This is a genomic window from Alcanivorax sp. IL3 (genome assembly GCF_047495465.1).
Classification (GTDB): Bacteria; Pseudomonadota; Gammaproteobacteria; order Pseudomonadales; family Alcanivoracaceae; genus Alcanivorax; species Alcanivorax jadensis.
On record NZ_CP179931.1, the window covers coordinates 790,001 to 902,144 of the forward strand.

Consider the following 112,144-nt stretch of genomic DNA (forward strand, 5'->3'; position numbering starts at 1 on the left):
AAACATCTAAGTACCCTTAGGAACAGAAATCAATTGAGATTCCGTCAGTAGCGGCGAGCGAACGCGGATTAGCCCTTAAGTCTGAGAATGATTAGGAGAACGGTCTGGGAAGGCCGGCCATAGTGGGTGATAGCCCCGTATCCGAAAATCTGATCAGGTGAAATCGAGTAGGTCGGAGCACGTGAAACTTTGACTGAACATGGGGGGACCATCCTCCAAGGCTAAATACTCCTGGCTGACCGATAGTGAACCAGTACCGTGAGGGAAAGGCGAAAAGAACCCCGGAGAGGGGAGTGAAATAGAACCTGAAACCGTGTACGTACAAGCAGTCGGAGCCCTCTTTGTGGGGTGACGGCGTACCTTTTGTATAATGGGTCAGCGACTTAATTTCAGTAGCGAGGTTAACCGTATAGGGGAGCCGTAGGGAAACCGAGTCTTAATAGGGCGTTTAGTTGCTGGGATTAGACCCGAAACCGGGCGATCTATCCATGGGCAGGTTGAAGATGCGGTAACACGCATTGGAGGACCGAACCGACTACCGTTGAAAAGTTAGCGGATGACCTGTGGATCGGAGTGAAAGGCTAATCAAGCTCGGAGATAGCTGGTTCTCCCCGAAAGCTATTTAGGTAGCGCCTCGGACGAATACCACTGGGGGTAGAGCACTGTTTCGGCTAGGGGGTCATCCCGACTTACCAACCCGATGCAAACTCCGAATACCAGTGAGTACTATCCGGGAGACACACGGCGGGTGCTAACGTCCGTCGTGAAGAGGGAAACAACCCAGACCGCCAGCTAAGGTCCCCAAATTCCAGTTAAGTGGGAAACGATGTGGGAAGGCTCAGACAGCTAGGAGGTTGGCTTAGAAGCAGCCACCCTTTAAAGAAAGCGTAATAGCTCACTAGTCGAGTCGGCCTGCGCGGAAGATGTAACGGGGCTCAAACTGGATACCGAAGCTGCGGATGTGCACTTAGTGCACGTGGTAGGGGAGCGTTGTGTAAGCCTGTGAAGGTGTGTTGAGAAGCATGCTGGAGGTATCACAAGTGCGAATGCTGACGTGAGTAACGATAATGGGAGTGAAAAACTCCCACGCCGAAAGACCAAGGTTTCCTGCGCAACGCTAATCGGCGCAGGGTGAGTCGGCCCCTAAGGCGAGGCAGAAATGCGTAGCTGATGGGAAACGGGTTAATATTCCCGTACTTCTTATAACTGCGATGGAGAGACGGAGAAGGCTATACCTACCGGGCGTTGGTTGTCCCGGGGAAAGGTCGTAGGCTGAGGTGTTAGGCAAATCCGGCACCTTAAGGCTGAGAACCGAGACCACTGGTCCTTTGTGACCGGGAAGTGGTTGATGCCATGCTTCCAGGAAAATCTTCTAAGCTTCAGGTTATAAGGAACCGTACCCCAAACCGACACAGGTGGTTGGGATGAGTATTCTAAGGCGCTTGAGAGAACTCGGGTGAAGGAACTAGGCAAAATTGTACCGTAACTTCGGGAGAAGGTACGCCGCTGACGGTGATGAGACTTGCTCTCTGAGCTATTGGCGGTCGCAGTGAAAAGGCCCCTGCAACTGTTTATTAAAAACACAGCACTCTGCAAACGCGTAAGCGGACGTATAGGGTGTGACGCCTGCCCGGTGCCGGAAGGTTAATTGATGGGGTTAGCTTCGGCGAAGCTCTTGATCGAAGCCCCGGTAAACGGCGGCCGTAACTATAACGGTCCTAAGGTAGCGAAATTCCTTGTCGGGTAAGTTCCGACCTGCACGAATGGCGTAATGATGGGGGCGCTGTCTCCACCCGAGACTCAGTGAAATCGAAATCGCAGTGAAGATGCTGTGTACCCGCGGCTAGACGGAAAGACCCCGTGAACCTTTACTATAGCTTCACAGTGGACTTTGAACCTGCTTGTGTAGGATAGCTGGGAGACTTTGAAGCGGTGACGCTAGTCATCGTGGAGTCGTCCTTGAAATACCAGCCTGGCATGTTTGAGGTTCTAACCTAGGTCCATTATCTGGATCGGGGACATTGTGTGGTGGGTAGTTTGACTGGGGCGGTCTCCTCCCAAAGAGTAACGGAGGAGCACAAAGGTACCCTCAGCACGGTCGGACATCGTGCAACGAGCGTAAAGGTAGAAGGGTGCTTGACTGCGAGACCTACAAGTCGAGCAGGTGCGAAAGCAGGTCTTAGTGATCCGGTGGTTCTGTATGGAAGGGCCATCGCTCAACGGATAAAAGGTACTCCGGGGATAACAGGCTGATACCGCCCAAGAGTTCATATCGACGGCGGTGTTTGGCACCTCGATGTCGGCTCATCTCATCCTGGGGCTGAAGCCGGTCCCAAGGGTATGGCTGTTCGCCATTTAAAGAGGTACGCGAGCTGGGTTTAGAACGTCGTGAGACAGTTCGGTCCCTATCTGCCGTGGGCGTTGGAGATTTGAGAGGAGCTGCTCCTAGTACGAGAGGACCGGAGTGGACGAACCTCTGGTGTTCCGGTTGTCACGCCAGTGGCATTGCCGGGTAGCTACGTTCGGACGGGATAACCGCTGAAAGCATCTAAGCGGGAAGCCTCCCTCAAGATGAGATCTCCCTGGGGGCTTGACCCCCCTAAAGGGCCGTTGAAGACCACAACGTTGATAGGCTGGGTGTGGAAGCGTTGTAAGGCGTGAAGCTAACCAGTACTAATTGCCCGTGAGGCTTGACTATATAACACCAAAGCAGTCTCGGCTCGCAGAGCCAGGACCGCAAAGATACGGTGTCAGAGATTAGACGCTTGCGTCATTGAGTAGCAAACTTCTCATTCCCAATTGGCTTTGCCGGTGAGCAATGTTGTACACCGGCGAGGCAACCTAATTTAGCGAAAGCTAAACCAGTTTGCCTGACGACCATAGAGTGTTGGAACCACCTGATCCCATGCCGAACTCAGAAGTGAAACGACATATCGCCGATGGTAGTGTGGGGTTTCCCCATGTGAGAGTAGGTCATCGTCAGGCTCTTAAATAAAACAAAAGACCCCCGCCACGAAAGTGTCGGGGGTTTTTTGTTTTATTTAGGATCACGGTGAGCTCCTCTCCCTACCTCGCGGCGAAACCGCCATGTGACATCCGATGCACCGCAGGTGCCAGGGTGTAGGCGCCGCAGGCGTCCCGAAGGGATAGCAAGCTTGCTTGCTACCTAAGTAGGTCATCCTTCTAGCTACGAGCTACGAGCTAGACCTCCCCTCGCCACGCAGCCATAACATCGCTAGATTAGTCCGCCGCGCCAAACCCCCGCCCCGAATCCAGCCCGCTCAGCCTGGATAGAAGGCCGCGTCTAGACCCCCATCCCGGTACTTGGAATCTCGTCATCCCGATAATGTGAATCCACCCAGCATCCTGGCAATGTCTCGCCAGAGGGGAACACCAGGTCTCCCTTGTTGAATGGCTCTGCTTCCTGTGCTTCTTCGCCGTGGTGGTAACGCCCTGTGACTTGGCTACGTAAAGGGTTGACCAGTTCCGTGAGGTCGACAACCTGCACCAGATGACCACTTTTCCGCTCTTTAAGAAACATGCTCTCTGCTCCCTGTGTATTCGGTAACTTTCAGGGTGCGATCAGGGGGGCAGCTCTGGCAAGAGAAAGGCCGTAAACATTATTAAACCAAGAGGGGCTTTATCCACGCTGGCGGCCATTCTATGCTGGACGCTACCAGCGATAAGCGTGGTGATAACCGTGCCATCTGCTGCTGTAAAGGCTCCATCGCTAGCGATGAAAGTGGTATGGTTGGGGTTTATTGAATCAAGCTGGGCGCTGCGTAACAGGGCGCCAGCACGGCGGTGGCTGGATCGGCATCCGGCACCGGGGCAATGATTATTGCGATTTTGCAGGGCAGGCCTGCACCAGACCCGCGAAAACGGGCTGTATCGATACGTTTGGACTTGGGAAAAGGTTAAGAATTATGACAATGGATAATAAGGCAGCAGTAATGAGCCCGCTCAAGGCGCTGGAGCAGCGTTGCGAGAAGCAGGGCCAATCAGTGGCCATGGTTCAGCCCATGGGTGGTGGTGAGCTGCAGGACTATACCTGGGCCCGGATCAATGATGAAGCTCGCAAAATGGCGGCTTACCTGCAGTCGCAAGGGGTGCAGAAGGGCGACCACGTGGCGCTGGTTTCCAAAAACTGTGCGGAATGGATTATTGCCGACCTTTCTATCTGGATGGCAGGCGCAGTCAGTGTGCCGTTGTACCCGACACTGGTTGCAGAAACGGTCCGCCAGATCATGGAGCACAGCGAGTCCAAATTCCTTTTCGTCGGCAAGCTGGATGACTGGGACATCATGAAAGAAGGTGTGCCGGAGGGTGTCAAGCGAGTGGCCTTTACCCTCGCTCCCCGCGATGCGCTGAACGATTTCCCCAACTGGGGCGATATCATCCGCGATACGGCACCGATTGAACAAGTGGCCGAACCTGCCATGGAGGATATTGCGACTATTATTTACACCTCGGGCACCACGGGCATGCCCAAGGGCGTTATGCATGACTTCCAGTCTTTCTCCATCGTCGGAGAGAAGATGATCAAGGTGTATAACCTGACGCCGGAAGAGCGCATGATTTCCTATCTGCCGCTTTCCCACGTGGCTGAGCGTGTGGCGGTGGAAATTGCCCAGCTATATGTGGGTGGTAAGATATTCTTTGCCGAGTCTTTGGAGACCTTCGGCGAAGACATCAAGCGCGCCCAGCCGACAGTATTCTTCGCGGTGCCGCGTATCTGGTCCAAGTTCTACCAAAAGGCTTCTGAGGCGGTGCCGCCCAAGAAGCTGAACAAACTGTTGAAGATTCCCTTCCTGAACAAAGTGATCAAGAAGAAAGTGCTGGGGGCGATGGGCCTGGATCAGTGCCGTATCGCGCTGTCCGGCGCTGCCGCGCTGTCTCCAGACATTATCACCTGGTTCAAGAAGCTGGACCTGGAAATCCTCGAAGTCTATGGCATGACCGAGAATCTGGCCTGGTCGCATACCACCGAAGAGGGTGATCAGAAAATCGGTTGGGTAGGCACCCCCAATGACGGCGTGGAATGCCGCATCGGTGATGGCGGTGAGATCCTGGTGCGTAGCCTGGGTAACATGAAGGGCTACTACAAGCAGCCCGACAAGACTGCTGAAGACCTGACAGAAGACGGCTGGTTGCATACCGGTGATGTGGGCGAGATCGACGAGAAGGGTCGGTTGCGTATCACCGGTCGCGTGAAAGAGATCTTCAAGACGGAAAAAGGTAAGTATGTGGCGCCGGCACCGATTGAAAACCGCCTTTCTACACAGCCAGGTCTGGAGTTGTCCTGTGTTATCGGGCAGGGCATGGGCCAGCCGATTGCCCTGCTGAACATTACCCCGGAAGAGCAGGAAAAGCTCTCCAAAGGCAGTGAAAAAGAACATTTCACCAAGGAACTTGAGGCGCTGCTGACCCGTGTGAATCATGAGCTTGATCCCCATGAGCGCATGACGACTCTGGTGGTTTGCAAGGACGCCTGGACCGTCGAAAACAACCTGATTACTCCTACCTTGAAGCTGAAGCGTAACGAAATTGAAAAACGTTATGCGGATGACATCCCCAAGTGGGCGAAAACCAAAGGGGTGGTTTGGGAAGCTTGAGCACTCTCAAAGAGGCGGATCAGCAATTGATCCGCCTTCTTTCTGATGGGCAGTTCCGTTCCGGCTCAGAATTGGGTCAGGCTCTGGGGATTTCCCGGGCTGCCATCTGGAAGCGCGTCCAGCGTCTTGAGGAATTCGGCATGGCGCTGGAATCCGTCAAGGGAAAGGGTTATCGGCTGGCCCAGTCTGTCGACCTGATTGACCAGATTTCCCTGCAAGCAGAATTGGGTGAACGTGCGCAGCTGCACTACCAGTGGGTGACTGAATCCACCAATGCTGATGCTCTGGCGTTGGCTGGACCGGTGCGCCGACCACAGGTATTTGTCACCGAGTGCCAGACGGCTGGCCGTGGCCGGCGGGGCAGGCAGTGGCAGTCTCCCTTTGCAGCCAACCTGTATTTTTCCATCCGTTTCCCGGTTAGTGGCGGGTTTGCCGCTCTCGGCGGGCTGAGCCTGGCAGTTGGTGTGGCTGTGGCTCAGGCGTTGCAGGAGCTGGATCCGCAGTTGCCGGTAACCTTGAAATGGCCCAATGATCTGCTGATCAATGGCGCCAAGGTGGGCGGTGTACTGATTGAGCTTGCCGGCGAGATGGATGGTCAGGTGGATGTGGTCATTGGTGTCGGGGTGAATGGCCGCATGACGGGCCATCAGGCCCGCGGTATTGATCAGGTGTGGACAGATCTGGCCAGCGAGCTTGTAGAGATGCCATCGCGGACGGTGTTGGCTGCTTGTGTGTTATCTCATCTGCTGGATATGCTGCCGCGTTTTTCGCAGCAAGGTTTTGCCGCTTTTCTGGATGCCTTTGATCGCTATGATGGGGTGCGAGGAAAGTCGGTGCAGGTCCAGTCCGGTGATCAGATGATTCTGGGTGAGGCTGCGGGTGTTCTGGCAGATGGAGCGTTGCGCGTGGAAACCGCGCAAGGTGTGCGTGAAGTGTATGGCGGTGAAGTGAGTTTGAGAGTTCGATGAAACTGTTTGTGGATGTGGGTAATACCGCCCTGAAATGGCGGTTTCGCCAGGGCGAGAAGGTTGAGCAGGGAGGTTGTCGTCATGGCAGAGACTGGCCTGTGGTTATCGACACCCTGCTGAAAGATGGCGGACACATCGAGTCAATCTGGATAGCGTCGGTGGCGGGGCCATCGGCAGATGCCGAGATCGCTAATCTGTTGGCTGAGCGCACCGGGGTGTCTCCGTGCTTTTATTATTCATGCGCGGAAGATTTCGGGGTGCGTAGCTGTTATCCGGAGCCTCGCAAGTTGGGGGTGGACCGCTGGGTGGCGATGATAGAGGGCTACCAGTGTTACGGGGCCAGTATCATTATCGATTGCGGTAGTGCGCTGACCATTGACGCGGTAGACGGCAAGGGGCGGTTTCTGGGGGGGTATATTGTCCCGGGGCTGGGCATGCTGCGTACGGCCCTGTTGCGTGATACCTCTGATGTGCATATTGAGCCTGCCGCGGCCCGGCCGGCCCTGGGCCGGTCGACCGGGGAGTGTGTGCATAATGGTTTGTTGCGCATGTCTGTGGCCTTCGTCACGGAGGTGGTGGTTGAACTGCGCCAAGTGCTTGAAGATACTTGTAAAGTGCTGGTGACTGGCGGTGATGCCCCGAAATTGACAGGTGCTTTCCAGTTCGAGTTTCTGCATATGCCCGACCTGGTCCTTGATGGTCTTGAGCGCGTGGCAGCCCGACAACAATAATGGTGGGGGAACACCGGTGCGGTGGATATTTTACAGCTTGCTGGTCGTGAATCTGGTCTATCTGGGGGTGCAGCTCACAAAGAGTCTGGCGCCGGGGGAGGCGGCGGTATCACTGCGTGCGCCGGCTCAGTCTGCAGGAGGAGATCCGCTGGTGTTGCTTTCGGAGCGATCCCAGCCGACCAGAGAGGGGGCGCGTAGGCCGGAAAGCGGGTCCTTGTGTGCAGTGGTAGGGCCTTGGGAGTCCCGTGATGCGGCCCATGCCGGCGCAGTGCAGCTCAAGGCTGCCGGCTTGCCTGGTCGGGTGCGAGCGCTGACCATCCAGAAGGATCGCCTTAACTGGGTGTACCTGCCGCCCTATGCGGACAGGGAGCGTGCGCTGAGGGTGTTGCACGAGCTGCAAGATCATGGTGTCGACAGCTTCGTCGTCAAGGATGGTGAAGATGCCAACGCCATTTCTCTGGGTTATTTCTCCAGTGCTGAATCGGCAGAAGGCTTGCGCGTAAAGATGCGCAATGCGGGTTATCCGGCCTTTGTGCGTGAAACATCGCGAGCGGTGACCGAATACTGGGTTTATCTGGCCGATCAGAAGCCAGAAGAAAAACCGGAGCTCAATATCTTTCTTCAGGCAAATCAGTCTCTTAAGCTGGATTGGGTGGCCTGCTCCTGAATTGCTGGGTAATTATTAGGCGTTTGATCTCCAAGTGGATTGCGCCGCCATGGTCCTTTCTATAGAATTCGCAACCCTTGTGAGCTGGCGTAGCTCAGTTGGTAGAGCAGCTGATTTGTAATCAGCCGGTCGGGGGTTCGACTCCTCTCGCCAGCTCCAGCTTTTAAACGTGTCTAACTACTTGAAAACAGGTTGACAAGTGGTTGGTCCGTAAAGAAAATGTAGGCCCTTTTCTGGAGGGGTTCCCGAGTGGCCAAAGGGATCAGACTGTAAATCTGACGCGAAAGCTTCGGAGGTTCGAATCCTCCCCCCTCCACCAGATTAAAAGCAAGTCGTTCATTGAATGGCTTGAGTGGCCGGAAGGCTGGCAGGCATCGGAAAGTGTGCGGGTATAGTTCAACGGTAGAACCTCAGCCTTCCAAGCTGATGATGCGGGTTCGATTCCCGCTACCCGCTCCAGCTCCGGTAGGGTTTGGTCATCGCAAGATGGCGTGAAGGTTATGCTCTTGTAGCTCAGTAGGTAGAGCACACCCTTGGTAAGGGTGAGGTCACCGGTTCAAATCCGGTCAAGAGCTCCAATTTCCGGGCCCAGGTATATCCTGGGTCCGGCTTCATGTGTCTTGATGGTGCCAAGGTGGTCTGTGTTTATCAATACAGTCCTTAAATGTGTCTTTATCGGGTGTATGCGCGCCATATGGCGAGGAAGCACAGCCAAGTTAAGAGGTGAAGAGTCGTGGCAAAGGAAAAGTTCGAACGTAATAAACCGCACGTAAACGTAGGCACCATTGGTCACGTTGACCATGGTAAAACCACTCTGACCGCCGCGCTGACCCGCGTGTGTGCAGAAGTTTGGGGCGGTAGCGCCATTGCTTTCGATGGTATTGATAATGCCCCGGAAGAGCGTGAGCGTGGTATCACTATTGCAACTTCTCACGTGGAATACGATTCCCCGACTCGTCACTACGCCCACGTAGATTGCCCTGGTCACGCTGATTATGTGAAAAACATGATCACCGGTGCCGCGCAGATGGACGGTGCGATCCTGGTATGTTCCGCCGCTGACGGCCCGATGCCGCAGACCCGCGAGCACATCCTGCTGTCCCGTCAGGTTGGCGTACCTTACATCGTTGTGTTCCTGAACAAAGCGGACATGGTTGACGATGAAGAGCTGCTCGAGCTGGTGGAAATGGAAGTTCGCGAACTGCTGAGCGACTATGACTTCCCGGGCGACGACACGCCGATCATCAAGGGCTCTGCCCTGAAGGCACTGGAAGGCGATACCAGCGAAATCGGCATGCCTGCCGTGCAGAAACTGGTTGAGTGCCTGGACGAGTACATCCCGGAGCCGGAGCGTGCTGTCGATCAGCCGTTCCTGATGCCGATCGAAGACGTATTCTCCATCTCTGGTCGCGGTACCGTAGTAACCGGCCGTGTAGAGCGTGGCATCATCAAGGTGGGCGAGGAAATCGAGATCGTCGGTATCCACGACACCACCAAGACCACCTGTACCGGTGTGGAAATGTTCCGCAAACTGCTCGACGAAGGTCGTGCAGGCGAGAACGTTGGTGTTCTGCTGCGTGGTACCAAGCGTGATGACGTTGAGCGTGGTCAGGTTCTGGCCAAGCCGGGTTCCATCAAGCCGCACACCAAGTTTATCGCTGAGGTGTACGTGCTGAGCAAGGACGAAGGTGGTCGCCATACTCCGTTCTTCAATGGCTACCGTCCGCAGTTCTACTTCCGTACCACTGACGTAACGGGTGCTTGTACCCTGCCGGAAGGTACCGAAATGGTAATGCCGGGCGACAACGTGCAAATGGACGTTGAGCTGATCGCTCCGATCGCCATGGAAGACGGCCTGCGCTTCGCTATTCGCGAAGGTGGTCGTACCGTTGGCGCCGGTGTGGTTGCCAAAATCACCGAGTAATCATCGCGGTGAAAAAGGGTGGCGGGCTAGCCTGTCACCCTGTTTTATTTAAAGGTTTCAGAGTTACAGGCCAGTAGTTCAATTGGTAGAGCACCGGTCTCCAAAACCGGCTGTTGGGGGTTCGAGTCCCTCCTGGCCTGCCAATTTTCCCAAGGCTGCCGCTTGGGTGGTGGGGTGCATCGTAAGATGAGCGAGAAAACAGAAGCACGTTCCGGCTCTGCCGCCTTCGAGGCGGTGAAGTGGTTGCTGGTAGTTGGTCTGGTGGCCGCTGCTGTTGTCGGTAATGGCTACTTCTCCGAGCAGCCCACTCTTTACCGGGTGGTCGGTGTTGTTGCTGTTGCCCTGGTCGCAGTGTTTTTTGCTCTGCAGACCGAGCAGGGCAAGGCGTTCAATCAGCTACGCAAGGATTCCATGGTTGAGCTGCGCAAGGTAGTGTGGCCGACGCGTCAGGAAACCCTGCAAACCACGATGATTGTTCTTGTCTTTGTTGTGATTGTGGCCCTGTTGCTGTTTGTGCTCGACTGGATCCTCGGTGGGCTCATGTCCTGGGTTATTGGCTAAGGGGTAAACATGGCAAAGCGCTGGTATGTGGTACATGCCTATTCGGGTTTCGAGAAGCACGTAAAACGCGCCCTGGAAGAGCGCGTTAAATTGCGTTCTATGGAGGAGCTTTTCGGCGAGATTCTGGTTCCTACCGAAGAAGTGGTGGAAATCAAGGGCGGTCAAAAGCGCAAGTCCGAGCGTAAGTTCTTTCCAGGGTATGTGCTGGTGCAGATGGAGATGTGTGATGACTCCTGGCACTTGGTAAAAGAAACCCCGAAAGTGATGGGCTTTATTGGTGAGGACCCGAAAAATCCGGGCCGTGTTTCACCAATTACCCAGAAAGAGGCGGATGCCATTCTGCGTCGTATGGATGATGCGGTAGAGAAGCCGAAGCCGAAGACATTGTTTGAGGCTGGCGAAGTCGTACGTGTCAACGACGGTCCCTTCGCTGACTTCAATGGCGTGATTGAAGAAGTGAATTACGAAAAGAGTCGCCTGCAGGTGGCTGTAATGATCTTCGGTCGCTCCACGCCGGTAGAGCTGGAGTTTGGTCAGGTCGAAAAAACCTGATCCTGTTTCGGCAGTATTAATTTAGGTGCCCTGGTCGCTGAAAAGTGGCCGGGGTGTTTTGACAACCTGAGGGGAGCCCGCATCTGGCGCGGCGTTTGCACCCAAGGAGTCTTACGATGGCGAAGAAAGTCCAAGCCTACATCAAGCTGCAGGTTGCAGCTGCTCAGGCTAACCCGTCCCCGCCGGTTGGTCCCGCTCTGGGTCAGCACGGTGTGAACATCATGGAGTTCTGTAAGGCGTTCAACGCCCAGACTCAGCAGCTGGATGCCGGTGCACCGGTTCCTGTTGTGATCACCGTATACAGCGACCGCTCCTTTACCTTCACCATGAAGACGCCGCCGGCGTCTTACCTGCTGAAGAAAGCGGCCGGTATCAAGAGCGGCTCCGGTGAGCCGAACACCAAGAAAGTGGGCAAGGTAACCCGTGCGCAGCTGGAAGAGATTGCCAAGGCCAAAGAGCCTGATCTGACCGCTGCGGATCTGGATGCTGCCGTGCGCACTATCGCGGGCTCTGCCCGTTCCATGGGTCTGGATGTGGAGGGTTAACCAATGGCTAAGTTGTCCAAGCGTACCCGTGCCATCCGGGAAAAAGTAGAAGCTGGCAAGCTCTATCAAGTGGAAGAAGCGGTGGCCCTGTTGGCCGAGCTGTCCACGGTGAAATTCAAGGAATCTCTGGACGTGGCGGTCAACCTGGGTGTTGATCCGCGTAAATCTGACCAGAATGTTCGTGGCGCCTCTGTGCTGCCTCATGGTACCGGCAAAACCGTTCGTGTAGCGGTGTTTGCTCAGGGCGCCAAGGCAGAAGAAGCGAAAGAAGCTGGTGCTGATGTTGTCGGCTTTGACGACCTGGCCGAGCAGGTTCAGGGCGGCGAAATCAACTTTGACGTAGTGATCGCGTCCCCGGATGCCATGCGTGTTGTTGGCAAGCTGGGCACGATCCTGGGTCCCCGTGGTCTGATGCCTAACCCGAAGGTGGGTACTGTGACTCCTGATGTCGCCCAGGCAGTGAAAAACGCCAAGGGTGGCCAGGTTCGTTACCGCACCGACAAGGGTGGCATTGTGCACTGCACCGTGGGTCAAGTGGGTTTCGACTCCAATGCGATCAAGGAAAACGTGGAATCACTGCTGGCTGACCTGAAGAAAGCCAAGCCGTCTTCCGCGAAGGGCACTTACTTCAAGAAAGTAACCCTGTCCACCACCATGGGCCCCGGTCTGAATATCGATCCGGCGTCTCTGGCGATGTAAGTAATTTGAGCCTGGAGCAGTTGGCCAGGCTCGCAAGGGCTTTGATCCCGATGACTCACTCTTTATGAGTGTCTTGTCGGGGCGTCAAAGACCGCAGGTTTCCGGTTCTGTTTGGAGTCTGCCTTTATGAGGCAAGTAACAAGCCGGGATTAAGGGGTAACCGCCTGCGCAGGCGCGGTAGTTGTTTCCTGATCTGTTCAGGTTGTGGCTCCGCGATAATGGTCGGGAAACCGACCCTGGCGACCGCCTCGAAATCAGATTGCAGTCGATTTTGACGGTTAATGTTTGTGAATCCAGGAGGTAAACATGCCTTTGAATCTGGAGGACAAACGGGCGATTGTTGCTTCGGTTAATGCTGTAGCTACTGAAGCGCTGTCTGCTGTGGTTGCTGACTATCGTGGTCTCACTGTTTCTCAGATGACTGAGTTGCGTAGTAAGGCCCGTGAAACCGGCGTGTACCTGAAAGTGGTACGTAATACGCTGGCGAAGTTCGCCGTGAAAGACACTGATTATGAGTGTCTGAACGACGTACTGGTTGGCCCCACTGTTTTGGCTTTTTCCCAGGATGATCCGGGCGCAGCTGCTCGTCTCATCAAGGATTTTGCTAAAGACAATGACGCGCTGGAAGTTAAGGCTCTGGCTGTGGGTGGTGTAGCGTATGGTCCTCAGGATATTGATGTCCTGGCCAAGCTGCCGACTCGCGACGAAGCACTTTCTCAGCTCATGTCCGTTATGCAGGCCCCGGTGGCCAAATTTGTACGTACCCTCAACGAGGTGCCCGGCAAGTTTGTTCGTACGGTTGCTGCAGTCAAGGACCAGAAACAGAGTGCCGCCTGATTTGTCAGGCTGCGTAACTACCCGATCCAATCGGATCGCCCGTGTGGTGATTTAGGAGATTGAAAATGGCCGTTTCCAAAGAAGATATCCTCGGCGCTATCGCCGATATGAGCGTTATGGACCTCGTTGAACTGATCGAGGCCATGGAAGAGAAATTCGGCGTTACTGCCGCTGCTGCTGTTGCTGCTGCTCCTGCAGCTGCTGGTGGCGAAGCTGCTGCCGCTGAAGAACAAACCGAGTTCGACGTTGTTCTGACCGGTTTCGGCGACAAAAAAGTTGGCGTGATCAAGGCTGTCCGTGAAGTAACTGGCCTGGGTCTGAAAGAAGCCAAAGAGCTGGTAGAAGGTGCTCCTGCGCCTGTTAAAGAAGCCGCGTCCAAGGACGAAGCCGAAGAGATCAAGAAAAAGATCGAAGAGGCTGGCGGTACTGCCGAGCTCAAGTAAGCGCATTTGCGCAATGTCTTTCCACAATAATGCGGAAAGGCACCGGCTGGCAGCTTGAGGGCTGCCAGCCTTTTGTCGTTTCTGTGTGAGAGGTTTCATACAGGAATATCACCCAAGGGTGATAGATCAACAGCTGAGGAACGCAGATGGCATACTCATTCACTGAGAAAAAGCGGATCCGCAAAGATTTCGGCAAGCTTCCGAAGGTTATGGAGGTTCCGTACCTTCTGGCCATACAGCTCGATTCTTACCGTAAATTTCTGCAGCAAGATAAAAGTGCAGAAGAGCGTCTGGACCAGGGTCTGGAAGCCGCTTTCCGGTCAGTATTTCCGATTTCAAGTTATTCCGGGAATGCAGCGCTGGAGTATGCCGGCTATGAGTTCGGCAAGCCTGTTTTTGATGTAAAAGAATGTACTGTTCGTGGTACCACCTACGCTGCGCCGCTGCGCGTACGGATTCGTCTGGTCATTTATGACAAGGAATCCAGTGGCGCCATCAAGGATATCCGTGAACAGCAGGTCTACATGGGCGAAATGCCCCTGATGACCGAAAACGGTACCTTTGTGATCAATGGTACCGAGCGTGTCATCGTGTCCCAGCTGCACCGTTCACCCGGTGTGTTTTTCGATCACGATAAAGGCAAGACTCACTCTTCCGGCAAGCTGCTGTATTCCGCTCGGGTGATTCCTTACCGTGGTTCCTGGCTGGACTTCGAATTCGATCCCAAGGACCAGGTGTTCGTACGGATCGACCGTCGCCGCAAGTTGCCGGCGACTATCCTGCTGCGTGCGTTGGGCTATACCTCCGACGAAGTGTTGGAGATGTTCTTCGAGACCAACGAAATCGCAGTGGAAGACGGCATTTACCGTATGAAGCTGGTGCCGGAGCGTCTGCGTGGTGAAACCGCGACCTTCGATATCCTGGCTGACGGTGAGGTCGTGGTGGAGCGTGGTCGTCGTATTACTGCGCGCCATATCCGCCAGCTGGAAAAGGCCAATATCGAGTACCTGGAGATTCCTGCTGAATACCTGCAGGGCAAGTACCTGGCCAAATCCATTATCGACCAGGACACTGGCGAGATCCTGGTGGAGTGTAATACCGAGCTGACTGCGGAAACGCTGGAAAAGCTCGAGCAGGGCGGAATCGACTATTTCGAAACCCTGTATACCAACGATCTGGACAACGGCCCATTTATGGCCGACACCCTGCGTGCCGACCCGACCCGTACTCCGCTGGAGGCGCTGGTCGAGATCTATCGCATGATGCGTCCGGGTGAGCCGCCGACCAAGGAAGCGGCAGAGAACCTGTTCAAGAACCTGTTCTTCACCGACGAGCGTTACGACCTGTCTGGCGTTGGCCGGATGAAGTTCAACCGTCGTCTCGGTCGCGAAGATGAAACCGGTCCTGGCATCCTCTATGACGGTCGCTACTTCAGTGCCCGTAGTGACGAGGAAGGCAAGCAGTACTTCGCACAGATGGGCGAAGAGACCTCTGACATCATCGAAGTGCTGCGCACCCTGGTGGATATCCGCAACGGTAACGGTGTGGTGGATGATATCGATCACCTGGGTAACCGTCGTGTGCGTTCCGTGGGTGAAATGGCCGAAAACCAGTTCCGTGTGGGTCTGGTGCGTGTGGAGCGTGCGGTCAAGGAGCGTCTGAGCCTGGCGGAATCCGAAGGCCTGATGCCTCAGGATCTGATCAATTCCAAGCCGGTGGCGGCTGCTGTTAAAGAGTTCTTTGGCTCTTCCCAGCTGTCCCAGTTCATGGATCAGAACAACCCGCTGTCCGAGATCACTCACAAGCGTCGTGTTTCCGCGTTGGGCCCAGGCGGTCTGACTCGTGAGCGTGCCGGCTTTGAGGTGCGCGACGTTCACCCGACTCACTATGGTCGTGTGTGTCCGATCGAGACCCCTGAAGGTCCGAACATCGGTCTGATCAACTCTCTGGCCACCTACGCTCGCGCTAATGAGTACGGTTTCCTGGAGTCGCCTTACCTGAAAGTGATTGATGGCAAGGTCAGCGAAGAAATTGAATACCTGTCAGCTATCGAAGAAGCCGAGTGTGTGATTGCACAGGTGGACGCGAAGATGACGGAAGAGGGCGGTTTCGAAGAAGACTTCGTGACTGTGCGTCACCGTTACGAATTTACCGTGATGGAGCGCGACACCATTACCCATATGGATGTCTCGCCTCGCCAGGTGGTGTCTGTGGCGGCGTCCCTGATTCCGTTCCTGGAGCACGATGATGCTAACCGTGCCTTGATGGGTTCCAACATGCAGCGTCAGGCTGTGCCCACCCTGCGTGCCGACAAGCCGCTGGTAGGTACAGGCTTTGAGCGTCATGTGGCGCGCGATTCCGGTGTTTGTGTGGTTGCCGAGCGTGGCGGTGTGGTGGACAAGGTGGATGCTTCGCGCATCATCGTCCGTGTTAACGACGATGAAGTCACCGAAGGCGAAGCCGGCGTTGATATCTATAACCTGACCAAGTACACCCGCTCCAACCAGAACACCTGCATCAACCAGCGTCCGCTGGTGAAGGTGGGCGACAAGGTTGCCGCGCGGGACATCATGGCTGACGGTCCGTCCGTGGACATGGGTGAGCTGGCTCTGGGTCAGAACATGCGCGTCGCGTTCATGCCCTGGAATGGCTACAACTTCGAGGATTCCATCCTGATTTCCGAGAGGGTGGTGAAGGAAGATCGCTTCACCTCCATCCATATTCAGGAGCTGACCGCGATTGCCCGTGATACTAAGTTGGGCCCGGAAGAAATTACTGCCGATATTCCCAATGTGGGCGAGGCCGCACTGTCCAAGCTGGACGAGTCCGGCATTGTTTACATCGGTGCGGAAGTGGGTGCCGGCGATATCCTGGTGGGCAAGGTAACACCGAAAGGTGAAACCCAGCTGACCCCGGAAGAGAAGCTGTTGCGTGCCATTTTCGGTGAGAAAGCCTCTGACGTGAAAGATACCTCCCTGCGAGTGTCTTCCGGCGTCAAGGGTACCGTGATTGATGTACAGGTCTTTACCCGCGATGGCGTGGAAAAAGACGAGCGTGCCAAGCAGATCGAGCAGGACTCCCTGGACCAGTTCCGCAAGGACTTGAAGGACGAGTTCCGTATTGTTCAGCAGGATATCATGGAGCGTCTGCGCACCGTGCTGGTGGGCAAGAAGGTCAACGGCGGCGCCGGCTTCAAGCGTGGCACTGAGCTGACTGCCGACGCCCTGAATAACCTGGACGCGGAAAAATGGTTCGAACTGCGCCCGGCCGACGATGATGTGGCCGAGCAGCTTGAGCGCGCCCAGCAGTATCTGGAACTGCACAAGAAAGAGCAGGACGAGCGCTATCGGGACAAGCAGGCCAAGATCTCCGGTGGCGATGATCTGGCTCACGGTGTGCTGAAAGTGGTCAAGGTTTACCTGGCCATCAAGCGTCGCATCCAGCCTGGTGACAAGATGGCTGGCCGTCACGGTAACAAGGGTGTGATTTCCGTAATCATGCCGGAAGAAGATATGCCGTACGACGAGCATGGCGTGCCGGTGGATGTGGTGTTGAACCCGCTGGGTGTACCGTCCCGTATGAACGTGGGGCAGATCCTGGAAACCCATTTGGGTTGGGCTGCGAAGGGCCTGGGCGAGCGCATCGGTGAAATGCTGGCCGAAGAGAAGAAAGTGGCGGAAGTCCGCAGCTTCCTCGACAAGATCTACAACAAGGCAGGTGCCGGTGGTTCACCGGAAGATCTGGACAGCTTTAATGATGACGAAATCATCGAGCTGGCCCAGAACCTGGTTGGTGGCGTTCCCATGGCGACCGCGGTATTCGACGGTGCCAAGGAATTCGAGATCAAGGAACTGCTGGAGCTTGCCGGCTACGACCGTTCCGGTCAGATGCAACTCTGGGATGGCCGTACCGGTGAGAAGTTCGATCGCAAGGTCACCGTGGGCTACATGTACATGCTGAAGTTGAACCACCTGGTGGACGACAAGATGCATGCCCGTTCCACCGGTTCCTACAGCCTGGTAACTCAGCAGCCGCTGGGTGGTAAGGCGCAGTTCGGTGGTCAGCGTTTCGGTGAGATGGAAGTGTGGGCGCTGGAAGCCTATGGCGCCGCCTACACCTTGCAGGAAATGCTTACCGTGAAGTCCGATGATGTGAATGGCCGTACTCGTATGTACAAGAACATCGTGGATGGTGATCACCGTATGGACCCGGGTATGCCGGAATCCTTCAACGTGTTGCTGAAGGAAATCCGCTCTCTCGGTATCAATATCGAGCTGGAAAACGACTGAAGCAATGTGCGCCGCTCTCCCGTGAGGAGAGCGGCTCGTGTTGTTACCCGGGTTTAGGAAAGAATTGAGAGCGTAAAGCTCGCTACGGAGGACTGGCCTTGAAAGACCTGCTGAATCTGCTTAAAAGTCAGGGACAAGTCACGGAGTTTGATAAACTCAAGATCTCTCTGGCACCGCCGGATCTGATCCGCTCCTGGTCTTTCGGCGAAGTGAAAAAGCCGGAAACCATTAATTATCGTACCTTCAAGCCGGAACGGGATGGCCTGTTCTGTGCGCGCATCTTTGGTCCGATCAAGGACTATGAGTGTCTGTGCGGCAAGTACAAGCGTCTCAAGCACCGTGGTGTGATCTGTGAGAAGTGTGGCGTGGAAGTCACCCTCTCCAAGGTTCGCCGTGAGCGCATGGGTCACATCGAGCTGGCTAGCCCTACCGCGCACATCTGGTTCCTGAAGTCGCTGCCGTCGCGCATCGGCCTGATGCTGGATATGACCCTGCGCGATATCGAGCGGGTGTTGTACTTCGAATCCTTTGTGGTCACCGAGCCGGGTATGACTACTCTGGAGCGTGGCCAGCTGTTGACCGACGAAGAATACTTCGACTCCCTGGAAGAATTCGGCGACGAATTCGAAGCCAAAATGGGTGCCGAAGCCGTGCAGCAGTTGCTCATGGAGCTGGACCTGGTCGAAGAGATCAAGATCCTCCGTGAGGAAGTGGAATCCACCAACTCCGATACCAAGCTGAAGAAGCTGTCCAAGCGTCTCAAGCTGATGGAAGCCTTCAAGGATTCCGGTAACAAGCCGGAGTGGATGATCCTTACTGTGCTGCCGGTTCTGCCGCCGGATCTGCGTCCGCTGGTACCGCTGGATGGTGGTCGTTTTGCCACCTCCGACCTGAACGATCTGTACCGCCGGGTGATCAACCGGAACAACCGTCTCAAGCGTCTGCTGGACCTGAGCGCTCCGGACATCATCGTGCGCAACGAAAAGCGCATGCTGCAGGAATCTGTGGATGCGCTGCTGGATAACGGTCGTCGTGGCCGCGCCATCACTGGCTCCAACAAGCGCCCGCTGAAGTCCCTGGCTGACATGATCAAGGGTAAGCAGGGTCGTTTCCGTCAGAACCTGCTGGGTAAGCGGGTCGACTACTCCGGTCGTTCCGTGATCGTGGTAGGTCCGTCTCTGAAGCTGCACGAGACCGGTCTGCCGAAGAAAATGGCCCTGGAGCTGTTCAAGCCGTTTATCTTCGCCAAGCTGGAAGCGCGTGGCCTGGCCACGACGATCAAAGCTGCCAAGAAGATGGTCGAGCGCGAAACCGCCGAGGTGTGGGATATCCTCGCTGAAGTGATTCGCGAACACCCGGTGATGCTGAACCGGGCGCCGACCCTTCACCGTCTGGGTATCCAGGCGTTCGAGCCGGTACTGATCGAAGGTAAGGCAATCCAGCTGCATCCGCTGGTGTGTGCTGCCTTCAACGCGGACTTCGATGGTGACCAGATGGCGGTGCATTTGCCGCTGACCCTGGAAGCCCAGCTGGAAGCCCGTGCGCTGATGATGTCGACCAATAACATCCTCTCCCCGGCCAACGGCGAGCCGATTATCGGCCCGACCCAGGACGTGGTGCTGGGTCTGTACTACATCAGCCGTGACAAGGTAAATGCCAAGGGTGAAGGCCAGATTTTTGCCGACACCAAAGAAGTTATGCGCGCCCTGGCCAACAAGCAGGTAGATCTGCATGCCCGGGTGAAAGTGCGTGTTCACGAAGTGGTAAGAGATCTGGAAGGCGGCGTGGAAGAGCGCACCTTTATTGCCGATACTACCCCTGGCCGCTGCAAGCTGTGGGATATCGTGCCGACGGGTCTGGGCTTTGCCATGGTCAACCAGAACATGACCAAGAAAGCCATCTCCAAGCTGCTTAACACTTGCTACCGGATTCTCGGCACCAAAGAGACCTGTATCTTTGCTGACCAGCTCATGTATCTGGGCTTCCGCGAGGCCACCTTGTCCGGTTCCTCCATCGGTGTGGAAGACATGGTGATCCCGGATGCCAAGTACACCATGATTGATGCTGCCGAAGACGAAGTGCGCGAGATTGAGGAGCAGTTTGCTTCCGGTCTGGTGACCCGCGGCGAGCGTTATAACAAGGTGGTGGATATCTGGGCGCGTACCAATGACCACATCGCCAAGGCAATGATGGAAAACCTGCGCGTCGAAGTGGTGAAAAACCGTGACGGCGAAGATGAAGAGCAGGGTTCCTTCAACTCCATCTTCATGATGGCCGATTCCGGTGCACGGGGCTCCCCGGCCCAGATTCGTCAGCTGGCTGGTATGCGTGGTCTGATGGCCAAGCCTGATGGCTCCATTATCGAAACGCCCATTACCAGCAACTTCCGTGAAGGTCTGAACGTACTCCAGTACTTCATCTCTACTCACGGTGCCCGTAAGGGTCTGGCCGATACCGCCTTGAAGACAGCGAACTCCGGTTACCTGACTCGTCGACTGGTCGACGTGGCACAGGATCTGGTGGTTACCGCTGAGGATTGCGGTACTGAAGAAGGCCTGCTGATGACGCCGCTAATCGAAGGCGGTGACGTGGTTGAGGCATTGGGTGAGCGCGTACTGGGTCGTGTTGTGGCCCGTGATGTGATGAACCCGCTCAGTCAGGATGAAGTGCTGGCCGAAGTTGGCACCCTGCTGGACGAAGTATGGGTCAACAAGCTGGAATCCATGGGTGTGGATGAAGTGCTGGTGCGCTCGCCGATCACCTGTGCCACTCGCTGGGGTGTCTGCTCCACCTGTTACGGCCGTGACCTGGCCCGTGGCCATCAGGTCAACGTCGGTGAAGCGGTTGGTGTTATCGCTGCCCAGTCTATTGGTGAGCCGGGTACCCAGCTGACCATGCGGACCTTCCACATCGGTGGTGCGGCGAGCCGAGCTTCTGCGGTATCCAGCATTCAGATCAAGCATGGCGGTAAGGTGCGTTTCCACAACGCCAAGCATGTGCAGCACAAAGATGGTCTGGTGATCGTTTCCCGTTCTGCCGATCTGGCGGTAGCGGATGAGCTTGGCCGTGAGCGTGAGCGTTACAAGCTGCCTTACGGTGCCACCGTGACCGTGGGTGAAGGTGATCAGGTTGATGGCGGTCAGGTCGTTGCTACCTGGGACCCGCATACCCACCCGATCATTGCGGAAGTGGAAGGTAAGGTGCAGTTCGGTGATATGGAAGAAGGTATCACCGTAAATCACCAGACCGACGAGCTGACCGGCCTGACCAACATCGAAATGCTGGGCACCCAGAACCGCCCTGCCGCTGGCAAGGACATGCGCCCAGTGGTGCGTGTGGTTGATGGCAAGGGCAAGCCGGTATTGATGCCCAATACCGATATGCCGGCCCAGTACCTGTTGCCGGGTGGTGCACTGTGTGGTCTGAAAGATGGTGCAAACATCTCGGTGGGTGACGTGATTGCGCGGATTCCGCAGGAATCCTCCAAGACTCGTGACATCACCGGTGGTCTGCCTCGTGTTGCCGATCTGTTCGAAGCGCGGAACCCCAAAGAAGCGGCAATCCTGGCTGAAAAGTCCGGTACCGTGTCCTTCGGTAAGGAAACCAAAGGCAAGGTTCGCCTGGTAATCACCCCGGATGACGGTGGTGATGTCTACGAAGAGCTGATTCACAAGTGGCGTCAGCTGAACGTCTTCGAAGGTGAGAAAGTCGAGAAGGGTGAGGTGGTCTCTGATGGTCCGCTCAACCCGCACGATATTCTGCGCCTGATGGGTGAATCTGAACTGGCTCGTTACATCGTTAACGAGGTGCAGGAGGTTTACCGTCTGCAGGGTGTGAAGATCAATGACAAGCACATTGAAACGATCATCCGTCAGATGTTGCGTAAAGTAGAGATCCTGGAAGTGGGCGAGTCCCGTTTCATCAAGGGCGAGCAAGCGGAATATGCCCGTGTGATGGAAGAGATCGAACACCTCAAGGCCGAGGACAAGATGCTGCCGCAGTACGAGCGTCAGTTGCTGGGTATCACCAAGGCATCCCTGGCTACCGAGTCCTTTATCTCTGCAGCATCTTTCCAGGAGACCACTCGGGTTCTTACCGAGGCAGCGGTCACCGGCAAGGAAGACGATTTGCGCGGCCTGAAAGAGAACGTGGTGGTGGGGCGTCTGGTACCGGCTGGTACTGGCTATGCTCACCATCTGGAGCGTCGCCGTCAGCGTGCCGAGGCACGCGGGCCGGAAGCGCCCACTATGGACGAGGTGGAAGCCGCCCTGTCCGAGGCTCTCAGCTCCTCAGACGAGTGATTGCTGGCGAGTGACGGAACCCCCGGCATCTTGACGTGATGCCGGGGGGTCCCTACAATCGCTGCCCCCCTGTTCTATGGGCAGTAAATGGGTGTCAGAGCTGTCAGATGACGGTTTCTGTCACAGAACTGTAAGCGTGAGGCAGTAGTTTCATGGCAACTGTAAACCAGCTGGTGCGCAAACCGCGCAGAAGCAAGGTAGAAAAGAGCGACTCCGTAGCCCTGCAGGGCTGCCCCCAGCGTCGCGGCGTTTGCACTCGGGTGTATACCACTACTCCGAAGAAGCCGAACTCCGCACTGCGTAAAGTGTGTCGTGTGCGTCTGACCAATGGTTATGAAGTATCTTCCTACATCGGTGGTGAAGGTCATAACCTGCAGGAGCACTCCGTAGTACTGATCCGTGGCGGTCGTGTAAAAGACCTTCCCGGTGTGCGCTACCACACTGTTCGTGGAACTCTGGATACGGCAGGTGTGCAGGATCGCAAGCAGCGTCGCTCCAAGTATGGCGCCAAGCGTCCCAAGAAGTAATTGAAGTAACCGAGCCCCTTTTCTGAATGCCGCAGCTGTATGGCTGCGGAGGGATGAGTAAGGTCCGGACGGTATGCCGTTCCGGAATTACCTGAAGATTTCCCCGCCCTAAGCGGGAACATTAGAGGAACACATCCGATGCCAAGACGTCGCGTTGTCGCCAAACGTGAGATCCTCCCGGATCCGAAGTTTGGAAGCCAGATTCTGGCCAAGTTCATGAACCACGTAATGGTTAGTGGTAAGAAATCTGTGTCCGAGCGTATTGTTTATGGCGCTCTGGACATCATTGCCGAACGCAAAGGGGCTGATTCCCTGGAGATGTTCGAGAAGGCGCTGGACAATATCCGTCCTGCCGTTGAGGTAAAGAGCCGCCGTGTTGGTGGTGCCACTTACCAGGTTCCTGTTGAAGTTCGTCCCAGCCGTCGTACTGCTCTGGCAATGCGTTGGTTGGTAGACGCTGCCCGTAAGCGTGGCGAGAAGAGCATGCCTGCCCGTCTGGCCGGCGAAGTGATGGATGCCGCCGAAGGCAAGGGCTCCGCGATGAAGAAGCGTGAAGACGTGCATCGCATGGCCGAGGCTAACAAGGCCTTCTCTCACTTCCGCTTCTAAGGCAGAAGGCAGTCGAGTGAAACCGGCCTATGATCAGGCCGGTTTCTATATTTGAATCAGTGAATCGAGGTTAGCCGCGTGGCACGTAAGACTCCTCTCAATCGCTATCGTAATATCGGTATCTGCGCCCACGTAGATGCGGGTAAAACTACCACCACCGAGCGTGTTCTTTTCTACACCGGTATTTCCCACAAAATTGGTGAAGTGCATGACGGTGCTGCCACCATGGACTGGATGGAGCAGGAGCAGGAGCGTGGTATTACCATTACCTCCGCTGCGACCACCACCTTCTGGCAGGGCATGGACAAGCAGTACGACCAGCATCGTATCAACATCATTGATACTCCCGGGCACGTGGACTTTACCATTGAGGTAGAGCGTTCCCTGCGTGTACTGGATGGTGCCGTTGTGGTGTTCTGCGCGTCCTCCGGTGTTGAGCCTCAGTCCGAGACTGTATGGCGTCAGGCCAACAAGTACGAAGTACCGCGCATCGTGTTCGTTAACAAAATGGACCGCGCTGGGGCGAACTTTGATTCCGTGTGCGAGCAGATTCGCAAGCGTCTGGGTGCCAAGGTTGTGCCGATCCAGTACAACATTGGCGCAGAAGATGAGTTCAAGGGTGTTGTCGACCTGATCCGGATGAAAGCTATCTTCTGGAATGAGGAAGACATGGGTGTGACCTACGAAGAGAGGGACATCCCGGAAGACATCCAGGCCCGCTGTGACGAGCTGCGCGAGCAGATGGCTGAAGCGGCCGCCGAAGGCTCTGAAGAGCTGATGGAAAAGTATCTGGATAACGGCGAACTCACCAACGACGAAATCAAGGCGGGTCTGCGTCAGCAGGTTCTGGCTAATGAAATCGTTCTTGGCTTGTGTGGCTCTGCGTTCAAGAATAAGGGTGTGCAGGCACTTCTGGATGCCGTTGTCGAATTCCTGCCGGCGCCCGATGAAGTGAAAGCGATTCAGGGTGTTTTGCCGGATGGGGAAACCGTTGAGTCACGTAAGTCTGCTGACGACGAACCGTTCTCTGCGCTGGCATTCAAAATCGCCACCGACCCGTTTGTGGGTTCTCTGACCTTCATTCGTGTTTACTCTGGCATCTTGAACTCCGGTGATAGCGTGCTGAACTCTGTGCGCGAAAAGAAAGAGCGAGTAGGGCGTCTGCTGCAGATGCATGCCAACAGCCGTGAAGAGATCAAGCAGGTTCTGGCTGGCGATATCGCTGCCTGTGTGGGCCTGAAAGATATTACTACCGGTGACACCCTGTGCGATCTGAACAAGCCGATCGTGCTGGAGCGTATGGAATTCCCGGATCCGGTAATCTCTGTTGCGGTAGAGCCGAAGTCCAAAGCCGACCAGGAAAAAATGGGTCTGGCGCTGGGTCGTCTGGCTCAGGAAGATCCGTCTTTCCGTGTGAAAACCGACGAAGAGACTGGTCAGACCATCATCTCTGGTATGGGTGAGCTGCACCTGGATATTCTCGTGGATCGTATGAAGCGCGAATTCAAGGTTGAAGCCAATATCGGTGCGCCGCAGGTTGCCTACCGTGAAACCTTTACCCGTGCTGCCGATGTGGAAGGTAAGTTCGTCAAGCAGTCCGGTGGTCGTGGTCAGTATGGTCACGTGAAGGTGAAGTTTGAGCCTATCGATCGTGACGAAGAGTTCCAATTCGTGGAACAGATCCATGGTGGTTCTGTACCCAAAGAATACTTCGGTGCAGTCCAGAAAGGTATCGACGAGCAGCTGCAGTCCGGTGTGCTTGCTGGTTATCCGATCCTTGGTGTGAAGGCGACCCTTTACGATGGTTCCTACCATGAGGTGGATTCCAACGAAAACGCTTTCCGCATGGCGGGTGCTCTGGCTGTTAAGAACGCAGCGAAAGAGGCCGGTGCGGTACTGCTTGAGCCGATGATGAAGGTAGAAGCGGTAACTCCGGAAGACTACATGGGTGACGTCATGGGCGACCTTAACCGTCGTCGCGGTATCGTTCAGGGCATGGAAGACACCATGGCCGGCAAGATTATTCGTGCCGAGGTGCCGTTGTCTGAAATGTTCGGTTACGCTACTGATCTGCGTTCCATGTCTCAGGGGCGTGCCAGTTACTCCATGGAGTTCCTGAAGTACGCTGAGGCACCGAAGAATATCGCTGATGAAGTCATCAGCGGCAAGAAATCTTAAATTTACGGTTAATTTGTTAAAGGTATTGAGCCGTGGCAAAGGAAAAGTTCGAACGTAATAAACCGCACGTAAACGTAGGCACCATTGGTCACGTTGACCATGGTAAAACCACTCTGACCGCCGCGCTGACCCGCGTGTGTGCAGAAGTTTGGGGCGGTAGCGCCATTGCTTTCGATGGTATTGATAATGCCCCGGAAGAGCGTGAGCGTGGTATCACTATTGCAACTTCTCACGTGGAATACGATTCCCCGACTCGTCACTACGCCCACGTAGATTGCCCTGGTCACGCTGATTATGTGAAAAACATGATCACCGGTGCCGCGCAGATGGACGGTGCGATCCTGGTATGTTCCGCCGCTGACGGCCCGATGCCGCAGACCCGCGAGCACATCCTGCTGTCCCGTCAGGTTGGCGTACCTTACATCGTTGTGTTCCTGAACAAAGCGGACATGGTTGACGATGAAGAGCTGCTCGAGCTGGTGGAAATGGAAGTTCGCGAACTGCTGAGCGACTATGACTTCCCGGGCGACGACACGCCGATCATCAAGGGCTCTGCCCTGAAGGCACTGGAAGGCGATACCAGCGAAATCGGCATGCCTGCCGTGCAGAAACTGGTTGAGTGCCTGGACGAGTACATCCCGGAGCCGGAGCGTGCTGTCGATCAGCCGTTCCTGATGCCGATCGAAGACGTATTCTCCATCTCTGGTCGCGGTACCGTAGTAACCGGCCGTGTAGAGCGTGGCATCATCAAGGTGGGCGAGGAAATCGAGATCGTCGGTATCCACGACACCACCAAGACCACCTGTACCGGTGTGGAAATGTTCCGCAAACTGCTCGACGAAGGTCGTGCAGGCGAGAACGTTGGTGTTCTGCTGCGTGGTACCAAGCGTGATGACGTTGAGCGTGGTCAGGTTCTGGCCAAGCCGGGTTCCATCAAGCCGCACACCAAGTTTATCGCTGAGGTGTACGTGCTGAGCAAGGACGAAGGTGGTCGCCATACTCCGTTCTTCAATGGCTACCGTCCGCAGTTCTACTTCCGTACCACTGACGTAACGGGTGCTTGTACCCTGCCGGAAGGTACCGAAATGGTAATGCCGGGCGACAACGTGCAAATGGACGTTGAGCTGATCGCTCCGATCGCCATGGAAGACGGCCTGCGCTTCGCTATTCGCGAAGGTGGTCGTACCGTTGGCGCCGGTGTGGTTGCCAAAATCACCGAGTAAGTTCTTTCTTGGTGTAAATAGGGGCCGCCTGGCGGCCCCTGTTTGATGCTGGTGTCAGGCCTTTGGGCGTGTGCCGGCGTGCTCTCGGGATGCCGGGAGCGGGTAGAGGAGTGGGTAGAAGAGCAAATAGTTCTTTATTTTCACTTTTTTGCTGGATTTCCCGGATTTGGGGCAAAAGGCCCTTGCAATGCCCGGGGGGAATGGCTACTATCTGCGCCCTGCTTACGAGCAGTACCAACCGGGGCATTGTTCCCGGGCTTGTTTTGACACCACTGACCTATCCATAAGCGATTAGGTAAGTGGGCTTTTTGCCATATAAATATGGTTCGAAACAGTCTGGAGTTTGTTAGCTATGGCTAACCAAAGAATCCGCATCCGGCTCAAGGCCTTTGATCATCGTCTGATTGATCAGTCCGCCCAAGAGATCGTGGATACGGCCAAACGGACAGGCGCGCAAGTGACGGGTCCTATCCCGCTGCCGACGCGTAAAGAACGCTTTACAGTGCTGATCTCTCCGCACGTAAATAAAGACGCGCGAGATCAGTATGAGATCCGCACCCACAAGCGGCTGGTGGACATCGTCGAGCCTACGGATAAAACCGTGGATGCGCTGATGAAGCTGGATCTGGCTGCTGGTGTGGATGTGCAGATCAGCCTGGGTTAACAACGGGCGGGTATTACCGCGACAGGTTGTGAAGAGGTAAACAATGGCGATTGGTGTGATCGGTCGGAAATGTGGGATGACTCGGGTTTTCACTGAGGAAGGTATCAGTGTTCCCGTGACTGTCATCGAAGTGACCCCAAATCGGGTCTCCCAGCTCAAGGCCGAAGAATCAGATGGCTACCAGGCCGTGCAAGTTACGGTCGGTGAGCGCCGTGCCAGCCGCGTGACCAAGGCGCAAGCCGGTCATTTCGCGAAAGCTGGTGTAGAAGCGGGCCGTGGCGTTTGGGAATTCCGTGCTGAGGCTGGTGAGCTGCAGCCGGGTTCTGAAGTAACCGTCGAAGGGTTTGAAGCAGGTCAGATGATTGATGTGACCGGCACTTCCAAAGGTAAGGGTTTTGCTGGTGGCGTGAAGCGCTGGAACTTCAGCACCCAGGACATGACCCACGGTAACTCCTTGTCTCATCGTGCTCCGGGTTCCATTGGTCAAAACCAGACTCCGGGCCGCGTATTCAAAGGCAAGAAGATGGCTGGCCATATGGGTGCTGAGCGCGTCACTGTCCAGAATCTGGAAGTGGTTCGCGTAGATGCTGAAAAGAATCTGTTGCTGGTTAAAGGTGCGGTCCCCGGTGCTACCGGTGGTGATGTGATCGTGCGTCTGGCAGTGAAGGCGAAGGCCTGAAAGAGGAATAGAGGATGAATCTCAATACTGCCTCTGGAGGTACCGTTACCGTTTCCGAAGTCGCCTTCGGCAAGGACTTTAACGAGCCTCTGGTTCATCAGGTTGTGACTGCGTTTCTGGCTGGTGCCCGTCAGGGGACCAAGGCACAGAAAAACCGCTCTGATGTGAGTGGTGGTGGCCGTAAGCCGTGGCGTCAAAAAGGGACTGGTCGTGCCCGTGCTGGTACGATTCGTAGCCCGATCTGGCGTGGCGGCGGCAAGACATTTGCAGCGGTACCGCGTGATCACTCTCAGAAAGTGAACCGTAAAATGTACCGTGGTGCGCTGCAGTGCATCATGTCTGAGCTGGTTCGCCAGGAGCGTCTGATTGTGGTGGATGAATTCACCGTAGACGAGCCGAAGACCAAGGCTGTAGCAGCCAAGCTGAAAGAGCTGGATCTGACTAACGTCCTGATCGTGACTGACAGCGTTGACGAGAACCTGTATCTGGGTTCGCGCAATCTGCCTAAAGTCGACGTGCGTGATGCTGACGGCGTTGATCCGGTGAGCCTGATTGCTTTCGAGAAGGTGCTCGTTACTGTGCCGGCTCTTAAGAAGCTTGAGGAGGCGCTGGCATGAACCAGGAACGTATTTTGAAAGTGCTGCGTGCTGCGCACGTTTCTGAGAAGGCAACAGTTCTTGCCGATCAGAATGGCACCTTCGTGTTTAAAGTGGCTAAAGATGCGAACAAGCTGGAAATCAAAAAGGCAGTTGAAGCCCTTTTTGAAGTGAAAGTGAAGGCTGTTCGTACCGCCAACATGAAAGGCAAGTCCAAATTCTTTGGTCGCGTAGCTGGTAAGCGCGCTGACTGGAAGAAGGCCTATGTTTCCCTTGAGGAAGGCCAGGACATTGACTTCCTGGGCGCAGAGTAAGGAAGGGAGTAAGGAATAATGGCGATTGTAAAGTGCAAGCCGACTTCTCCGGGCCGCCGCTTTGTAGTCAAGGTGGTCAACGAAGATCTGCATAAAGGTGCTCCCTACGCGCCGCTGTTGGAAGCCAAGAGCAAAAACGGTGGTCGTAACAACAATGGTCGTATCACCACTCGTCATAAAGGCGGTGGTCACAAGCAGAAATATCGCTTGGTCGACTTCCGTCGCAATAAGGACGGTGTTGTAGGCATTGTTGAGCGCCTGGAATACGATCCGAACCGTTCTGCGCACATTGCGCTGGTTAAGTACCTTGACGGTGAGCGACGTTACATTTTGGCCCCCAAGGGCCTGCAAGCGGAAGACCGTATCCAGTCCGGCGAAGATGCGCCGATCAAGCTGGGTAACGCCTTGCCGCTGCGTAATATTCCGCTGGGTTCCACTGTCCACAATGTGGAAATGAAGCCTGGTAAAGGTGGTCAAATCGCTCGTTCTGCAGGGACATCCGTGCAGGTTCTGGCGAAAGACGGCCAGTACGTAACCCTGCGTCTTCGCTCCGGCGAAATGCGCAAGGTGCATGCTGACTGCAAGGCCACCATCGGTGCAGTATCCAACAGTGAGCATAGTTTGCGCTCACTGGGTAAAGCGGGTGCAACGCGCTGGCGGGGTGTTCGACCCACTGTTCGCGGTGCGGCGATGAACCCGGTCGACCATCCACATGGTGGTGGTGAAGGGCGCTCTTCTGGTGGCCGTCATCCGGTAACACCCTGGGGTGTTCCGACCAAGGGCTACAAGACCCGTACAAACAAGCGCACGACCAAAATGATTGTGCGTGACCGTCGTAAGTAAGGGATAAAGAGAGGTTCAGGCTGTGCCACGTTCACTGAAAAAAGGTCCTTTTGTGGATCACCACCTGCTAAGCAAGGTGGAAGATGCGGTGGAAGCCGGCTCCCGTAAGCCGATTAAAACCTGGTCCCGTCGCTCCATGATTGTTCCGGAGATGGTGGGTCTGACAATTGCTGTGCATAACGGCAAACAGCATGTACCGGTAATGGTTACCGAGCACATGGTGGGCCACAAGTTGGGCGAATTCGCCCTGACCCGCACCTACCGCGGGCATATCGTGGACAAAAAGGCTAAGCGATAAGGTGACAGCCATGGCTACTGAAGTTGCAGCCCGTCTGCGCGGCGCAAGAATTTCGGCTCAGAAAGCCCGCCTCGTAGCGGACCAGGTCCGAGGCCTGGAAGTCGAGAAGGCGCTGAATCTTCTGGAATTCAGCCCGAAGAAGGCGGCAAAAATCGTTAAGAAAGTGCTGGAGTCCGCGATTGCAAATGCGGAAAACAACGACGGCGCTGACGTTGATGAGCTGAAGGTGTCCACGATTTGCGTGGATGAAGGCATGACCATGAAGCGTATTCGTCCGCGCGCCAAAGGCCGCGCTGACCGAATCCTCAAGCGTACTTGCCACATTACTGTGAAAGTCTCAGAAGGTCAGGAGTAACCAGATGGGTCAGAAAGTTCATCCGGTCGGTATTCGCCTTGGCATTGTCAAAGAGCACAACTCGCTTTGGTATGCCGGACCGAAGTCTTACGCAGACTGCCTGGTTACCGACCTGCAGGTACGAGAGTTCCTGTTTAAGCGTTTGAAGAATGCGTCGGTGAGTCGTATCAAGATTGAGCGTCCGTCAGAGAACGTGCGCATCACTATTGCTACTGCTCGACCGGGCATCGTGATTGGTAAGAAAGGCGAAGATGTCGAACGCCTGCGCCGCGATGTGGCCGCCCAGATGGGTGTGCCAGTTCACATCAACATCGAGGAAGTGCGCAAGCCCGACCTGGATGCGCGTCTGGTAGGCGACAATGTCGCTGGTCAGCTGGAGCGCCGAGTGATGTTTCGTCGCGCCATGAAGCGTGCGGTTCAGAACGCCATGAAGTCCGGTGCTGAAGGTATCAGGATTCAGCTGTCCGGTCGTCTGGGTGGTGCAGAAATTGCGCGTACCGAATGGTACCGCGAAGGCCGAGTGCCTCTGCATACTTTGCGTGCCGACATCGATTACGCAAGCGTACGTGCTGAAACTACGTACGGCACTATCGGTATCAAGGTGTGGATCTTCCGTGGCGAAGTGCTTGGTGGCATGGAGCAGGTTCAGAAGGAAGAGCAGCAGAAGCAGTCCAAGGGCGCGAAGAAGCGCGGCCGCGGTTAAAGGGTAACGAACGATGTTGCAGCCGAAGCGTACCAAATTCCGGAAAGTGATGAAGGGCCGTAACCGCGGCCTGGCACAGCGGGGCAGCAAAGTGTCTTTTGGCACTATTGGACTGCAAGCTACCGGTCGTGGCCGTATTACTGCGCGCCAGATCGAAGCAGCCCGTCGTGCAATGACCCGCCACATCAAACGTGGTGGTAAGATTTGGATCCGGGTTTTCCCGGACAAGCCGATTACCAAGAAGCCTCTTGAAGTGCGGATGGGTAAAGGTAAGGGTTCTGTAGAGTATTGGGTAGCCCAGATTCAACCGGGCAAGATGCTTTACGAAATGGAAGGTGTGTCAGAAGACGTTGCGCGTGAAGCGTTCCGTCTGGCCGCGGCCAAGCTGCCGGTAAGCACCCGTGTCGTTACTCGGACGGTGATGTAAGCCATGAAAGCGAGCGAGCTGAAAGAAAAGAGTGTCGAAGAGCTGCAGCAGACGCAAATCGAGCTGCTTGAAGAACAATTCAAGCTGCGTATGAAGAGCGCGTCCGGTCAGATTTCTAAAACCCATGAGCTTGGGACGGTTCGCCGCAATATTGCGCGCGTTAAGACCATTCTGAGAGAGAAGCAGGGTAACTAGTCATGGCAGAGGCGAATACAATGCGCCGGACCGCTACCGGCAAAGTCATCTCTAATAAAGGTGACAAAACTATCACTGTGTTGGTAGAGCGCCGGGTCCAGCACCCGATTTACGGCAAGATTATCAAGCGTTCCACGAAACTGATGGCGCATGATGAAGAAAATACGTGTCGTGAAGGTGACTTGGTCACCATTGAGGAGTGCCGGCCGCTGTCCAAGCGCAAGACCTGGATGCTGGTAAACGTAGTTGAACAGGCGAACGAAGCCTGACGGACCGTTGCTGTGGCTGCCTGTAAAGGCAGAGTTGGAGAGATTTAGCGATGATTCAGACCGAAAGCATGCTCGAAGTCGCCGATAACAGCGGCGCCCGTCGGGTACAGTGCATCAAAGTGCTGGGCGGTTCTCACCGCCGCTATGCAGGCATTGGTGACATCATCAAGGTCACAGTGAAGGAAGCAATTCCGCGCGGCCGTGTAAAGAAAGGTGATGTAATGACCGCTGTGGTCGTGCGTACCCGTAAGGGTGTGCGTCGTCCAGACGGTTCACTGATTCGTTTCGACGAAAACGCCGCGGTGCTTTTGAACAACAATAAAGCACCGATCGGTACCCGGATCTTCGGCCCGGTAACGCGGGAGCTGCGTACCGAGCAGTTTATGAAGATCATCTCCCTGGCACCTGAAGTTCTGTAAAGGCGGGTGAAGGTAATGCTCAAGATTAAGCGTGATGACGAAGTCATCGTAATTGCGGGAAAGGACAAAGGTAAGCGTGGCTCTGTTCAGCAGGTTTTGGACAATGGCCGCCTCATCGTTGCTGGCGTCAACATGGTTAAGAAACATGTTAAAGCCAATCCTAACCGTGGTACTCAAGGCGGCATCGTAGAACAGGAAGCATCGCTAAACGCTTCCAACGTTGCCATCTGGAACCCCAAGACGCAGAAAGCGGATCGTGTGGGCTTCCGTTTTGAAGACGGCAACAAAGTGCGTTTCTTCAAGTCCAACGGCGAAACGCTGTAGGTTAGGTGACCCATGAGTGATCTGAAAAAGATTTATCAAAACGACATCGTGCCCAAGCTGAAAGAAGAGCTTGGCCTCGGTAATATCATGGAAGTGCCAAAGATCACCAAGATCACCCTGAATATGGGTGTTGGTGAAGCTTCCGCGGATCGTAAGGCGATGGATGGTGCCCTGGCGGACATGACTGCAATTTCTGGTCAGAAGCCCCTGGTAACCAACGCGCGCAAGTCTGTAGCAGGCTTCAAGATCCGTGAAGGTTGGCCGATTGGCTGTAAGGTAACCCTGCGTGGCGAGAGAATGTATGAATTCCTCGAGCGTCTGGTTTCTATCGCCATTCCGCGTATTCGCGACTTCCGTGGTCTGAATCCGAAATCCTTTGACGGCCGTGGTAATTATTCCATGGGGCTGCGCGAGCAGATCGTATTTCCGGAAATTGATTTCGATAAAGTCGACAAGCTGCGTGGTATGGATATCACCATTACCACCACAGCGAAAAGCGACGATCAAGCACGGGCGCTGCTGCGCGCCTTCAACTTCCCGCTGAAGGGCTAAGAGGATTTATCATGGCTAAAGAATCCATGAAAAACCGGGAAGCAAAACGCGCTAAGCTGGTTAAGCGTTTTGCCGCCAAGCGTGCAGCGCTTAAGGCGATTATCCAGGATCCCAATGCAGAACCTGAAGCGAAGTGGGATGCTCAGCTTCAGCTGCAAAAATTGCCGCGCGATTCTTCCCCGGTTCGTCAGCGTAATCGCTGTCGTATCACCGGTCGTCCGCACGGCTACTACCGCAAGTTCGGCCTGAGCCGGATCAAGCTGCGTGAAGCAGCGATGCGCGGTGATGTTCCCGGTCTGGTTAAAGCCAGCTGGTAAGCAAAGTTAAGCGGAGCGATTGCGGCATGAGCATGCAAGATACCATGGCGGATATGTTAACTCGTATCCGTAACGCCCAGATGGCCGAGAAAGTACAGGTCGAGATTCCTGCCTCCAAGGCAAAGGAAGCTGTAGCCAAAGTACTGAAGGAAGAGGGCTTCATTGCTGATTACAAGATCAGCGATGACAAGAAACCGGTAATGACGGTTGAGCTTAAGTATTTCGAAGGCAGCCCGGTGATTGACACTATCAAACGGGTAAGTCGTCCTGGTCTGCGGGTCTACAAGGCCGCGGGTGAGATTCCTAAGGTCAAAGGTGGCCTGGGTATCATGATCGTATCCACCAATCAGGGCATTATTTCTGACCGCGCAGCGCGCAAAGCCAATGTTGGTGGCGAGCTGATCTGCGAAGTGTCCTAACAGAAGTGGCGTAGACGGGTTAGGTGCAGCAATGTCTAGAGTAGCTAAAAGTCCGGTAAATCTGCCGAAGGGCGTCGAAGTCAAAGTCGACGGCCAGAAAGTCACCGTTAAAGGTGGCAAAGGCAGCCTGGAGCACGAAGTACACGAGCTGGTAGCCGTGTCCCTGGATGACGGTGTGGTATCTGTTAAGCCGCACGATGATTCCCAGAAGGCATGGGCGTTGGCAGGAACTTCGCGTGCTCTGCTGAATAACATGGTGACTGGCGTTGCCGAAGGGTTCGAGCGTAAGCTTCAGCTCCTCGGCGTGGGTTATCGCGCGCAGGCTCAGGGCAAGGTACTGAACCTGACCCTCGGTTTCTCCCATCCGGTAGCTTTCGAGTTGCCCGAAGGGATTACCGTTGAAACCCCGAGCCAGACCGAAATTGTCATTAAAGGCATTGATAAGCAGCTGGTTGGTCAGGTTGCTGCCAATGTTCGGGCCTTCCGTCCGCCTGAGCCCTACAAGGGCAAAGGGGTGCGCTATGCTGATGAGCAAGTGCGCCGTAAGGAAGCCAAGAAGAAATAATTGTCGAGATTGATGCCATGAAAGACAAAAAAGTTTCACGTCTACGCAGGGCCAAGCGCACTCGCCTGAAGATTCGCGAGTTGGGCGAAGTTCGCCTTTGCGTACATCGTACCCCGCGTCATATTTATGCGCAGGTGATCTCTGTCGCTGGTGACCAGGTGCTGGCATCTGCAAGCACGGTCGAAAAAGACCTGCGTGCAGACGCGACGGGCAATGCTGACGCAGCGGTTAAAGTTGGCCAGCTGATTGCTCAGCGTGCCAAGGAAGCGGGCATTGAGCGCGTAGCCTTTGACCGTTCTGGTTTCAAATATCACGGCCGTGTTAAAGCGCTGGCGGATGCCGCGCGTGAAAACGGTCTTGAATTCTAAGGGTGCTTGGTTATGGCGAAGGTTGATCCCAACGAAGGTCTGCAGGAAAAGCTGGTTCAGGTAAACCGGGTTGCTAAAGTTGTTAAAGGCGGCCGTATTTTCGGTTTTACCGCGTTGACCGTAGTGGGTGACGGCAAGGGTAAGGTCGGCTTTGGTCGTGGTAAGGCCCGTGAAGTGCCTGCCGCTATCCAGAAAGCCCTGGAAGCTGCCCGCCGCAACATGATTCAGGTGGAGCTGAATGGCACCACCATCCAGCACCCCATGAAGGCCCGTCACGGTGCCTCCAAGGTGTATATGCAGCCGGCCGATGACGGTACCGGTGTAATTGCCGGCGGTGCCATGCGCGCCGTGCTGGAAGTCGCAGGCGTTCAGAATGTACTGGCCAAGTGTTATGGCTCCACCAATCCGGTAAACGTGGTTCGGGCTACTTTCAATGGCCTGAAGTCCATGGCTTCTCCGGAGTCTGTGGCTGCCAAGCGTGGCAAGTCTGTCGAAGACATTCTGAACTAAGCGCAGATAACGGAATCGTTACGATGGCTGATAAGATCAAGGTAAAGCTGGTTAAGAGCATCAACGGCCGGCTGGAAAAGCATAGGGCCTCTGTGCGCGGTCTCGGTCTGCGCCGCATTGGCCACACTGTGGAAGTTGAAGATACCCCGGCAGTACGCGGCATGATCAACAAGGTCGCGTATCTGGTGCAGGTAGAGGGAGAATAAGTGATGCGTCTGAATGATCTGCATCCCGCTGAAGGTTCCCGTCCGGACGCCAAGCGCGTTGGTCGTGGTATCGGCTCCGGCCTGGGCAAGACCGGTGGTCGCGGCCACAAGGGTCAGAAGTCCCGTTCCGGCGGTACTGTGAAGCCCGGTTTCGAGGGTGGCCAAATGCCGTTGCAGCGTCGTGTGCCGAAGTTCGGTTTCACGTCCAAGCTGGCTATGGGCACCGCGGAAGTTCGCCTGGCCGAACTTGCCAAAGTTGACGGCGACGTGATTGACCTGGCCGCCCTCAAAGCAGCCAATGTTGTGCGTCGTGACATGAAGCGCGCCAAGATTGTTCTGCAGGGTGAAATCGACCGTGCAGTGACCATTCGCGGCGTAGCGATCAGCAAAGGCGCCCGTGAAGCGGTCGAAAAAGCTGGCGGTAAAGTCGAAGAATAAGGCAGCGCTTTATGGCGAAGAATCGCGCTCAGACACTGAATGGTGGTCCGCCCAAAGCTGACAGCAGCGCAATGCGTGAGCTGTGGCGGCGTATCGGTTTTCTGTTGGGCGCCCTGGTGGTGTTCCGGATCGGGGCACACATCCCGGTCCCGGGCATGAACCCGGAAGCGTTGCAACAGATGTTCAACAACAACCGGGACACCATTCTTGGCCTGTTCAACATGTTTTCCGGGGGTTCCCTGGAACGCATGAGTATTTTTGCGTTGGGCATCATGCCCTACATTACTGCCAGCATCGTGATTCAGCTGATGACAGCAGTGGTGCCCACCCTGGAGCAGCTCCGAAAGGAAGGCGAACAGGGTCGGCGCAAGATAACCCAGTACACCCGTTATCTGACGGTGGTTCTGGGTGGCATCCAGTCTTTCGGCATGGTGGCCGGACTGAACAGCCAGGGCATTACGCTGTTGCCGGAAACGGCCAGCACTATGCAGGTTGCAAGCTTCTATTTTGTCGCTGTAACCACCTTGCTGACCGGTACCGTATTCCTGATGTGGTTGGGTGAGCAGATTACCGAGCGTGGTATCGGCAATGGCATTTCCATGCTGATCTTCGCTTCTATCGTGTCAGGCCTGCCTGGCGCCATTGCACAGACCTTTGAGTCTGCACGTACTGGTGACCTGAGTCTGATCATGATGTTGTTTGTGTTCCTGGTGGCCCTCGCCGTGATTTTCGGGGTGGTCTTCATGGAGCGTGGACAGCGCCGTATTACGGTGAATTATGCCCGTCGTCAGCAGGGACGTCGTGTGTACGCAGCGCAGCAGAGTCATCTGCCGCTGAAGGTGAACATGGCAGGTGTTATTCCGGCTATCTTTGCCAGCTCCATTTTGCTATTTCCGGCTTCACTGACCCAGTGGTTCAGTGATTCCAATCCGGATTCCTGGTGGGGCCAGGCACTGAGAAACGTGAGTGATGCTCTGCTGCCGGGTACGCCGCTATATATCTTGCTGTTTACCCTGGCAATCGTGTTCTTCTGCTACTTTTATACTGCGCTGGTGTTCAATCCGAAGGATGTCGCCGACAACCTGAAGAAATCCGGCGCTTATATTCCGGGTATTCGCCCGGGCGAGCAATCTGCTCGCTATATCGACACAGTGATGGGACGTTTGACCCTGATCGGTTCGGTATACATGACGCTGGTGTGCTTGCTGCCGCTGGGTCTGCAAGCAGTTGCCAACGTGCCTTTCTATCTGGGCGGCACCTCCCTGCTGATTGTAGTGGTGGTAGTGATGGACTTCTGGTCGCAGGTTAATTCGCACCTGACGTCCACCCAGTATGAGAAGTTGATGAAGAAATCCAACCTGAAAGGGTATGGTGGCACCGGTCTGGTGCGTTAACGAACGAGGCGAGTGCGATGAAAGTTCAGGCTTCTGTGAAGAAGATCTGCCGAAACTGCAAAGTGATCCGTCGTAAGGGTCGCGTCATGGTTATCTGCAGTGCCGAACCCCGGCACAAGCAGCGCCAGGGTTAAGGTTACGTCTTCTTTTAAGTGTTTGGTTGAAATTCAGTCGGCGTAGCGCTAGACTCTGCCGCCTTTCGGCGCCCTAGAGTCTGGCGCCACCCGTTTTGTGAATCGGAGATATTCGGATGGCCCGTATTGCAGGCGTTAACATCCCGGAAAATAAGCACACGGTGATTTCTCTCACCTACATCTTCGGGATCGGTCGTACCCGTGCAGCAGAAATCTGCACATCGGCCGGTATTGATCAGACCGCGAAAGTTCGTGATCTGAGCGGTGAACAACTTGACGTCATTCGTGGCGAAGTAGCCAAGTTGTCTACCGAAGGTGACCTGCGCCGGGAAATCACAATGAACATCAAGCGTCTGATGGACCTCGGTTGCTACCGTGGTATCCGTCATCGTCGCGGCTTGCCACTGCGTGGCCAGCGTACCAAGACCAATGCTCGGACTCGTAAAGGTCCGCGTAAACCGATTCGCAAATAAGCTGAAACGTCAGCGGCTGGATTTGGATAGGCATTATGGCTAAGTCAAAGAAAGATAGTGGCGCACGTCGTAAGAAGGTAACGCGTACCGTTGCAGACGGTATCGCCCACGTGCACGCATCCTTCAACAATACCATCATCACCATCACTGATCGTCAGGGCAATGCGTTGTCCTGGGCGACCTCCGGTGGCGCTGGTTTCCGTGGTTCCCGTAAGAGCACCCCGTTTGCTGCCCAGGTGGCTGCTGAAAACGCGGGCAATGCTGCCAAGGACTACGGTCTCAAAAATTTGGAAGTACGGGTAAAAGGCCCGGGCCCAGGTCGCGAATCTTCCATTCGTGCTCTGAATGGCTGTGGCTACAAGATTACCCATATTGAGGACGTTACGCCGATTCCGCATAACGGCTGTCGTCCGCCCAAAAAGCGTCGCGTGTAACGGGAGTTAAAGCAAGATGGCAAGATACATCGGTCCCAAGTGCAAGCTTTCCCGTCGTGAAGGCACCGATCTGTTCCTGAAGAGCGGTATCCGCCCTCTGGAATCCAAGTGTAAAGCCGAGCAGGCACCCGGTCAGGCAGCTGGCGCTAGCGGTCGTCGTCCGGCTCGTTTGTCAGATTATGGTGTGCAGCTCCGCGAGAAGCAGAAAGTTCGTCGTACCTATGGTGTGCTGGAAAAGCAGTTCCGTAGTTACTACAAGAAAGCGGCTTCCTCCAAGGGTGCAACTGGCGAAGTCCTGCTGCAGCTGCTTGAAGGTCGTCTGGATAACGTGGTTTACCGCATGGGCTTCGGCTCTACCCGCGCTGAAGCGCGTCAGTTGGTAAGTCATCGTGCGATTCTGGTCAACGGTCAGTCTGTCAACGTGGCTTCCTACCAGGTCAAGCCGGGTGACATCATCACCGTTCGCGAGAAGTCCAAAGCTCAGTTGCGCGTGAAAAACGCCATGGAGCTGGCTCAGCAGCGTGGCTTTATGCCTTGGCTCGAAGTTGACGAGAAAAAGCTGGAAGGTACCTACAAGGCGAAGCCTGAGCGTATCGACCTGCCTGCCGAGATCAACGAAAACCTGATCGTCGAGCTGTACTCCAAGTAAGGACTGCCTGAGGGATCTCTATGACCGCCGTGAACGACTTTCTCACGCCCCGCTCGATCGCGGTCAACGCGATCAATCAGAACCATGCAAAGGTGGTTCTGGAACCGCTGGAGCGTGGCTTTGGCCACACCCTGGGGACTGCGCTGCGTCGCATCCTGATCTCCAGTATGCCCGGCTGTGCGATCACCGAAGTGGAGATCGACGGGGTACAGCATGAATACTCCTCCATCGAAGGGGTTCAGGAAGATGTAATCAACATCATGCTGAACCTGAAGGGCGTTGCCCTGAAGATGGAAGATCGCGAAGAAGCAACTCTCGAACTGGTCAAGAAGGGCCCGGGTGTTGTTACCGCGAGCGATATCCAGCGTGATCACAGTGTTGAGATCGTCAACCCGGATCATCTGATTTGCACCATCACTGGCGACACCGAATTGCGTGTGAAGCTGAAGGTTCAGAAGGGTCGCGGTTATGTGGCCGCTGATGCTCGTCAGTCAGATGATGACGAAACCCGCGGTATTGGCCGTCTGCAGCTGGATGCCAGCTACAGCCCGGTTCGTCGTGTGGCTTACGTGGTTGAAGCCGCTCGTGTAGAGCAGCGTACTGACCTGGATAAACTGGTCATCGATCTGGAAACAGACGGTACCATCGATCCGGAAGAAGCGATTCGTCGTGCAGCAACAATTCTGCAGCAGCAGATCGCGGTGTTTGTAGACCTGGAACAGGATGCCAAGCCTGAGCCGAAGCAGGAGCGTGAGGAAATTGATCCTATCCTGCTGCGTCCGGTGGATGATCTTGAGCTGACTGTTCGCTCCGCTAACTGTCTGAAAGCGGAAAACATCTACTACATCGGTGATCTGGTACAGCGTACCGAGGTGGAGCTGCTGAAAACCCCTAACCTGGGTAAGAAGTCGCTGACCGAGATCAAAGATGTGTTGGCCTCCAAGGGCTTGTCACTGGGCATGCGTCTCGAGAACTGGCCTCCGGTCAGCCTCCGTGATGATGACCGGCTGAACACCAAATTGCGCTAATTAGTTGTTGTGGACGCTGTGAAGCGCCCCTGAACATAGGAACAGAATCATGCGTCATCGCAAAAGCGGCAGAAAACTGAATCGGAACAGCTCTCATCGTCAGGCTATGTTCCGTAACATGGCTGTGTCTCTGCTGGAGCACGAAGTGATCAAGACCACTCTGCCGAAAGCTAAAGAGCTGCGTCGTGTGGCTGAGCCGCTGATCACTCTTGCGAAGGAAGACTCGGTAGCGAACCGTCGTCTGGCTTTCGACCGTACCCGCTCCAAGGAAGTGGTCGGCAAGCTGTTCAATGACCTGGGTCCGCGTTACCAGAGCCGTCCTGGCGGTTACATCCGTATCCTCAAGATGGGTTTCCGTGCCGGTGACAATGCACCGATGGCCTATGTTGAGCTGGTTGACCGTCCTGAGCTGGCGGACGCTGACGAAGAGTAAGCGTCTAAGCTTAAAAAAACCGGGCATCTTGCCCGGTTTTTTTATGTCTGTCGTAAGCCGGCGCACTTGTACTATGCTGTCAGGAGAGGCGGAGCAGATCTCAGGGGCAGGGCATATGGCAATCAACGGCTTTCATGCACACGTCTATTTCGATGAATCCACGTTTTCCCAGGCGGCAGCGCTGTGCCAGGCCGCCCACCAGCATTTCGATATTCCCATGGGGCACATGCACCGCAAGCCGGTGGGCCCACACCCGTGCTGGAGCTGCCAGCTGTCCATTCCGCGGCGCCTGGCCGGTGATGTGATCCCTTGGTTGATGGCCAGCCGTAACGGGCTGACCGTTTTTGTGCATGGGCTTAGCGGTGATGATCTACGTGATCACACTGAGTTAGTGATGTGGCTCGGTGAAAGCCTGCCGCTGGATCTGAGTATCTTCCAGTTTTCTGCCTGATTGCCTGACTCAACCCGCTAACTAACCCTGCGCTACTTTGTGCCCCCGGTACATCAAGCCCTTTCGCTGGCGCTGCACCGAGCGGCTCTCATCCTTTTCGTTTTGAGTGTTGCGGCTTTCCACCGGTTGGCCCCGATAGAGGCGAACTGATCCTTTGGCCGGTGGAGCCAATGGCGGGTCTTCGCCTTCCAGCTCCAGCAGCGCCAGGCGAATCTCTCCGTACAGCCGTTGCATACCCTGAGAACGCGTGTGGCCAGCATAATGGGCCAGTTTCTGGCGCAGTGCCGGGTCGGTTAGCGAAAGGCTTTCGTCAAATTCAGCCCGAATCAAACGTCGACACTGATTAACCAGGTTGACGATGTTGTACTGCATCAACCAGCGATGGTCGGTGGTGGCGTCCATTTCATGTACTCCTCTGAATGGTTGCCCTGGGAAGCTGACGTTGGCTGAAACAAGGCCTCAGCCCAGATCTATCAAAGCAGAAAGCGTGCCATTGTCATGACCCGGTTTATGGGTGCCAGCGCCCCGCTGTGGAACAGGGCGCTGCTGTTGTGGTGCACGTGCGCTAAGGTAGTGCGGGACGCTTGCCATGCAGAAATTTCTGGCAGCTCGCGTAGAAGGAGATGGTGGCCGGCCAATCGGAAAAGACGCCGATAACACCCACGTCCCGTGCCAGCACATCCAGCAGTGTGAAGGTGTCGCCGTCATTATTGATGGCAGGTTGAATGCTCTGGTAGTACCAGCCGCCACCGTTGACCAATGGGCCGGAACGCTCCAGGGACCAGGCGATGATATCCAGGTCGGCAGCGCGGGCGGCCCGGGCGTAGGCGCTGGGCACAATGCGGTTGCTCCCATCGACGGTGACCAGCATCCACAGGGGCGGAGCGATAATGTTTACGCCATAACCGGCCAGGGTGTCCATATCGGGTTGCCAGGTGCCGGGGTTCTGTGGATCCAGGCCTTGGCTATCGCGACCATCCAGATATACGGCCTGTTGGCCATAGCGCGGGTGGTGGCCGATCCAGTAGCGCACGTCTTTCAGGTTGAAGGATTGGGGGAAAACATCTTGCGGTGGTACGCCGGCTTGTCGATATTCCTCAATCAGTTGGTTGGCATAGTCTTGCTGGCGGTAGTCCCCTTCATAGGGCATGGATACTTGTGGCGCTTTCAGTTCGGGCGTCATCTTTACCCCGAGTTGCTGAAACAGCGCGATGCTCTCCCGGTGACTTAGCAGGGTGCCACTTTGGCTGTAGAGATCCGTGCGCCAGCCAGCCGTGCCCTTCAGGTATTCCTCCACGGTAGTGGCGCGGGGGTTGCTGCCATCCATCTTGCCCTTGAGCGTCTTGAACTGGGCCAGGGTGATATCGCTGGTACAGCAGCGGGCGCTGGCCGGGTTGCTGCCATCAAAGGGGGTAAAGGGCTCGCTGCACTGGCCGGCCAGATCGGTGTCGAGAATGTTGGTGGTGGTGTGCAGGTCGCACTGGGAATGGCGACAGACCAGCTCGCGATCCTTGGTGAAGGTTGCATCGCATTCCACGATGCCGGCGCCCATGCGTGCAGCTGCCCGGTAAGATTCTTCGGTATGCTCGGGAAATTGCAGCGGGGCGCCGCGATGACCAATGGAGAAGTCGCTGGCCTGTTGCGGCCGTGGCTGGTTGGCGCAGTCCTGCAGGGCTTGCTTGAGTGGCCCTTCGTCCATGTCGGCAAGTAGGTAATAGGGGCGTGGCCCCAACTCAACACTGCTTTTACTTTTGCCTTTGGGGTCGTGGTTGGCGCAAGCCACTGTTGCCGAGCAGATGGCAACAGTGGCGATGAGTCCCTTCAATGCCCAGATCCGTTTTATGGTCAGCCTCCACAGTGAGTGATGAGGCTGAGTGTGTCCGCGCAGTGTGACGGTCAAGTGGGTAACACAGGTCGGCTGTGTGACAGTGCCGGGAAGTGTGTTGCCGTTCACGGTGTTGCTAGGCCAGCATGTTTTTCAGGAAGTGCCCCGTGTGACTGCCTTTTACCTTGGCCACTTCCTCCGGCGTGCCCTCGGCAATGATCTCGCCGCCGCCGTCGCCACCTTCCGGTCCCAGGTCCACGATCCAGTCGGCAGTTTTGATCACATCGAGATTGTGCTCGATCACCACGACCGAGTTGCCGTGGTCCGCCAGTCGGTTGAGTACGTCCAGCAGCAGCTGGATATCGTGGAAATGCAGCCCGGTGGTGGGTTCGTCGAGGATGTAGAGGGTGTTGCCGGTATCCCGGCGGGACAGCTCTTTGGCCAGTTTCACCCGTTGGGCTTCGCCGCCGGACAGGGTGGTGGCGGCCTGGCCCAGTTTCACGTAACTCAGACCCACATCCATCAGGGTCTGCAGTTTACGAGCCAGTGAAGGCACTGCATCAAAGAATTCCCGGGCATCTTCGATGGTCAGATCCAGTACCTCGAAGATGTTCTTGCCCTTATAGGTGATCTCCAGGGTCTCCCGGTTGTAGCGTTTGCCTTCGCAGACTTCGCAGGGCACATAAATATCCGGCAGGAAGTGCATTTCCACCTTGATCACGCCGTCGCCCTGACAGGCTTCACAGCGACCGCCTTTCACGTTGAAGCTGAAGCGGCCTGGTTTATAGCCGCGGGCGCGGGCTTCCTGGGTGCCGGCGAACAATTCGCGCACCGGGGTGAAGATGCCGGTGTAGGTAGCCGGGTTTGAGCGGGGGGTACGACCAATGGGGCTCTGGTCGATATCCACCACCTTGTCGAAGTGCTCCAGCCCCTCAATGGACTCATGGACGGCGGGAGTCAGCGTGGTGGCCTTGTTCAGTTTGGTGGCCGCCAGCGGGTACAGGGTGCTGTTGATCAGGGTGGACTTGCCGGAGCCGGAGACACCGGTGACGCAGGTGAACAGCCCCACCGGGATATTCAACGGGTGGCCCTTGAGGTTGTTGCCGGTGGCGCCGTGCAGGGTCAGCCATTTGTCGTCCTGATTCTGTCGCCGTTGCGAGGGGATGGCGATCTGTTTGCGCCCGGACAAGTAGTCGCCGGTGAGAGAGTCCGGGTTGTCGGATACGTCCTGGGCGCTGCCCTGGGCGACGACCCGGCCACCATGGACGCCGGCACCGGGGCCAATATCAATCACGTGGTCGGCCAGGCGGATGGCTTCCTCGTCATGCTCCACCACCAGCACGGTATTACCCAGGTCACGCAGGCGAGTGAGAGTGCTGAGGAGGCGCTCGTTGTCGCGCTGGTGCAGACCAATGGAGGGTTCGTCCAGCACGTACATGACGCCCACCAGGCCGGCACCAATCTGACTGGCCAGACGAATACGCTGGGCCTCGCCGCCGGACAGGGTTTCCGCGCTGCGCTCCAGGGTCAGGTATCCCAGCCCCACGTTGACCAGAAACTGCAGGCGGTCGCGGATTTCCTTGAGAATCTTGTCGGCGATTTCGCCCTTGCTGCCGGGCAGGTTCAGGTCGCTGAAATAGCCGTGGGCCTTGCCCACCGCCAGTCGTACCACTTCCGGCAGGGTGGTTTCTTCGATGAACACATGACGGGCCGCCTCGCGCAGTCGCGAACCATTACAGCTGGGGCAGCTGGAGGTGGACATGTAGCCGAGCAGGTCTTCGCGCACCGCATCGGATTCGGTTTCCCGGTAGCGCCGCTCCATATTGGGGATGATGCCCTCGAACGGATGGTTGCGCTTGATGATGTCGCCGCGGTCGTTGAGGTAACGGAATTCGATGCTTTCCTTGCCGGTGCCGTGAAGGACTTTCTTGCGGATGTCCTTGGGCAGTTCCTTGAGTGCCACGTCCATATCGAAGCCGAGGCTTTGTGACAGGGAGTTAAGCATCTGGAAGTAGTAGACGTTGCGGCGGTCCCAGCCGCGGATGGCACCTTCCGACAGGGACAGCTCGTCGGAATTGATCACCTTGTCCTCGTCGAAAAACTGCTTCATGCCCAAACCATCACAGCTGGGGCAGGCGCCGGCCGGGTTGTTGAAGGAGAACAGTCGCGGTTCCAGTTCGGGAATCGAATAGCCGCAGTGCGGGCAGGCAAACTTGGCGGAGAAGGTCACTTCCTCGCCGTCGCCGTCCATGGGGGCAATGATGGCGATGTCATCGGCCAGATTAAGAGCGGTTTCGAAGGATTCCGCCAGCCGGTTCTGCAGGTCGTCACGGACCTTGAAGCGATCCACCACCACTTCAATGGTGTGTTTCTTATTCTTGTCCAGATCCGGGGTGTCATCCATGTCGTAGATACGCCCGTCGATGCGTGCACGGATAAAGCCCTGGGCACGCAGCTCCTCGAACAGGTGGAGATGTTCGCCTTTCTTTTCGCGGATCACTGGCGCCAGCAGCATCAGTTTGCTGCCGTCTTCCATGGCCAGCACCTGATCCACCATCTGGCTGATGGTCTGGGCGGCCAGCGGGGCTTCATGCTCCGGGCAGCGGGGCTCGCCCACCCGGGCGAACAGCAGGCGCAGATAGTCGTAGATTTCGGTGATGGTACCGACGGTGGATCGCGGGTTATGACTGGTGGATTTCTGCTCGATGGAGATAGCCGGGCTGAGCCCTTCGATGTGGTCCACATCGGGTTTTTCCATCATCGACAGGAACTGGCGGGCATAGGTGGAGAGGGATTCCACATAGCGGCGCTGGCCTTCTGCGTAGAGCGTGTCAAAGGCCAGTGAGGATTTCCCTGAACCGGACAGACCGGTGATCACCACCAGCTTGTCCCGGGGAATATCCAGGTCCACGTTCTTCAGGTTATGAGTCCGTGCACCGCGAACCAGTATGGTATCCATCAACTACCCCTGACTACTGTCAAAATGAACAGGGCAGTATAGGCGAATTCGTGTGAAGGGCAAAAGAATGTGGTCGCTGACCGCAACACGCACCTTGCTGCCCGCAAGGCGTGCAGCAAGGTGCGTGTTGTATGAAACGTTGCTAGAGGTTTTCCTGTGCCCAGTTCACCGCTTGCAGGCGATTGGACGCATTGATTTTCTTGAAGATGTTATAGATATGCGTCTTGATGGTGTGCGGGCTCAGATTCAGGCTGGTGGCGATTTCCGAGTTCTTGGCGCCGGTGGCCATCACTTTCAGCACTTCCACTTCCCGGTCGGTGAGGTTCACCTCGCTGCGGGAGAAGGTCTTGTTGAAGGTGCGGCTTTTCATCAGATAAGCCTGCAACACGGCGCGGGGGAACCACAACTCGCCGTCGAAAATGGCCTTGATGCCTTTGCTCAGCAGTGCCTGGGGGCAGTCATGCTGGAAGCCGCCGTTGACCATGGGCAGGCCAGCCAGTCGGGACAGGGAGTCGTCGCTGTCCACATTGAACAGGGCGATCAGAACGTCGTTGTCCACTTCCTGATCTGCTTCCAGGAGATGGGCGATGACCTCATTCACATCCACACTGTGGTAATCCACCAGAAACAGGTTCTGGTCAAATTCCCGCAGGGTCTCCACTGAGATGGTCTCAACTGAGGGAATGCTCTTGGTAGCCACTTCTTCCTTGACGAGAAATTCGGTGAGCAGGGCGTTTTGCAGTTGCTGGCTGCCTACTACGTAAACTTGCTTAGTTTGTTGTGGGCTGTTCATCGATGCCGTCCATGATGTCTCAGGCGGAGCCTAAGAAAAAAAACTGATCAGCATGTGAATTTATCACCGCTTTGACCGGGGTTCAATTTACCATTGCCCGGTTTTACTGATTTCACGATTCCCGGGCCTCAAAGTGGGGCACTGTGTCCTGGTCCGGCCCCGTGGGGAATCTGATACACTGCCCGCCTTTTTGTAGCGGCCGTGACTTTCGGCCACCCGTTTTGGAGCAACAAGCGTTCATGTCGGCATCTTCCTCCCGTGTCCTACAGCGGACAGAGCTGAAAACCACCGGCTATCTGGCGACCATCTTTGCGCTGCGGATGTTCGGCCTGTTCATGATTCTGCCGATTTTCGCCGTCTACGGGCAATCGCTGGAAGGCGCGACACCGCTGCTGATCGGTACCGCCATCGGCGCCTACGGGCTGATGCAGGCCCTGCTGCAGATTCCATTTGGCATGCTTTCCGACCGTTTCGGCCGGCGACCGTTGTTGCTGATCGGCCTGCTGCTGTTTGTGGCGGGGGGTGTGGTGGCGGCCATGAGTGACCATATCCATGGTGTCATTGCCGGGCGTGCCCTGCAGGGCTCCGGCGCCATTGCCAGTGTGATCATGGCGCTGATCGGTGATGTGGTCAGTGAAAAGCATCGCACCCGGGCCATGGCGCTGATCGGCATGTCCGTGGGTGGTTCCTTTGTGCTGGCCCTGATTCTCGGCCCGTTACTGGCCAGCTGGCTGGGCCTGTCCGGCCTGTTCTGGATGACCTCGGTGATGGGCGTCTTTGCCTTGCTGGTGGCCCTGGTGGTACCGGCTCCCAGGGCATTGCAGGGGGAGGCCTTGCCCGTGGGCGTGCGCTTCCGTCGGGTGCTCGCCAATAAAACATTGCTGCGATTCGACCTGGGCATTTTTACCCTGCACCTGATCATGACCGCTTCTTTTGTGGTGGTGCCGGCCCTGCTCAGCGAACGGCTCGGGCTGGGGCTGCGCAGCCACAGCCTGATCTACCTGGGCGTGCTGGTGGCCGGGTTTGTGGCCATGGTGCCGCTGATTATCCGCGCCGAACGGCGTGGTGCGGTGCCGGTGAAGCGATTGGCTGTGGTATTGCTGGCGGTGTCACAGATCCTGTTGGCCCTGGCCGGTGCCGAGCTGTGGCACTTTGTGCTGGCGCTGCTGGTGTTTTTTGCGGCGTTCAACCTGCTTGAAGCCCTGCTGCCTTCGCTGGTGGGCCGGGCGGCGCCGGCGGGGACTCGGGGCACGGCCATGGGGGTATACTCCACCAGCCAGTTCCTGGGTGTCTTTGTCGGCGGGCAGCTGGGTGGGGCGTTGTACCAGTGGGTGGGCGCCGAGGCGGTGTTCTACGGTTGTGCGGTGCTGGCGGCGATTTGGCTGGTGGTGCTGACGGGGCTGCGGGAGCTGCCGAAACTCGATAACCGGGTGCTGATGCTGGCCCCGGGCCAAGACTGGCAGAAACTGGCCCGTGAGCTGCAGACGGTGCCCGGTGTGGTGGAAACCGTCATCGTCGAGGAGCAGGCCCTGGCTCTGCTCAAGGTCGATGCCGGGGAACTGGATGAGGCCCGGCTTGCGGGACTCGCCGGAGCCGGGCAAAGCTGACACAATGTTTGGCTTGATCTGACATGCATTTGAGAAACCGGTGATTTACCTGACAGGGCATTGCCGGCTACAACAGTACTGACCTAGAGAGTCACGGAGAGAAACATGGCGCGCGGCGTTAACAAGGTAATTCTGATTGGTAACCTGGGGGCAGACCCGGAAACCCGTTTCATGCCCAGCGGTGGCGCGGTCACCAATGTTCGTCTGGCTACCAGTGAAACCTGGAAGGACAAGCAGAGCGGGCAGATGCAGGAACGCACTGAATGGCACCGGGTGGTATTTTTCAACAAGCTGGGTGAAATTGCCGGTGAGTACCTGAAGAAGGGCTCCAAGGTCTATATCGAAGGCTCCATTCGTACCCGCAAGTGGCAGGGGCAGGATGGTCAGGATCGCTACACTACCGAAATCGTGGCCAACGAAATGCAGATGCTGGATGGCCGTGGTGACGGCGGCGGTGGCCAGGGTGGCGGCTATGCGCCTCAGGGTAACCAGGGTGGTTACCAGAACCAGAACGAGAATTACGGTGGCGGCAGTGCCGCGCCGCAGCAGAATCAGAACCAGAACCCCGGTCAGAATCAAAATCAGGGCGGCTTCAGTGGCCCGGCAGATGATTTTGACGACGATATCCCGTTCTGAGAACCGCCATGCCTCGTACTTTGACGCTGGCACTGGTCTTTATTGCCAGTCTGCTGGTCTTTTTGATTGTCAGCATGCCCGCTGCCGTGGTGGTGGAGCGAGTGCCCGCCGTGCGGCTGGGCGGCGCTGCGCTCACTCTGTCCGAACCTCGTGGCCGTTGGTGGCAGGGGCAGGCACGCTGGCGCTGGAAGCAACTGCAGGGCTCGCTGGACTGGACCCTGGACTGGCATGGCCTGGTGCCTGGCGCGCAACTGGCCTTGCGCAGTGATCAGGGCCAGCAGGCAAACCTGTCTGGCTGGGTCGGCGCAGACTGGGGTGACTGGCAGGTTGAGCAGGCGCGCTTGTCCCTGCCGGTGGCGTTGGTGGCGGAACATGTCCCCCAGGGCGGTGCCGATGGCCGCGTCGATGCGGTGCTGATGGCGCTGCAAATTGCCGATGATACTATCCAGCAACTACAGGGCACCCTGGATTACAGTGGTGGCCGGGTGACCTGGGGGAACAATGGCTCAGCCTTGGTGCCGGAATTACAAGGCCGTTTGAGCATGGAAGGTCCGGTGCCCACACTGCGGCTGGCTGATCCTGAGGGGGAGCGCCTGCTTCAGGCGCGAATCAGCGACGGTCGTTTCCATCTGGAAGTCATGCGCGCCTGGCCTTTGTTGCTGGGCGTCAGCCAGGGTGGCAGCCCGGATGATGTGGTATTCCAGATGTCCCAGCCATTCTCGCTGACGCGGGGGTAGCGACAGTCGGTACAGGTTTGCCTGGCTGGCTGGGCCGAGAACATGAAATAACTGTTCCGGTAACACTATATTGCAATAATTTGCCTTAAAATCCGGTATCTTCAGTCCGGCAATAACGATAAAGGAAGAGCGGACAGTTATGTCGCAGTGGGCAGCGTGGGGTCAGTATCAGCAGTGGAGCAAGCCGGTGCGCTGGTTAGTTGCCGTTTTGCTGGTGATTGCTTTGGCCTTTGTGCTGGCCCAGACCTTCTGGCTGTTGTGGTACGGACCCAACGAGCCGATCCCCTCCAACAGCAAGACCCGCCTGCAGGTCGCTTCCGCCGGGCAGACTGTGAGCCTGAGCCAATCCCAGGTGGACAGCTGGCAATTGTTCGGAAGCTTCGAGCAGGTAGCCCCCCAGTCTGACAAGCCCACTGACGCTCCGGAAACCCGCCTGCGTCTGGAACTACTTGGCGTGTTCCAGACCGCTGATACCGAAAAAGCGTCCGCCATCATTGCCGAAAAGGGCAAGGAAGGTGAGTTGTACCGTATCGGCGACAGTATCCCCGGTAATGCCAGCCTGGAAGAGGTGTACCCGGACCGGGTGATCCTGCGCCGGGCTGGACGCCTGGAAACCCTGCGCTGGTCGGACAGCTCCCTGGGCGGGGTCAGTCAGGTGTCCCGGCAGCCAGCGGTGGAACGTGAGCCCCAGCAATCGCAGATTGCGGAAGGTAGCGAGGAAGACATGCAGCGTCAACGCAAGGCCATTATTGGTCAGTTGGGGTTGCAGCCGGTGGCTCAGGGGGATAACCAGGGCTATCAGTTGGGCAAGCGGGCCCCCAAGCAGTTGATCAGTCAGGTCGGCTTGCAAAGCAGTGATGTCATCCTCTCGGTCAACGGCCATTCGCTGGGGACGGAGGAAGGTGATATGGCTGCGTTGCGCTCATTCCAGGAAACCCGGCAGGCCAGTATTGTGGTACAGCGGGGTAATCAGCAATTCACCGTGAATTATCCGCCATAGTGAGTGGTTTTATGATGTCCTTTTTCAAAGCCTCGGCACGTCGAACACTGATTGTGGTGCTGTTGTCGGTAATGGCTTTTTCCGCCCATGCCCAGGTTGCGGCCAGTGAAGACGGCAAGAGCTGGACGGTGAATATCCGCAATGCGGATATCCAGGCGTTTATTAGCCAGATTGCCGACATGACCGGCAAGAACTTCGTGGTCGACCCCCGCGTTCGTGCCCGGGACGTTACCGTCGTGTCCACCAAGGCGCTGTCTGCCGCAGAGGTCTACGAGCTGTTCCTTTCCGTGTTACAGGTGCATGGCTACGCGGCGGTGCCGTCCGGTGACATTATCAAGATCGTTCCCAACACCACCGCCAAGCAAAGCAACCTGCCACTGGTAGGCAAGAATGAATCTGGAGGCGAAGCGTTGGTGACCCGGGTGATTCCGGTGGAAAACTCGCCAGTGGAAGAGCTGGTACCGGTACTGCGTCCGCTGGTGCCCCAGTACGGCCACCTGGCCGCCGTGGGCTCGGCCAATGCCCTGATCATCAGTGATCACATGGACAATATTCGCCGTATGGAAGCGATCATTGCCAGTCTGGACAATGCCGAGTCTGAGGACGTGCAGGTGATCAAGCTGGAGCATGCCTTTGCCGGCGACATGGTGAAAATGCTGGAAAGCCTGACGCCGCAGACCGGCGGCCGTCGCGGCAAGACCAAGGACGGGGGTGTGACGGTGGTAGCGGATGAACGCACCAACCGGCTGATCATCAAGGGTGACCGGATTACCCGCCAGCGCATGGCACAGATGATTGGCAACCTGGACACCCCTGCCAGTGCCACAGGCGGCGTGCAGGTGGTGCGCCTCAGTCATGGTGACGCGGAAGCGCTGGCCGAGCTGCTGAAGAATTTTGCCGAGGGCGCCTCGGCGGCCAAGCCGGGTGCAGATGGCAAGACCGCAGCGGCATCCATTACCGGTGACAAGGTTTCCATCCAGGCCGACAAGTCTCTCAACGCCTTGGTGATCCGCGCAGAGCCGGCGATGATGAAGGAAATTATGTCGGTGATCAGCCAGCTGGATGTGCGCCGGGCGCAGATTCTTATCGAGGCTGCCATCGTGGAAGTGTCCGGTGATACCGGCAAGGCACTGGGCTTTCAGTATGTGGGCGGCAGTGACGAAAGCGGCGTCGGCGCCATCAACTTCGGTAACGCGGGGCTTACCATTAACTCCATCGTTCAGGCCTTGGCTACCGATGATCCGTCAGGCCTGGCCCTGGGCGACGGCATTACCATGGGTTTCGGGGAGCAGGACTCCAACGGGGATCTGAAGTGGGGGGCGCTGATCCAGGCACTGTCCACGTCCACCGACGTAAATCTGCTTTCCACCCCCAGCATTCTTACTCTGGATAACCAGGAAGCCTCCATCGTGGTGGGGGAGAACGTGCCCTTCATTACCGGCACCAGTACCAGTACCGGCTCCGGCGTGTCCAATCCGTTCCAGACCATTCAGCGTGAAGATGTGGGCCTGAGTCTTAAGGTGACTCCCCATGTGGCAGGGCTCTCCACCATCCGCCTGGAATTGGAGCAGGAAAATTCCCAGGTGAAGGATTCTGTCGGTGAAGCCGCGGACATCGTTACCACCACTCGCAAGCTGGAAAGTACGGTGCTGGCGGACGATGGCGAGACCATTGCCCTGGGCGGCCTGATTCGCGACAACATCACCAAGACGGTACGTAAAGTGCCGATCCTGGGTGACATCCCGCTGCTGGGTATCCTGTTCCGCTCGACCAGTAACTCGCGAGAGAAGAGTAACCTGATGGTCTTTCTGCGGCCCACTATCCTGCCGGATAACGAACGGCTGCTGAGCATGACCCGGCAGAAATATATGGGTATTACTGCCTTGCAGTTCGAGCTGAATCGAAAGGGGGAGCTGGAGCAGGTAGTGCGCAACCCGCTGCCGGTGAGTCTTGAGAAAGTATTCCAGGGCCGCAGTAGCGCATCAGTGGAATACCGTGATGCCTATGAAGCCGAGCAAAACGATTCCCCGAAGAACGTTGAGGTTGAGGATGCTGACAGCGAGGAGGAATAATTCCCTCACCGCTAACAAGTCATAAAAAAACGCGCCTGTCATGGCGCGTTTTTTTTATGACTGTTTATCGACAGCCAGTCGTTTGCGCGGCGCCATGTTTCGGGGGGCTGCCTAGTCGTCTTGCAGGTTGCGTAAGTTAGCCAGCACCCGCCGGCTGCGCTCCAGCTTCTTGTTCAGCTCTTCATTGTCCGGGTAGAGGGGGGCTACCTGCTTCCAGATCCGATAGGCTTCGCGGTATTGGCCGCGGGCGTACAGGGCCTCGCCAGTATTCATCTCTTCGCTAAAACGGCGTCGCGCCCATTGCTCCAGGCGCTCTCGATGGTCAACCAGAACCGGATTGTTCTGATGCTGTTTGAGGAAGTGGCGGGCGGCCAGCAAGGATTCCAGCTGACCATTTCGCTGGTAACGAGCCATCAGTTGTTCCGCTTCTGTGAGCAGGCCGCGATTGTGCCGGGCCCGGGCCCGCTGGCTGGCGTCATTGAGAATCTGTTGTGCTTTGGCCAGTTGCGCAGACGGAGGCTGATCCGGTGCCAGTCGGTGAGCTGCACTCAGCAGGTCGCGCGCTAGCAGCCATTGCTGACGCTGGGCAAAGTACTCCCCCAGCCGGGTCAGATCCTCAACCACCACAAAGCGCTCGTTCGCCAGTTGTTGTCGTTCCTGTTTGGCGCGGGGCAGGTGAAAGCCGCTTAATTTGTCTGTCAGGCCGGTACTTTCCTGTAGGGCCAGAGCCTGGGCCCGGCGCCGTTCAGCCAGTAGTTGGTTGAACTGATATTCTTCCAGGCTGGTCAGGGCAGTAAGCAGTTCGTCCAGGGCAGAGGGGTCCACTACCTTGTCGCGATGGGCCTCAATAAGGGTATGGGCCTGTTGCCAGCGCTGTTTACGGCTCATCGCCTCGGCTTCAAGAATCAGGCGCTGACGGTACTGGTCGCTGGCCAGAATGATGCCCGGGTACTGCTCTTGCAGCAGGGCATACTGGTCGTGATCCGGGTGTGTATCTTCAATGATGGCCGCTGCGCTGGCGTAATTATCTTCCGCCAGGGCCTCGCTGACCCGCCGTTCCGGGTCGCCGAGGGTGGCGCAGCCGCCGAGCAGGGCTGCCATTACCAGGCCGGCCTTACGCACGTTGCGACTCCGTATTCAGTTTTGCCAGGAACTGGGCGATGCGCTGTTCCATCAGGGTTTCTGACAGGGCGTGCACGCCATCAATGCGGAACGTGCCCACCGGTTCGGCCTTGCCGCGGATGCGCATGGCGCCGTATTCGGTGGCGCGTACCCGTGACGCGATGTTGGGGTTGGCCAGCAGTGGCGAGGCAGCAATGATCTCATTGCCGCCGGCCATGTTGGACAGGCGCGAGGCCAGGTTGACGGTATCTCCGACCACGGTGTACTGCATGCGCTCACGGGAGCCCAGGTTGCCGGCCAGCATGGCTCCGGAATTGATACCGATACGGAATTCCACCGTGGTATGGCCCTGGGCGCGACGCTGCTCGTTCAGTCGTTCTACCATTCGCTGGATCATGACCGCGCAGCACAGCCCATGGAACAGGTGCTCGTCATCCTTCTCGGGCACTCCGAAGACAATCATGGCGCAGTCGCCCATGTACTTGTCGATGGTGCCACGGTAGAAGGTGGTGGCGGTGGTGATGGCATCGAAATAGACATTGAGTATGTCGGCAATGGCATCCGGGGGCAGGGTCTCTGACAGCCGGGTGAAGCCGACAATATCGGCAAACACCACGGTGGCATGGACATCGCGGCCACCCAGCTGCACCTGGTCCAGGTCTGCCATCATGTTGTGTGCCACAGACGGGCTGACAAAACGCTTCAGTACCTGCTCCACCTGATCTTTTTCCAGCATGCCGTGGGCCATGGTGTTGTAGGCCTCGATGAGGCCGCCGATTTCGTCATTGCGGCGATCCTGGATCCGGTAATTCAGATCGCCACGACGCATGGCGCTGGTGGCCGCCAGTAGATCGTGAATAGGACGGGCCAGCCGCCGGCTGATCAGGAAAGAGGCGATGATGGCGATCACGCTCATGATCAGCGTGGCATTAATCATGGTGCCCTGTACTGACTCCCGGGCGGCCATGATCGGACGGTCGGACAGGGAAATGGCGGTGTAACCGGCGACGGTGTCGCTCACATCCACGGCAGCGTAGTAAGTGGTGATGGGTTCACCCTGCAGCTCCCAGTGCTTGATCTGTTCCTGAAGCGGGTTGGCGGCCAGAGGTAATATGCCGGCCTTGTCGACCAGGTTGCCACTGCGGTCGAATAAGGCAGCGCCGTGCACGCTGTCGCTGCGGGTCAGGTTATTGAGCTGGACCTTGAGCAGGAAGGTGTCATCGGCCAGCAGGGGTTCGCGCACGGTATTGGCCAGTTGCAGGGCAATGGCTTCACCGAAGGTGTCTGCCTGATCGCGCATGCGGTCCAGTTGATTGTTGAGCAGCAGGGAACCGAGAATGGTCATGCCGCACAGAATCAGCAGGGAAATAGACAAGCCCAGCTTCCAGGCCACCGGGAAGTATTCCGGCACATAGGGAGCCAGCCACTCGCCAATGCGGCTGGGCTTCGTGGGGCGGGCTTGTCCTTGCGGCTCGGTCACGATGCTTCCCTGTTTGAGTCGTAACGGTCACTTTGCGCGCTTGTCAGCGGCGGGTCATGCTGTCAGATTCACAGGTCAATCCGGGCAATCTTGGTGGGCCCGGAGTGGCGCTGCCTCGGCTAGGACCGCCGATACGGCGCAGAGTTCTTGTTGGTTTTACACCTGCGCCGACATCACAACAATGAGCAGACGAATATGCTAACAATAGCACTTTCGTCGTGTCGGGTAAGTAGTTGTCTACGGAGACCGGCTGAATCGGAATCGGGAAGAGTGAGTATGGCATTTATGCGTGAGCGGCAGCTGGCTGCCAATGGTCTGGATTTTTTCGTGGCGGAGGCCGGGGAACCGGGAAACCCTCTGGTGTTGTGTCTGCATGGCTTTCCGGAATGTTGGGCCTCCTGGCGCTACCAGTTGCCGGTACTGGCCCAGTCCGGTTACCACGCGGTGGCGCCGGATCTGCGCGGTTATGGTTATACCGGTGGCCCGGCGGAGGTGGATGCCTACCGGCAAAGCGTGCTGGCGGAGGACGTGGTCGCCCTGATCAGGGCGCTCGGCCATGAGTCGGCCATCCTGATTGGCCACGACTGGGGGTGTGCGCTGACCTGGCAGGTGGCGCGCCGCTATCCAGAAATGATTCGTGCGGTGGTGGGCATGTCGGTCCCCTATGGCGGGCCGGCCCCGGAGGCCCCCACCGTGTCCATGCAGCGGCTGTTCGAGGACCGCTTCTTCTACATGCTCTACTTCCAGCAGCCGCAATTGCCGGAGCAGGAGCTGGAAGCAGATGTACCCATCAGTCTGCGCAAGATCTTCCACAGCCTGTCAGCGGATGGTATCGCTGATTTCCGGGCACACCCGGATGACACTGGTTTCCTGCAATCCATGTCTACCCCTGCCGAGCAGCCGCGCTGGATGCGTGAAGAGGATCTGGCCTATTACGTGGAACGTTTCCAGCACAGCGGCTTTACCGGGCCGATCAATTGGTATCGGGCCATGGATGCGTCCTGGGAAGAAAGCCGTGACGACGATAACTGGCAGCTTCCCATGCCCACGCTGTTTATCGGTGGCATGCAGGACCCGGTGATCGTGTTTGGTCAAAAAGCCCTGCAGCGGATGCCCGACTATATTCCGGATCTGCGCACGGTGATGCTGGACCAGTGTGGGCACTGGATCCAGATGGAGCAGGCCGCCGAGGTTAACCGTGAAATGATCGCATTCCTGGAGGAAGTGGATGGCAAAGGCTGAGCAACCCAGCAATTTTCACCGGGTGGCCGAATTTCATCGCGCTTTTTCCCTGCCGGTGGAACCGCAGCCGGTGGTGCCGGACGATGCCACCATCCGTTTGCGTCTGGCCCTGCTGCTAGAAGAGTTTCATGAACTGGCCGAAGCTACCTGCCAGCAGCCCGATGCGGATCAACAGACCTTTCTGGATACTCTGGCGACGGCCAGGGAACAACTGGCTTCGCTCAAGTCATTTCGCGTGGATATGGTAGAGGTGGCCGATGCGCTGACCGATATCAATTATGTGACCTATGGTGCCGGGCATACCTTTGGCATAGACCTGAATGCCACCTGCGAGGAAGTGCATCGCAGCAATATGAGCAAGCTGGGCGCTGACGGCAAACCGGTGAAGGATGCTCGTGGCAAGGTCCTCAAGGGGCCAGCCTACTCGCCGCCGGCGTTGGCTCCGGTGCTGGCCCGTCAGAGCGGTAATGACCCGAAATAATGAGTGAGGCTCGTTTTGCCCTGTGGGTTTGCGTTGCCAGCCACTTTCCGGCGAGTCGTTGGAGCGTTTTCAAAAGCGAACGGCTCAGACTAGATCTGCAGAGCCATCCCCGCAGGCAATCGGTCCGTCAGAATTTCAAACGCCCCGCCATGGGCGCTGTGCAGCATCCGTTCCGGTTGCCCGCGCCGGGACAGGCTAACGGTGACGCTGGCCAGTTTGCTGTTCAGACAGATCTTGTTGCCGCCGGGCGGGTTGTAATAGGTCAGGGCAGCTACCCTGTCTGCCACCGTGGTCATGTTGATGCTTAAGCGAGCATCGCCGTTACCGGTCTGCAGGGCCCACTGGAAAGGGCGGTAGTCCGCATTAGCGCGCAGGGCACGCGACAGGCTGTTGAACAGCAGGGTTTCCCCGTCCAGTCGCAGGGCCGCAATGGACAGTTGTGGGCTGTACAGCGGGCCTACCTTCACCTGGGCGGTGGCGCATTCGAGAAAGGCGTCCGGCGCATTGTCGAAGCCCACCACCTGGCCCCAGGCATAGCGGTCGGTATGCTGGCTTCCCCAGTTATGGTTTTCGCTCCCTGGCCATTGGTCCAGCACGATGGTTTCCCCATTCAGCGTCAGGGTGCCACTGAGGCGGATATGGGGACGGCTGACCAGGGATTTGGCCTTGGGCAGGGGGCGCAGGTAGAAGCTCTCAGGCAGAAACAGCAGTGGGGATTCCCCGTCATCGTAGTGCAGATCCCAGCTCAGTTGTTCGCTGTCCCGGCGCAGTTGCCCTTGCAGGGCACCTGGCTGCAGATGGTTATCGTCGGCGTCCACCTGCATCTGTGAGGTGCTGAAACGGCAGCTTTCCAGGGGGAACTCTTCCTTGAACGCGTGGGTGCATTGCCGGGCACCATCACTCCATACCGCCCACACTTCGCCGAGGGCAGGGCGCCGGTCCCGGGCGCGGAACAGGGTATAGCGAATCCAGATGGCCTGGGGTTTATGCGGGTGGTTGGCGCGCACAAACCAGGATTCGTAGTGGCCGCCTTTGGCGGGTGCCTGCAGGCCGTAGTAGGGAATCATGCGTGGCTCCTGGGTCTGGCCGATTAGCGGAGCGAGCTGACGCTATGATCTTGCTGGTAAGCCTGTTGTTCGTCCACCAGGCGCAGGGCGGTGAACGGGAAGGCCAGCATGCTTTCCCGGTAGGCCACTTCCGCCTGGCCGATGGCCTGCTGGTTCCGGTAGACCGTCATCGGGCAGGTGATCAGCGAGGCGAGCAGGCCGTTGCGACCATATTGCTTCTTGCCTTCCACGCGAAGCATGCCCTGCTCCGGGTGGTTGAAGGTGAGCCAGTAATGGGGGCCGTTCAGATGAATGGTCAGTTCCCCTTCGCAGGCGAAGTCCTCGCCGTCCAGGTTGACAGTGCCGCGAAAGTAACGCGGGGCGCTGACGCTGAAGATGCGGGTGGTAAAGGCGCGAATCTGGAAGGCGAAGGGTTGTTGGTGGCCCTGACTGTCCAGTTGCAGCCAGCCGCTCATGCGTTCCTTGAGTAACAGGCCCAAAGTCATGCGCATTCTCCTTGTGGTGGTGTGTGGGTGGAATCCATATCGTCGAGCAGTTCCCGGGCAAGGATGTCGGCGGCCCGGCTGGCCATGGCCATGATGGTGACCTGGGGGTTGGCGCCCAGGCTGGTGGGCACGCTGGCGCCATCCATCACATACAGGCCCGGGTTATCGAATACCTGGTGATTGCTGTCGCAGACGCCCTGTCGGGGAGAGGCGGCAATGCGGGCAGTGCCCAATGGGTGATAGGCGCTGATCAGAAAATCCGTGGGTTTCAGGGGGGAGCGCAGAAAGCGCGTCAGCTCGGCGCGGTTGTGAATGCGCACGATGCGGTTAAGGCCGGGGATTAAAACCTGCTCGGCACCGGCATCCAGATACCAGCATGCCAGGGCATGGATGCCGCGTTTAAACAGCGTAAAGTCCTGCCGGTTCATATGATAGCGGATCAGCGGCAGGCCCCGATGGGGGCCCCGGCGCACCCGTCCTTCGCTGGTATCGCGGATCATGAAGCCGAAGTAGGCGGTGTGCGGATAGTCTTCGGTAAAGCGCACCCAGTCGCGCCCGAACAGGGGGTTGAGAAGGCTGTGCCCGGCCAGGGGGATAGTGCCGCCTTCGAACATCAGGCCCTGTTCTTCCCAGTCCGATACGCCGTAGCCCTGGGGAATGCTGCGACCGTTGGCCAGATCCTGTTGCGGAAAAAGGGCATTGACCACCCCCGCCGGGTGCAGGGTCAGATGGCGACCCAGATGGCGATTGCGCACGCCTTGCTGTTGCAGGAACAGGGGGGTGAACAGGCTGCCCATGGCAACAATGGTGCGCTGGCTGGTGAGTCGCAGGGTTACCGGGTGCCCGGCGGCATTGGTGCCGCGGGCGGTGACGCCGGTAATGCGGCTGCCTTGGCGATGCAGTCGTTCGGCCCGGAAACCACTGAACAGGAAGGCGCCCCGTTCCAGAGCCCGGGGAATGTAGCTCACGTTGGTGGATTGCTTGGCATCCGTGGGGCAGCCGAACTGGCACAGCCCCTGCCCGTCACAGCCCTGGGCATTGCGCATCAGTGGCTGGCGTTGCAAAAAACCGTTGGCGGCGGCGCCCTGGTCGATGATGTCGCCAATAGGGCCGACGGTCTCTGCCGTTGCCTGTTGCACACAGAGCATGCGCTCCACGCCCTCGAACCAGGGTGCCAGGCTCTGTTCGGTGAAATCATGCAGCCCCTGCTCCCGCCAGCGGGCCAGCACCGATGGTGGGGTGCGCATGCAGGTGCCGGAATTGATGGTGGTGGTGCCGCCCACATTGCAGCCCACCGGTACCGGGATGATGGCGTTGCCGGTGGCCACGGTGGCGCCCCAGCTGCGGTAGAGCTTGGGGATCACCTCGGTGAGTTTGCCTGTGAAGTGGCTGCGGTCGTAATACTGGCCTTCCTCGATAATCACCACTGCCAGGCCGCGGCAGGCCAGCTCGTAGGCCGCTGCGGCGCCACCGGCGCCGCTGCCCAGAATCACCACATCCGCTTCCAGGGTCAGGTCCTCCTCGCAGTCCCGGGCGGCGGTGATCTGCTGTTGCCAGCGAAAGGTTTCGGTCTGGGCGGGCAGTTGCACTGGTTCCCGGCAGCCGGTGGCTTGCTCTACCCGATCATCCAGTACATAGGCGGCCTTGAAGGGCAGGGCCAGCAGGCGCAGCAGTTTGCCGGACACCGTCGTAGCGGCCAGTTTGTCGAGAAAGCGGGCCTGGCGGGCCGCGCTGGCTCGATGGAAGGCCTGGCCTCGTACCAGTCGATGGCGGTTATTCAGCCACAGTAAACCGGCTTTCAGGCTGCGCTGCAGGGCCGGGTGGCCGGCCAGTTGCGCATCCATCTTGCCGAGCAGGGCATCGGTATCCGCTGCCGGTAGTGTTTCCCCTGCGGGAAAAAGCGCGCGGCACAGGGCGATGGCGGTGGGGTGATGGCGAAGCGTGAGTTGTCCCATGGCTTCAGTGTAGTCAGCTTGGGAATGCGTGCTTGTCTTCACTGACAGCTGCAGATTGTGGCTACGGGCAAAAACCTTGATGTCGATCAAGGCGAGGAAAGGGGCAAGGAGAGAGGATAGCAGCGGGATATGATCCCGCTGCGTATGCTTCCGGTTGTCTCCGGAAACTCTTTGGCCCCGGTCTCCGGGGCTTTTCTTTATTTACGGCACGCATTCATGCAACTGGTGAGGTGCGTGCTCTGCCTAGTGTCTCCTGCCTGTTACCAGTGGATTCCTTTGAAGAGGCGTGAAAAGGCTGCCTGTTCGCGGCGAATTTTCTTCGGTGAGCTTTCCTTGTCGCCCAGGGCCGCGGAGGAATCCGAGAACAGCTTGTAGCCGGTATTCATGATGGTCTCGGTGACCTTGGGCGTCAGGAAGTGCATCACCTGACCCATCACGCCAAGGTTGGTGGCGATGCGCTTGGGCTGGCGCACGATGGCATCGCAGATCATATCCGCTGCCTGGGCCGGGCTGATGGTAGGCACATGATTATAGATCTTGGTGGGCGCGATCATCGGGGTGCGTACCAACGGCATGTTGATGGTGGTAAAGCGAATGCCCTCATGGGCCAGTTCGCTGGAGGCGCAACGGGTGAATGCATCCAATGCCGCTTTCGACGCCACATAGGCGGAGAAACGCGGCGCATTGGTCAGTACGCCGATGCTGGAAATGTTGATCACGTGGCCGCCACCACGCTCAATCATGCCCGGCATCAGCTGCATGATCAGTCTCAGTGCACCGAAGTAATTGAGCTGCATGGTACGTTCGTAATCGTGGAAGCGTTCAAAGGAATGCACCACGGAACGACGGATGGAGCGACCGGCATTGTTGACCAGCACATCCACATGGCCATGGTCTGCAGTCACTTGCTGGATCAGATCATCCACGCTGCTCAGATCTGACACGTCGCAGCTGTAGGCCTGGGCCGTGCCGCCCAGCTGGTCGATTTCGTGCAGGGTCTCTTCCAGTTTTTCGGCAGTACGGGCAATCACCAGCACGGTGGCGCCGGCACGGGCCAGCTTCAGTGCGGTGGCCTTGCCGATGCCGGAGGTGGCGCCGGTAACCATCACTACCTTGCCTTCCACTCGCTCCGGCAGGGTGGGCAGGGGCTGCAATTCATCCTTGCGGTCGCCGCGATCCGGGTCCAGATGGTTTTCCCAGAAATCCCACAGCTGCTGGATATAGCCTTCCAGGTCCGGTACCTGGATGTTGCTGTCGGCCAGAGCCTCCCGGGCCCGACGGTTGTCGTACTCGGTGGGGAAGGTAAGAAACTGCAGCGCAGACGGGGGAATATCCAGGTTCTCCAGCACTGTGTTGACCACCAGCTTGGGGGTCATGGCGCTGACGCCCTTCTTGACGAAGCCGGGGACCACATTGAACAGGCTGTTATCCAGTTTCACTGGCCAGCGGGGGGCTTGAGCGGCACCGGCAATGATGTCCATCAGCTCGCCCAGGTTGTAACTGCGATCGGCGGTGAGATGGAAACACTGGCCATCGTGGTCAGGCTGGTGGGCAATGTGGTCCAGGGCGTCAGCGACGAAGTCCACTGGCACCACATTGAAGTGACCGCCTTCCACGCCGATTAATGGCATCCAGTTGGGCAGTACATCCTTGAGCTTCTGGATCAGTTTGAACATGTAGTAGGGGCCGTCGACCTTGTCCATTTCGCCGGTCTCGGAATGGCCGACCACCATGGAGGGACGGTAGATGCGCCACGGCAGTTTGCTCTCCTGACGCACCAGCGCTTCGGACTCGTGCTTGGTGAGCAGGTAGGGGTCGTTAAGGCCCGTTGCTTCTTCGAACATGTCCTCGGTAAAGGTGCCGTTATAAAGACCTGCGGCGGCAATGGAGGAGACATGATGGAAACAGCCAGCTTGCAGTTTTTCCGCCAACTTCAGCGTTTGTCGGGTGCCTTCGATGTTGGTGTAGCGCTGGGTGTTTTCGTCTGCGGTCAGGTCATAGATGGCGGCCAGATGAAAAAAGTGATCCACCTGACCGTTCAGGTCATCCTGATCCCGCTTGCTGACACCCAACAATTTTTCGTTGATATCACCCTGGATGGCCACCAGACGGTCGGCATCCACACCCAGGCGACGGCGCAGGGCGTCCAGCTTGTATTCCGAGCCGGAGCGAACCAGGGCAAATACCCGGCTGTCCTCACGCTTGAGCAGACGACCAACCAGAAAACGACCAATAAAGCCGGTGGCACCGGTGACGAAGTAGTTCATTGCTTTCCCCTTTTGCTTCCCTGCTGCCCGCTGTAAGCGGGCAGTCTGTGTTGTAGCGCTAGTTGATGATGCGCCGTGAGATCGGTAAGAGCCAAATTTCTTGCCTTACAACTGTAAGGCGAATTCTCTTTCAGCTAACACTTGTTTGTCAAAGATTATTATGTAACCAGCATGTAGTTGCGCGATGACTGGTATTCATGGGAATATTTAACTAACACTCGTTAGTGATAATGTTATGGCTGAAACCACGCGACAGCGCCAGAAACGACAAACCCGGGAGCGCATTCTGGAAGCCGCCCGTACCCTGATGGCTGGCGGCCGGGGCCTGGATAGCCTGGGCCTGCGGGAAGTGGCCCGGGAGTCCGGGCTTGCCGCCACCTCTCTCTACAATCATTTTCCGGACATGGATGCACTGGGGTTGGCACTGATCGACTCCTGCTGTTTCCGGTTGCGTTCGGCCATGGAATACGAGCGGCGCAGCATGATCGAAATCGGCCCGGCCCGGGCGGTGAAAGAGCTGGTCGGGCGCTTTGTGCGCTACCTGAACGACTATGAAAACGACTTCCGCCTGCTGGTGCAGCAGCGGCTGGGCAGCCATGACCGCTACCGGATGCGTATCCAGCGGGAACTGCAGTTACTGGTGGACGAGCTGGCCGAGGACGTGCGCCAGGCGGTGGCTGCCCAGGGACGTGAGCCTGTGCCGGCGGAGCAGGAGGCGGAAGCCGCCATTGCCATCATGTTCGGCGCGGGCATTTCCATGCTCGACAACACGGTAACCGCGCGCAGGGTGCTGGCGGACCATGCCTGCCTGCAGTTGGAAATGATGGCCCTGGGGGGGCGAATGATGGCTCAGGGCACCCGTCTTTAACCCTCCGGTGCTGCCTTACCGGCTCTTTGAGGAGTGTAAAAAACAGGCAAATGTGACGTGATTCGTGGGTTTTTGACAAAAAATGCATAAAACTACTCACTTACATTTGCTCTATTGCCACAGGAGGTGGCGATGTCATTTGATCCCAGGGATCCCTACGACGCGGCAGCCCTGTACGACATGTGGCTCAATTGCAGCCGCTGTCCGACCACCTTTGATTTCGAGCCCGGTGGTGACATTAATCTGGATTACTACCATCGTATTGGGCAGCAGGCGCGCCAGGACAAATGGGCGGTACTACCAGCGCGCAGCAAAGGGGGCGAGCTGGTGTTCAATGTGCTCTGCCCGGCTTGTGCGCTGCGTCTTGGTGTGGCTGGCTGCGATGGTCGCATGGAGCTTGCAGCTCCGGTGATTGACCAGATCTGTCAGGCCATGCGCGAGGCTTCCGGCGAGGCGGCCTGAGCGTTTCTGTCATCGTCGCCCTTTTCATGTCTGGTTAGACTGGCGGGTAATTCAGAGGAGTTACCCATGAACGCCGATTCCATGACCCTTTCCCATGCGCTTACCGAACGCCGTTCCGTGCGCGGTTTTCTCGACAAGCCGGTTTCGCATTCAGAGCTGGAGGCGATTTTTTCGCTGGCACAGCACGCCCCGTCAAACTGCAATATCCAGCCCTGGCAGGTATGGGTGGCCAGCGGTGAAACCCGCAACGTTTTACGCGAGCGTCTGGTGGACAAGGTCAGTCGGGGCATTCCCTTTGCGCCGGACTATGAGAGCCTGCCTCGTTTCCAGGGTCTATACCGGGAGCGGCAGGTGGATTGCGCCATGGCGCTCTACGGCAGCATGGGGATAGCCCGGGAAGACCGGGAAGGTCGTCGCCGCGCGGAGCTGCGTAACTTCGAACTGTTCGATGCCCCCCATGTGGCGTTTATCGGCATGGAGCGGGATTTCGGCGTTACCGTGGCACTGGACGTGGGCATGTACGTGCAGTCTCTGCTGCTGGCCATGACCGCTCATGGAGTGGGTGCCTGTGCCCAGGGCAGCATGCGCTACTATCCGGACGATGTGCGTGAACTGCTGGGAATTCCGGACAGCACTGCCATCGTGCTGGGCATCAGTTTCGGCTACGAAAACGTCGATGTGGCGGCCAATCGCACCCGAGTGGGGCGAGTGCCGCTGGGCGACTCGGTACGCTTCTGCGGCGGCACCTGAGCGGACAGCAGGGGCGGATTTGTGGTACAATGGTCGTTTTACCAGCGCAATGGACCCTCATGATCATCGTCAAAGGCTCTTTCCCCGTGAAACAGGACCAGCAACCAGAGGCGCTGGAGCTGGTGCAGGCGTTGGCGAAATCCTCCCGGGGTGAACACGGCTGTCTGGCTTACGAGGTATACCTGCAGGCGGATGAGCCGCGGGTGATCGTGGTCTGGCAGCAGTGGACCGATCTGGATGCGCTGGAAATCCATTTTGGTTCCGAGCATGTGGATGCCTTTCTGGATGCGATCCCGGACATGATTGATGGCGATGTAACGTCCGCCCGCTTTGATGTGAACAGCCTGGACGGCGAGCCTATCGTGGAAGAAGTGGCCGAGATCGCTCCGCTGGTGCTGGCGGGCAATATTACCCTGCACTGAGGCACCCCAGGTAAAACCTGCCGTATGCAGCATGCGTGCAGATGTCATTCCCGCCCCGGGTTTCCTGCGCTACCCTCTGAGTTCTGTTGCAGGAGCCTCCATGAAAACCCGTATTGATTCCGTCGAAGAGATTACCCGCAGTTTTGCCGGGCAGGGCTATATCTGTAGTGAACAGATTGCCCTGGCGATTTATCTTGCCGCGCAATTGCACAAGCCGGTGCTGGTGGAAGGCCCTCCCGGGGTAGGAAAAACTGAACTGGCCAAAGCCGCGGCGGCGTTTCTGGAAGCGCCGCTGATCCGTTTGCAGTGTTACGAAGGGCTGGACGAAAGCCGGGCCCTGTACGAATGGAAATACGGCAAGCAATTGCTCTACACCCAGTTGTTGCGGGACAAGCTGGGCGGCATGTTGGCCGACACTGACAGTCTGGAAGCCAGCATGGAGCGGCTTGGGGATCTGGGCGAAGCGTTCTACAGCGATACCTTTCTGGAGCCGCGCCCCCTGTTGCATGCCCTGCGCAGTGATGAGCCGGCGGTGCTGCTGATCGACGAAATCGACAAGGCGGACCAGGAGTTCGAAGCCTTCCTGCTGGAGCTACTGTCCGATTTCCAGATTTCCATCCCCGAACTGGGGACCGTGAAAGCCAAGCACCAGCCGCTGGTGCTGCTCACCAGTAACGACCAGCGGGAGCTGTCCGATGCGCTCAAGCGTCGTTGCTTGCATCTCTATATTCCCTACCCGGCGGCGGAACTGGAAGCGCAGATCGTGGCCACCCGGGTGCCGGATCTGGATGCTCGCCTGCGGGAACAGCTGGTGGCGTTTATCCAGCATCTGCGCGAACAGGACATGAAAAAACTGCCGGCCATTTCTGAAACCCTGGATTGGGCCCGGGCGCTGGTCCTGCTGCACGCGGACAGCCTGGAGCATGCCCAGGTGGCTGACACTCTCAATCTGGTGCTGAAGACCGAGCAGGATGTGACGTTGGCCCGGGAGTTGTTGCCGGCCTGGTTGCGCAAGCTCGGTAAGCGCTAGGGGGCAGGAACCGCTGATGCCAACTCGTCGCTTATCCGAATTTGTCCAGGCCCTGCGTGGGGCCGGATTGCGGATTTCTCCGGATGAAGCCAGCCAGGCCATGGATGCGGCGGCCCTGGTGGGCTATGCCCGGCGGCAACGCTTTCACGATGCGCTGGCCGTTACCCTGGTCAAGCAGCAACAGGACAGGCCAGCCTTTGAAGAAACCTTTGCCCGTTTCTTCGAGGCCGAGGACTCCCGTGTCGACCCGTCCGGGGACATGGAACCGGCTATGCCGGCACCCGCAGCTGACCCGGCTTCAGCACAGACCCCTGAGGAACAACAGGCAGAAGCCCTGCTGGCCAGCACCCCGGAGCAGTTGCAGCAACGGATGGCGGAAGCTGCTGCCGAGATGGATTTCACGCAGATGGAAGTGATTACCCAGCAGGGCCTTTATTCCCGCCGTTTGTTGATGAACATGGGCATGGGGGCCGTGGACGACCGGGTGTTGCAACTGGATCAGGGCAACCCGAGTCAGCAGGCCCGGGCGGAACAGTTGCGGCAGTGGCGAGCCCGGGTCCGTGAGCAGGCGGCTGGTCAGGTGCGGCGCCAGTTTCTGTTGCACGGTGCCGGCAAGGGCCGGGCCCTGCGTGAGCAGACCCTGCGGGCGGTGCCATTTCGTGATCTGCGCGAGTTTCGTGACGTCCAGGCCCTGGTGCGCAAGATGGCTCGGCGACTGGCCAGCCTGCATCAGCGACGCATGAAAACCAGCCGGAGGGGAATGCTGGATGCCCGTCGTACCATGGTGGCGAGCATCCGCCATGACGGGGTGCCGGCGAAGTTGTTTTGGCGCCGTCGGCCGCCCCGCAAGACGCGGGTGATGGTGATCTGTGATGTGTCCAGTTCGGTCAGCGATGCCGCTCGCTTTCTACTGCAGTTTCTCTACGCCATGAACGACGTATTGCCACGGGTGCGCAGCTTTGCCTTTGCCTCGCGCTTTGATGAAATCACCGATGATTTTTCCCGTTATTCCCCCGAGGTGGCAGTGGGGCAGGTGCTGGATCGTCTGTCGGGTAGCGGCACTGATTATGCGGAGATGTTCCGGGCCTTTCAGGCCCGTTGTGAAAGGGAGCTGGATGCTCACACCACGGTAATAATTCTTGGCGATGCCCGTAACAATTACCTGCCCGATGGGGCGGAAACGCTGCAGGCCATCCGCCGCCGGGTCAAACAGGTCTGGTGGCTGAACCCGGAATCCCGGGGGCGCTGGAACAGTGGTGATGCGGTGATGGATCGCTACTTGCCTCACTGCCGCCTGGCCCGGCAGTGTGCCACCCTCAATGACCTGGAGCGGGTGGTGGATAGTTTGCTGGGGGCGTTGGACTAAGCGTGTTTTTACCACAGAGGGCACAGAGTTCACTGAGCTAAACCCATTTACGCTGCTGGTGCGGTGGAGTAATTCGTATGTATTACTCATTGCAACCTACACCTGCATGCAGGTTTGTCTTTACTCAGAGAACTCTGTGCCCTCTGTGGTGAGAAAAAGGTGTTGTAGAGCGCGCCTCAGGCGCGATCCCGTGAGACCTTGCCCGGATCACGCAGCACCTGTTTCAGGGTGGCCAGCAGGCGTGCCTTGTTGATGGGCTTGGCCAGGTGGGCCACCATGCCGGCGTCGTGGCAGGCGTGGATCTTGTCCGGCACCGCGTGGGCGGTCAGGGCCACAATCGGAATCCAGGGCAGGCGACCTTCCTGTTGCAGTTTGATAATCGAGCGTGAGGTTTCGAAACCATCCATGTCCGGCATTTCGCAGTCCATCAGAATCAGATCAAACGACTGCTGAGTAGACATCAACACGGCAATGGCCTCCATGCCGCTTTCCGCCACTTCCGTTTCATAGCCCAGTTTCTGGCACAGCCCTTCGGCCACCATCAGGTTGATATGGTTGTCATCCACGATCAGCAGTCGGCCGCCGGAGAGGCTGGGCAAGTCGCTGTCCTCGCTTTGCGGCAGGTAGCCAGTATCGTTATGGGTGCCGGGCAGAGGCAGGCGGAACCAGAACCGTGAGCCTTCATTCTGCCGGCTGAAGACGCCGATTTCGCCGCCCATGATTTCCACCAGTTGTCGGCAAATCGCCAGCCCCAGGCCTGTGCCACCGTAGCGTCGGCTGGTGGAGCTGTCGCCCTGATGGAAATGATCAAACAGGTGCTTGAGTTGCTCCGGGGCAATACCGATGCCGGAATCCGAGACTTCGAAGTAGACATAGTCCGGGTTTTGTTCATCCCGTTCTGCCATGACCGTGATAACGCCGTTACTGGTGAATTTCACTGCATTGCCGATCAGGTTGACCAGAATCTGCCGCAGTCGAACCGGGTCGCCCAGGCAGCGCTCCCCCAGGTTGTGATCAAGCTCGGTCTGCAGGGTATTGGAATGCACATGGGCCTTGTGCTGAAACAGGGCCAGGGATTCGCTGACCAGATCCTCCAGGCTGAAGCTGGTCTGCTCTATGGGCATCTTGCCCGCTTCGATGCGGGAATAATCGAGGATGTCGTTGATCAGGTTGAGCAGGCTGTTACCGGATTGCTCGATCACATTCAGATTGTGCTGCTGATCCCCATCCAGGGGTGTGCCCTTGAGCATATCCACGGTGCCGATAATGCCGTTCAGCGGGGTGCGAATCTCGTGGCTCATTACCGCCAGGAATTCGCTGCGCGCACTCAGTGCGCTGTTCAGTTCCCGGGTACGTTCATCCACCCGTTGTTCCAATACCTCGTTGGCTTCGCGCTGAATGCGGGCATTCTCACTCTTCAATACCGTCATCCTGTGGGCCAGCGCGAAGGACAGCAGTACGGCTTCAGTGAAGGTGCCAATCTGCATGGCATTCTCCAGCAGCCAGCCCCCTTCCATCAGCTGAAAGGTTTTCAGTACGTAAAGCACCGTGGCGGTGGCCACGGCGGTAAAGGCGAGCAGGAAATAGCGTGCCGGGCTATAGCCCTTGAATATCAGCCACAGGGACAGGGCGATGGCCACAAAAGGCCAGGGCATGACCACTGCGGTGGTGGCTTGAATGGAAAAATGAAAGTTGAGAAGCGTCAGCGGCGTAGTGACCAGTAGTGCAATGGCGGTGACCAGCAACAGGCGGTGAATGCGCGGCGCCCGTTTCTTCAGCTCCAGAAACTGGCCGGCAAACAGCATGGAAAACGCCAGTGTCATCAGGTTCAGCACCGGCAGGGAGTAATGGTTCCAGAGGGTGGCGTCGGGCCATAGCCATTGGTAGCTCAATCCTTCCCGGGTAAACAGGTTGAGGCCGAAGGTGCCGAGATAAAGCACATAAAGCAGATAACTGGGGTCGCGGATGGACAGGAAGATCAGCAGATTGAACAGGCACATGGCGACGATGGCGCCAAAATAGAGGCCGTAGAAAAGCGAAAGCCGGTTGCCATGCGCGTTGAAGGCTGCCGGCGTCATCAGGGTGGCCGGCAGCTCGATGACGTTATTGCCCTGAGCGCGAAGCAGCAGGTGGTGCTTGCTGTCTGTGGCCAGTGTCAGCGGTGTCACCAGGTGGTAGTGGGACAGTTCTCGACTATGGAAGGGAACCCGGTCACCCATACGGGTGTGCTTGATTTGGTTGCCGTCCTTGTCAAAGACGTAGATGTCCAGGTAATCAAGATGGGGGCGGCCCACACGCAAAAACCAGTAGGGCAGCGTGCTGTTGTTTTCCACAGAGATCAGGAACCACAGGAACCCGTCGCGAAAACCCAGTGAGGGGTATGGCGTGTCCAGCTGCTGCCCCTGGCCGGCGAGCAAGGCCTGCAATGCCAGGGTCGGGCTTAGGGCATGATTTTGATCTGCTAGCCATTGCATGCCGGCCGCGGCTTGGTAGCTATCGCGGTCATCCGCCAGGGTAAGGGCGTGGCTGTGCAAAGATAGAAAAAGTGCGCAGATAAACGCGGCCAGTCGCCCTGCGAAGACGGTTCCCTTTGTCATTCCCGATCCTGTTATCGCTGTTATCTGGATGCGGCATGCTTTCGACACATTTTACAGAGTTTACCGGATTACCAGGAACTGTGCGTCTGACAGCGTCTCGAAACTAGTGATTACACGCAAAAGGAGAGATTCATGAAAGTGATGATGCGTAATGTTCTGGTGGCGTCTTGTTCCCTGATCGCTGCCTCGGGTGCGTTTGCGGCTGGCCCCTACGTTGGTGGTAACTACAGCCAGATTCAGTATGACAACGAGGAAATAGACAGCGATACCCTAAAAATTGATGCGGCCACGATTCGTGCCGGTTTCGAGTTTACCGACTTCCTGGCACTGGAGGCGCGGGGTGGCATGGGGTTTGACAAGGATTCCCGTGGCATTGTCGACTTCGAGATGGATCATCTTTACGGCGGCTATGTGAAACTGGGTGCGCCGGTGGGCGAAACCCTGCGCCCCTATGTGATCGGTGGCTACAGCAAGGTGAAGGGAGAGGTCTTCGCCAGCGGCTCCGTGGCGGGAGTGAACTATTCTTTCAGTGACACGGAGACCTTCGAGGATGAATCCTGGGGTGCCGGGCTGGATTTCAACCTGACCGATACTCTGGGTGCCAATCTGGAATACATGCGTTATGTGGATACCGATGAGGAAGAAATTTCCGGTGTCAGCGTTGGGCTGCGTTCCGCATTTTAAGGCGGAGCCGGGCGCCGGATGTCAGTTATCCGGCGTCACTTCCAATGCCCTTTCCAGGTTGGGCCGGAACGCGGTATTGACGCCCAGTTTCATCATCGTCCAGTAGTGGCCGCTGACCACTCGTTCAATCAGCAGGCTGCGCGAGGATGGCTGAAACTTCAACATCTGTTCCAGGGGAGTACGTTTTACCTGGCGGAGGATGTCGGTGTGCAGTTCCGAGCGGCCAAAATCGTAGGGCTTGTCATCGAAGGCGCGTAGCAACAAGGCAATCCAGGTGGCATAGAACTGGCCGTTGACCTGGGTGTCTTTTTTGCGAGCGCCCAGTTGCATCAGCAGGGTATCCAGATGTTCCCACTGCTGGTTCAACGCGCTATGTACTATATTTCGCAGCAAGTCTGCATCCTGGGGTGGCAACCGTTTTACCGCACCGAAATCGTAGATCACGATGGTTCCATCCGGGCGAAAGGCAAAGTTGCCCGGGTGCGGATCACAGTGGACCGCCCGTAACTGGAAAATCTGCTGGCCAAGGGCGTCGAAAAGGCGCTCGCCAAGCAGGTTGCGGGTCGCCTGATCAAAGCCGTGATCGTCATCCACCTGATCCAGCGCAATGCCGGTTTCATGGCTAAGGGTCAGTACCTTTTCGCTGGATAACGCATCGAACACTTGCGGGATGACCAGCCAGGGCTGGTCGTGATGGAAATCCCGAAAGTGTTTCAGGTTGCCCGCTTCTTGCCGGTAGTCCAGCTCTTCGTGGAGCTGATTGCGGATTTCCCGAAACACCGCATCGAGGGCCGCCTCATCAACCTTGAGCAGGCTGCCCAGGCGCAGGATGCGACGCAGATGTTTCATGTCGGAATCAATGGATTCCTTCACTGCCGGGTACTGAACCTTGACCACCACGCTGTCGCCATCATGAGTCGTGGCGCGGTGTACCTGGCCGATGGAGGCGGCGGCAAACGGCGTTTCCTCAAAATCGGCAAACAGCTGATCCAGGGTGTTTCCCAGCTCCCGCTCCAGTTGGCGGCGGATCACATGGAAGGGCATAGGCGCTGAGGCGTTCTGCAGTACCTTGAGCTGATCGCTGATTTCCTTGGGCAGAATGTCCTGCATCTGGGAAGCGATTTGCCCGACCTTCATCACCGCCCCTTTCATCTCCCCTAACGTGGCAGCTACTTCACGACCAATGTGCTGAAGCAGTTTTTCCCGGTCTGCGGCTTTGGCAACGTCGGACTGGAACAGCCCTTTGACCTGGTGGCCGGCCACTCGGGTGGCAATGGAGGTAGTCATGCCGGTCAGCCGGAACAGGCGGCCGGTGGCAGTGGTGGGGCGCTTGCGACGACGGTCGTCAGCCATGGAGTCCTCGGGTAACGCTATGGGATAGTCATTCTCGGCTCGTTGTGACCGAGTCAGCAGGTGCTATCAGACTCTAGCGCTTGTCCGGCGGGGTGTACATGGTGGGATGAAGCCATAAAGCGGAGGGTGATGGATGGCTTTTCGCTAAACGGCAGGCAAAAGAAAGGGGCCCAAATCAGGCCCCAAAGGAGAGTACAACAGAATCAGGGAAACAGAATCAGCTACGTTTTTCCCCGGCAGAAACCAGTTCGTTGAACAGTTTCTCGCCTTCTTCACGTGCGGAGGCTACGGCGCCCAGGCCGGCCAGCACGAATTCGTTGGTTTCTTCAGCTTTCTCGCCACGCTCTTTCTTGCCGGCTTCTACCAGTTTCTCGTACAGGGCCTGACGCTTTTCCGGAGCGGTGTCCAGCAGCTGACGGGCAGCCAGCAGGGCGCCACGGCTGGCCAGCAGGGCCTTGGGCTTGTCTTCGGCGTCTTCACCAAAAGCTTCGGTGCCGGCTTCAACATACTTGTTCAGCAGCTCTTCAGAGCCTTCTTCAGCCTTCTCGTAAGCACCCAGGCCGGCCAGATACAGTTTGTTGCCCAGTTCTTTGGCACGGTTTACCAGAGTTTCGCTTTGTTCGCGCAGATCTTTCAGCTCGCCCATGATCATGATTCCTTTACGTTGTCCGGTGTAAAAAAGAATTTGTTGCAGCGATTAAGTGCGCTGCGTGGGACAAAGAGTAAGGATTCATAGGGGAGAGAGGCCCGCTAACTGTCCAACAATTGGACATGTGCGGAAAGGAAGGGAATCTTCAGGATGTGATATCCATCAATGTCAGTACGCCAAACCTCGCATGGTCGTGCTTTATTCTCATGCGTACACTGGCTAAAAAGGCTGTACCGGCAAGAGAGAACATAATGATAGAAAAATTCATCGCCAAAGTGCCCTCGCGGATCTGGGCTGATGGTCGACCGGCTCGTGCCCGCCAGTGGGAAGCGGAATTCAACGTGGCCTCCTGGGTCCGTATTGCCGGGGCCGCAGGCAAGGTGCAGTTGGTAGTGCGTTATATGGACAGCAAGGCCGACCGGGCGGTGCTGGTGGATACTGCTGACGTTGGGGGCGAGGGTAGTGCCCTGTTGTCCGGGAGTATTCGTCTGAAGCTAACCGCGGATGTGGAGCAGGTGCAGATCTCCCTGCGGCTCAGCGAGCCAGCCATGACCCATGTGGTGGAAGAGCTGTTCATGCAGCGTCGTGGCGCCGCACTGAAATCGTCCGATAAGCTTATTTCCAACTACTGATCAGACAGGAGGATGGATAAGTTGGCTGCTCCGGGCCGATGGCCGTGGCGGCCTTGTGCTGTGTTGGCTGTGGCCAAAAAATAAACGCGTCAGCCCTGACGGCTGACGCGCTGCGGAAAATCCAGCCTGCCCTCCAGGTCGTCCTGTTCCGTGGACGCCGTGCCATCACGGTTCACCAGGGACTCCGGCAAGCTCTGAAAATCCAGACCGGTGAGCCGGTTCAGGTTTTCCAGTGCCGTTGTCGGGCGCAGTTTTCGTAATCTCAGAATCTTGCTCATGGCATGTTCTCTCTCGCTTGGGGTTAGCAAAGCGAGAACCGTGCCAGCATTGTGAAAATATTTTTATTGTTTTTGCTCAAAGGGTTACGGTGGCAGTGTGAAAAAAGTCACGGCGAAATGGGCGGAACCCGGCAGCAAGTGACAATTTTGGTAACCCTCCTTTCCTGTCAATCCAGAAAGAAATCCGGCAATAGCTTGTCATCGTCCAGATCCGGGTCCACCCGATAGCCGCTGAGATCGCTGATGCCGGTATCGCGAAGTACGTCCTCATCAATAAAGAAGTGCCCGCTAGCGTCGGCTACCGGTCTGGTGAGGATGGCCCAGGCCGCATCGGCCATGATCGATGGCTGGCGAGCTGCCTTTACGGTGGGCGCGCCGCCCAGCTGGTTCTGTACTGCAGCGGTATTGATGACGGTTTTCGGCCACAGGGCATTTACCGCTACCTTGCCGGCGTATTCGTCGGCCATCCCCAGTACACACAGGCTCATGCCGTACTTGGCCATGGTGTAGGCCACGTGGCGGCCAAACCAGTGGGGCGCCATGTTCAATGGCGGGGCCAGGTTGAGGATGTGCGGGTTGGCGGCTTTCTTCAGATGGGGCAGGCACAGCTTGCTGGCCATGAAAGTGCCGCGACTGTTGATCTGATGCATCAGGTCGTAGGACTTCATGGTGGTGGCTTCGGTGCCGGTCAGAGAGATGGCGCTGGCATTGTTGACCAGAATGTCGATGCCGCCAAAGGTGTCTACGGCCCGGTCCACGGCGGCCTGCAGCTGTTCCTCGTAGCGAATATCCCCCACGCAGGGCAGGGCTGTGCCACCCGCCTCGCGGATTTCCTCGGCCGCGGTATAGATGGTGCCCGGTAGTTTGGGGTGGGGCTCTGTAGTTTTCGCAAACAGGACGACGTTGGCGCCGTCACGGGCCGCGCGCAAGGCAATCGCCTTGCCGATGCCACGGCTGGCGCCGGTGATAAACAGGGTTTTGCCTTTGAGGTTGGCGGTGGACATGGTGCTCTCCCGGGGTTGGCGCCATCAAGTGAACGAGAGTTACTTGTCAGCGGCAGGGCGTAACGTTATGGTTGCTTCTTTCGGTCATTTGGGGCCATAGACGGCATCAGCAGGAAACAGCCATGACAATACTAAAAATGGACCCTGCGGAGTACTCGGTCTCCGCCGAATACCTGGCCCTTTTTCTGGATGTGATGTCCAGACGGGGCATTGCCAATGAGGTATTGCTGTCCGACACCGCCATTGAGCCCGGTTGCTGGCGCGATCCCAAGGCGCGGGTAACCGCCCAGGATTTTGAAAGGGTCGTGATGCGCGGTATCCAGCTTAGCGGTGAACCCTGGCTGGGCTGGGAGTTAGGCGCTGCCATGACGATCTCCTCCCACGGGTTTCTTGGTTATGCCGCCATGAGCAGTGCCACCCTCGGCGAGGCCATGGAGCTGGCGGTGAAATACTTCCGTACCCGCAGCACCCTGGTACAGCTGGATATTTTCACCGATGGCGACATGGCGGTGATGCAGATCGATGAGTTGCTGGCGCTGGGTGGGTTGGCGCCGGTAATGATGGAAAGCCTGTTCGCCAGTTTTCACTTCATGGGCCAGAAGTTGTTGCCGGACATGGAGATTATTGGTGAGCTGCGTTTTACCTACCCGGAACCGGAGTACTTTGCGCGCATGCGCCCGGTGATGCCGGTGCCGGTGTATTTCGATTGTGCCTACAATCAAATGCGCTTTCCGGTGGAGCGTCTGGACTATGAGCTGCAGTTTGCCGACCCGCGGCTGGCGCGCATGGCCGCGGATCAGTGTGAACAGGAGATGGCTTCCATCAAGGCGCCGCCAGCCCTGCTTGGCCAGGTGCGGCGTATCATTCTGGGCGGTGGTGGACGCTTTCCCGGGGTGGAAGAGGTGGCCAGTGAGCTGCATATGTCTTCACGGACCCTCAAGCGCAAGCTGCAGCAATTGGGCACCAGTTATCAGGAGGTGCTGGACGGTTTGCGCAAGGGGCTGGCGGTGGAGTACCTGACCCAGACCGACAAGACCGTGGACGAGATCGCCATGAGTCTGGGCTATTCCGATGCCTCCAATTTTGCCCGGGCGTTCCGGCGCTGGACCCTGCGCAGCCCTTCGGATTATCGATAACAGACGCGGCACGTTTCACGCTGGGCGTCGCGTGAAGCGTGTCGCATGTTGCTGCCCATCAAGGAGACACCATGGCCACACTTCACCCCCGTCTTGCTACTGATACCCGTGCCCTGGGCGAAACCGACTTGTGCTGGCTGCGCTGGATGAATGACCGGCGCTTTGCCTGGCTAATCGTGGTCCCCAAGCGTGACGGTCTGCGAGAATGGCATCACCTGCCGCTGGCGGACCAGCAGGCGCTGCTGCAGCAGGTCAATGGCCTGGCGGCGGAACTGGAGCGGGTGACCGGGGCGGACAAGATCAATCTTGGCGCTCTGGGAAATATGGTGCCGCAATTGCACGTCCATATCATTGCCCGCTTTGAGGGCGATCCCTGCTGGCCCGGTCCGGTCTGGGGGCAGGGCCAGCCCGAGCCCTGGGCAGAAGGGGAGGTGCCGGAGTGGCTGCAGGGGCTGACCATCGCGGAGGAGGTCTAGCTTATGGCGGGTCTGGTACCGGTGAGCGTGCAATGTCCCCATTGCTGGGAGCCCATCGAGGTGCTGATTGATACGTCGGTGGCGGAGCAGGAATACGTGGAAGACTGTCAGGTGTGCTGCCAGCCGCTGTTGTTTACGGTGGCGGTGCCGTTCGACAGTGAGGAGCCGCAGGTGGATGTGCGGCCGGAGAATGAATAGCTCGGCCCTGTGAGGTTGGCTCGGCATCGCTGGCGGCGCGATAGCCAGGATCATGTTGCCCCGAGCTGTTTCGAAGCCGCTGTAGGAGCTCCTCTTGAGGGGCGAACCACGCGTCAGCGTGGAAAACGCCCGCGGGCGATCAGGAGTATCAGGGCTTGACAGGTTCCATTGCTGGCCTGCCTCGCTACGCTCGGTTCGCCCCTCAAGAGGAGCTCCTACAGCAGCGTTGTAGAAAGTGTTTCACGGCGCTGGTTATCGCCCCGTCCGCGACGCTCCGTGGTGTAGTGGGTATCAGCTGCCTTTGCGATCAATATGCCCCAGCTCCCGCTCCGGGCAGACCACATCCCGCACCCGTCGCTTCAGCTCGGTGATGTCCGGAAAGCCGCCATCTGTCTGGCGTTCCCAGATTGGCTGGCCATTGGCTTCGATACGGAATACTCCGCCAGTGCCCGGTTGCAGGGCCACTTCGTCCAGTTCGTCGCTGAAGGTGGTCAGCAATTCCTGCGCGTACCAGGCGCTGCGCAGCAGCCAGTTGCACGGGGACCCCCTGCATAACTCCTTGCATGCTCAGCGTGATCTGAAGTGCGCAGCTGTTGTTCTTTGTCGCGCAGGTAAGGGTGGCTCCCTTTTCAAGCGGCAAAGGGCAGCAGATGTGCGCTTCAGATCACGCCCTTCGGGGCTTCCAGGCTGGCCCGCACTCGTTGTTGCAATTTCTCGATGGGTCGACACACGCCTTCAACATTGCGACTAGATTGCGAGCCAGCCTGAAAGCCTGAGCACGCAAGGAGTTATGCAGGGGGTCCCTGCTGCAGTAGTGAATGGCGACGCGGTTGCCTGGCATCAGGGCGTGTCGTTGCCCGCCAGGAAGGCCAGCATTTCCGGATCCTTGAGCAGGCGATTGATAGCGCCGCTGAGGATGTCGTTGACCATCTGTTGATTGCGGCTGGCCGAGGGGGTCAGTGGCAGGTCGTGAACTACGCTGCTTTTGTAGGTGCCGGTGTGGAGCACGTCGTCGCGGCTGGCTTCGGCGAGCAGAGTCAGTGTCAGGGTGACTTCATTGACCACTGAGCCTTCTTCCGGGACATAGTCCAGCTGTTCCAAGCGAACTTCCAGGCGAGTGGCATCGTCGCCGGGGTTGAAGGCATTGAAGCCCTGAGTCTGCAGCCCTTTGCGAATGGCATCTTCGACAGCGCTTTTCACATCATTGGCCGGGCGCACCAGGGCGGTGTTTTTATACACGCCGCCGCGGGTGCCGAAAGCTTCCTGGTCACGGGAATCCACCGCCAGAACCTGCACCGGCTGATTCTGTCCCACATTGGTGGCCTCCACATCGGCAGCCGGTTTGACGTCAATCATCTGCGGGCTGAGGGCGCAGCCGGCAAAGGTGGCACTCAGGGCAAGAACTAACACAGCGCGTAACATGGGGACTCCTTGGTGACAGGTTGAGCCAACACCCTGCGAAACGGTATCGCGTGCAGCGTGTTGCCTGTTGCGGTTTTCAATAGGTCCGCTTGAGAGATTCTTCCGCCAGGGCGAACAGCGTTTCCTTGTAAGGGGACGCCGGCACCGCAGCGATAGCGTCCAGGGCCAGGCGAGTATGCTCGGCGGCCTTGTCCACCGTATATTGCAGACCACCGCTGGCCTGAACGGTTTCAATAATATGTTGCAGATGGTCCAGGCCGCCATTGCGGATGGCGTCCTTGATCAGCTTGGCCTGTTCCGGGCTGCCGTTGGCGATGGTGTAGATCAGCGGCAGGGTCGGTTTGCCTTCGGCCAGGTCGTCGCCCACATTCTTGCCCAGCTCACTGGCTTCGCCCTGATAGTCCAGCACATCGTCGATAAGCTGGAAGGCGATGCCCAGGTGGCGACCATAGGCCGCGAAGGCGTCCACGAAGTCGGTGTTCTCGTCGGCACCCAGAACGGCGCCGGTTTCCGCCGCCGATTCAAACATCTTGGCGGTCTTGTGATGGATCACCCGCATGTAGTTGTCTTCGCTGGTGTTGGGGTCGCGCACATTGATCAGCTGCAGCACCTCGCCCTCGGAGATGGTATTGGTGCTCTGGGAGAAAATATCCAGCAACCGCGAGTGCCTGAGGCCCACCATCAGCTGCAGGGCGCGGGAAATCAGGAAATCGCCCACCAGGACGCTGGCAGCATTGCCCCATACGGCGTTGACCGTGGGGCGCCCGCGACGCAGGTTGGACTCATCCACCACATCATCGTGGAGCAGGGTTGCGGTATGCAGGAACTCGATGATGGCGGCCACATCCACATGGCGCTCGCCATGATAGCCTGAGGCGCGGGCACAAAGGATGGACACCAGCGGGCGCAGGCGCTTGCCGCCGGACTGGACGATATAGTCCCCCACCTCGCGGATCAGCGGGACATTGGAATCCAGGTGGTGATTGATAAACTGGTTCACCGCCGCGAAGTCATCTTCGACGACAGCATAAATGGCCTTGAAATCCATGCACTTGTGTCCAGACAGAAGGTGGGCGCAACAGCGGGCAATGCTAGCAGTGGCTGGCAGCTAGTCAAGGAAAGCCCATTCCTGGCAAGCTGCTGAAAAATCCCTTGCGTGCTCAGTCTTTCAGGCTGGCTCGTAATCTAGGCGAAATGTTGAAGGTGTGTGTCCACCCATCGAAACATTGCAACAACGAGTACGGGTCAGCCTGGAAGACCCGGAGGGCGCGGCCTGAAGCGCACATCTGCTGCGCCTTGCCTCTAGGAAAGGGGGCCACCCTGCCCGTCGAGACAAGACACAACAGCTGCACGCTTCAGACCACGCTGAGCATGCAAGGGATTTTTCAGCAGCCTGCCTGAAGGCCGCGGCAGCGGGCAGAATCAGGGCTTGTTCAGGGGCGGCGTTTCACGTACACTTCGCAACCCAATTTCATCCTCTGCCTGGCCTGCAAGTGACGATGCTTCTGAACTGGAGTCGTCCGCCTGAGTGGAGTCGTGCTGGAGCACATGCATGTACGCAGTAATCAAAACCGGTGGCAAGCAGTATCGCGTTGAAGAAGGCGATGTTGTGCGCATCGAGAAAATTGAAGTGGCCACTGGCGAATCCGTGGATTTCGACCAGGTGCTGCTGGTTGCCAACGGCGATGACGTGAAAGTCGGTCAGCCGATGCTGGATGGCGCCAAGGTCACCGCTGAAGTGCTGGAGCAGGGTCGTCACAAGAAAATCAAGATTGTGAAGTTCCGTCGTCGCAAGCACTCCCGCAAGCAACAAGGTCATCGCCAGTGGTACACGGCGGTGAAAATCACCGGGATCCAGGGCTGATCCTTAGACATTTGAAGAGAGGATTGAGACATGGCACATAAGAAAGCCGGTGGTAGTACTCGTAACGGTCGCGATTCGGAAAGTAAACGCCTTGGCGTAAAGCGCTTTGGCGGTCAATTGGTCAGCGCAGGCGAAATCATCGTTCGTCAGCGTGGCACCAAATTCCACGCTGGTGGTAACACCGGCATGGGCAAAGACCACACCATCTTTGCCAAGGAAACCGGTCGCGTTAAGTTTGAAACCAAGGGTCCGCTGAGCCGCAAGTTTGTGGTGATCGAGCCCGTGGCCTGATCCGCAAGGGTCGGCAAGAACCTGTTCGCGCTCTATACGCAGCAGCGTTGCCACTAAAAAAGCCGCCAGGCAAGGCGTGAACCGCAGGGCCTGACGGGTCAAGTTCAAGGTTCACAACACGGCATGGCGGCTTTTTTAGTGGCAACCCGAAGGGCCGGGCCCCTTTTGCCGCCAGCCCGCGATTGCGCTTGCTTATGTAGAATGACTACACGGCACAATCGCAATCACGACCTGGCGACAAAATTGACTCCGGCGCTGCTGCGTATAGAGCGCGAACAGGTTCTCAAAGCCCCGCGAGGCTCCTGCCCGCGGGGCTTTTTTGTGTCAGGCTGCTTGCAAGCGGCGTGGGCAATAGCACGCGAACAGATCCAGGACATTGTGGTGAGTGGCCCGTGTGCTGCCCTACAATGGCATCCATCCAGTAATAGAGTGTCCCCCAATGCAATTTGTCGATGAAGCCACCATTGAAGTTCACGCCGGTAAAGGCGGTGATGGCTGTCTGAGTTTCCGGCGCGAAAAATACGTGGAATTCGGCGGTCCGGATGGTGGCGACGGCGGCGCCGGTGGCAGTGTGCTGGTGAAGGCGGATACCAATTTGAATACTCTGGTGGATTACCGCTACGACCGCAATTTCAAAGCCCGTAACGGCGAGGGCGGCAAGGGGCGGCAGATGACCGGTAAATCCGCTGATGACGTGGTGTTGCTGGTGCCGGTGGGTACTACCATCGTCGATGTGGATACCGATGAGGTGCTGGCGGATCTGACCGATCCGGAGAAGCCGGTAATGATCGCCCTGGGCGGTCGCGGCGGGCTCGGTAATATTCATTTCAAGAGCAGCACCAACCAGGCCCCGCGCAAGATTACCAAGGGCAAGCCGGGTGAATCCCGTCGCCTGCGCCTGGAATTGAAAGTGCTGGCGGATGTGGGGCTGCTGGGCATGCCCAATGCCGGCAAGAGCACCCTGATCCGGGCAATTTCTGCCGCCAAACCCAAGGTGGCGGATTATCCGTTTACCACCCTGGTGCCCAATCTTGGCGTGGTGAAGGCGGATCGCCATCGCAGTTTTGTGGTTGCTGATATTCCCGGCCTGATCGAAGGGGCCGCAGAGGGTGCAGGTTTGGGGATTCGTTTCCTCAAGCATCTGGCGCGTACCCGCCTGTTGCTGCATGTGGTGGATCTGGCTCCCATGGATGGCAGCAGTCCGGCCGATCACATTGATGCCATCGCCGACGAGCTGGACCGCTTTTCTCCGGCACTGGCTGAGCAGGAGCGCTGGCTGGTGTTCAACAAGATTGATCTGTTGGCGGATGACGAAGCTCAGAAGCAGGCGGATGCCATTGTTGAGGAGTTGGGCTGGCAGGGGCCGGTGTTCCGCATTTCTGCTGCTGCGGGGGTGGGCTGCGAAGACCTGGTCTACGCCCTGATGAATGCCATCGAAGACCGTCGCCGGCTGGAACAGGAAGATCCGGATTATGCCGCCGCGCAGCAGGATCTGCGGGCTCGTCTGGAAGAAGAGGCCCGCGAGAAGGTGCAGGAGCTCAAGGCGGATGCACGCCGGGCTCGCCAGAATGATGATGACGACGACGATGATGACCACGATGTGGAAGTGGTTTACGAACCCTGATCAAGCGTGACTAAGGAGTGGGTGTGGCGGACCGCCAGCGTTGGGTAATCAAGATAGGTAGTGCCCTGCTGACTAATGACGGTAAGGGGCTGGATTGTGCGTTGATGCAGTCCTGGGTGGACCGCATGGTGGCGCTGCGTGAGCAGGGCATCGAAGTGGTGATTGTGTCCTCTGGTGCCGTGGCGGAAGGAATGACCCGGCTGGGCTGGACCTCTCGTCCGGATTCCGTGCACGAGCTGCAGGCCGCTGCTGCGGTGGGCCAGATGGGGCTGGTGCAGGCTTGGGAGTCGCGCTTTCAGAAGCACAATTTGCACACCGCCCAGGTGCTGCTTACCCACGATGACTTGTCCGATCGCAAGCGCTATCTCAATGCCCGCTCCACGCTGCTGACCCTGCTGGGCTTTTCGGTGGTGCCGGTGGTGAACGAGAACGACACCGTTGTTACCGATGAAATCCGCTTTGGTGACAACGATACCCTGGCGGCTCTGGTGGCGAATCTGATCGAGGCGGACCGGCTGGTGATTCTCACCGACCAGGATGGACTCTTCGACGCCGACCCACGTAGCAATCCCCAGGCAGCATTGATCCGCGAGGCACGGGCGTCGGACCCGGATATTGCCCGAGTGGCTGGCGGTGGCGGATTATTGGGGCGTGGCGGCATGGCCACCAAGGTGCGTGCCGCCAAGCTGGCTGCCCGCTCCGGGGCGTCGACGACCATTGCCTCCGGGCGCAGCCCGCAGGTGTTGGCAGAGCTGGCCCAGGGGCAGGGGCCCGGCACCACATTGTTGCCGGATACCTCGCCCATGAATGCCCGCAAGCAGTGGCTGGCCGGGCATCTGCAGATGCGTGGCCGTGTGGTGCTGGATGCCGGGGCGGTGCGCCGTATTCGTGATGGCGGTTCCAGCCTGCTGCCGGTGGGTGTGGTGGATGTGTTCGGCCAGTTCTCCCGTGGGGAAATGGTGGCCTGTGAAAGCGAGCAGGGCGAGCGTATCGGCTGTGGCCTGGCCAACTATGACGCTGCCGACGCACGCCGCATCTGTAGAAAGAAAAGTACCGAGATTGCCGATGTGCTGGGCTACATGAATGAAGAGGAGCTGATCCACCGGGATAATATGGTGGTGTTCGACGTCGGCTGATGTGGGAAGCGAGTCTCGAGTTTTCGAGTTTCGAGAAGCGAAAGGCAAAACAAAACCGGTTTGGCCCTTCGAAACTCGCTTCTCGCAACTCGTCACTGATTTCCAGGCATAAAAAAACCGGCCAATGGCCGGTTTTTTAACGCGAACGCGTCAGACTCAGGCAGCCATGGCCTTGATCTTGGCGTTCAGGCGGCTCTTGTGGCGAGCTGCCTTGTTCGGGTGAAACTTGCCCTTGCGGGTGGCTTTATCCAGCACAGACACCGCCTGGGTATAAGCTTCCTGAGCGCTGCCTTGGTCGCCGGACGCAATAGCCGCGTTCACCTTTTTCAGGTATGTGCGCACCATGGAGCGCATCGCTGCGTTGTGCTGACGGCGGTTTTCCGCCTGACGCGCACGCTTGCGTGCTTGCGGTGAGTTAGCCAAGGTCCTGCTCCTATACTTTTAAATTCGAAGGTCAAATTCGGGTTGTGACACTGGCCGCTGGGGCCGACCCTACCTGTTGTGATCAAAAAACACGCGGGTCATGGTCTAAAGACGCGCAACTATGCCGATCCGACGGCCCGATGTCAATGGGCTGTGGGGGCGGAAATCATCATTCTGGCGGTTTGGGCGACCTTTGTTTACTCTTGCCCGGTTTGCTGGAGGCATCATGACCGTACCCACAGAAAAGACCCCGAAAAAAGCCGGTTTAATGGCCTCCACCGCCCTGGTGGCGACCATGACCATGCTGTCGCGGGTGCTCGGGCTGGTCCGGGATGTGGTGATCGCCCGTATGCTGGGGGCTTCCGCCGGGGCCGATGCCTTCTTCGTGGCCCTGAAAATCCCCAATTTTTTCCGTCGCCTGTTTGCCGAAGGGGCCTTTAACCAGGCGTTTGTGCCGGTGCTTAGCGAGTATCGTAGCAAAGGCAGCATGGCGGCCACCAAGCTGTTGGTGGACCGGGTGGCCGGCACCCTGGGAACCGTGGTGGCGTTGATCACGCTGGTGGGGATGCTGGCGGCGGCGGGGGTGGTGTGGTTGTTTGCTCCCGGTTTTGGCGATGATCCGGTGAAACGGGCGCTGACCGTGGAAATGCTGCGGCTGACCTTCCCCTATCTGTTCTTTATTTCCCTGACCGCCTTTGCCGGCGGCATTCTCAATTCCTGGAACCGCTTTGCGGTGCCGGCCTTTACGCCGGTGCTGTTGAACCTGAGTCTGATCGGCTGCGCCCTGTTCCTGGCGCCGCAGTTTGCCGAAGATCGCATGGCGGTGGCGCTGGCCTGGGGGGTGTTGATCGCCGGGGTGGCGCAGCTGCTGTTCCAGTTGCCGTTCCTGGCGCGGTTGAACCTGATGCCGGTGCCGCGCATGGGCTGGTCGGATCCGGGGGTGCGCAAGATCATGACATTGATGATTCCGGCCCTGTTCGGGGCGTCGGTCTATCAGCTCAACTCCCTGGTCAATACGGTGCTGGCGTCACTGCTGGAAACCGGTTCGGTGACCTGGCTCTATTATACGGACCGGCTGATCGAGCTGCCGTTGGGCATTTTCGCGGTGGCCATTGGCACGGTGATCCTGCCCAGCCTGTCCAGCAAACATGTGGATGCGTCCAGCGAGGCGTTTTCCCGTACTCTGGATTGGGCTATCCGCATGGTGCTGCTGATTGGTCTGCCGGCGGCGCTGGCGTTGGCAGTATTGGCCGAGCCGCTGCTGTCCACCCTGTTCCAGTACGGTGAATTCACTGCCTTTGATGTGGCGAAAACGGCGGAATCCCTGCGCGCTTACAGTACCGGCCTGTTGGCGGCCATGCTGATCAAGGTGCTGGCGCCAGGCTTCTATGCCCGTCAGGACACCCGCACCCCGGTGAAGGTCGGTGTGATTGCCATGCTGGCGAATATGGCGTTCGGCGCCATGCTGGTGTGGGAGTGGCACCATGTGGGGCTGGCGACGGCCATGGCGCTGTCCGCCTGGCTTAATGCCGGGCTGTTGTATCTTGGGCTGCGTCGGGCCGGGGTTTATCAGCCGCTCAAGGGCTGGTTGTTACTCTGGGGGCGGATGGTGTTTGCTGGTATTGCCATGGCGGCGGTCACCTACTGGTTGTCGTTGCAGACCCAGGCCTGGACCGAGGCAGGTGTCTGGAACCGGGTCGGCTGGCTCAGCCTGATTGTCGCCTCCGGGCTGGCTATCTATGGCACCAGTCTGCTGGTATTGGGGTTGCGCCCCCGGCACTTGCGTCGCTAATTTCCGGCAAGAGGTGCAAAGGGCGTTGTCTTTACTCCCTGTGAGCACCATGTCTTTGGCGGTTAACCGTTTTTCCCGCCGGCAGGTCACGGGCGCATACAAAACCATCGACGAGCCTGTATAATCGGGCGTCTTTTGAGACGAGGATGAGATGCGACTGATTCGCGGCATTCACAATCTGCGCGACAGGCATCGCGGCTGCGTGGCCACCATTGGCAATTTCGATGGGGTGCATCAGGGGCATCAGCGGATTCTGGATCAGGTGATCGCAGAAGCCCGCCGCCGTGGACTGAAGGCCACGGTGATGCTGTTCGAGCCGCAACCTCAGGAATTTTTTGCGCCGCAGCAGGCGCCGGCCCGGCTCATGTCCCTGCGCGACAAGCTGATTGCCCTGCGTAACGCCGGGGTGGATCAGGTGCTGTGCGTGCGATTTGACGAGCGTTTCCGCTCTTTGACCGCTGAAGCCTTTGTGCAATCCCTGTTGGTGGATGGGCTAGGGGTGGAATACCTGGTGGTGGGTGATGATTTCCGTTTCGGTTGTGGTCGCGACGGGGATTTCGCCTACCTGCAGCAGGCTGGCGGGCAGTTCGGTTTCGCTGTGACAGATACCGCCACCTGCGAAATCCATGGCGAGCGGGTGTCCAGCACCCGGGTGCGAGCGGCGCTCAGCGCCGGCGATTTTGCCCTGGCGGAAACCTTACTGGGTCGCCCCTTTGCCATCAGTGGTCGGGTGCGTCATGGCGACAAGATCGGTCGCACCCTGGATTTGCCCACGGTGAATCTGGCGCTGAAGCGTCTGCACTCGCCGCTGGCAGGGGTGTTTGCCGTGACGGTGACTGGCGCCGGGCTCACGGACCAGGCCGGTGCTGCCAATATGGGCGACCGGCCGACGGTAAACGGCACGGAAAATCGCCTGGAAGTGCATCTGTTGGATTATCGTGAAGAGAGTAACGATGCCGGGGCCGGCAAGGACAGCCTGTACGACAAGCATTTGACGGTTGCCTTTCGCCATTATGTGCGGGCGGAAGAGAAATTCGCGGATCTGGATCAGCTCAAGACTGCCATCTGGCAGGACGTGAAAGCGGTCCGGGACTACTTTGAAAAGACGGGATTATCTAAGACGGGACTATGACGGACTACAAGGCAACGCTTAATCTTCCCCAAACCGACTTTCCCATGAAAGCCGGCTTGTCCCAGCGCGAACCGGCGCGTCTGAAAGAGTGGCAGCAAAAGCAGCTCTACCAGAAGATCCGTGAGGCCTTTGCCGGCCGTCCCAAGTTCATTCTTCACGATGGCCCGCCGTACGCCAACGGCGACATTCATATTGGCCATGCGGTGAACAAGATCCTCAAGGACATGATCGTCAAGTCCCGTACCCTGGCCGGCTTTGATGCCCCCTATGTGCCGGGCTGGGACTGCCATGGCCTTCCCATCGAACTGATGGTGGAAAAGAAGGTCGGCAAGGCCGGGCACAAAGTCGATGCGAGTACTTTCCGCAAGAAGTGCCGTGAATACGCCAGCAAGCAGGTGAATGGCCAGAAGGCGGACTTCATGCGCCTGGGCGTGTTCGGCGACTGGGACAATCCCTACCTGACCATGGATTACGCCTTCGAGGCGAACATCATCCGTTCCCTGGGCAAGATCGTCGACAACGGCCACCTGCAGCAGGGCTTCAAGCCGGTGCACTGGTGTCTGGACTGCGCCTCCGCCCTGGCGGAAGCGGAAGTGGAATACTACGACAAGGTGTCCCCGGCCATTGATGTGGAGTTTAGTGTGGTGGATGTGGCGGACTTTACTGCCCGTTCCGGCATCAAGGCCACCGCTCCGGCGCTGGTCATCTGGACTACCACTCCCTGGACCATCCCGGCTAACCGGGCGGTGGCGGTGCATCCGCAGCTGGACTATGTGCTGCTCAGCGGCGAGTTGGATGGCCAGCATCTTGAGCTGTTGGTGGCCGAGGCGCTGGCGGACGATCTGGTGGAGCGCTGGGGCATGGAGAGCGTAACCCGCTCAACCACAGTGAAAGGCGAAAAGCTGGAAGCATTGTCTCTGCAGCATCCGTTCCTGGGTGCGCAGGTGCCGGTGATTCTCGGTGAGCACGTGACCACCGATGCCGGTACCGGCCTGGTGCACACCGCTCCCGGCCACGGTGCCGATGACTTTGTGGTGGGCCAGCAATACGATCTGGACCCGATCAGCCCGGTGCTGGACAGCGGCCTGTTTCGTGACGACCTGCCAGTAGTGGGCGGAGTGCATGTCAGCAAGGCCAACGAGCCGGTGATCGAGGCACTGCAGGAAAGCGGTGCCTTGGTGAAGCTGGCAAAAATCGAGCACAGCTACCCGCATTGCTGGCGCCACAAGACGCCACTGATCTTCCGTGCCACCGCCCAGTGGTTTGTCTCCATGGACCAGGCCGGGCTGCTGCCCCGTGCCCGTCAGGAAATCGACAAGGTGCAGTGGCTGCCGGAGTGGGGCAAGGCCCGCATCGAAGGCATGCTCACCGACCGCCCGGACTGGTGTATCTCCCGCCAGCGTACCTGGGGCGTGCCCATTGCGCTGTTCGTGAACAAGGAAACCGGCGAGCTGCACCCGGACACCCCGGCCCTGATCGAACAGGTCGCCCAGCGGGTGGAGCAGAAAGGCATTGATGCCTGGTTCGATCTGGCGCCCGCCGAGTTGCTGGGCGAGCAGGCCGACCAGTACAGCAAGGTGACCGATACTCTGGATGTGTGGTTCGATTCCGGTGTCACTCATTACTGCGTACTGGACCAACGTCCGCAGCTGAACACCCCGGCGGACCTGTATCTGGAAGGGTCCGACCAGCATCGTGGCTGGTTCCAGTCTTCGCTGCTGACCAGCCTGGCGGTTCGCGATGCAGCACCTTACAAGACCGTCCTGACCCATGGTTTCACCGTGGATGAGCAGGGCCGCAAGATGTCCAAGTCCGTCGGCAATGTGATCGCGCCCCAGGAAGTGTGGAACGATCTGGGCGCCGATATCCTGCGTCTGTGGGTGGCAGCCACCGATTATCGTGGCGAGATGTCCGTGTCCAAGGACATCCTCAAGCAGATGGGCGATAGCTATCGTCGTATCCGTAACACCAGCCGTTTCCTGCTCTCCAACCTGAGCGGTTTCGACCCGGCCAGCGATGCGTTGCAGCCGGAGCAGATGCTGGCGTTGGATCGCTACATTGTCGATCGCGCCCTGCAACTGCAGGAAGAGATTCAGGGGCTTTACGACGGCTACCATTTCCATCAGGTCTACCAGAAGTTGCACAACTTCTGTGCCCTGGATCTGGGCGGCTTCTACCTGGATATCATCAAGGATCGCCAGTACACCACCCAGGCGGATTCCGTGGCGCGGCGCTCCTGCCAGACAGCCCTTTATCATATCGCCCAGGCGCTGGTGCGCTGGATGGCGCCGGTACTCAGCTTCACCGCCGAGGAAATCTACGAAAACCTGCCCGGCGAGCGTCTCGATTCGGTGTTCCTGGCGGAATGGTACGACGGCCTTTTCGGTCTTACCGATGCGGACATGGATCGTAATTTCTGGCAGCAGATGCAGGATGTGAAGCAGGCGGTGAACAAGGCCATCGAGAATGCCCGTCGCGACAAGCTGATCAAGGGCGGCCTCAGTGCCGAGGTGGTGCTCTATGTGGATGACCAGCAGCAGACGCTGTTGAACCGTCTGGGCGATGAGCTGCGTTTCGTCACCATTACCTCTGCGGCCACCCTCAAGCCTCTGGGGGAGGCGCCTGCCGAGCTGGAAGACACGGCGGTGAGCGGGTTGAAGGTGCAGGTGCTGGCCAGTGAGTACGGCAAGTGCGCGCGCTGCTGGCACCACCAGCCGGATGTCGGCTCCCATGCCGCGCATCCGGAGTTGTGTGGCCGTTGCGTGACGAACGTGGACGGCGAGGGTGAGGTGCGACGTTATGCCTAAAACGCCAGATATCTCATCTTCTGAAAGCAGCAAACGGCTGCTGCCAGGGCAACTAATTTGGTTGTGGCTCACCGGTGTGGTGATTGCCCTGGATCAGATCACCAAGCATATGGTGGTGGCCCGGTTTGATCTCTACGAGCGGCTGGAAGTGATGCCGTTCTTCAATCTGACCCTGGCTTATAACCCCGGTGCCGCATTCAGCTTTCTGGCGGATGCGGGGGGCTGGCAGCGCTGGTTCTTTACCGCCATTGCCCTGGGTGCTTCGGTACTGATCCTGGTCTGGCTGACCCGGCTCACCGCTGCAGAGAAACTGCAGGGCGTCGCGTTGGCGCTGATTCTGGGCGGGGCCCTGGGCAATTTCTACGACCGGCTGGTGCTGGGGCATGTGGTGGACTTTCTGGATTTCTACTGGGGTAACAGCCACTTCCCGGCCTTCAATATCGCCGACAGCGCTATCACCATTGGTGCCGGTCTGATTCTGCTGGATATGCTCCTGGGAGCCAAAAAGCATGACTGAGATTCTCCGGGCGGGCCCGGACACCCGTATCACTCTGCATTTTGCGGTGCGCCTGATGGATGGCACCGAGCTGGATTCCACCTTCGGCGGTGACCCGGCGGCCTTCGTCTGGGGTGACGAATCCCTGCTGCCGGGCTTTGAAAATGCCTTGCGCGGCCTTAAAGCCGGCGATCGCCGTAGCGTTTTCCTGGAGGCGAACAAGGCCTTCGGCGATTACAACGACGACAATGTGCAGCACTTCACCCGTAGTACCTTTGCCCAGTACGACACCCTGGAGCAGGGCATGGTGCTGAGCTTTGCGGATGCGGCTGGCGGCGAACTGCCTGGCGTGATCAGCAAGGTGGAGGATGAGTGGGTCTATGTGGATTTCAATCACCCTCTGGCCGGCCGAGACCTGACCTTCGAGGTAGAGATTATCGCCGTGGAGCGTTACGCTCCGGAGCAGCCCGTTACCCTGAACTGATTGCAGTCCGCGGCATCAGTGTCGTTGCAACGGTCGCAGAAGCGGCCCTGTACCCGTTACAATACCGGTACCAGTCAAGCAGGATCTCCTATGCAAATCCGACTCGCCAACCCCCGTGGCTTCTGTGCCGGGGTGGATCGCGCCATCGATATCGTCAACCGGGCACTGGAAGTGTTCGGGCCGCCGATCTATGTGCGCCACGAGGTGGTCCACAACCGCTATGTGGTGGACGATCTGCGTCAGCGCGGGGCGGTGTTTGTGGAGGAGCTCCACGAAGTGCCGGATGATGCCATTGTTATCTTCAGTGCCCATGGTGTTTCCAAGGCGGTGCAGCAGGAGGCGGAGCGCCGCCAGTTGAAGGTGTTCGATGCCACCTGCCCGCTGGTCACCAAGGTGCATATGGAAGTGATTCGCTACGCTCGCGAAGGCCGCGAGAGCATTCTGATTGGCCATGCCGGTCACCCGGAAGTGGAAGGCACCATGGGCCAGTACGACAAGTCCTATGGTGGTGATATCTACCTGGTGGAAGATGAGGCGGACGTGGCGACGATTCAGGTTCGTGACCCGGACACCCTGGCCTTCGTGACCCAGACCACCCTCAGTGTGGACGATACCGCGAAAGTGATCGATGCCCTGCGCGCCCGCTTTCCGAACATCCTCGGCCCCAAGCGTGAAGACATCTGCTACGCCACCACTAATCGTCAGGATGCCGTGCGCCAGCTGGCGCTGGAATGCGGGCTGGTGCTGGTGGTGGGTTCTGTGAACAGTTCCAACTCCAACCGTCTGCGGGAGCTGGCCGAACGCTGCGGCGCTGAAGCCCACCTACTCGACGACCCCTCCCAGATCGACTCTGCCTGGCTCAAGGGCAAGACCGCCGTCGGCGTCACCGCCGGCGCCAGCGCCCCCGAAGAGCTGGTCCAGCAGGTCATCGCCACCCTCAAATCCCTGGGCGGCTTTGACCCCGAGGAAATCCCCGGTCGCGAAGAGAACATCCGTTTCTCCATGCCCAAGGCGCTGCGCTCCTGATTCTGGCTGGGAAAACGTATTGGTTTCCTTTAGGGCCCCCCCTCCGCCTTTTGTCTGTTTAAAATGATAATTTTGCACCCGTCTAGGTTTTGCTGCCTCCTGGCCCCCGGGATAGTGCAGTAATGCTTTCCACTAAGGTAAAAGTTGCATTGGTGTACGATTAAAGTGTGAGTGCCGTCACACCCTAAAGTACCAAAATCCATTATTTTTCAGCAGCTTATACCGTCCAAGGTGGTCGACAGTCCGTTTGTCCTCGGTTGATTGATGGCGCCTATGGAATTGCTAAGCTGAACTCAACGCAATTCTCAAGCCCAGACAACCGGACTGAAATGATGACAAAAAAAAGCAGGCAGCGAGGCTTCTCACTGGTCGAAATGATGGTTGCGATCATCATCCTCGTAGTGCTGGGGTCCATTGCCGTTCCCGCTTTCCGCAACGTTGGTGCAGGTAATTCACTGCGTGGTGCGGCCAGTGAGCTGGTTGCTGCTCTTGGGACTGCTCGTACTCAGGCAGTAAACCTCAGAGTAAACGTCCAATTATCTGCGGTTAGTGGTGGGGACTGGAGTCAGGGCTGGCTTATTTCATATCCGGCCGGTGCCCCGGAGGAGGACCAAAGCTTTGCCATTTCACCGGATGTAACCGTGACGCGTTCCGGCTCTGGCAGTTTGACTTTCCAGCCAGATGGTTTTGTCAATCAGGCTGACAGCTTCATTGTCTGCGACTCTGTGCGAACAGGAGAGACGGGTCGAAAGATTTCTGTTTCTAAGGTCGGGCGAATGAGTAATGAGGATATCACGTGTTCCTGAAAAAAATGGTAGTTAAAGCTGCGCAGCGCGGTGTCGGTCTTGTTGAAGTCCTTGTGGCTCTCTTGGTGCTTGCAATCGGCGTTCTGGGCTACGCCGGGATGCAACTTTCAGCGTTAAAAGGTGCTGAACTGGCAAATAACCGAGCTCAGGCAACACTGATTGCACAGGATGCGCTGGAACGTTTGCAGGTAAATCCAAATTTGCCGGCTTACATAGCGGCGGCCTGGCCTACAACGCCAGCAGCTGTTGGCTCAGCGCCCAATGCCTATGCAACCTGCACCGGGGTTGGTGCAGGTTGCAGTAGCGCTCAGATGGTTTCCTGGGATGTTAATCAATTATCTTGGATGGCTGGGAATTTGTTGCCAGAAGGATTGGTTGCCATTCAATCCTGCCCTAATAGTGGCCTGAATTGTGTTGTTGTCAGTTGGGATGGGATGAAGCCTTCAGAGTGCGTAAAGGCAGGAGGGGAGGTTAATACCGATACGGATTCTTTCTGTGCGGTTATCGAGGTGCTTCGCTGATGAAAATGATGAAAAAACAGTCAGGCTTCAGTTTTGTTGAGTTAATGGTGGCAATGGTTGTTGGATTGGTCGTGACCGGCGCAGCACTTCAATTGCTAATAACTAATAACAGAACTTTCGCACTGCAGCAGGCAACGTCGCGTGTACAGGAAAATGGCCAGCTTGTTATGCGCTTTCTTGTGAGGGATTTGCGGCGCACAGGCCTTGATCAGAACGTAGCTTCGGTCGTGCCTGGCGGGGTGTTGTTTGTTCCTGCCGCAGGCTTGCCTGCTTCGAGTGATGGTGTCACAGATCGTATAACCATTTCCTATCACGGTACGACGGATTGTGAAGGCGGTGGCGGTGGCGGGATTGTTCAGGTCGTTAATAGCTACTATGTGTCAAACGATGGACTGTTTTGTAATGGAAATCTTTCTGGAGGCGCGGGTATAGAGCTGGTTTCCGGCGTCGAAGGTTTTAAGGTTAAGTACGGAATTGATGAAAATCCGGATGGTGCTTTAGGAGTAACTACCTTTGTGGGGGCAGCAAATGCTAGTGGCTATATAACTCCAGCTCAATCAGCTGCAGGTGTTCCTGGGGCTGTGGGAACTATTGTCGCTGCTAGGCTGGCGCTGCTGTTGAGCGAGCAGAGTGAAACGTTGCCTGGTGGTGGAGAGCAAACATTCTATTTGCTGGGAAACAAAATCACCAAATCGGATTCTGATGCAAAGGCTGTTCGCAGGATGTTTACAAGCACAGTACAGTTGCGAAATGTTGATTGGGAAACGCTATGAAAATAAATGCGATTTCGCGTGGATATAGTCAGCGTGGCGCAGCATTGATTGTTGCCCTGCTTATTCTTGTCGTGGTTTCTGTTCTGGGCGTTTCTGCCATGAAGACAAGTATGTTTGCGGCCAAGGTGGCAACAGGAACGCAGGCAGATGCCATGGTTTTTGAGGCTGCGGAAAGCTCAGTGGCAGATATGTACAACACTATCAACAATATGAATGAAGTCGCATTGACGGAATTTTTAGTTGATCAGGTTGTGGCGAGAAGGTGTTTGCTCAATTCAGGTGGAAGAGATGGTCCCTGCAACAGCGGTGATTCGATGGATGCCAGAAAAGTTATTACTGCATCCGCTGGTGCATCTGAAGACGGGTATGAACTGATTTCCGGAAACCAGGTGAGTGCAACCGGTAATTCAGCAACATTTGTGGACTACTCAATTAACATACAGGGTGACGCTGTTATGGACGGCTTTAATATTAACGATCGTCATCTACAGCAATTATTGAAGACTGGAATTCTTCCAGGCTCAGAAATGTAGCGGGGGACATTATGAAAAACGACATGTCTATTTTAAAAAGAATGGCGCTTTTGCTTGTGCTGGTTTTGTCTCCGGCATGGCTGTTCGCCGACGACACTGAGATATTCTTTGCGCCTGCAGAAGTTGGCAATAGTGAAAATGAAACTAAAGCCAACGTAATGGTGCTGCTTGATACTTCTGGCAGTATGCGCAGTTGTACTGAAAGTAGCGCCAGCTGGTGCTCAGATGTTGAAAATCGCCGTATCAATATGCTCGAAGACGCAATGCATCTTCTGATCGACTCGGTGCCAGAAAAAGTCAACATGGGTATTGGGCGGTTTCGTCACGGCTATAACTGTGCAGATAATCGCTATACCTGCGGTGGTTATGTATTGATGCCGGTAACCCAGGTAAACGACAACTCCAAGCGCGCTCTTAAAGAGGCAGTTTCAAGCCTAAATAGTGCTGGAGATAATGCTTCTGGAGCCAATACTGGCGCTCCATATGGCAGTACCCCAACTGCTGAAAGTTATTGGGAGATGGGCCGTTACATGCTGGGGGCGCCTCCAGGCTCGGCACAGTATGGAAATGGTGGTAATGACGATAATACCCGTTCTGTATGTACTGAGTTTGAAGAAACTGAAGAATGCGAGATTGTTGATGAGTATGGTTGGCAAGATATCTCAGGCACTTGTAACCGTAATCGCCCAAATTGCCGGCGAATTTGTACTTCTCCTTGGGGATGGTGCTGGGGTAACAGTGGCTACACTTACCAGGAATATAAACTTATAGGGCAAAAAAAAGAGTGTGAGATTACTAACGCGTGTGTAAATAGTCAGGATATTGTGGGTTCTGATGGCCGTTATGTGTCACCGATTAACTTAGAGAATCAGTGTGAGTCTAACCATATCGTCATCTTCACTGATGGTGATCCAAACGATATTAACTTACCTGATCATAATTTTTATGCCTGTAATGGTTCTGGAAAATCGGACTCTTATGAGTGTCAGGCGGCGATTTCTCAGTATTTAAACAGTGAAAGCAATTATATTGGCCGATCTATAAAAACCTATAACGTTGGTTTGTATATGGGCCAGAATAGAGGGGATATGGAAAAAGTCTCTTCTGACGGCTCTGAAGGCACCTATACGGCTGATACTTCAGAGGCGCTAGCTAGTGCCTTTCTTAAAGTGTTTGACCTGATTGATGAGGATTCTCGCACGTTGTCTGCCCCTGGCGTAGCGGTAAACCAATTAAACCGGTTTGAGCATCTTGACCAGCTTTATTATGCGGTTATTCAGCCTGCTTCCAGTAGTTTCTGGGAGGGAAACCTGAAGCGCTATCGTCTTTCAGGCGATGATGTCACTGATGTTTCCGGGAATGATGCTATTGATGATGAGACAGGCTACTTCAAAGAGACCGCAAGAAGCTGGTGGAGTGATGAAGCTGACGGGCCGGATGCTACCCAAGGAGGCGCGCGCCAGGCTAACGGTGAAGGCTTCTTGCGCACGTTGTATTATAACGAAGGCAGCGCAATGACGACATTGCCTTGGGGATCTGTTGGAAGTGGTGCGTATGATAATGAGTTTTTCGGCCTTCCAGAGGATGCCAGCGACGAAAAGTTGGAGCAGCTTGCCAGTAAGCTAAAAGTGCTTTGGGGAGACCCGATGCACAGTGTTCCGGTTTTGGTTGATTACAGTGGCGACAATGTGGTCTTTGTTTCCACAAATGGTGGCATGTTGCACGCAATAGATGCAAAAACAGGAAAAGAGATTTACTCATTTATGCCCAAAGAGTTTCTCTCCAGATCCAATCTTTTTACAACTGATCGCCCGTCATTGGATCAAAATAACAATCGTCAAATATATGGTTTGGACGGTAGCTGGGTTGCATTGAAAAAAGATGGCAAAAAGCTCCTTTTTGGCGGAATGCGTCGAGGCGGAAACAGTTACTATGCTCTCGACGTGACATCAAGAACGTCTCCAAAACTGCTGTGGAAGAAGACGATCACTGACAGCGGATATTCGGATTTGGGTCAAACCTGGTCTACACCGACCCCGGCAAGAATTGGAACAAAAACGGTTCTGATTTTTGGCGGGGGCTATGACACCAGCCAGGATGCAAGCGGTGGGACGAGAAGCAACGGTGACGATGTTGGTAATGTTATCTACATTGTAGATGCCTTAACCGGGGATGTGCTTTGGTCCGAAGATTTAGCATATTCCGTGCCGAGCAGCATAGCTGTCGTTGATAAAAATGCAGACGGTTCTTCTGACCATCTTTATTTTGGTGATACCGGCGGTCATTTATACCGCGTTGATATTGATGAGGATAATATTGGAGCTAGCAAGGTACATGTTTTGGCAGACTTGGGCGGGAGTTATGCTGATAATCGCCGTTTTTATGAGGCGCCCGCAGTAGCTTATGTAGAGCACAAGGGTGAAAAGCAGCTTTATGTGACAATCGGGTCTGGCTATAGAGCGCACCCCCTGGATAAAAATACAAATGAAGCCTTTTTTGTTATTCGTGACGACACCGCTTATAAAGACTCAGCTCCAGAAAAAGAGCTAAAAATTGGTGATTTAGTCAATGTGGGTGTAGGGAACCCAGTGAAAGGGGATTCTCCGGGCTGGTTCTACTATCTTGATGTTGCGCCTGGTGAAAAAGTGATGTCATCGCCGGTGGTATATGATAATACCGTTTTCTTCTCTACATATTCTCCGGTTGGCGGTACGGAGGAAGATAGTCCGTGTGCGGTTAGTCTTGGAAGTGCCTATTTGCACACTGTCAATCTCATTACGGGTGATCCTGCAAAAATCAACAATGATGGCTCTGTGGCTGATGATCGTCAAGAAAAACTGCTGCAACAGGTGCCGCCGCCGACCCCGGTTCTATTTATGGACGAAGACAAGATTAAGGTGGTTGTAGGTACCGAGGTCCCTGCGGAGGGAACGCCGCGTGATCAAAGGCTTCGCAAAACGCAATGGCGTCAGCTTGAGTCTAATGAAGCGAATGTAATCCCTGTTTATGAAAAGTAGCGGAGCGATCATGAGTGCTTACAACTATCCCCAAAATGAGAGCCGCCGAAAGGCTGCCGCTGCTGGTTTTACTTTGATCGAGATACTCATAGTGGTTGTGATAATCTCGATCTTGCTGGCAATCGCGTATCCTGCTTATACAAAGTACGTGCAGGATGCGCGCCAGGAGGCCGGTAGGGCGCTGCTCTTGGACTGGGCTTCTGCTCTGGAGGGATATCGTGGAAAGCACTTCTCTTATAATGGCGCCAGCTCAATGACTGGCACACTTGTGCCCGAGTCGGTTGGGCACAAGCATTATAAGTACACGATTTCTGTACCCTCGGATCATAAATATACGATCAAGGCGACGCCTTACAGTGCGATCATGAGTGGTACAGAAACGATGGTGCTGGATAGTCAGGGTAATGCTTGTGCCGCTGTCGGGGGTTGCACCCCTTCTAGCAGTAGTAGTTGGTAGACGGTAAACAGGAATAGTTCAGGTATTTCTGGGCTATTCCTTTTTTAGATTGTATGGCAGTCAGTTCCCGCTTTCTCAATACGGGTCCTTCCAATCCAGTTCATAATTATTTTTCTTCCTTTATTGCCACTGCAAATCAGGAAATGCCCGTTCTGGAATCGGGTTGCCCCTCTGTTTCTATAGCGTAAATGTGTGCCTCTGAATCGTTTCCATTCCAGCCAGGTGTCGCTTGGTAATTTTACATGATGATGTATTTCGCTTTTTTCTAGTGCATTGTTCATGTTCGTATCTCGCCCCTCTATCAATATTGTGGTTCTTTTGAAGCTACTGCATCCCCGCTCTCCATCGCAGATGAGTCGGTTCCCATCCGTCATAGCATTGGCTCTGGCCTCTCTGATTAATCCAGCTACACTGTTGGTGGCAGCTATAACCCGATATTCTTGAATCATTGGGAGGCCAATATTGTGCGCAATCATTGCCAGCACAGAAAGTGTGCTTAATGCCGTAAGGCACTCAAGTAAAGTAAAGCCTGTTTTTTTCATGGTTCTTTATCCGAAACATCGATATGGCCGGGTAGAACTTGTTTTATATATGCAAGATGTCATGAGCTGAAATGAGAGAAGTCGTAATTGTTGGTGGTGGTATTGTCGGTTTATTGAGTGCGTTCGAGCTCACAAAGCGTGAGATTCCCGCCACAGTGATTGATGAGTCAGAAGGCGGGTTGGCGTCCTGGGCTGGAGGAGGAATTCTCTCGCCACTTTATGCGTGGCGTTACTCTGATGCGATGAATCGCCTGACCTTCGACGCCATGGCCCGCTACAGAGGTCTCTTTAGTGAACTTGTCGGACGTTGTCTGGAGTGGTCTGATTTGCATCAAGGGGGTTTGTGGGTGCATGTGGACACTAAGGAAATGAACACTGTGAAAGACTGGGCTGGTAAATGGGGGGTGCTATCAGAGACACTTTCTGGAAGCGATCTGTTGCCGTCTTTTCCTTTTTCAGAGGGTGTCTTCTTTCCTGATTTGGGAAATGTTAGAAATCCGCGCTTGTTAAAAGCTTTGAGAATCTATCTGGCGTCCAGAGGGGTTTCGTTTATAAGGGATAAGGTGGTTTCACTTTTGCCAAGGCAAAAAGGTGCGGCACTGGAAACTCAGAATGGATTGGTTTTGAATGCAGAGAATGTGATTTTCTGTGCAGGGGTAGGGAGCAGCAAGCTACTTTCAATGCTGGGTGTGTCTTTGCCAATGTTTCCGGTAAAGGGAGAAATGCTGCTTTATTATCTCACGCCAGGTAGAGTGCCTTCAGTTATGCTAACTCAATCAGGCTATCTGATCCCTCGTGCGGATGGTGCTGTGCTGGTTGGCTCTACGTTGATTAGAGGAGATTACACTACCTACCCGACTGTGCCCGGGCGCTATCAGCTTGAAGCAGTGGCGGCAAATCTTCTCCCGGAATTAGCGAGCCTTACGCCCGTGCATCATTGGGCAGGCGTACGCCCCGGGAGTGAGGTGGATCACCCATATATTGGCGCCGTGCCGGGGTGCAATGGGGTCTTTGCTGCAGCAGGCCATTATCGTAATGGTTTGGTGTCTGCTCCGGCCACGGCAGAGCTTCTCGTGCAGATGGTGTGTGGAGAACGACCAACTATTGACCCTGCTCCCTACTCGCTTTCTCCTGGGCTTCGATCAAGGTCCAGTTTCTTCAATCGGTAACGTAAAGACCGGAATGTCATGCCCAGTTTTTTTGCTGCAGCTGTTCTGTTCCAGTGCGTTGCATCCAGAGCCTTGAGAATTTCCTGCCTCTCGATGTCTTGAAGAAATTCTTCGAGAGGCTGGCCTAATGGACGCTCTGGAGAGGTACAGGTTTCCCGTGTCGTTGCCGTGGCGGCTTTCGGGAGTGTGTCCGTTTGCAGCCTTAGATGCTCTTCCTGGATTTCTTTCCCATCACATAAAGTCAGGGCTCTTTCCAGAGTATTTTCCAGCTCCCTGACATTGCCTGGGTAGGTATATTGTTCCAGGGTTTTCATGGCAGAGGCGCTGACGATTGGCGGGGCGATTTCCCAGGCTTCGCTGAGGCGCTTGAGAATGTGGCCGACCAGAGCAGGAATATCTTCCTGGCGTTCGCGCAACGGGGGGACGTGCGCCTCGATGACATTCAGCCGATAGAAAAGATCTTGCCGGAAGCGCCCTTCCGCCATTTCTTGAGCCAGATCCTTGTGGGTAGCGCAGAGGATACGAAGATTGACCTGAAACTCCCGGGGCTCACCCACCGGGCGAACGGATTTTTCCTGAATGGCTCGCAACAGTTTAACTTGCATGTGCAAGGGCAGGTCGGCCACTTCATCCAGAAAAAGGGTGCCGCCATCGGCTTCGCGGAATAGCCCCTTGCGGTCTTCCACGGCCCCGGTGAATGCCCCTTTGCGATGGCCAAAGAATTCGCTTTCCATCAACTCCGACGGAATGGCCCCGCAGTTGACGGCGACAAAGGGTTTTTCCCGTCGAGAACCCAGGTTGTGTATCAGGCGGGCAATACGCTCCTTGCCGCTGCCGGATTCGCCGCTGATGTAGATTGGCGCCTGGCTGCGTGCCAGTTTGCGGACCTGGGCTTTCAGGGCGCGCATGCTCGGCGCTTCCCCGATCAGGTTGTCCTCTTCCTCGTGGTGGTCTTCCACTTCGTTGATGTCCAGCCCGTCTTCAATCAGCTGGCGAAGTCGATCCAGTGACACAGGCTTGGCAATAAAGTCATAGGCCCCGTACTTCATGGCATCGGTGGCGGTTTCCATGCTGCCATAAGCCGTAATGACGGCGGTGGGCATTTCCGGGCAATGCCTGGCAATAAACTGCAGCAGCTCGAGCCCGGTGCCATCACCCAGATTCATATCCGTCAGACAAAGGTTGAATCTGCCATCGGCAAGGGCCGCTTTGGCTGCGCCAAGCGATTCGGCAGCTGTGGCCTTGAGCTTCATGCGCCCAAGGGTGATGACAAGCAGTTCGCGCAGATCGGCTTCGTCGTCTACAACCAGTACGTGTGGGGTGTCAGCACTCATAATAATATCGTGTTATTGAAATTGTCGGTGCGGGTGGGCAAAGGTTATCACAAAGCTGGCCCCGTTCGGGGTGTCTTCCAGATCCAGGGCTGCCTGGTTGGCTTGGCAAAGCTCCCGGCAAAGATAAAGCCCCAGCCCATTGCCGTCATTGGCTGTTGTGTAGAAGGGCTCAAAAAGGTGCCGGGCGGTCTCGGCGGGTATGCCATTGCCGTTATCCCGGATTCTGAGCCAGGGGAGACCCGTTTGTTCATGACTGCCGCATTCCAGGTCAACCTTGCACTCTTCGCCTCCATGCTGAAAGGCATTGCGGATAAGGTTGTCGACGACCTGGGTCAACTGGTTGCGATCAAAGCGTACTTCTACATCGGACTGGCAGGCTTTTTTCAGGCTGTTGTTCGCGTAGCCCCGCAACGCCCATTGCTCACATAATTCGTTGAGAAAAGGCGCAAGGCCAAAGCGCTCGGCCTGTCCTTTGCCCCGGCGAGAGAGATCGAGCACGTCGTGAATGATGCCATTCACGCGGCCCACATGGTTGCGGATGATGCCGAGTAAATGCTGATCCTCCTCGCTGGCATTGCCGTCCAGGAGCAGCTCGGTGGCATGGTTGATCGCGCTTAACGGGTTGCGAATCTCATGGGCCAGGGTGGCGGACAGTCGTCCCAGTGATGCCAGGTTCATCTGTTGCGCTTCCTGAGCGACTCGGGCGCTGTCTTCAAGAAATAATAGAGTGAGTAGCTCATGGTCCGTCTCCAGCGGGGCAAACCGGGGACTGAGTACCGGCGACTGTTCCGAGGTTCTCAGCGTAGCGAGGGGCAGTAGAGGGTTGTCTTGCCAGCGTTGATAGCGGCTAACCAATTGTTTGGGTAACTGGTTGCCTAGCATGGGGGTGCCAAACAGGCTATTGGCTGCCTGGTTGGCCATCAGAATCCGGAAGGATTCATCAAACACCACCACGCCAGTGCGCATGCGCTGCACAATTTGCTGGTTAAGGGCTTCCAGGCGTTCGATGGCGACACGCTGTCGCTCAGCAATGCGCTCGCTTTGCTGCAGACGTTGGGTTATTTGCTGGATGATCAGCGACACCATGAAAAAGGCGATACCCAGCAGGCCGGATTCGGTTAGCAGGAAAGGGGAATCCGACATGGCCTGAATGGAAAAGTAGAACTGCTCGAACATCATGGCCAGGGTGGCCAGGGCGGCGATCAAAAAACCGAGACGTCCGCGTAGCAGGATGTTGCCGGCGGCCACTGTAACCAGAAGCAGTACCGCCAAGCCGCCCTCAAGACCACCGTTGGCGTGGACAACCAGGGAGAGCATGGTCAAATCGGTAATCAGCGAGGCGGGCTGAGCCCAGGCCGGATAGGCGCGTTTTTCGGCGCGAAAGTCCAGGGTGGCTGATGCCAGCGTGAGCCCCAGATAGACAAAAAGCGTGGTTTCAAACAATAACGGCAGATGGGTGCCGATAAGGGGCTGTTCCGGCCCAAAGTGGAGCAGCATCAGACTGCAAGCAATGGCAATCCGATAGACATTATAAATACGGGCGGGCGTCCATCCCTGGCTAGCGGTCATTGTGTTCCAGATACAGGCGTTGGTGCTTCTGGGAGCAAAAGTGCAGCCCATTGTGAGTGAAGGCTTCCGGGGCAGGAACGTGCACGCCACACTGGGCGCATTTGAGCATGGCCTGGGCGTCCTGACCGTTACCAGAGTCGGAACTGTCGCGACGGTTTGCCTGCGAGAGCAGGTTTTTCACTACCCGCCAGGCCAGGTAGACCAGGGCGGCAATAACCAGCAGGCGAATCAGGCCCATCTTGTTCTCCTTGTTTGTCATGATGCGTTCATCGATTGCCGGCTAAAGAGTACAATCAGCGCTCACTTGAGGAAAGGCCGGTTAATCATGCGGATTATTATGGCCCAGCAGAATGCGCTGGTGGGCGACATTGAGGGCAATGCCCAGCGGGTGATCGATGCGGCAGACGAGGCTCGCCGTCTGTTGGGCGCTGATCTGGTACTGTTTCCGGAATTGATGCTGACGGGGTATCCGCCAGAGGATCTGCTGTTGCGTCCCAGTCTCAACAGCCGTGTGGATGCCGCGCTGGAGACCATTGGTGAGAAGATCACGGTACCGGTGGTGATTGGCTACCCTGCCGTGCGCAATGGCCAGCGTCGCAACGCCGCCGGGGTAGTATTTCCTGGCGAAAACCGCCCTCGCCATGAATATTTCAAGCAACATCTACCCAATTACCGTGTGTTCGACGAAAAACGCTATTTTCAACCGGGTTCCGAGGCCTGCACCTTTGAGCTGGATGGCTGGACCCTGGGCCTGACGATCTGCGAGGACATCTGGCATAGCGGGCCCGCATCCCAGCTGCAGCAACAAGATGTGGATCTGGTTCTGAACCTGAATGCGTCGCCGTTCCGGGCCAACAAGTTTCAGGAGCGCCTGGAGCAGGTAGAAGCCCGCAGCCGCGAAACCGGCCTGCCGATTCTCTATTGCAACCTGGTAGGTGGCCAGGACGAGCTGGTTTTTGATGGTGCATCGTTTGTTTGTGACAGCCAGGGGCGCCGTTGTGTACAGGCTGCCAGCTTTACCGAGGCGTTGGTCCCGGTGGACCTGCAGTGCAGTGACGGACACTGCGAGCCGGTGGGGGAGCAGCTTCCGCTCCCCGGGCTGGAAGAAAGCCTCTATCAGGCGCTGGTGCTGGCAACCCGGGATTACGTGAACAAGAACGGTTTCAAGGGGGCGCTGCTGGGCTTGTCGGGTGGGATCGATTCGGCCCTGACTCTGGCGGTGGCCGTGGATGCCCTCGGTCCGGATCGGGTAGAAGCGGTGATGATGCCATTCCGCTATACCTCAGCCATGAGCCTGGAGGATGCCGAGAAGCAGGCCCTGACTCTGCGGGTCCATTACCGCGTGCTGCCCATCGAGTCTGCTTTCAATGGGTTTATGGATATTCTCAGTGAGTCATTTGCCGGGCAGGAGAAAGATACTACCGAGGAAAACCTGCAGGCGCGCTGCCGTGGGGTCCTGCTGATGGCGCTATCCAACAAAAACGGGTCTGTGGTGCTGACAACCGGCAACAAGAGTGAGATGGCAGTGGGTTATGCCACGCTCTACGGGGATATGGCAGGTGGCTTCTCGGTGCTGAAGGATGTGTTCAAGACCATGGTTTACCGCCTGGCCACGTGGCGCAACCAGCAGGCCGGCGTGGAAATTATCCCGGAACGGGTTATCACACGCCCGCCATCGGCGGAACTGGCACCCGACCAAGTGGACAGTGATTCCTTGCCGGGTTACGACGAACTGGATGCGATTCTCGAGCGCTATGTGGAGCAGGACATGAGCGCCGAAGCGGTAATCCGTGACGGTTTTGATCGCGAGAATGTCTACCGGGTCGTCAAGCTCACCGATCGCAACGAATACAAGCGCCGGCAGGCTGCGGTGGGTCCCCGCGTCAGCCGCCGGGCTTTCGGCAAGGATCGCCGTTACCCAATCACCAATGGCTGGCGACCGGGGGACTGAGAGCAGTTACAAGCTACAAGGAAAAGCAAAGTCAAAAAAAAGGTGGCTCCGAATATTAGTCGGTGCCACCCTTTTTTAGCTAGAAGCTAGAAGCTAGAAGCTAGAAGCTAGAAGCTTACAGAAGGTCAAACGTCAGCAAGCTCAGCAGCCCGTCATCCTCGTCCGGCCACCAAGCCAGATCGACTTGCTTGTCGTTGTCCAGAAATTTGCTGTCCGGCCAGTTCAGCGCCAGTACATCACGACTTTTCTCTGCCAGTTCCGGTTGCTTCAGGCGCTGGTAGCCTTTCGCCATGATGGCGAGGGCTTCGGGTACGGCAGGGGTCTGCTGGTAGTGCTTGACCACATACTGGGCCCGGTTGATGGAAGCGATGATGGCGCCGCGGCGCGCATAGTAGCGGGCCACATGGAGTTCCTGGCGGGCCAGCTGGTTACGAATGTGGACCATGCGTGAGCGGGCATCCGGCGCGTATTCACTGTCCGGGAAGCGGTTCACCAGGCGCTCGAAATCCCGAAACGCGTCCTTGGCGGCGCCCATGTCCTTGCTGGACTTGTCGGAGCTCACCATATTGTCGAACAGGCCCTTCTCCATATTGAAGTTGGCCAACCCGCGCATGTACAGCGCGTAGTCCATGCGCGGATGTGCCGGGTAATTGCGCATGAAACGCTGGGCCGCGACCACGGTGGCCGGGTAATCCACCGCCCGATACTGCGCGTAGATCAGATCCAGAGCTGCCTGCTCGGCAAAATCACCGTAGGGAAAGCGGGCTTCCAGCTCCTTGAGCTGATCGATAGCGGTCAGGTAATTCCTGGATTCCAGCGACTCGCTGGCTTCCCGGTACTGGTCCACCTCGGTAAGCTCCGGGCGCTCCTTGTTGCTGGCACAGCCGGCGAGTAGCAGCAGGCCAAGCAATGGCCATAAAAGACGTGGCATTCTTTCCTCGTTAAACGGTTACAATGACGGGCTAGGTATTTAGATACGGCATTTAAACACAGGTTGCACTATGGGACATCTTGGCGGCGAGAAAATTCAGCGCAGTGAGCAGGTCCGCGCAGATCAGACGGGACAGCGGGTCGACCAGGCCGCTGCCGAGCTGTTCGAGGGGTTTTCCCGCTCGCGGCTGCAGGGCTGGATCAAGGACGGGGTGCTGACGGTCAATGGTGCCAAGGTCAGGCCCAAGGACAAGCTGGTCGGCAATGAGAGCCTGACCCTGGAAGTGGAGATCGCGCCGGAACTGGACGATCAGCCCCAGTCCATTGAGCTTGATGTGGTCTACCAGGATGACGACCTGATCGTGATCAATAAACCCACCGGTTTGGTGGTGCACCCGGCAGCAGGGCATGCGGATGGCACCTTGCTGAATGGCCTGCTGCATCTCGACGAGCGTCTTAGCAGTCTGCCTCGAGCGGGTATCGTCCATCGGCTCGATCGGGATACCACCGGCCTGATGGTGGTGGCTCGCTCACTGGAAGCCCACCAGAGCCTGGTGGCCCAGCTGCAGGACAAAAGCTTGTTCCGTCAGTACGAAGCCATTGCTGTGGGGGTGATGACCGGCGGTGGCAAGGTGGATGCGCCCATGGGGCGCCACCCGGTGGATCGCAAGAAGCAGGCGGTGGTGAAAACCGGGGGCAAGAACGCGGTTACCCATTACCGCGTACTGGACCGTTACCGGGCCCACACTCGCATCAAGGTGCAGCTGGAAACCGGCCGTACCCATCAGATTCGGGTGCATATGGCCCATCGTAATTACCCCCTGGTGGGCGATCCGCTCTATGGCGGTCGTCTCAAACAGCCCGCTGGCGCCAGCGAAGCCCTGCGTGAGGCTCTGCGGCGTTTCCCCCGTCAGGCTCTGCATGCCCGCAAACTTGGCTTGATTCACCCGGCCACGGGCGAATACTGTGAATTCGAGGCACCGCTACCTGAGGATATGCAGGGGCTCATTCAGGTGCTGGAAGAAGACGCTAACTCGCAGAGCTGAAATCGCCGCAGGCGATATCCGCCACAAAGCAATAAATGGCGGATGTGCCTAGGGTATGTCTGCGTGACCCAATCAGGGCTGTACCAATGACTTTACCTAGCCGCTCCAAATGGATCTGGCCAGACTGGCAGCCGCACCCCCACGTGCGTGTGGCTGTGACCACCCGGGCCGGCAGCCATTCCCCGTCCCCCTGGAATGGCTTCAACCTGGGCATGAACTGCGGGGATCAGCCTGCGCGTGTGGAGCAGGCGAGGCATCACGTTGAAAAGCTGCTGCAGGCAGATCATCCGGTGGCCTGGCTGAAACAAGTCCACGGCAAGCGAGTGATTCGGGCGGGTGAATCCGATAACGAGGCGGATGGCGCCTGGACCGACCAGCAGCGCTGGCCTTGTGTGGTGCTTACCGCAGACTGCCTTCCGGTGCTGCTGGCGCGTACCGATGGCAGCGCTGTGGCAGCAGTGCATGCGGGCTGGCGTGGCTTGCAGGCGGGTATTGTCGCTGAAGGGGTGAAGAGTATTGCCCCGGCTGGCGAGCCTGTCAGTGCTTGGCTGGGCCCGGCTATCTGCGGGAAATGCTACCAGGTGGGCGACGAGGTTTACCGGGCCTTTGTGGCTGCCCACACTGATTTCAAAGGCGCCTTTCAGGCAGATGCCTCGCCCGGCCATTGGCGCTTTTCCGTCGCTCAGGCTGCCATGATAGAACTGGCTCGTCTGGGCGTAGAGGATGTTCAGGGTGGCGAGCTCTGTACCGCCTGTGATCTCACGCGCTTCTATTCCTTCCGCAAGGAAGGTGACACGGGCCGGTTTGCTTCTCTGATCTGGCTCGACGAAGAAGGCAATTGATAATTGAGAATGGATAATTGATAGCTGCGCGAGACAGGCTATCCGTTGTCTGGCGCTATGAGGCCGCGTCCAGTGATTGGGTGCGGCCTTTTTGCTGGAAGAACTCCGCTGCGCTTTTATTGAGCGTTATCAATTATCCATTCTCAATTATCCATTAGCCTTGAATCTGGCTCAATCGGACCCATTAAAAGGTCAGATGATTGATAACCGGTGATCGTGACTGGCTTGCCGACAGGGGGCCGGAATGCGGATCACAACCGGATAGGAGAGCCCAAATGCGAATGGATAAACTCACTGCCCGCCTGCAGCAAGCGCTGTCAGACGCGCAATCCCTGGCCGTGGGGCAGGGCAATAGCACGATTGAACCGGTCCACCTGATGCTGGCGCTGATGCAGCAGCAGGGTGGGGCGGCCCGCCCTTTGCTGGAAAAAACCGGCGCTAACAGTGGTGATGTGATCACCGCCTTGAATATGGCCGTGGATAAGCTGCCCACGGTGAGTGATTTCAATGGTGATGTGCAGATGGGGCAAGCCACAGGTCGCCTTCTTAACATGGCCGACCGCGAGGCCCAGCAGCGTGGTGACCAGTATCTGTCCACGGAAGTGGTATTGCTTGCAGCCTGTGACGATAACGGCGAGCTGGGCAAGCTGATGAAGCACGCCGGAGTCACCAAAAAGGTGCTGGCGGCGAAGATCGCCGAGGTGCGAGGTGGAGAGGCTGTGGACGACCCCAATGCGGAAGACAAGCGCGAGGCGCTGGACAAGTACACGGTGAATCTCACCGAACGGGCCGAGTCAGGCAAGCTGGACCCGGTGATCGGCCGTGACGACGAAATCCGCCGTACTATCCAGGTGTTGCAGCGCCGTACCAAGAACAATCCGGTACTTATTGGCGAGCCCGGGGTGGGCAAGACCGCCATCGTGGAAGGCCTGGCCCAGCGGATCGTCAACGGCGAAGTGCCGGAAGGTCTGAAGGACAAGCAGGTGTTGTCCCTGGACATGGCGGCACTGATTGCTGGCGCCAAATACCGGGGCGAATTCGAGGAGCGGCTCAAGGCTGTCCTCAACGAACTGTCCAAGCAGCAAGGTCGCATCATCCTGTTTATTGATGAGCTGCATACCATGGTCGGTGCCGGCAAGGGTGAAGGCTCCATGGATGCCGGCAATATGCTCAAGCCGGCACTGGCTCGCGGCGAGCTGCACTGCGTGGGTGCGACGACGCTGGATGAATACCGCAAGTACATCGAAAAGGACGCGGCCCTGGAACGTCGTTTCCAGAAGGTGCAGGTGGATGAGCCCACGGTGGAAGACACCATCGCCATCCTGCGTGGCCTCAAAGAACGCTATGAGGTCCACCACGGTGTAGACATCAGTGATAGCGCCATCATCGCGGCGGCAAGGCTCAGCCATCGCTACATTACCGATCGGCAATTGCCGGATAAGGCCATTGACCTGATTGATGAGGCAGGCAGTCGCATCCGCATGGAAATTGATTCCATGCCGGAGGAAATGGATCGACTGGACCGCCGCCTTATCCAGCTCAAGATGGAGCGCGAGGCACTGCGCAAGGAAGAGGATGAGGCCAGCAGGAAACGTCTGGAAAAGCTGGAAGACGATATCGACGAACTGGAAAAGCAATATGCGGATCTGGAGGAAATCTGGCAGGCCGAGAAAGCCGCGCTGCAGGGTGCTCAGGAGTACAAGGCAGAACTGGAGCAGGCCCGCGTCGAGCTGGAGCAGGCCCGCCGTGCCGGGGATCTGAGTCGCATGTCAGAGCTGCAGTATGGGGTGATTCCTGAACTGGAGAAAAAGGTTCAGGCTGCCCAGGATCAGGAAGAGCAGCACTCCCAGACCGAAAATCAGTTGCTGCGCAACAAGGTGACCGACGAGGAAATCGCCGAGGTGGTATCCAAGTGGACCGGAATTCCTGTTGCCAAGATGCTGGAAGGCGAGAAGGACAAGCTGCTGCGCATGGAAGAGGCCCTGCACCAGCGGGTAGTGGGTCAGGCGGAAGCGGTGGAAGCAGTGGCCAATGCGGTGCGCCGTTCCCGGGCTGGCCTGTCTGATCCCAATCGTCCCAATGGCAGTTTCCTGTTCCTCGGGCCCACCGGGGTGGGCAAGACCGAGCTCTGCAAGGCGCTGGCGAACTTCCTCTTCGATACCGAAGAGGCGATGGTGCGCATCGACATGTCCGAGTTCATGGAGAAGCACTCCGTGGCGCGGCTGGTGGGTGCGCCCCCGGGTTATGTGGGTTACGAAGAAGGCGGTTACCTGACCGAGGCCGTGCGCCGCAAGCCTTACTCTGTGGTGCTGCTGGATGAAGTGGAAAAGGCGCATCCGGATGTGTTCAACATCCTGTTGCAGGTGCTGGACGATGGCCGTCTCACGGATGGTCAGGGACGCACCGTGGACTTCCGCAACACTGTGGTGGTGATGACCTCGAATCTGGGCTCCGACCTGATCCAGAAACTGGCCGGAGACAACGATTATGAGGCCATGAAGGCGGCGGTCATGGAAGTGGTGGGTAACCACTTTCGCCCGGAATTCATCAACCGGGTGGACGAAACGGTGGTGTTCCATCCGCTGGCGAAGGATCAGCTCAAGGGTATTGCTGCCATTCAGCTGGATTATCTGCGCAAGCGGCTGGCTGAGCGGGAAATTCGCCTCGAGCTAAGTGATGCGGCCCTGGATAAACTGGTGGAAGCCGGCTTCGACCCGGTCTACGGTGCCCGACCGCTGAAGCGGGCCATTCAGCAGCAGCTGGAAAACCCGCTGGCCCAGTCCCTGCTCCGAGGGGAGTTCGGCCAGGGAGATACCATCTCGATAGATGTGGATGGAGATCGTTTCAGTTTTACGCGGTGAGGTGAGAATACAGGGTGCCCTGTCAATCAGGGCCTCCTGTATCCTTAATTCCGGGTGCAGTTTTCCAATGCCTTCTGGCTATTCTTGATCATCTTTTCTCTTTCTTCCTGGTCCAGGACTTCCATTTCTCCGGTTTCCGGATTCTTCCTACGAACAATGGGTTTGTTTTTCAGAGTTTCGAGATTCTTGCGGTGTTGCTCGCAGCGCTCCTGAGCGAGTTCATCCGGTTCTGATTTCAGGCGAGTTTCCTCTTCCGCTGCCTTTGCGGCTTCCTCTTTGGCGTTTTCGCGAGCGTTTCGTCTCGCATCCAGGGCTTCCAGCTCACGATCCTGATCCGAGCTGGCATTGGCGCGGGTGTTCACTTCTGAGGAGGTCGTGCCCTGCGGCGGGTTGGCACCGTAGTGAGTTACCCCCTGATCATCGACCCACTTATAAAACTTGGCTGCCGAGCTGGCGCTGGCGAGGATAAGCAGAAGGCTGCCAAGCAACAGGCTGAATTTGTTCATAATGTCGGTCTTCTTATTTGGGTTGTTTTCAACTCTCGTACTTTAGCATGACGGGTGAAGGGGATTTTCTGCAACCCAAACCCGACGGAGGGCTTTGATTCATCGCACATTTCTGACAAAATTAAACCTTTCCGGAGATCGGGACCCGCATTCGCTTACCGGCGTGTGTGAGGCCGGGACCCGGGGCACCGTTACCGCGATGTCCTGCCAGCAGTATCACTGCACTCTCGTCCCGCTGTGGGAGCCTCCGGAGGTTTCTCATTCCTATAAAGCGGGAGTAATCCCTCTTCAGGTCTGCATTGCCTCCGCGTTGCCCTCCCGGCCTGTGTTCGTGTCGGCCACCTCCGACAGGACCCCAGAGCACCCACATATGGTGCTTTATCCACAGGCAGCAAGTTGTAAACCCCGTCCCGCTGCATGGCAGTGGGTTGTATGCATTCTGATTTGAGGTAGCAACCGTGGAAATGTTATCCGGCGCGGAGATGGTGGTCCGTGCGCTGCAAGACGAGGGAGTGGAGTACATCTTCGGGTATCCCGGAGGGTCCGTACTGCACATTTATGATGCATTGTTCCAGCAGGACTCTGTCAGCCACATTCTGGTCCGTCACGAGCAGGCAGCCACTCATGCGGCCGATGGCTATGCCCGTGCTACCGGCAAACCGGGTGTGGTCATGGTGACCTCCGGCCCCGGTGCCACCAACGCTATTACCGGTCTTGCCACCGCCTTCATGGACTCCATTCCCATGATCGTGTTGTCTGGCCAGGTTCGCTCCGACTGGATTGGCGATGATGCCTTCCAGGAAACCGACATGATCGGTGTGTCCCGCCCGGTGGTGAAGCACAGCTTCATGGTCCGCGATGCCAAGGACATTCCCGAGATCATGAAGAAGGCGTTCTACATTGCCACCACCGGCCGTCCCGGCCCGGTCCTGATCGATATTCCCAAGGATCAGACCGCGCCGAACGTGAAGAACCCCTACGAATACCCGAAAAAGGTCAAGATGCGCTCCTACGCGCCGGTCAGCCGTGGTCATTCCGGCCAGATCCGCAAGGCGGTGGAAGAGCTGATGAAAGCCAAGCGTCCGGTGATCTATGCCGGCGGTGGTGTGATCCAGGGTGAGGGTAGCGAGCTACTCACCAAGCTGGCCCATCGGCTGAATTTTCCGGTGACCAATACCCTGATGGGATTGGGCTGTTTCCCGGGCACTGATCCGCAGAATGTGGGCATGCTGGGCATGCATGGCACCTATGAAGCCAACATGACCATGCATAGTTCCGACGTGATTCTTGCCGTGGGTGCCCGTCTGGATGACCGGGTCACCAACAACGTGAAGAAATTCTGCCCGGGCGCCAAGATCATCCATATCGATATCGACCCGGCGACGATTTCCAAGAACATCATGGCGCATATCCCCATTGTGGGGCCGGTGCATCAGGTGCTGGAAGAAATGCTGACGATGCTCGACGAACACGGTGGCGAGCCGGATCGCAAGGCTCTCGAGCGCTGGTGGGAAGAGATTGAAGGCTGGCGCAAGGTGCATGGCATGCGCTATGAGACCAATGAAAACGGTCCCATGAAGCCACAGCAGGTGGTGCAGGCGTTGTACAAGGCCACCAAGGGTGATGCCTATGTGACCTCGGACGTGGGTCAGCACCAGATGTTTGCTGCCCAGTACTACCAGTACGACAAGCCTCGTCGCTGGATCAACTCCGGGGGGCTGGGGACCATGGGCTTCGGTCTGCCTGCCGCCATGGGCGTGCAGTTTGCATTCCCTGACGCCACCGTGGCCTGTGTGACCGGGGAGGGCTCCATCCAGATGAATATTCAGGAGCTGTCCACCTGCCTGCAGTATGGTCTGCCGGTGAAGATCATCAATATCAATAACCAGGCCCTGGGCATGGTGCGTCAGTGGCAGGACATGCAATACGGTGGCCGTCATAGCCAGTCCTATATGGAGTCTTTGCCTGACTTTGTGGCCCTTGCCGAGGCCTATGGCCACGTGGGCATGAAAATCACCAAGTTCGAAGATC

At 57.1% G+C, this 112,144-nt stretch carries 112 protein-coding genes, 5 tRNA genes and 2 rRNA genes (2 of these 119 cut by a window edge); 93 read left to right on the forward strand and 26 right to left on the reverse strand.

The genetic code is table 11. The features are described 5' to 3' along the window. Together ACMG4M_RS03675 and rrf are read left to right on the forward strand one after the other, a co-directional pair. Positions 1-2,698 (forward strand): 23S ribosomal RNA (locus ACMG4M_RS03675); it begins 194 nt to the left of the window's first position. A 171-nt stretch (positions 2,699-2,869) separates the two neighbouring features. Then, positions 2,870-2,985, forward strand: a 5S ribosomal RNA gene (rrf, locus tag ACMG4M_RS03680). 319 nt (positions 2,986-3,304) lie between these two features. Here rrf and ACMG4M_RS03685 read toward each other — a convergent pair. After that, complete coding sequence (locus ACMG4M_RS03685) at positions 3,305-3,541, reverse strand: hypothetical protein (protein WP_035250691.1); 237 nt, start codon at positions 3,539-3,541, stop codon at positions 3,305-3,307. A gap of 385 nt (positions 3,542-3,926) precedes the next feature. Here ACMG4M_RS03685 and ACMG4M_RS03690 point away from each other — a divergent pair, with 385 nt between their 5' ends. From ACMG4M_RS03690 to ACMG4M_RS03940, 51 genes are all read left to right on the forward strand, one after another. After that, the gene (locus ACMG4M_RS03690; protein WP_232222158.1) at positions 3,927-5,615 is read left to right on the forward strand and encodes an AMP-binding protein; all 1,689 of its coding nucleotides are present in this window, start codon (positions 3,927-3,929) and stop codon (positions 5,613-5,615) included. Further along, on the forward strand, positions 5,612-6,583 hold the full coding sequence (birA, locus tag ACMG4M_RS03695; protein ID WP_035250695.1) for a bifunctional biotin--[acetyl-CoA-carboxylase] ligase/biotin operon repressor BirA: 972 nt from the start codon (positions 5,612-5,614) through the stop codon (positions 6,581-6,583). Before ACMG4M_RS03690 ends, birA begins: the two co-directional genes overlap by 4 nt. Beyond that, positions 6,580-7,314, forward strand: coding sequence for a type III pantothenate kinase (locus tag ACMG4M_RS03700; RefSeq protein ID WP_035250698.1), 735 nt, complete (start codon positions 6,580-6,582; stop codon positions 7,312-7,314). The genes birA and ACMG4M_RS03700 overlap by 4 nt, the downstream gene beginning before the upstream one ends. Before the next feature lie 16 nt (positions 7,315-7,330). Beyond that, the gene (locus ACMG4M_RS03705; RefSeq protein ID WP_035250701.1) at positions 7,331-7,981 is read left to right on the forward strand and encodes an SPOR domain-containing protein; all 651 of its coding nucleotides are present in this window, start codon (positions 7,331-7,333) and stop codon (positions 7,979-7,981) included. 83 nt (positions 7,982-8,064) lie between these two features. Further along, positions 8,065-8,140: transfer RNA gene (locus tag ACMG4M_RS03710), tRNA-Thr, on the forward strand. 76 nt (positions 8,141-8,216) lie between these two features. After that, a tRNA-Tyr gene (locus ACMG4M_RS03715) sits at positions 8,217-8,300 on the forward strand. Positions 8,301-8,366: 66 nt separating this feature from the next. Then, positions 8,367-8,440 (forward strand) — tRNA-Gly (locus ACMG4M_RS03720). Between the two features lie 43 nt (positions 8,441-8,483). Further along, positions 8,484-8,559: transfer RNA gene (locus ACMG4M_RS03725), tRNA-Thr, on the forward strand. Positions 8,560-8,714: 155 nt separating this feature from the next. Beyond that, positions 8,715-9,905, forward strand: a complete 1,191-nt coding sequence (gene tuf, locus ACMG4M_RS03730) for an elongation factor Tu (RefSeq protein WP_035250768.1) — start codon at positions 8,715-8,717, stop codon at positions 9,903-9,905. 67 nt (positions 9,906-9,972) lie between these two features. Beyond that, positions 9,973-10,048 (forward strand) — tRNA-Trp (locus ACMG4M_RS03735). Between the two features lie 43 nt (positions 10,049-10,091). Beyond that, the gene (gene secE, locus ACMG4M_RS03740) at positions 10,092-10,466 is read left to right on the forward strand and encodes a preprotein translocase subunit SecE (RefSeq protein ID WP_035250682.1); all 375 of its coding nucleotides are present in this window, start codon (positions 10,092-10,094) and stop codon (positions 10,464-10,466) included. A gap of 9 nt (positions 10,467-10,475) precedes the next feature. Further along, entirely contained in the window at positions 10,476-11,018 is a 543-nt protein-coding gene (nusG, locus tag ACMG4M_RS03745; protein WP_062817990.1) for a transcription termination/antitermination protein NusG, read from the forward strand. 116 nt (positions 11,019-11,134) lie between these two features. Further along, the gene (rplK, locus tag ACMG4M_RS03750) at positions 11,135-11,563 is read left to right on the forward strand and encodes a 50S ribosomal protein L11 (RefSeq protein ID WP_035250655.1); all 429 of its coding nucleotides are present in this window, start codon (positions 11,135-11,137) and stop codon (positions 11,561-11,563) included. 3 nt (positions 11,564-11,566) lie between these two features. After that, positions 11,567-12,262, forward strand: coding sequence for a 50S ribosomal protein L1 (rplA, locus tag ACMG4M_RS03755; protein ID WP_035250658.1), 696 nt, complete (start codon positions 11,567-11,569; stop codon positions 12,260-12,262). 306 nt (positions 12,263-12,568) lie between these two features. Beyond that, a complete protein-coding gene (rplJ, locus tag ACMG4M_RS03760; protein ID WP_035250661.1) occupies positions 12,569-13,099 on the forward strand; it encodes a 50S ribosomal protein L10 in 531 nt (176 codons plus the stop codon). A 65-nt stretch (positions 13,100-13,164) separates the two neighbouring features. After that, complete coding sequence (gene rplL, locus ACMG4M_RS03765) at positions 13,165-13,542, forward strand: 50S ribosomal protein L7/L12 (protein ID WP_035250664.1); 378 nt, start codon at positions 13,165-13,167, stop codon at positions 13,540-13,542. Positions 13,543-13,688: 146 nt separating this feature from the next. Beyond that, positions 13,689-17,831 carry a DNA-directed RNA polymerase subunit beta gene (gene rpoB, locus ACMG4M_RS03770; protein WP_035250667.1) on the forward strand — a complete coding sequence of 1,381 codons (4,143 nt, stop codon included), beginning with the start codon at positions 13,689-13,691 and terminating at the stop codon, positions 17,829-17,831. Positions 17,832-17,929: 98 nt separating this feature from the next. After that, entirely contained in the window at positions 17,930-22,132 is a 4,203-nt protein-coding gene (rpoC, locus tag ACMG4M_RS03775; protein ID WP_035250670.1) for a DNA-directed RNA polymerase subunit beta', read from the forward strand. A gap of 152 nt (positions 22,133-22,284) precedes the next feature. Beyond that, positions 22,285-22,659, forward strand: coding sequence for a 30S ribosomal protein S12 (gene rpsL / locus ACMG4M_RS03780; protein ID WP_035250673.1), 375 nt, complete (start codon positions 22,285-22,287; stop codon positions 22,657-22,659). 138 nt (positions 22,660-22,797) lie between these two features. Continuing rightward, positions 22,798-23,268: a 30S ribosomal protein S7 gene (gene rpsG / locus ACMG4M_RS03785; RefSeq protein WP_035250676.1), complete on the forward strand. Its 471-nt coding sequence runs from the start codon at positions 22,798-22,800 to the stop codon at positions 23,266-23,268. Positions 23,269-23,346: 78 nt separating this feature from the next. Further along, on the forward strand, positions 23,347-25,446 hold the full coding sequence (fusA, locus tag ACMG4M_RS03790) for an elongation factor G (protein ID WP_035250679.1): 2,100 nt from the start codon (positions 23,347-23,349) through the stop codon (positions 25,444-25,446). A 32-nt stretch (positions 25,447-25,478) separates the two neighbouring features. Beyond that, on the forward strand, positions 25,479-26,669 hold the full coding sequence (gene tuf / locus ACMG4M_RS03795; RefSeq protein ID WP_035250768.1) for an elongation factor Tu: 1,191 nt from the start codon (positions 25,479-25,481) through the stop codon (positions 26,667-26,669). Between the two features lie 352 nt (positions 26,670-27,021). Further along, the gene (gene rpsJ / locus ACMG4M_RS03800; RefSeq protein WP_022986497.1) at positions 27,022-27,333 is read left to right on the forward strand and encodes a 30S ribosomal protein S10; all 312 of its coding nucleotides are present in this window, start codon (positions 27,022-27,024) and stop codon (positions 27,331-27,333) included. 43 nt (positions 27,334-27,376) lie between these two features. Beyond that, positions 27,377-28,012: a 50S ribosomal protein L3 gene (gene rplC / locus ACMG4M_RS03805; RefSeq protein ID WP_035249924.1), complete on the forward strand. Its 636-nt coding sequence runs from the start codon at positions 27,377-27,379 to the stop codon at positions 28,010-28,012. A 14-nt stretch (positions 28,013-28,026) separates the two neighbouring features. Next, entirely contained in the window at positions 28,027-28,629 is a 603-nt protein-coding gene (gene rplD, locus ACMG4M_RS03810; RefSeq protein WP_035249925.1) for a 50S ribosomal protein L4, read from the forward strand. Next, positions 28,626-28,922: a 50S ribosomal protein L23 gene (rplW, locus tag ACMG4M_RS03815; RefSeq protein WP_035249926.1), complete on the forward strand. Its 297-nt coding sequence runs from the start codon at positions 28,626-28,628 to the stop codon at positions 28,920-28,922. The genes rplD and rplW overlap by 4 nt, the downstream gene beginning before the upstream one ends. 18 nt (positions 28,923-28,940) lie before the next feature. After that, positions 28,941-29,765, forward strand: a complete 825-nt coding sequence (rplB, locus tag ACMG4M_RS03820; protein WP_035249927.1) for a 50S ribosomal protein L2 — start codon at positions 28,941-28,943, stop codon at positions 29,763-29,765. Between the two features lie 22 nt (positions 29,766-29,787). After that, complete coding sequence (gene rpsS, locus ACMG4M_RS03825) at positions 29,788-30,063, forward strand: 30S ribosomal protein S19 (protein ID WP_035249928.1); 276 nt, start codon at positions 29,788-29,790, stop codon at positions 30,061-30,063. Between the two features lie 10 nt (positions 30,064-30,073). Beyond that, positions 30,074-30,418, forward strand: a complete 345-nt coding sequence (rplV, locus tag ACMG4M_RS03830; protein ID WP_035249929.1) for a 50S ribosomal protein L22 — start codon at positions 30,074-30,076, stop codon at positions 30,416-30,418. Between the two features lie 4 nt (positions 30,419-30,422). Further along, the gene (rpsC, locus tag ACMG4M_RS03835) at positions 30,423-31,121 is read left to right on the forward strand and encodes a 30S ribosomal protein S3 (protein ID WP_035249930.1); all 699 of its coding nucleotides are present in this window, start codon (positions 30,423-30,425) and stop codon (positions 31,119-31,121) included. 13 nt (positions 31,122-31,134) lie between these two features. Then, the gene (gene rplP / locus ACMG4M_RS03840) at positions 31,135-31,548 is read left to right on the forward strand and encodes a 50S ribosomal protein L16 (protein WP_035249931.1); all 414 of its coding nucleotides are present in this window, start codon (positions 31,135-31,137) and stop codon (positions 31,546-31,548) included. Positions 31,549-31,551: 3 nt separating this feature from the next. Then, positions 31,552-31,743, forward strand: a complete 192-nt coding sequence (gene rpmC / locus ACMG4M_RS03845; RefSeq protein ID WP_011587694.1) for a 50S ribosomal protein L29 — start codon at positions 31,552-31,554, stop codon at positions 31,741-31,743. 2 nt (positions 31,744-31,745) lie between these two features. After that, positions 31,746-32,012 (forward strand): 30S ribosomal protein S17, encoded by a 267-nt coding sequence (gene rpsQ / locus ACMG4M_RS03850; protein WP_035249932.1) that lies wholly within the window; start codon positions 31,746-31,748, stop codon positions 32,010-32,012. Positions 32,013-32,062: 50 nt separating this feature from the next. Continuing rightward, positions 32,063-32,431, forward strand: a complete 369-nt coding sequence (rplN, locus tag ACMG4M_RS03855; RefSeq protein WP_022986486.1) for a 50S ribosomal protein L14 — start codon at positions 32,063-32,065, stop codon at positions 32,429-32,431. A 15-nt stretch (positions 32,432-32,446) separates the two neighbouring features. Then, entirely contained in the window at positions 32,447-32,755 is a 309-nt protein-coding gene (rplX, locus tag ACMG4M_RS03860; RefSeq protein ID WP_035249933.1) for a 50S ribosomal protein L24, read from the forward strand. A gap of 12 nt (positions 32,756-32,767) precedes the next feature. After that, positions 32,768-33,307, forward strand: a complete 540-nt coding sequence (rplE, locus tag ACMG4M_RS03865) for a 50S ribosomal protein L5 (RefSeq protein WP_035249934.1) — start codon at positions 32,768-32,770, stop codon at positions 33,305-33,307. Between the two features lie 11 nt (positions 33,308-33,318). Beyond that, positions 33,319-33,624, forward strand: a complete 306-nt coding sequence (gene rpsN, locus ACMG4M_RS03870) for a 30S ribosomal protein S14 (RefSeq protein WP_035249935.1) — start codon at positions 33,319-33,321, stop codon at positions 33,622-33,624. A 26-nt stretch (positions 33,625-33,650) separates the two neighbouring features. Next, a complete protein-coding gene (rpsH, locus tag ACMG4M_RS03875) occupies positions 33,651-34,043 on the forward strand; it encodes a 30S ribosomal protein S8 (RefSeq protein ID WP_035249936.1) in 393 nt (130 codons plus the stop codon). Between the two features lie 31 nt (positions 34,044-34,074). Then, on the forward strand, positions 34,075-34,608 hold the full coding sequence (gene rplF / locus ACMG4M_RS03880) for a 50S ribosomal protein L6 (protein WP_035249937.1): 534 nt from the start codon (positions 34,075-34,077) through the stop codon (positions 34,606-34,608). 17 nt (positions 34,609-34,625) lie between these two features. After that, positions 34,626-34,976 carry a 50S ribosomal protein L18 gene (gene rplR, locus ACMG4M_RS03885; protein WP_035249939.1) on the forward strand — a complete coding sequence of 117 codons (351 nt, stop codon included), beginning with the start codon at positions 34,626-34,628 and terminating at the stop codon, positions 34,974-34,976. A gap of 12 nt (positions 34,977-34,988) precedes the next feature. Beyond that, positions 34,989-35,486, forward strand: a complete 498-nt coding sequence (rpsE, locus tag ACMG4M_RS03890) for a 30S ribosomal protein S5 (RefSeq protein WP_035249941.1) — start codon at positions 34,989-34,991, stop codon at positions 35,484-35,486. 23 nt (positions 35,487-35,509) lie between these two features. Further along, a complete protein-coding gene (gene rpmD, locus ACMG4M_RS03895; protein WP_035249943.1) occupies positions 35,510-35,692 on the forward strand; it encodes a 50S ribosomal protein L30 in 183 nt (60 codons plus the stop codon). Positions 35,693-35,695: 3 nt separating this feature from the next. Then, positions 35,696-36,130, forward strand: a complete 435-nt coding sequence (gene rplO / locus ACMG4M_RS03900; RefSeq protein ID WP_035249946.1) for a 50S ribosomal protein L15 — start codon at positions 35,696-35,698, stop codon at positions 36,128-36,130. An 11-nt stretch (positions 36,131-36,141) separates the two neighbouring features. Beyond that, positions 36,142-37,524, forward strand: coding sequence for a preprotein translocase subunit SecY (gene secY, locus ACMG4M_RS03905; RefSeq protein ID WP_035249948.1), 1,383 nt, complete (start codon positions 36,142-36,144; stop codon positions 37,522-37,524). 17 nt (positions 37,525-37,541) lie between these two features. After that, entirely contained in the window at positions 37,542-37,658 is a 117-nt protein-coding gene (gene rpmJ, locus ACMG4M_RS03910) for a 50S ribosomal protein L36 (protein WP_008928865.1), read from the forward strand. Between the two features lie 116 nt (positions 37,659-37,774). Further along, entirely contained in the window at positions 37,775-38,131 is a 357-nt protein-coding gene (gene rpsM / locus ACMG4M_RS03915) for a 30S ribosomal protein S13 (RefSeq protein ID WP_035249949.1), read from the forward strand. Between the two features lie 35 nt (positions 38,132-38,166). Next, complete coding sequence (rpsK, locus tag ACMG4M_RS03920) at positions 38,167-38,565, forward strand: 30S ribosomal protein S11 (RefSeq protein ID WP_011587706.1); 399 nt, start codon at positions 38,167-38,169, stop codon at positions 38,563-38,565. A gap of 16 nt (positions 38,566-38,581) precedes the next feature. Further along, on the forward strand, positions 38,582-39,214 hold the full coding sequence (rpsD, locus tag ACMG4M_RS03925) for a 30S ribosomal protein S4 (protein WP_035249952.1): 633 nt from the start codon (positions 38,582-38,584) through the stop codon (positions 39,212-39,214). Positions 39,215-39,234: 20 nt separating this feature from the next. Beyond that, positions 39,235-40,242, forward strand: coding sequence for a DNA-directed RNA polymerase subunit alpha (locus tag ACMG4M_RS03930; protein WP_035249954.1), 1,008 nt, complete (start codon positions 39,235-39,237; stop codon positions 40,240-40,242). Positions 40,243-40,291: 49 nt separating this feature from the next. Continuing rightward, the gene (gene rplQ, locus ACMG4M_RS03935) at positions 40,292-40,675 is read left to right on the forward strand and encodes a 50S ribosomal protein L17 (protein WP_035249956.1); all 384 of its coding nucleotides are present in this window, start codon (positions 40,292-40,294) and stop codon (positions 40,673-40,675) included. 115 nt (positions 40,676-40,790) lie between these two features. Continuing rightward, entirely contained in the window at positions 40,791-41,126 is a 336-nt protein-coding gene (locus ACMG4M_RS03940) for a DOPA 4,5-dioxygenase family protein (RefSeq protein WP_035249958.1), read from the forward strand. Between the two features lie 21 nt (positions 41,127-41,147). Here the strand turns inward: ACMG4M_RS03940 and ACMG4M_RS03945 are convergent, their stop codons facing one another. The 4 genes from ACMG4M_RS03945 to ACMG4M_RS03960 all read right to left on the reverse strand — a co-directional run bounded on the left by ACMG4M_RS03945 (position 41,148) and on the right by ACMG4M_RS03960 (position 46,703). Beyond that, positions 41,148-41,528: a hypothetical protein gene (locus ACMG4M_RS03945; protein WP_414430748.1), complete on the reverse strand. Its 381-nt coding sequence runs from the start codon at positions 41,526-41,528 to the stop codon at positions 41,148-41,150. A 163-nt stretch (positions 41,529-41,691) separates the two neighbouring features. Continuing rightward, the gene (locus tag ACMG4M_RS03950) at positions 41,692-42,951 is read right to left on the reverse strand and encodes a glycerophosphodiester phosphodiesterase family protein (RefSeq protein ID WP_414430749.1); all 1,260 of its coding nucleotides are present in this window, start codon (positions 42,949-42,951) and stop codon (positions 41,692-41,694) included. A gap of 136 nt (positions 42,952-43,087) precedes the next feature. Beyond that, positions 43,088-45,910 (reverse strand): excinuclease ABC subunit UvrA, encoded by a 2,823-nt coding sequence (gene uvrA / locus ACMG4M_RS03955; RefSeq protein ID WP_414430750.1) that lies wholly within the window; start codon positions 45,908-45,910, stop codon positions 43,088-43,090. A 142-nt stretch (positions 45,911-46,052) separates the two neighbouring features. Next, positions 46,053-46,703, reverse strand: a complete 651-nt coding sequence (locus tag ACMG4M_RS03960; RefSeq protein ID WP_035249967.1) for a response regulator transcription factor — start codon at positions 46,701-46,703, stop codon at positions 46,053-46,055. Positions 46,704-46,942: 239 nt separating this feature from the next. Here ACMG4M_RS03960 and ACMG4M_RS03965 point away from each other — a divergent pair, with 239 nt between their 5' ends. The 5 genes from ACMG4M_RS03965 (at position 46,943) to gspD (ending at position 52,755) form a co-directional block, all read left to right on the forward strand. Continuing rightward, positions 46,943-48,310: an MFS transporter gene (locus ACMG4M_RS03965; RefSeq protein WP_035249970.1), complete on the forward strand. Its 1,368-nt coding sequence runs from the start codon at positions 46,943-46,945 to the stop codon at positions 48,308-48,310. A 105-nt stretch (positions 48,311-48,415) separates the two neighbouring features. Continuing rightward, positions 48,416-48,946, forward strand: coding sequence for a single-stranded DNA-binding protein (gene ssb / locus ACMG4M_RS03970; protein ID WP_035249972.1), 531 nt, complete (start codon positions 48,416-48,418; stop codon positions 48,944-48,946). Positions 48,947-48,954: 8 nt separating this feature from the next. Then, positions 48,955-49,683 carry a type II secretion system protein N gene (gspN, locus tag ACMG4M_RS03975; RefSeq protein WP_272974726.1) on the forward strand — a complete coding sequence of 243 codons (729 nt, stop codon included), beginning with the start codon at positions 48,955-48,957 and terminating at the stop codon, positions 49,681-49,683. A 139-nt stretch (positions 49,684-49,822) separates the two neighbouring features. Continuing rightward, on the forward strand, positions 49,823-50,683 hold the full coding sequence (gene gspC / locus ACMG4M_RS03980; protein WP_035249975.1) for a type II secretion system protein GspC: 861 nt from the start codon (positions 49,823-49,825) through the stop codon (positions 50,681-50,683). An 11-nt stretch (positions 50,684-50,694) separates the two neighbouring features. Further along, positions 50,695-52,755: a type II secretion system secretin GspD gene (gspD, locus tag ACMG4M_RS03985; RefSeq protein WP_232222137.1), complete on the forward strand. Its 2,061-nt coding sequence runs from the start codon at positions 50,695-50,697 to the stop codon at positions 52,753-52,755. Positions 52,756-52,866: 111 nt separating this feature from the next. Here gspD and ACMG4M_RS03990 read toward each other — a convergent pair whose 3' ends face one another. Together ACMG4M_RS03990 and ACMG4M_RS03995 are read right to left on the reverse strand one after the other, a co-directional pair. Further along, positions 52,867-53,877, reverse strand: a complete 1,011-nt coding sequence (locus ACMG4M_RS03990) for a hypothetical protein (protein WP_272962182.1) — start codon at positions 53,875-53,877, stop codon at positions 52,867-52,869. Continuing rightward, positions 53,870-55,357, reverse strand: a complete 1,488-nt coding sequence (locus tag ACMG4M_RS03995) for an adenylate/guanylate cyclase domain-containing protein (protein WP_232222141.1) — start codon at positions 55,355-55,357, stop codon at positions 53,870-53,872. Before ACMG4M_RS03995 ends, ACMG4M_RS03990 begins: the two co-directional genes overlap by 8 nt. A 276-nt stretch (positions 55,358-55,633) precedes the next feature. Here ACMG4M_RS03995 and ACMG4M_RS04000 point away from each other — a divergent pair, with 276 nt between their 5' ends. Both ACMG4M_RS04000 and ACMG4M_RS04005 read left to right on the forward strand, forming a co-directional pair. After that, entirely contained in the window at positions 55,634-56,599 is a 966-nt protein-coding gene (locus ACMG4M_RS04000; protein ID WP_272962183.1) for an alpha/beta fold hydrolase, read from the forward strand. After that, positions 56,586-57,080, forward strand: coding sequence for a nucleoside triphosphate pyrophosphohydrolase family protein (locus ACMG4M_RS04005; protein WP_272962184.1), 495 nt, complete (start codon positions 56,586-56,588; stop codon positions 57,078-57,080). Before ACMG4M_RS04000 ends, ACMG4M_RS04005 begins: the two co-directional genes overlap by 14 nt. 89 nt (positions 57,081-57,169) lie before the next feature. Here the strand turns inward: ACMG4M_RS04005 and ACMG4M_RS04010 are convergent, their stop codons facing one another. The 4 genes from ACMG4M_RS04010 to ACMG4M_RS04025 form a co-directional block, all read right to left on the reverse strand. Beyond that, the gene (locus tag ACMG4M_RS04010; RefSeq protein WP_272974731.1) at positions 57,170-58,147 is read right to left on the reverse strand and encodes a tocopherol cyclase family protein; all 978 of its coding nucleotides are present in this window, start codon (positions 58,145-58,147) and stop codon (positions 57,170-57,172) included. 23 nt (positions 58,148-58,170) lie between these two features. After that, positions 58,171-58,632: a hypothetical protein gene (locus ACMG4M_RS04015; protein WP_414430751.1), complete on the reverse strand. Its 462-nt coding sequence runs from the start codon at positions 58,630-58,632 to the stop codon at positions 58,171-58,173. Beyond that, positions 58,629-60,629 carry a GMC family oxidoreductase gene (locus ACMG4M_RS04020; RefSeq protein WP_232222142.1) on the reverse strand — a complete coding sequence of 667 codons (2,001 nt, stop codon included), beginning with the start codon at positions 60,627-60,629 and terminating at the stop codon, positions 58,629-58,631. Before ACMG4M_RS04020 ends, ACMG4M_RS04015 begins: the two co-directional genes overlap by 4 nt. A 218-nt stretch (positions 60,630-60,847) precedes the next feature. Next, positions 60,848-62,854 (reverse strand): SDR family oxidoreductase, encoded by a 2,007-nt coding sequence (locus ACMG4M_RS04025; RefSeq protein ID WP_035249986.1) that lies wholly within the window; start codon positions 62,852-62,854, stop codon positions 60,848-60,850. Between the two features lie 235 nt (positions 62,855-63,089). Here ACMG4M_RS04025 and ACMG4M_RS04030 point away from each other — a divergent pair, with 235 nt between their 5' ends. The 6 genes from ACMG4M_RS04030 (at position 63,090) to ACMG4M_RS04055 (ending at position 67,752) form a co-directional block, all read left to right on the forward strand. Further along, the gene (locus tag ACMG4M_RS04030) at positions 63,090-63,722 is read left to right on the forward strand and encodes a TetR family transcriptional regulator (protein ID WP_035249988.1); all 633 of its coding nucleotides are present in this window, start codon (positions 63,090-63,092) and stop codon (positions 63,720-63,722) included. A 132-nt stretch (positions 63,723-63,854) separates the two neighbouring features. After that, positions 63,855-64,184, forward strand: a complete 330-nt coding sequence (locus ACMG4M_RS04035) for a hypothetical protein (protein ID WP_414430752.1) — start codon at positions 63,855-63,857, stop codon at positions 64,182-64,184. Between the two features lie 66 nt (positions 64,185-64,250). After that, positions 64,251-64,934, forward strand: a complete 684-nt coding sequence (locus ACMG4M_RS04040) for a nitroreductase (protein WP_035249992.1) — start codon at positions 64,251-64,253, stop codon at positions 64,932-64,934. Between the two features lie 29 nt (positions 64,935-64,963). Continuing rightward, positions 64,964-65,356: a putative quinol monooxygenase gene (locus ACMG4M_RS04045; protein ID WP_272980266.1), complete on the forward strand. Its 393-nt coding sequence runs from the start codon at positions 64,964-64,966 to the stop codon at positions 65,354-65,356. Positions 65,357-65,456: 100 nt separating this feature from the next. Beyond that, positions 65,457-66,386 (forward strand): AAA family ATPase, encoded by a 930-nt coding sequence (locus ACMG4M_RS04050; protein WP_035249998.1) that lies wholly within the window; start codon positions 65,457-65,459, stop codon positions 66,384-66,386. A 16-nt stretch (positions 66,387-66,402) separates the two neighbouring features. Continuing rightward, positions 66,403-67,752, forward strand: a complete 1,350-nt coding sequence (locus ACMG4M_RS04055) for a vWA domain-containing protein (protein ID WP_335627475.1) — start codon at positions 66,403-66,405, stop codon at positions 67,750-67,752. A 176-nt stretch (positions 67,753-67,928) separates the two neighbouring features. Here ACMG4M_RS04055 and ACMG4M_RS04060 read toward each other — a convergent pair whose 3' ends face one another. Next, complete coding sequence (locus ACMG4M_RS04060) at positions 67,929-70,349, reverse strand: hybrid sensor histidine kinase/response regulator (protein ID WP_035250001.1); 2,421 nt, start codon at positions 70,347-70,349, stop codon at positions 67,929-67,931. Positions 70,350-70,481: 132 nt separating this feature from the next. Here ACMG4M_RS04060 and ACMG4M_RS04065 point away from each other — a divergent pair, with 132 nt between their 5' ends. Then, entirely contained in the window at positions 70,482-71,033 is a 552-nt protein-coding gene (locus tag ACMG4M_RS04065; protein ID WP_414430753.1) for a porin family protein, read from the forward strand. A gap of 21 nt (positions 71,034-71,054) precedes the next feature. Here the strand turns inward: ACMG4M_RS04065 and ACMG4M_RS04070 are convergent, their stop codons facing one another. Together ACMG4M_RS04070 and ACMG4M_RS04075 are read right to left on the reverse strand one after the other, a co-directional pair. Beyond that, positions 71,055-72,386 (reverse strand): ABC1 kinase family protein, encoded by a 1,332-nt coding sequence (locus ACMG4M_RS04070; protein WP_414430754.1) that lies wholly within the window; start codon positions 72,384-72,386, stop codon positions 71,055-71,057. A 217-nt stretch (positions 72,387-72,603) separates the two neighbouring features. Continuing rightward, positions 72,604-73,032, reverse strand: a complete 429-nt coding sequence (locus ACMG4M_RS04075) for a hypothetical protein (RefSeq protein WP_035250007.1) — start codon at positions 73,030-73,032, stop codon at positions 72,604-72,606. A 254-nt stretch (positions 73,033-73,286) separates the two neighbouring features. On the opposite strand from ACMG4M_RS04075, the gene ACMG4M_RS04080 reads away from it, so the two are divergent. After that, the gene (locus ACMG4M_RS04080) at positions 73,287-73,667 is read left to right on the forward strand and encodes a hypothetical protein (protein WP_035250009.1); all 381 of its coding nucleotides are present in this window, start codon (positions 73,287-73,289) and stop codon (positions 73,665-73,667) included. An 89-nt stretch (positions 73,668-73,756) separates the two neighbouring features. Here the strand turns inward: ACMG4M_RS04080 and ACMG4M_RS04085 are convergent, their stop codons facing one another. Next, positions 73,757-73,945 (reverse strand): hypothetical protein, encoded by a 189-nt coding sequence (locus ACMG4M_RS04085; protein ID WP_035250012.1) that lies wholly within the window; start codon positions 73,943-73,945, stop codon positions 73,757-73,759. 167 nt (positions 73,946-74,112) lie between these two features. Continuing rightward, positions 74,113-74,949, reverse strand: coding sequence for an SDR family oxidoreductase (locus tag ACMG4M_RS04090; RefSeq protein ID WP_272975529.1), 837 nt, complete (start codon positions 74,947-74,949; stop codon positions 74,113-74,115). Positions 74,950-75,071: 122 nt separating this feature from the next. Between ACMG4M_RS04090 and ACMG4M_RS04095 the strand changes: the two genes are divergently transcribed. The 3 genes from ACMG4M_RS04095 to ACMG4M_RS04105 all read left to right on the forward strand — a co-directional run bounded on the left by ACMG4M_RS04095 (position 75,072) and on the right by ACMG4M_RS04105 (position 76,759). Further along, positions 75,072-76,085, forward strand: a complete 1,014-nt coding sequence (locus ACMG4M_RS04095) for an AraC family transcriptional regulator (protein ID WP_035250015.1) — start codon at positions 75,072-75,074, stop codon at positions 76,083-76,085. A gap of 71 nt (positions 76,086-76,156) precedes the next feature. Continuing rightward, a complete protein-coding gene (locus ACMG4M_RS04100) occupies positions 76,157-76,561 on the forward strand; it encodes an HIT domain-containing protein (protein WP_035250017.1) in 405 nt (134 codons plus the stop codon). A 3-nt stretch (positions 76,562-76,564) separates the two neighbouring features. Beyond that, positions 76,565-76,759, forward strand: a complete 195-nt coding sequence (locus tag ACMG4M_RS04105) for a CPXCG motif-containing cysteine-rich protein (RefSeq protein WP_414430755.1) — start codon at positions 76,565-76,567, stop codon at positions 76,757-76,759. A gap of 291 nt (positions 76,760-77,050) precedes the next feature. On the opposite strand, the gene ACMG4M_RS04110 is transcribed toward ACMG4M_RS04105, so the two are convergent. The 3 genes from ACMG4M_RS04110 to ACMG4M_RS04120 all read right to left on the reverse strand — a co-directional run bounded on the left by ACMG4M_RS04110 (position 77,051) and on the right by ACMG4M_RS04120 (position 79,229). Then, on the reverse strand, positions 77,051-77,287 hold the full coding sequence (locus tag ACMG4M_RS04110) for a SelT/SelW/SelH family protein (RefSeq protein ID WP_414431116.1): 237 nt from the start codon (positions 77,285-77,287) through the stop codon (positions 77,051-77,053). Between the two features lie 312 nt (positions 77,288-77,599). After that, complete coding sequence (locus tag ACMG4M_RS04115) at positions 77,600-78,181, reverse strand: YajG family lipoprotein (RefSeq protein ID WP_414430756.1); 582 nt, start codon at positions 78,179-78,181, stop codon at positions 77,600-77,602. A gap of 76 nt (positions 78,182-78,257) precedes the next feature. Beyond that, positions 78,258-79,229 carry a polyprenyl synthetase family protein gene (locus ACMG4M_RS04120; protein ID WP_272975531.1) on the reverse strand — a complete coding sequence of 324 codons (972 nt, stop codon included), beginning with the start codon at positions 79,227-79,229 and terminating at the stop codon, positions 78,258-78,260. A gap of 504 nt (positions 79,230-79,733) precedes the next feature. Between ACMG4M_RS04120 and rplU the strand changes: the two genes are divergently transcribed. The 4 genes from rplU (at position 79,734) to proB (ending at position 83,096) form a co-directional block, all read left to right on the forward strand. Further along, positions 79,734-80,045, forward strand: a complete 312-nt coding sequence (gene rplU, locus ACMG4M_RS04125; RefSeq protein WP_007148862.1) for a 50S ribosomal protein L21 — start codon at positions 79,734-79,736, stop codon at positions 80,043-80,045. A 30-nt stretch (positions 80,046-80,075) separates the two neighbouring features. Beyond that, positions 80,076-80,336 (forward strand): 50S ribosomal protein L27, encoded by a 261-nt coding sequence (rpmA, locus tag ACMG4M_RS04130; protein WP_035250027.1) that lies wholly within the window; start codon positions 80,076-80,078, stop codon positions 80,334-80,336. Positions 80,337-80,775: 439 nt separating this feature from the next. Then, positions 80,776-81,960 carry an Obg family GTPase CgtA gene (gene cgtA, locus ACMG4M_RS04135; RefSeq protein ID WP_035250028.1) on the forward strand — a complete coding sequence of 395 codons (1,185 nt, stop codon included), beginning with the start codon at positions 80,776-80,778 and terminating at the stop codon, positions 81,958-81,960. Positions 81,961-81,983: 23 nt separating this feature from the next. Beyond that, positions 81,984-83,096 carry a glutamate 5-kinase gene (gene proB / locus ACMG4M_RS04140; protein WP_035250029.1) on the forward strand — a complete coding sequence of 371 codons (1,113 nt, stop codon included), beginning with the start codon at positions 81,984-81,986 and terminating at the stop codon, positions 83,094-83,096. A gap of 156 nt (positions 83,097-83,252) precedes the next feature. Here the strand turns inward: proB and rpsT are convergent, their stop codons facing one another. Beyond that, on the reverse strand, positions 83,253-83,519 hold the full coding sequence (gene rpsT / locus ACMG4M_RS04145) for a 30S ribosomal protein S20 (protein WP_035250031.1): 267 nt from the start codon (positions 83,517-83,519) through the stop codon (positions 83,253-83,255). A gap of 226 nt (positions 83,520-83,745) precedes the next feature. Here rpsT and murJ point away from each other — a divergent pair, with 226 nt between their 5' ends. The 12 genes from murJ (at position 83,746) to ACMG4M_RS04205 (ending at position 97,363) form a co-directional block, all read left to right on the forward strand. After that, positions 83,746-85,311: a murein biosynthesis integral membrane protein MurJ gene (gene murJ, locus ACMG4M_RS04150; protein WP_414430757.1), complete on the forward strand. Its 1,566-nt coding sequence runs from the start codon at positions 83,746-83,748 to the stop codon at positions 85,309-85,311. Positions 85,312-85,462: 151 nt separating this feature from the next. Then, positions 85,463-86,443 carry a bifunctional riboflavin kinase/FAD synthetase gene (ribF, locus tag ACMG4M_RS04155; RefSeq protein ID WP_035250034.1) on the forward strand — a complete coding sequence of 327 codons (981 nt, stop codon included), beginning with the start codon at positions 85,463-85,465 and terminating at the stop codon, positions 86,441-86,443. Further along, positions 86,440-89,250 carry an isoleucine--tRNA ligase gene (gene ileS, locus ACMG4M_RS04160; RefSeq protein WP_272961737.1) on the forward strand — a complete coding sequence of 937 codons (2,811 nt, stop codon included), beginning with the start codon at positions 86,440-86,442 and terminating at the stop codon, positions 89,248-89,250. Before ribF ends, ileS begins: the two co-directional genes overlap by 4 nt. Continuing rightward, positions 89,243-89,767: a signal peptidase II gene (gene lspA / locus ACMG4M_RS04165; RefSeq protein ID WP_052043072.1), complete on the forward strand. Its 525-nt coding sequence runs from the start codon at positions 89,243-89,245 to the stop codon at positions 89,765-89,767. Before ileS ends, lspA begins: the two co-directional genes overlap by 8 nt. After that, entirely contained in the window at positions 89,760-90,230 is a 471-nt protein-coding gene (fkpB, locus tag ACMG4M_RS04170) for an FKBP-type peptidyl-prolyl cis-trans isomerase (RefSeq protein WP_035250038.1), read from the forward strand. Before lspA ends, fkpB begins: the two co-directional genes overlap by 8 nt. Before the next feature lie 90 nt (positions 90,231-90,320). Next, positions 90,321-91,256 carry a 4-hydroxy-3-methylbut-2-enyl diphosphate reductase gene (gene ispH, locus ACMG4M_RS04175; protein WP_414430758.1) on the forward strand — a complete coding sequence of 312 codons (936 nt, stop codon included), beginning with the start codon at positions 90,321-90,323 and terminating at the stop codon, positions 91,254-91,256. A gap of 329 nt (positions 91,257-91,585) precedes the next feature. Next, entirely contained in the window at positions 91,586-92,062 is a 477-nt protein-coding gene (locus ACMG4M_RS04180; RefSeq protein ID WP_272974946.1) for a GspH/FimT family pseudopilin, read from the forward strand. Continuing rightward, positions 92,053-92,583 (forward strand): type IV pilus modification protein PilV, encoded by a 531-nt coding sequence (pilV, locus tag ACMG4M_RS04185; RefSeq protein WP_272974947.1) that lies wholly within the window; start codon positions 92,053-92,055, stop codon positions 92,581-92,583. The genes ACMG4M_RS04180 and pilV overlap by 10 nt, the downstream gene beginning before the upstream one ends. Further along, the gene (locus tag ACMG4M_RS04190; RefSeq protein WP_272961740.1) at positions 92,583-93,356 is read left to right on the forward strand and encodes a PilW family protein; all 774 of its coding nucleotides are present in this window, start codon (positions 92,583-92,585) and stop codon (positions 93,354-93,356) included. Before pilV ends, ACMG4M_RS04190 begins: the two co-directional genes overlap by 1 nt. Beyond that, positions 93,353-93,889, forward strand: a complete 537-nt coding sequence (locus ACMG4M_RS04195; protein WP_414430759.1) for a PilX N-terminal domain-containing pilus assembly protein — start codon at positions 93,353-93,355, stop codon at positions 93,887-93,889. Before ACMG4M_RS04190 ends, ACMG4M_RS04195 begins: the two co-directional genes overlap by 4 nt. An 11-nt stretch (positions 93,890-93,900) precedes the next feature. Then, positions 93,901-96,906, forward strand: a complete 3,006-nt coding sequence (locus ACMG4M_RS04200; protein WP_084573524.1) for a PilC/PilY family type IV pilus protein — start codon at positions 93,901-93,903, stop codon at positions 96,904-96,906. Positions 96,907-96,916: 10 nt separating this feature from the next. Next, the gene (locus ACMG4M_RS04205; protein ID WP_035250048.1) at positions 96,917-97,363 is read left to right on the forward strand and encodes a type IV pilin protein; all 447 of its coding nucleotides are present in this window, start codon (positions 96,917-96,919) and stop codon (positions 97,361-97,363) included. 44 nt (positions 97,364-97,407) lie between these two features. On the opposite strand, the gene ACMG4M_RS04210 is transcribed toward ACMG4M_RS04205, so the two are convergent. Then, positions 97,408-97,905 carry a GspH/FimT family pseudopilin gene (locus tag ACMG4M_RS04210; RefSeq protein ID WP_272961741.1) on the reverse strand — a complete coding sequence of 166 codons (498 nt, stop codon included), beginning with the start codon at positions 97,903-97,905 and terminating at the stop codon, positions 97,408-97,410. Positions 97,906-97,976: 71 nt separating this feature from the next. On the opposite strand from ACMG4M_RS04210, the gene ACMG4M_RS04215 reads away from it, so the two are divergent. Next, a complete protein-coding gene (locus ACMG4M_RS04215) occupies positions 97,977-99,074 on the forward strand; it encodes an NAD(P)/FAD-dependent oxidoreductase (RefSeq protein ID WP_414430760.1) in 1,098 nt (365 codons plus the stop codon). On the opposite strand, the gene ACMG4M_RS04220 is transcribed toward ACMG4M_RS04215, so the two are convergent. From ACMG4M_RS04220 to ACMG4M_RS04230, 3 genes are read right to left on the reverse strand one after another with little or no spacing between them, the layout of a single operon-like run. Next, on the reverse strand, positions 99,023-100,408 hold the full coding sequence (locus tag ACMG4M_RS04220) for a sigma-54-dependent transcriptional regulator (protein ID WP_414430761.1): 1,386 nt from the start codon (positions 100,406-100,408) through the stop codon (positions 99,023-99,025). The two genes, ACMG4M_RS04215 and ACMG4M_RS04220, sit on opposite strands and share 52 nt — an antisense overlap. A gap of 12 nt (positions 100,409-100,420) precedes the next feature. Further along, entirely contained in the window at positions 100,421-101,977 is a 1,557-nt protein-coding gene (locus tag ACMG4M_RS04225) for a sensor histidine kinase (protein ID WP_035250052.1), read from the reverse strand. Continuing rightward, a complete protein-coding gene (locus ACMG4M_RS04230; RefSeq protein ID WP_232222144.1) occupies positions 101,967-102,236 on the reverse strand; it encodes a PP0621 family protein in 270 nt (89 codons plus the stop codon). Before ACMG4M_RS04230 ends, ACMG4M_RS04225 begins: the two co-directional genes overlap by 11 nt. Before the next feature lie 66 nt (positions 102,237-102,302). On the opposite strand from ACMG4M_RS04230, the gene ACMG4M_RS04235 reads away from it, so the two are divergent. Next, positions 102,303-103,928 carry an NAD+ synthase gene (locus ACMG4M_RS04235; protein ID WP_035250057.1) on the forward strand — a complete coding sequence of 542 codons (1,626 nt, stop codon included), beginning with the start codon at positions 102,303-102,305 and terminating at the stop codon, positions 103,926-103,928. Between the two features lie 115 nt (positions 103,929-104,043). On the opposite strand, the gene ACMG4M_RS04240 is transcribed toward ACMG4M_RS04235, so the two are convergent. Further along, positions 104,044-104,859 (reverse strand): outer membrane protein assembly factor BamD, encoded by an 816-nt coding sequence (locus ACMG4M_RS04240; protein WP_035250059.1) that lies wholly within the window; start codon positions 104,857-104,859, stop codon positions 104,044-104,046. Between the two features lie 70 nt (positions 104,860-104,929). Here ACMG4M_RS04240 and rluD point away from each other — a divergent pair, with 70 nt between their 5' ends. From rluD to clpB, 3 genes are all read left to right on the forward strand, one after another. Further along, on the forward strand, positions 104,930-105,904 hold the full coding sequence (rluD, locus tag ACMG4M_RS04245; RefSeq protein WP_035250061.1) for a 23S rRNA pseudouridine(1911/1915/1917) synthase RluD: 975 nt from the start codon (positions 104,930-104,932) through the stop codon (positions 105,902-105,904). Positions 105,905-105,990: 86 nt separating this feature from the next. Continuing rightward, positions 105,991-106,746 (forward strand): peptidoglycan editing factor PgeF, encoded by a 756-nt coding sequence (gene pgeF, locus ACMG4M_RS04250; RefSeq protein WP_414430762.1) that lies wholly within the window; start codon positions 105,991-105,993, stop codon positions 106,744-106,746. Between the two features lie 275 nt (positions 106,747-107,021). Beyond that, positions 107,022-109,607, forward strand: a complete 2,586-nt coding sequence (gene clpB, locus ACMG4M_RS04255; protein ID WP_414430763.1) for an ATP-dependent chaperone ClpB — start codon at positions 107,022-107,024, stop codon at positions 109,605-109,607. A 44-nt stretch (positions 109,608-109,651) separates the two neighbouring features. Here the strand turns inward: clpB and ACMG4M_RS04260 are convergent, their stop codons facing one another. Beyond that, positions 109,652-110,113, reverse strand: a complete 462-nt coding sequence (locus tag ACMG4M_RS04260) for a DUF4124 domain-containing protein (RefSeq protein ID WP_035250065.1) — start codon at positions 110,111-110,113, stop codon at positions 109,652-109,654. A gap of 458 nt (positions 110,114-110,571) precedes the next feature. Between ACMG4M_RS04260 and ACMG4M_RS04265 the strand changes: the two genes are divergently transcribed. After that, positions 110,572-112,144: the 5' portion of an acetolactate synthase 3 large subunit gene (locus ACMG4M_RS04265; RefSeq protein ID WP_035250067.1), read on the forward strand. The gene runs 149 nt beyond the window's last position; only the first 1,573 of its 1,722 coding nucleotides appear in the window; the start codon lies at positions 110,572-110,574; its stop codon lies off the right edge, out of view.

Bases quoted from the DNA above. Each gene is read 5' to 3' on its own strand.
- ACMG4M_RS03685 (WP_035250691.1), bottom strand. From the start codon at position 3,541: ATGTTTCTTAAAGAGCGGAAAAGTGGTCATCTGGTGCAGGTTGTCGAC.
- ACMG4M_RS03690 (WP_232222158.1), top strand. From the start codon at position 3,927: ATGACAATGGATAATAAGGCAGCAGTAATGAGCCCGCTCAAGGCGCTG.
- ACMG4M_RS03700 (WP_035250698.1), top strand. From the start codon at position 6,580: ATGAAACTGTTTGTGGATGTGGGTAATACCGCCCTGAAATGGCGGTTT.
- secE (WP_035250682.1), top strand. From the start codon at position 10,092: ATGAGCGAGAAAACAGAAGCACGTTCCGGCTCTGCCGCCTTCGAGGCG.
- nusG (WP_062817990.1), top strand. From the start codon at position 10,476: ATGGCAAAGCGCTGGTATGTGGTACATGCCTATTCGGGTTTCGAGAAG.
- rplK (WP_035250655.1), top strand. From the start codon at position 11,135: ATGGCGAAGAAAGTCCAAGCCTACATCAAGCTGCAGGTTGCAGCTGCT.
- rplA (WP_035250658.1), top strand. From the start codon at position 11,567: ATGGCTAAGTTGTCCAAGCGTACCCGTGCCATCCGGGAAAAAGTAGAA.
- rplJ (WP_035250661.1), top strand. From the start codon at position 12,569: ATGCCTTTGAATCTGGAGGACAAACGGGCGATTGTTGCTTCGGTTAAT.
- rplL (WP_035250664.1), top strand. From the start codon at position 13,165: ATGGCCGTTTCCAAAGAAGATATCCTCGGCGCTATCGCCGATATGAGC.
- rpoB (WP_035250667.1), top strand. From the start codon at position 13,689: ATGGCATACTCATTCACTGAGAAAAAGCGGATCCGCAAAGATTTCGGC.
- rpsL (WP_035250673.1), top strand. From the start codon at position 22,285: ATGGCAACTGTAAACCAGCTGGTGCGCAAACCGCGCAGAAGCAAGGTA.
- rpsG (WP_035250676.1), top strand. From the start codon at position 22,798: ATGCCAAGACGTCGCGTTGTCGCCAAACGTGAGATCCTCCCGGATCCG.
- rpsJ (WP_022986497.1), top strand. From the start codon at position 27,022: ATGGCTAACCAAAGAATCCGCATCCGGCTCAAGGCCTTTGATCATCGT.
- rplC (WP_035249924.1), top strand. From the start codon at position 27,377: ATGGCGATTGGTGTGATCGGTCGGAAATGTGGGATGACTCGGGTTTTC.
- rplD (WP_035249925.1), top strand. From the start codon at position 28,027: ATGAATCTCAATACTGCCTCTGGAGGTACCGTTACCGTTTCCGAAGTC.
- rplW (WP_035249926.1), top strand. From the start codon at position 28,626: ATGAACCAGGAACGTATTTTGAAAGTGCTGCGTGCTGCGCACGTTTCT.
- rplB (WP_035249927.1), top strand. From the start codon at position 28,941: ATGGCGATTGTAAAGTGCAAGCCGACTTCTCCGGGCCGCCGCTTTGTA.
- rplV (WP_035249929.1), top strand. From the start codon at position 30,074: ATGGCTACTGAAGTTGCAGCCCGTCTGCGCGGCGCAAGAATTTCGGCT.
- rpsC (WP_035249930.1), top strand. From the start codon at position 30,423: ATGGGTCAGAAAGTTCATCCGGTCGGTATTCGCCTTGGCATTGTCAAA.
- rplP (WP_035249931.1), top strand. From the start codon at position 31,135: ATGTTGCAGCCGAAGCGTACCAAATTCCGGAAAGTGATGAAGGGCCGT.
- rpmC (WP_011587694.1), top strand. From the start codon at position 31,552: ATGAAAGCGAGCGAGCTGAAAGAAAAGAGTGTCGAAGAGCTGCAGCAG.
- rpsQ (WP_035249932.1), top strand. From the start codon at position 31,746: ATGGCAGAGGCGAATACAATGCGCCGGACCGCTACCGGCAAAGTCATC.
- rplN (WP_022986486.1), top strand. From the start codon at position 32,063: ATGATTCAGACCGAAAGCATGCTCGAAGTCGCCGATAACAGCGGCGCC.
- rplX (WP_035249933.1), top strand. From the start codon at position 32,447: ATGCTCAAGATTAAGCGTGATGACGAAGTCATCGTAATTGCGGGAAAG.
- rplE (WP_035249934.1), top strand. From the start codon at position 32,768: ATGAGTGATCTGAAAAAGATTTATCAAAACGACATCGTGCCCAAGCTG.
- rpsN (WP_035249935.1), top strand. From the start codon at position 33,319: ATGGCTAAAGAATCCATGAAAAACCGGGAAGCAAAACGCGCTAAGCTG.
- rpsH (WP_035249936.1), top strand. From the start codon at position 33,651: ATGAGCATGCAAGATACCATGGCGGATATGTTAACTCGTATCCGTAAC.
- rplF (WP_035249937.1), top strand. From the start codon at position 34,075: ATGTCTAGAGTAGCTAAAAGTCCGGTAAATCTGCCGAAGGGCGTCGAA.
- rplR (WP_035249939.1), top strand. From the start codon at position 34,626: ATGAAAGACAAAAAAGTTTCACGTCTACGCAGGGCCAAGCGCACTCGC.
- rpsE (WP_035249941.1), top strand. From the start codon at position 34,989: ATGGCGAAGGTTGATCCCAACGAAGGTCTGCAGGAAAAGCTGGTTCAG.
- rpmD (WP_035249943.1), top strand. From the start codon at position 35,510: ATGGCTGATAAGATCAAGGTAAAGCTGGTTAAGAGCATCAACGGCCGG.
- rplO (WP_035249946.1), top strand. From the start codon at position 35,696: ATGCGTCTGAATGATCTGCATCCCGCTGAAGGTTCCCGTCCGGACGCC.
- secY (WP_035249948.1), top strand. From the start codon at position 36,142: ATGGCGAAGAATCGCGCTCAGACACTGAATGGTGGTCCGCCCAAAGCT.
- rpmJ (WP_008928865.1), top strand. From the start codon at position 37,542: ATGAAAGTTCAGGCTTCTGTGAAGAAGATCTGCCGAAACTGCAAAGTG.
- rpsM (WP_035249949.1), top strand. From the start codon at position 37,775: ATGGCCCGTATTGCAGGCGTTAACATCCCGGAAAATAAGCACACGGTG.
- rpsK (WP_011587706.1), top strand. From the start codon at position 38,167: ATGGCTAAGTCAAAGAAAGATAGTGGCGCACGTCGTAAGAAGGTAACG.
- rpsD (WP_035249952.1), top strand. From the start codon at position 38,582: ATGGCAAGATACATCGGTCCCAAGTGCAAGCTTTCCCGTCGTGAAGGC.
- ACMG4M_RS03930 (WP_035249954.1), top strand. From the start codon at position 39,235: ATGACCGCCGTGAACGACTTTCTCACGCCCCGCTCGATCGCGGTCAAC.
- rplQ (WP_035249956.1), top strand. From the start codon at position 40,292: ATGCGTCATCGCAAAAGCGGCAGAAAACTGAATCGGAACAGCTCTCAT.
- ACMG4M_RS03940 (WP_035249958.1), top strand. From the start codon at position 40,791: ATGGCAATCAACGGCTTTCATGCACACGTCTATTTCGATGAATCCACG.
- ACMG4M_RS03945 (WP_414430748.1), bottom strand. From the start codon at position 41,528: ATGGACGCCACCACCGACCATCGCTGGTTGATGCAGTACAACATCGTC.
- uvrA (WP_414430750.1), bottom strand. From the start codon at position 45,910: ATGGATACCATACTGGTTCGCGGTGCACGGACTCATAACCTGAAGAAC.
- ACMG4M_RS03960 (WP_035249967.1), bottom strand. From the start codon at position 46,703: ATGAACAGCCCACAACAAACTAAGCAAGTTTACGTAGTAGGCAGCCAG.
- ACMG4M_RS03965 (WP_035249970.1), top strand. From the start codon at position 46,943: ATGTCGGCATCTTCCTCCCGTGTCCTACAGCGGACAGAGCTGAAAACC.
- ssb (WP_035249972.1), top strand. From the start codon at position 48,416: ATGGCGCGCGGCGTTAACAAGGTAATTCTGATTGGTAACCTGGGGGCA.
- gspN (WP_272974726.1), top strand. From the start codon at position 48,955: ATGCCTCGTACTTTGACGCTGGCACTGGTCTTTATTGCCAGTCTGCTG.
- gspC (WP_035249975.1), top strand. From the start codon at position 49,823: ATGTCGCAGTGGGCAGCGTGGGGTCAGTATCAGCAGTGGAGCAAGCCG.
- gspD (WP_232222137.1), top strand. From the start codon at position 50,695: ATGATGTCCTTTTTCAAAGCCTCGGCACGTCGAACACTGATTGTGGTG.
- ACMG4M_RS04000 (WP_272962183.1), top strand. From the start codon at position 55,634: ATGGCATTTATGCGTGAGCGGCAGCTGGCTGCCAATGGTCTGGATTTT.
- ACMG4M_RS04005 (WP_272962184.1), top strand. From the start codon at position 56,586: ATGGCAAAGGCTGAGCAACCCAGCAATTTTCACCGGGTGGCCGAATTT.
- ACMG4M_RS04010 (WP_272974731.1), bottom strand. From the start codon at position 58,147: ATGATTCCCTACTACGGCCTGCAGGCACCCGCCAAAGGCGGCCACTAC.
- ACMG4M_RS04015 (WP_414430751.1), bottom strand. From the start codon at position 58,632: ATGACTTTGGGCCTGTTACTCAAGGAACGCATGAGCGGCTGGCTGCAA.
- ACMG4M_RS04025 (WP_035249986.1), bottom strand. From the start codon at position 62,854: ATGAACTACTTCGTCACCGGTGCCACCGGCTTTATTGGTCGTTTTCTG.
- ACMG4M_RS04030 (WP_035249988.1), top strand. From the start codon at position 63,090: ATGGCTGAAACCACGCGACAGCGCCAGAAACGACAAACCCGGGAGCGC.
- ACMG4M_RS04035 (WP_414430752.1), top strand. From the start codon at position 63,855: ATGTCATTTGATCCCAGGGATCCCTACGACGCGGCAGCCCTGTACGAC.
- ACMG4M_RS04040 (WP_035249992.1), top strand. From the start codon at position 64,251: ATGAACGCCGATTCCATGACCCTTTCCCATGCGCTTACCGAACGCCGT.
- ACMG4M_RS04045 (WP_272980266.1), top strand. From the start codon at position 64,964: ATGGTCGTTTTACCAGCGCAATGGACCCTCATGATCATCGTCAAAGGC.
- ACMG4M_RS04050 (WP_035249998.1), top strand. From the start codon at position 65,457: ATGAAAACCCGTATTGATTCCGTCGAAGAGATTACCCGCAGTTTTGCC.
- ACMG4M_RS04055 (WP_335627475.1), top strand. From the start codon at position 66,403: ATGCCAACTCGTCGCTTATCCGAATTTGTCCAGGCCCTGCGTGGGGCC.
- ACMG4M_RS04060 (WP_035250001.1), bottom strand. From the start codon at position 70,349: ATGACAAAGGGAACCGTCTTCGCAGGGCGACTGGCCGCGTTTATCTGC.
- ACMG4M_RS04065 (WP_414430753.1), top strand. From the start codon at position 70,482: ATGAAAGTGATGATGCGTAATGTTCTGGTGGCGTCTTGTTCCCTGATC.
- ACMG4M_RS04070 (WP_414430754.1), bottom strand. From the start codon at position 72,386: ATGGCTGACGACCGTCGTCGCAAGCGCCCCACCACTGCCACCGGCCGC.
- ACMG4M_RS04075 (WP_035250007.1), bottom strand. From the start codon at position 73,032: ATGGGCGAGCTGAAAGATCTGCGCGAACAAAGCGAAACTCTGGTAAAC.
- ACMG4M_RS04080 (WP_035250009.1), top strand. From the start codon at position 73,287: ATGATAGAAAAATTCATCGCCAAAGTGCCCTCGCGGATCTGGGCTGAT.
- ACMG4M_RS04085 (WP_035250012.1), bottom strand. From the start codon at position 73,945: ATGAGCAAGATTCTGAGATTACGAAAACTGCGCCCGACAACGGCACTG.
- ACMG4M_RS04090 (WP_272975529.1), bottom strand. From the start codon at position 74,949: ATGTCCACCGCCAACCTCAAAGGCAAAACCCTGTTTATCACCGGCGCC.
- ACMG4M_RS04095 (WP_035250015.1), top strand. From the start codon at position 75,072: ATGACAATACTAAAAATGGACCCTGCGGAGTACTCGGTCTCCGCCGAA.
- ACMG4M_RS04100 (WP_035250017.1), top strand. From the start codon at position 76,157: ATGGCCACACTTCACCCCCGTCTTGCTACTGATACCCGTGCCCTGGGC.
- ACMG4M_RS04105 (WP_414430755.1), top strand. From the start codon at position 76,565: ATGGCGGGTCTGGTACCGGTGAGCGTGCAATGTCCCCATTGCTGGGAG.
- ACMG4M_RS04115 (WP_414430756.1), bottom strand. From the start codon at position 78,181: ATGTTACGCGCTGTGTTAGTTCTTGCCCTGAGTGCCACCTTTGCCGGC.
- ACMG4M_RS04120 (WP_272975531.1), bottom strand. From the start codon at position 79,229: ATGGATTTCAAGGCCATTTATGCTGTCGTCGAAGATGACTTCGCGGCG.
- rplU (WP_007148862.1), top strand. From the start codon at position 79,734: ATGTACGCAGTAATCAAAACCGGTGGCAAGCAGTATCGCGTTGAAGAA.
- rpmA (WP_035250027.1), top strand. From the start codon at position 80,076: ATGGCACATAAGAAAGCCGGTGGTAGTACTCGTAACGGTCGCGATTCG.
- cgtA (WP_035250028.1), top strand. From the start codon at position 80,776: ATGCAATTTGTCGATGAAGCCACCATTGAAGTTCACGCCGGTAAAGGC.
- murJ (WP_414430757.1), top strand. From the start codon at position 83,746: ATGACCGTACCCACAGAAAAGACCCCGAAAAAAGCCGGTTTAATGGCC.
- ribF (WP_035250034.1), top strand. From the start codon at position 85,463: ATGCGACTGATTCGCGGCATTCACAATCTGCGCGACAGGCATCGCGGC.
- ileS (WP_272961737.1), top strand. From the start codon at position 86,440: ATGACGGACTACAAGGCAACGCTTAATCTTCCCCAAACCGACTTTCCC.
- lspA (WP_052043072.1), top strand. From the start codon at position 89,243: ATGCCTAAAACGCCAGATATCTCATCTTCTGAAAGCAGCAAACGGCTG.
- fkpB (WP_035250038.1), top strand. From the start codon at position 89,760: ATGACTGAGATTCTCCGGGCGGGCCCGGACACCCGTATCACTCTGCAT.
- ispH (WP_414430758.1), top strand. From the start codon at position 90,321: ATGCAAATCCGACTCGCCAACCCCCGTGGCTTCTGTGCCGGGGTGGAT.
- ACMG4M_RS04180 (WP_272974946.1), top strand. From the start codon at position 91,586: ATGATGACAAAAAAAAGCAGGCAGCGAGGCTTCTCACTGGTCGAAATG.
- ACMG4M_RS04190 (WP_272961740.1), top strand. From the start codon at position 92,583: ATGAAAATGATGAAAAAACAGTCAGGCTTCAGTTTTGTTGAGTTAATG.
- ACMG4M_RS04195 (WP_414430759.1), top strand. From the start codon at position 93,353: ATGAAAATAAATGCGATTTCGCGTGGATATAGTCAGCGTGGCGCAGCA.
- ACMG4M_RS04200 (WP_084573524.1), top strand. From the start codon at position 93,901: ATGAAAAACGACATGTCTATTTTAAAAAGAATGGCGCTTTTGCTTGTG.
- ACMG4M_RS04205 (WP_035250048.1), top strand. From the start codon at position 96,917: ATGAGTGCTTACAACTATCCCCAAAATGAGAGCCGCCGAAAGGCTGCC.
- ACMG4M_RS04210 (WP_272961741.1), bottom strand. From the start codon at position 97,905: ATGAAAAAAACAGGCTTTACTTTACTTGAGTGCCTTACGGCATTAAGC.
- ACMG4M_RS04215 (WP_414430760.1), top strand. From the start codon at position 97,977: ATGAGAGAAGTCGTAATTGTTGGTGGTGGTATTGTCGGTTTATTGAGT.
- ACMG4M_RS04220 (WP_414430761.1), bottom strand. From the start codon at position 100,408: ATGAGTGCTGACACCCCACACGTACTGGTTGTAGACGACGAAGCCGAT.
- ACMG4M_RS04225 (WP_035250052.1), bottom strand. From the start codon at position 101,977: ATGACCGCTAGCCAGGGATGGACGCCCGCCCGTATTTATAATGTCTAT.
- ACMG4M_RS04230 (WP_232222144.1), bottom strand. From the start codon at position 102,236: ATGACAAACAAGGAGAACAAGATGGGCCTGATTCGCCTGCTGGTTATT.
- ACMG4M_RS04235 (WP_035250057.1), top strand. From the start codon at position 102,303: ATGCGGATTATTATGGCCCAGCAGAATGCGCTGGTGGGCGACATTGAG.
- ACMG4M_RS04240 (WP_035250059.1), bottom strand. From the start codon at position 104,859: ATGCCACGTCTTTTATGGCCATTGCTTGGCCTGCTGCTACTCGCCGGC.
- rluD (WP_035250061.1), top strand. From the start codon at position 104,930: ATGGGACATCTTGGCGGCGAGAAAATTCAGCGCAGTGAGCAGGTCCGC.
- pgeF (WP_414430762.1), top strand. From the start codon at position 105,991: ATGACTTTACCTAGCCGCTCCAAATGGATCTGGCCAGACTGGCAGCCG.
- clpB (WP_414430763.1), top strand. From the start codon at position 107,022: ATGCGAATGGATAAACTCACTGCCCGCCTGCAGCAAGCGCTGTCAGAC.
- ACMG4M_RS04260 (WP_035250065.1), bottom strand. From the start codon at position 110,113: ATGAACAAATTCAGCCTGTTGCTTGGCAGCCTTCTGCTTATCCTCGCC.